Annotated in this window: 101 protein-coding genes, 2 pseudogenes and 1 riboswitch (2 of these 104 running past the window's edge); of the genes and pseudogenes, 64 read left to right on the top strand and 39 right to left on the bottom strand. The window is 68.3% G+C overall.

Annotated elements, in window-relative coordinates; genetic code table 11:
- The 6 genes in view from JOE53_RS02565 to JOE53_RS02540 are tightly spaced (at most 40 nt apart) and all read left to right on the top strand, a layout consistent with a single transcriptional unit that may run on beyond the window.
- Positions 1–1,144, top strand: partial view of a glycosyltransferase family 2 protein gene (locus JOE53_RS02565; protein ID WP_204946701.1) — the 3' portion only. 56 nt of this gene lie to the left of the window's left edge; 1,144 of the gene's 1,200 nt are visible here — the last part of the coding sequence; its start codon lies beyond the left edge, outside the window; it ends in the stop codon at positions 1,142–1,144.
- Between the two features lie 4 nt (positions 1,145–1,148).
- On the top strand, positions 1,149–2,288 hold the full coding sequence (locus JOE53_RS02560) for a glycosyltransferase family 4 protein (RefSeq protein WP_204946700.1): 1,140 nt from the start codon (positions 1,149–1,151) through the stop codon (positions 2,286–2,288).
- Entirely contained in the window at positions 2,285–3,550 is a 1,266-nt protein-coding gene (locus tag JOE53_RS02555; protein ID WP_204946699.1) for a polysaccharide biosynthesis protein, read from the top strand. The genes JOE53_RS02560 and JOE53_RS02555 overlap by 4 nt, the downstream gene beginning before the upstream one ends.
- The gene (locus JOE53_RS02550; RefSeq protein WP_204946698.1) at positions 3,543–4,421 is read left to right on the top strand and encodes a glycosyltransferase; all 879 of its coding nucleotides are present in this window, start codon (positions 3,543–3,545) and stop codon (positions 4,419–4,421) included. The genes JOE53_RS02555 and JOE53_RS02550 overlap by 8 nt, the downstream gene beginning before the upstream one ends.
- Before the next feature lie 35 nt (positions 4,422–4,456).
- Positions 4,457–5,338 carry a glycosyltransferase family 2 protein gene (locus JOE53_RS02545; RefSeq protein ID WP_204946697.1) on the top strand — a complete coding sequence of 294 codons (882 nt, stop codon included), beginning with the start codon at positions 4,457–4,459 and terminating at the stop codon, positions 5,336–5,338.
- 40 nt (positions 5,339–5,378) lie between these two features.
- Positions 5,379–6,320, top strand: a complete 942-nt coding sequence (locus tag JOE53_RS02540) for a UDP-glucuronic acid decarboxylase family protein (RefSeq protein ID WP_204946696.1) — start codon at positions 5,379–5,381, stop codon at positions 6,318–6,320.
- On the opposite strand, the gene JOE53_RS02535 is transcribed toward JOE53_RS02540, so the two are convergent.
- The gene (locus JOE53_RS02535) at positions 6,293–7,240 is read right to left on the bottom strand and encodes a glycosyltransferase family 2 protein (protein WP_204946695.1); all 948 of its coding nucleotides are present in this window, start codon (positions 7,238–7,240) and stop codon (positions 6,293–6,295) included. The two genes, JOE53_RS02540 and JOE53_RS02535, sit on opposite strands and share 28 nt — an antisense overlap.
- A gap of 115 nt (positions 7,241–7,355) precedes the next feature.
- Between JOE53_RS02535 and JOE53_RS02530 the strand changes: the two genes are divergently transcribed.
- On the top strand, positions 7,356–9,497 hold the full coding sequence (locus JOE53_RS02530; protein ID WP_204946694.1) for a glycosyltransferase family protein: 2,142 nt from the start codon (positions 7,356–7,358) through the stop codon (positions 9,495–9,497).
- Here the strand turns inward: JOE53_RS02530 and JOE53_RS02525 are convergent.
- From JOE53_RS02525 to JOE53_RS02510, 4 genes are all read right to left on the bottom strand, one after another.
- Positions 9,494–11,323 (bottom strand): rhamnan synthesis F family protein, encoded by a 1,830-nt coding sequence (locus JOE53_RS02525; protein ID WP_204946693.1) that lies wholly within the window; start codon positions 11,321–11,323, stop codon positions 9,494–9,496. The two genes, JOE53_RS02530 and JOE53_RS02525, sit on opposite strands and share 4 nt — an antisense overlap.
- Positions 11,320–12,795 carry a rhamnan synthesis F family protein gene (locus JOE53_RS14640; protein WP_204946692.1) on the bottom strand — a complete coding sequence of 492 codons (1,476 nt, stop codon included), beginning with the start codon at positions 12,793–12,795 and terminating at the stop codon, positions 11,320–11,322. The genes JOE53_RS02525 and JOE53_RS14640 overlap by 4 nt, the downstream gene beginning before the upstream one ends.
- 214 nt (positions 12,796–13,009) lie before the next feature.
- Complete coding sequence (locus tag JOE53_RS02515) at positions 13,010–14,215, bottom strand: ABC transporter ATP-binding protein (RefSeq protein ID WP_204946691.1); 1,206 nt, start codon at positions 14,213–14,215, stop codon at positions 13,010–13,012.
- Complete coding sequence (locus tag JOE53_RS02510; RefSeq protein ID WP_204946690.1) at positions 14,215–15,129, bottom strand: ABC transporter permease; 915 nt, start codon at positions 15,127–15,129, stop codon at positions 14,215–14,217. The genes JOE53_RS02515 and JOE53_RS02510 overlap by 1 nt, the downstream gene beginning before the upstream one ends.
- A 752-nt stretch (positions 15,130–15,881) precedes the next feature.
- Here JOE53_RS02510 and JOE53_RS15080 point away from each other — a divergent pair.
- A complete protein-coding gene (locus JOE53_RS15080) occupies positions 15,882–17,678 on the top strand; it encodes a glycosyltransferase family 4 protein (protein ID WP_204946689.1) in 1,797 nt (598 codons plus the stop codon).
- 30 nt (positions 17,679–17,708) lie between these two features.
- On the opposite strand, the gene rfbA is transcribed toward JOE53_RS15080, so the two are convergent.
- Positions 17,709–18,578 (bottom strand): glucose-1-phosphate thymidylyltransferase RfbA, encoded by an 870-nt coding sequence (gene rfbA, locus JOE53_RS02500; RefSeq protein ID WP_204946688.1) that lies wholly within the window; start codon positions 18,576–18,578, stop codon positions 17,709–17,711.
- A 79-nt stretch (positions 18,579–18,657) separates the two neighbouring features.
- On the opposite strand from rfbA, the gene rfbB reads away from it, so the two are divergent.
- From rfbB to JOE53_RS02480, 4 genes are all read left to right on the top strand, one after another.
- The gene (gene rfbB / locus JOE53_RS02495; RefSeq protein ID WP_204946687.1) at positions 18,658–19,656 is read left to right on the top strand and encodes a dTDP-glucose 4,6-dehydratase; all 999 of its coding nucleotides are present in this window, start codon (positions 18,658–18,660) and stop codon (positions 19,654–19,656) included.
- Positions 19,619–21,061, top strand: coding sequence for a sugar nucleotide-binding protein (locus tag JOE53_RS02490; RefSeq protein ID WP_204946686.1), 1,443 nt, complete (start codon positions 19,619–19,621; stop codon positions 21,059–21,061). The genes rfbB and JOE53_RS02490 overlap by 38 nt, the downstream gene beginning before the upstream one ends.
- Positions 21,062–21,613: 552 nt before the next feature.
- Positions 21,614–24,064 carry a hypothetical protein gene (locus JOE53_RS02485; protein ID WP_204946685.1) on the top strand — a complete coding sequence of 817 codons (2,451 nt, stop codon included), beginning with the start codon at positions 21,614–21,616 and terminating at the stop codon, positions 24,062–24,064.
- Between the two features lie 10 nt (positions 24,065–24,074).
- Complete coding sequence (locus JOE53_RS02480; RefSeq protein ID WP_204946684.1) at positions 24,075–25,769, top strand: hypothetical protein; 1,695 nt, start codon at positions 24,075–24,077, stop codon at positions 25,767–25,769.
- A gap of 135 nt (positions 25,770–25,904) precedes the next feature.
- On the opposite strand, the gene JOE53_RS02475 is transcribed toward JOE53_RS02480, so the two are convergent.
- Positions 25,905–26,849, bottom strand: a complete 945-nt coding sequence (locus JOE53_RS02475; protein ID WP_204946683.1) for a glycosyltransferase family 2 protein — start codon at positions 26,847–26,849, stop codon at positions 25,905–25,907.
- Positions 26,850–26,892: 43 nt separating this feature from the next.
- On the opposite strand from JOE53_RS02475, the gene JOE53_RS02470 reads away from it, so the two are divergent.
- Genes JOE53_RS02470 through JOE53_RS02455 form a run of 4 tightly spaced genes read left to right on the top strand, consistent with a single transcriptional unit; the run spans position 26,893 to position 29,966 of the window.
- The gene (locus JOE53_RS02470; RefSeq protein WP_204946682.1) at positions 26,893–27,804 is read left to right on the top strand and encodes an NAD-dependent epimerase/dehydratase family protein; all 912 of its coding nucleotides are present in this window, start codon (positions 26,893–26,895) and stop codon (positions 27,802–27,804) included.
- A complete protein-coding gene (locus JOE53_RS02465) occupies positions 27,801–28,631 on the top strand; it encodes a transketolase (RefSeq protein WP_204946681.1) in 831 nt (276 codons plus the stop codon). Before JOE53_RS02470 ends, JOE53_RS02465 begins: the two co-directional genes overlap by 4 nt.
- Complete coding sequence (locus JOE53_RS02460; RefSeq protein ID WP_325168442.1) at positions 28,615–29,505, top strand: transketolase family protein; 891 nt, start codon at positions 28,615–28,617, stop codon at positions 29,503–29,505. Before JOE53_RS02465 ends, JOE53_RS02460 begins: the two co-directional genes overlap by 17 nt.
- Positions 29,502–29,966, top strand: a complete 465-nt coding sequence (locus JOE53_RS02455; protein ID WP_204946679.1) for a GtrA family protein — start codon at positions 29,502–29,504, stop codon at positions 29,964–29,966. The genes JOE53_RS02460 and JOE53_RS02455 overlap by 4 nt, the downstream gene beginning before the upstream one ends.
- Here the strand turns inward: JOE53_RS02455 and rfbF are convergent.
- Positions 29,920–30,696: a glucose-1-phosphate cytidylyltransferase gene (gene rfbF, locus JOE53_RS02450; protein ID WP_204946678.1), complete on the bottom strand. Its 777-nt coding sequence runs from the start codon at positions 30,694–30,696 to the stop codon at positions 29,920–29,922. The two genes, JOE53_RS02455 and rfbF, sit on opposite strands and share 47 nt — an antisense overlap.
- A 100-nt stretch (positions 30,697–30,796) precedes the next feature.
- Between rfbF and rfbH the strand changes: the two genes are divergently transcribed.
- Genes rfbH through JOE53_RS02435 form a run of 3 tightly spaced genes read left to right on the top strand, consistent with a single transcriptional unit; the run spans position 30,797 to position 34,073 of the window.
- The gene (rfbH, locus tag JOE53_RS02445; RefSeq protein ID WP_204946677.1) at positions 30,797–32,104 is read left to right on the top strand and encodes a lipopolysaccharide biosynthesis protein RfbH; all 1,308 of its coding nucleotides are present in this window, start codon (positions 30,797–30,799) and stop codon (positions 32,102–32,104) included.
- A complete protein-coding gene (gene rfbG, locus JOE53_RS02440; protein WP_204946676.1) occupies positions 32,104–33,141 on the top strand; it encodes a CDP-glucose 4,6-dehydratase in 1,038 nt (345 codons plus the stop codon). Before rfbH ends, rfbG begins: the two co-directional genes overlap by 1 nt.
- On the top strand, positions 33,138–34,073 hold the full coding sequence (locus JOE53_RS02435) for a PDR/VanB family oxidoreductase (protein WP_204946675.1): 936 nt from the start codon (positions 33,138–33,140) through the stop codon (positions 34,071–34,073). The genes rfbG and JOE53_RS02435 overlap by 4 nt, the downstream gene beginning before the upstream one ends.
- 5 nt (positions 34,074–34,078) lie before the next feature.
- Here JOE53_RS02435 and JOE53_RS02430 read toward each other — a convergent pair whose 3' ends face one another.
- From JOE53_RS02430 to JOE53_RS02405, 6 genes are all read right to left on the bottom strand, one after another.
- On the bottom strand, positions 34,079–35,200 hold the full coding sequence (locus JOE53_RS02430) for a glycosyltransferase (RefSeq protein WP_204946674.1): 1,122 nt from the start codon (positions 35,198–35,200) through the stop codon (positions 34,079–34,081).
- A gap of 3 nt (positions 35,201–35,203) precedes the next feature.
- Positions 35,204–36,667, bottom strand: a complete 1,464-nt coding sequence (locus JOE53_RS02425) for an LCP family protein (protein ID WP_204946673.1) — start codon at positions 36,665–36,667, stop codon at positions 35,204–35,206.
- A complete protein-coding gene (purE, locus tag JOE53_RS02420) occupies positions 36,664–37,131 on the bottom strand; it encodes a 5-(carboxyamino)imidazole ribonucleotide mutase (RefSeq protein ID WP_016463393.1) in 468 nt (155 codons plus the stop codon). Before purE ends, JOE53_RS02425 begins: the two co-directional genes overlap by 4 nt.
- Positions 37,132–37,404: 273 nt before the next feature.
- On the bottom strand, positions 37,405–38,544 hold the full coding sequence (locus tag JOE53_RS02415; protein ID WP_204946672.1) for a 5-(carboxyamino)imidazole ribonucleotide synthase: 1,140 nt from the start codon (positions 38,542–38,544) through the stop codon (positions 37,405–37,407).
- 70 nt (positions 38,545–38,614) lie between these two features.
- Positions 38,615–39,112 (bottom strand): PH domain-containing protein, encoded by a 498-nt coding sequence (locus JOE53_RS02410; RefSeq protein ID WP_005048196.1) that lies wholly within the window; start codon positions 39,110–39,112, stop codon positions 38,615–38,617.
- A 162-nt stretch (positions 39,113–39,274) separates the two neighbouring features.
- Positions 39,275–40,054 carry a biotin--[acetyl-CoA-carboxylase] ligase gene (locus JOE53_RS02405; RefSeq protein WP_204946671.1) on the bottom strand — a complete coding sequence of 260 codons (780 nt, stop codon included), beginning with the start codon at positions 40,052–40,054 and terminating at the stop codon, positions 39,275–39,277.
- A 151-nt stretch (positions 40,055–40,205) separates the two neighbouring features.
- On the opposite strand from JOE53_RS02405, the gene JOE53_RS02400 reads away from it, so the two are divergent.
- Complete coding sequence (locus JOE53_RS02400) at positions 40,206–41,807, top strand: acyl-CoA carboxylase subunit beta (protein ID WP_204948156.1); 1,602 nt, start codon at positions 40,206–40,208, stop codon at positions 41,805–41,807.
- Positions 41,804–42,058 (top strand): acyl-CoA carboxylase subunit epsilon, encoded by a 255-nt coding sequence (locus JOE53_RS02395; protein ID WP_204946670.1) that lies wholly within the window; start codon positions 41,804–41,806, stop codon positions 42,056–42,058. Before JOE53_RS02400 ends, JOE53_RS02395 begins: the two co-directional genes overlap by 4 nt.
- Positions 42,059–42,307: 249 nt before the next feature.
- On the opposite strand, the gene JOE53_RS02390 is transcribed toward JOE53_RS02395, so the two are convergent.
- The 4 genes from JOE53_RS02390 to JOE53_RS02375 all read right to left on the bottom strand — a co-directional run bounded on the left by JOE53_RS02390 (position 42,308) and on the right by JOE53_RS02375 (position 46,655).
- On the bottom strand, positions 42,308–43,345 hold the full coding sequence (locus JOE53_RS02390; protein WP_204946669.1) for a hypothetical protein: 1,038 nt from the start codon (positions 43,343–43,345) through the stop codon (positions 42,308–42,310).
- Entirely contained in the window at positions 43,342–44,580 is a 1,239-nt protein-coding gene (locus JOE53_RS02385; RefSeq protein WP_204946668.1) for a sensor histidine kinase, read from the bottom strand. The genes JOE53_RS02390 and JOE53_RS02385 overlap by 4 nt, the downstream gene beginning before the upstream one ends.
- Positions 44,570–45,238 carry a response regulator transcription factor gene (locus JOE53_RS02380; RefSeq protein ID WP_204946667.1) on the bottom strand — a complete coding sequence of 223 codons (669 nt, stop codon included), beginning with the start codon at positions 45,236–45,238 and terminating at the stop codon, positions 44,570–44,572. The genes JOE53_RS02385 and JOE53_RS02380 overlap by 11 nt, the downstream gene beginning before the upstream one ends.
- Before the next feature lie 70 nt (positions 45,239–45,308).
- Positions 45,309–46,655 (bottom strand): class I SAM-dependent RNA methyltransferase, encoded by a 1,347-nt coding sequence (locus JOE53_RS02375; RefSeq protein ID WP_204946666.1) that lies wholly within the window; start codon positions 46,653–46,655, stop codon positions 45,309–45,311.
- Positions 46,656–46,713: 58 nt separating this feature from the next.
- Between JOE53_RS02375 and JOE53_RS02370 the strand changes: the two genes are divergently transcribed.
- From JOE53_RS02370 to JOE53_RS02360, 3 genes are all read left to right on the top strand, one after another.
- On the top strand, positions 46,714–47,403 hold the full coding sequence (locus tag JOE53_RS02370) for a Maf family protein (protein WP_204946665.1): 690 nt from the start codon (positions 46,714–46,716) through the stop codon (positions 47,401–47,403).
- Between the two features lie 78 nt (positions 47,404–47,481).
- A complete protein-coding gene (locus JOE53_RS02365; protein ID WP_204946664.1) occupies positions 47,482–49,278 on the top strand; it encodes an acetyl/propionyl/methylcrotonyl-CoA carboxylase subunit alpha in 1,797 nt (598 codons plus the stop codon).
- A gap of 2 nt (positions 49,279–49,280) precedes the next feature.
- Positions 49,281–49,730 (top strand): hypothetical protein, encoded by a 450-nt coding sequence (locus tag JOE53_RS02360; RefSeq protein WP_204946663.1) that lies wholly within the window; start codon positions 49,281–49,283, stop codon positions 49,728–49,730.
- A 36-nt stretch (positions 49,731–49,766) separates the two neighbouring features.
- Here JOE53_RS02360 and JOE53_RS02355 read toward each other — a convergent pair whose 3' ends face one another.
- Positions 49,767–51,218 (bottom strand): NAD(P)H-quinone dehydrogenase, encoded by a 1,452-nt coding sequence (locus JOE53_RS02355; protein WP_204946662.1) that lies wholly within the window; start codon positions 51,216–51,218, stop codon positions 49,767–49,769.
- Between the two features lie 106 nt (positions 51,219–51,324).
- On the opposite strand from JOE53_RS02355, the gene JOE53_RS02350 reads away from it, so the two are divergent.
- The 3 genes from JOE53_RS02350 to JOE53_RS02340 all read left to right on the top strand — a co-directional run bounded on the left by JOE53_RS02350 (position 51,325) and on the right by JOE53_RS02340 (position 54,539).
- Positions 51,325–52,158, top strand: coding sequence for a purine-nucleoside phosphorylase (locus tag JOE53_RS02350; protein WP_204946661.1), 834 nt, complete (start codon positions 51,325–51,327; stop codon positions 52,156–52,158).
- Positions 52,155–53,837 carry a phospho-sugar mutase gene (locus JOE53_RS02345; protein ID WP_204946660.1) on the top strand — a complete coding sequence of 561 codons (1,683 nt, stop codon included), beginning with the start codon at positions 52,155–52,157 and terminating at the stop codon, positions 53,835–53,837. The genes JOE53_RS02350 and JOE53_RS02345 overlap by 4 nt, the downstream gene beginning before the upstream one ends.
- A 135-nt stretch (positions 53,838–53,972) precedes the next feature.
- The gene (locus tag JOE53_RS02340) at positions 53,973–54,539 is read left to right on the top strand and encodes a GNAT family N-acetyltransferase (protein ID WP_204946659.1); all 567 of its coding nucleotides are present in this window, start codon (positions 53,973–53,975) and stop codon (positions 54,537–54,539) included.
- A 33-nt stretch (positions 54,540–54,572) separates the two neighbouring features.
- Here the strand turns inward: JOE53_RS02340 and JOE53_RS02335 are convergent, their stop codons facing one another.
- Positions 54,573–56,498: a BglG family transcription antiterminator gene (locus tag JOE53_RS02335; protein ID WP_204946658.1), complete on the bottom strand. Its 1,926-nt coding sequence runs from the start codon at positions 56,496–56,498 to the stop codon at positions 54,573–54,575.
- A 109-nt stretch (positions 56,499–56,607) separates the two neighbouring features.
- Here JOE53_RS02335 and JOE53_RS02330 point away from each other — a divergent pair, with 109 nt between their 5' ends.
- The 7 genes from JOE53_RS02330 (at position 56,608) to JOE53_RS02300 (ending at position 63,485) form a co-directional block, all read left to right on the top strand.
- Entirely contained in the window at positions 56,608–56,952 is a 345-nt protein-coding gene (locus JOE53_RS02330; protein WP_061681815.1) for a PTS sugar transporter subunit IIB, read from the top strand.
- Positions 56,949–57,224: an HPr family phosphocarrier protein gene (locus JOE53_RS02325; protein WP_005048157.1), complete on the top strand. Its 276-nt coding sequence runs from the start codon at positions 56,949–56,951 to the stop codon at positions 57,222–57,224. Before JOE53_RS02330 ends, JOE53_RS02325 begins: the two co-directional genes overlap by 4 nt.
- Before the next feature lie 20 nt (positions 57,225–57,244).
- Positions 57,245–58,909 (top strand): phosphoenolpyruvate--protein phosphotransferase, encoded by a 1,665-nt coding sequence (gene ptsP / locus JOE53_RS02320; RefSeq protein WP_204946657.1) that lies wholly within the window; start codon positions 57,245–57,247, stop codon positions 58,907–58,909.
- A 32-nt stretch (positions 58,910–58,941) separates the two neighbouring features.
- Positions 58,942–60,621: a PTS mannitol transporter subunit IICB gene (locus tag JOE53_RS02315; RefSeq protein ID WP_204946656.1), complete on the top strand. Its 1,680-nt coding sequence runs from the start codon at positions 58,942–58,944 to the stop codon at positions 60,619–60,621.
- Between the two features lie 127 nt (positions 60,622–60,748).
- Positions 60,749–61,186, top strand: coding sequence for a PTS sugar transporter subunit IIA (locus JOE53_RS02310; protein WP_204946655.1), 438 nt, complete (start codon positions 60,749–60,751; stop codon positions 61,184–61,186).
- Entirely contained in the window at positions 61,186–62,334 is a 1,149-nt protein-coding gene (locus tag JOE53_RS02305; RefSeq protein ID WP_204946654.1) for a mannitol-1-phosphate 5-dehydrogenase, read from the top strand. Before JOE53_RS02310 ends, JOE53_RS02305 begins: the two co-directional genes overlap by 1 nt.
- 254 nt (positions 62,335–62,588) lie before the next feature.
- The gene (locus JOE53_RS02300; protein ID WP_204946653.1) at positions 62,589–63,485 is read left to right on the top strand and encodes an endonuclease domain-containing protein; all 897 of its coding nucleotides are present in this window, start codon (positions 62,589–62,591) and stop codon (positions 63,483–63,485) included.
- Positions 63,486–63,597: 112 nt separating this feature from the next.
- Here JOE53_RS02300 and JOE53_RS02295 read toward each other — a convergent pair whose 3' ends face one another.
- From JOE53_RS02295 to JOE53_RS02260, 8 genes are all read right to left on the bottom strand, one after another.
- Positions 63,598–64,713 (bottom strand): adenosine deaminase, encoded by a 1,116-nt coding sequence (locus JOE53_RS02295; RefSeq protein ID WP_112932567.1) that lies wholly within the window; start codon positions 64,711–64,713, stop codon positions 63,598–63,600.
- A 40-nt stretch (positions 64,714–64,753) separates the two neighbouring features.
- Complete coding sequence (locus JOE53_RS02290) at positions 64,754–66,070, bottom strand: thymidine phosphorylase (RefSeq protein ID WP_204946652.1); 1,317 nt, start codon at positions 66,068–66,070, stop codon at positions 64,754–64,756.
- Positions 66,067–66,468, bottom strand: coding sequence for a cytidine deaminase (locus tag JOE53_RS02285; RefSeq protein WP_005048137.1), 402 nt, complete (start codon positions 66,466–66,468; stop codon positions 66,067–66,069). The genes JOE53_RS02290 and JOE53_RS02285 overlap by 4 nt, the downstream gene beginning before the upstream one ends.
- Before the next feature lie 8 nt (positions 66,469–66,476).
- On the bottom strand, positions 66,477–67,760 hold the full coding sequence (locus JOE53_RS02280; RefSeq protein ID WP_204946651.1) for an ABC transporter permease: 1,284 nt from the start codon (positions 67,758–67,760) through the stop codon (positions 66,477–66,479).
- Positions 67,757–69,067 carry an ABC transporter permease gene (locus JOE53_RS02275; RefSeq protein ID WP_373876947.1) on the bottom strand — a complete coding sequence of 437 codons (1,311 nt, stop codon included), beginning with the start codon at positions 69,065–69,067 and terminating at the stop codon, positions 67,757–67,759. The genes JOE53_RS02280 and JOE53_RS02275 overlap by 4 nt, the downstream gene beginning before the upstream one ends.
- Complete coding sequence (locus JOE53_RS02270; RefSeq protein ID WP_204946650.1) at positions 69,064–70,578, bottom strand: ABC transporter ATP-binding protein; 1,515 nt, start codon at positions 70,576–70,578, stop codon at positions 69,064–69,066. The genes JOE53_RS02275 and JOE53_RS02270 overlap by 4 nt, the downstream gene beginning before the upstream one ends.
- A gap of 89 nt (positions 70,579–70,667) precedes the next feature.
- A complete protein-coding gene (locus tag JOE53_RS02265; RefSeq protein WP_204946649.1) occupies positions 70,668–71,792 on the bottom strand; it encodes a BMP family lipoprotein in 1,125 nt (374 codons plus the stop codon).
- 162 nt (positions 71,793–71,954) lie between these two features.
- Positions 71,955–73,070 (bottom strand): mannose-1-phosphate guanylyltransferase, encoded by a 1,116-nt coding sequence (locus JOE53_RS02260; protein ID WP_121191073.1) that lies wholly within the window; start codon positions 73,068–73,070, stop codon positions 71,955–71,957.
- Positions 73,071–73,308: 238 nt separating this feature from the next.
- Between JOE53_RS02260 and sdhC the strand changes: the two genes are divergently transcribed.
- The 7 genes from sdhC to trpS all read left to right on the top strand — a co-directional run bounded on the left by sdhC (position 73,309) and on the right by trpS (position 80,088).
- Positions 73,309–73,743, top strand: coding sequence for a succinate dehydrogenase, cytochrome b556 subunit (sdhC, locus tag JOE53_RS02255; RefSeq protein WP_204946648.1), 435 nt, complete (start codon positions 73,309–73,311; stop codon positions 73,741–73,743).
- Entirely contained in the window at positions 73,743–74,213 is a 471-nt protein-coding gene (locus JOE53_RS02250; protein WP_005048118.1) for a succinate dehydrogenase hydrophobic membrane anchor subunit, read from the top strand. The genes sdhC and JOE53_RS02250 overlap by 1 nt, the downstream gene beginning before the upstream one ends.
- Before the next feature lie 51 nt (positions 74,214–74,264).
- Positions 74,265–76,094: a succinate dehydrogenase flavoprotein subunit gene (gene sdhA / locus JOE53_RS02245; RefSeq protein ID WP_112932562.1), complete on the top strand. Its 1,830-nt coding sequence runs from the start codon at positions 74,265–74,267 to the stop codon at positions 76,092–76,094.
- Positions 76,094–76,867, top strand: a complete 774-nt coding sequence (locus JOE53_RS02240) for a succinate dehydrogenase iron-sulfur subunit (RefSeq protein WP_005048113.1) — start codon at positions 76,094–76,096, stop codon at positions 76,865–76,867. Before sdhA ends, JOE53_RS02240 begins: the two co-directional genes overlap by 1 nt.
- A gap of 77 nt (positions 76,868–76,944) precedes the next feature.
- On the top strand, positions 76,945–78,132 hold the full coding sequence (locus tag JOE53_RS02235) for a YihY/virulence factor BrkB family protein (protein ID WP_204946647.1): 1,188 nt from the start codon (positions 76,945–76,947) through the stop codon (positions 78,130–78,132).
- Positions 78,133–78,181: 49 nt separating this feature from the next.
- Positions 78,182–79,015 carry an exodeoxyribonuclease III gene (locus tag JOE53_RS02230; protein WP_036288350.1) on the top strand — a complete coding sequence of 278 codons (834 nt, stop codon included), beginning with the start codon at positions 78,182–78,184 and terminating at the stop codon, positions 79,013–79,015.
- Positions 79,016–79,083: 68 nt separating this feature from the next.
- Positions 79,084–80,088: a tryptophan--tRNA ligase gene (gene trpS / locus JOE53_RS02225; protein WP_005048100.1), complete on the top strand. Its 1,005-nt coding sequence runs from the start codon at positions 79,084–79,086 to the stop codon at positions 80,086–80,088.
- 378 nt (positions 80,089–80,466) lie between these two features.
- Here trpS and JOE53_RS02220 read toward each other — a convergent pair whose 3' ends face one another.
- Complete coding sequence (locus JOE53_RS02220) at positions 80,467–81,108, bottom strand: endonuclease domain-containing protein (protein ID WP_325168438.1); 642 nt, start codon at positions 81,106–81,108, stop codon at positions 80,467–80,469.
- A gap of 539 nt (positions 81,109–81,647) precedes the next feature.
- On the opposite strand from JOE53_RS02220, the gene JOE53_RS02215 reads away from it, so the two are divergent.
- From JOE53_RS02215 to ribH, 6 genes are all read left to right on the top strand, one after another.
- Positions 81,648–82,211 (top strand): GNAT family N-acetyltransferase, encoded by a 564-nt coding sequence (locus JOE53_RS02215; RefSeq protein WP_204946645.1) that lies wholly within the window; start codon positions 81,648–81,650, stop codon positions 82,209–82,211.
- 40 nt (positions 82,212–82,251) lie between these two features.
- Complete coding sequence (locus JOE53_RS02210; RefSeq protein ID WP_204946644.1) at positions 82,252–83,115, top strand: Fpg/Nei family DNA glycosylase; 864 nt, start codon at positions 82,252–82,254, stop codon at positions 83,113–83,115.
- Positions 83,116–83,184: 69 nt separating this feature from the next.
- A riboswitch (FMN riboswitch) is annotated at positions 83,185–83,338 on the top strand.
- Between the two features lie 69 nt (positions 83,339–83,407).
- On the top strand, positions 83,408–84,487 hold the full coding sequence (ribD, locus tag JOE53_RS02205) for a bifunctional diaminohydroxyphosphoribosylaminopyrimidine deaminase/5-amino-6-(5-phosphoribosylamino)uracil reductase RibD (protein ID WP_204946643.1): 1,080 nt from the start codon (positions 83,408–83,410) through the stop codon (positions 84,485–84,487).
- Complete coding sequence (locus JOE53_RS02200) at positions 84,487–85,140, top strand: riboflavin synthase (RefSeq protein WP_204946642.1); 654 nt, start codon at positions 84,487–84,489, stop codon at positions 85,138–85,140. Before ribD ends, JOE53_RS02200 begins: the two co-directional genes overlap by 1 nt.
- Entirely contained in the window at positions 85,137–86,417 is a 1,281-nt protein-coding gene (gene ribA / locus JOE53_RS02195) for a GTP cyclohydrolase II (protein ID WP_204946641.1), read from the top strand. The genes JOE53_RS02200 and ribA overlap by 4 nt, the downstream gene beginning before the upstream one ends.
- The gene (gene ribH / locus JOE53_RS02190; protein WP_061683564.1) at positions 86,414–86,887 is read left to right on the top strand and encodes a 6,7-dimethyl-8-ribityllumazine synthase; all 474 of its coding nucleotides are present in this window, start codon (positions 86,414–86,416) and stop codon (positions 86,885–86,887) included. Before ribA ends, ribH begins: the two co-directional genes overlap by 4 nt.
- Before the next feature lie 108 nt (positions 86,888–86,995).
- On the opposite strand, the gene JOE53_RS14945 is transcribed toward ribH, so the two are convergent.
- Positions 86,996–87,127: a hypothetical protein gene (locus JOE53_RS14945; RefSeq protein ID WP_267911489.1), complete on the bottom strand. Its 132-nt coding sequence runs from the start codon at positions 87,125–87,127 to the stop codon at positions 86,996–86,998.
- A gap of 166 nt (positions 87,128–87,293) precedes the next feature.
- Between JOE53_RS14945 and JOE53_RS02185 the strand changes: the two genes are divergently transcribed.
- Positions 87,294–87,644 (top strand): Fe-S protein, encoded by a 351-nt coding sequence (locus JOE53_RS02185; RefSeq protein ID WP_204946640.1) that lies wholly within the window; start codon positions 87,294–87,296, stop codon positions 87,642–87,644.
- Between the two features lie 202 nt (positions 87,645–87,846).
- Positions 87,847–89,241, top strand: a complete 1,395-nt coding sequence (locus JOE53_RS02180) for an MFS transporter (protein ID WP_204946639.1) — start codon at positions 87,847–87,849, stop codon at positions 89,239–89,241.
- A gap of 7 nt (positions 89,242–89,248) precedes the next feature.
- Here the strand turns inward: JOE53_RS02180 and JOE53_RS02175 are convergent, their stop codons facing one another.
- The 3 genes from JOE53_RS02175 to JOE53_RS02165 are packed head-to-tail and all read right to left on the bottom strand — an operon-like array spanning position 89,249 to position 91,883.
- Complete coding sequence (locus JOE53_RS02175; protein WP_204946638.1) at positions 89,249–90,076, bottom strand: ABC transporter permease; 828 nt, start codon at positions 90,074–90,076, stop codon at positions 89,249–89,251.
- Positions 90,073–90,945 (bottom strand): ABC transporter permease, encoded by an 873-nt coding sequence (locus JOE53_RS02170; protein WP_204946637.1) that lies wholly within the window; start codon positions 90,943–90,945, stop codon positions 90,073–90,075. Before JOE53_RS02170 ends, JOE53_RS02175 begins: the two co-directional genes overlap by 4 nt.
- Positions 90,942–91,883 (bottom strand): ABC transporter ATP-binding protein, encoded by a 942-nt coding sequence (locus JOE53_RS02165; protein ID WP_204946636.1) that lies wholly within the window; start codon positions 91,881–91,883, stop codon positions 90,942–90,944. The genes JOE53_RS02170 and JOE53_RS02165 overlap by 4 nt, the downstream gene beginning before the upstream one ends.
- 97 nt (positions 91,884–91,980) lie before the next feature.
- Here JOE53_RS02165 and JOE53_RS02160 point away from each other — a divergent pair, with 97 nt between their 5' ends.
- Positions 91,981–93,897: an ABC transporter ATP-binding protein gene (locus JOE53_RS02160; RefSeq protein ID WP_204946635.1), complete on the top strand. Its 1,917-nt coding sequence runs from the start codon at positions 91,981–91,983 to the stop codon at positions 93,895–93,897.
- Positions 93,898–93,933: 36 nt separating this feature from the next.
- On the opposite strand, the gene JOE53_RS02155 is transcribed toward JOE53_RS02160, so the two are convergent.
- Entirely contained in the window at positions 93,934–95,838 is a 1,905-nt protein-coding gene (locus JOE53_RS02155) for a phosphoenolpyruvate carboxykinase (GTP) (RefSeq protein ID WP_204946634.1), read from the bottom strand.
- 127 nt (positions 95,839–95,965) lie between these two features.
- On the opposite strand from JOE53_RS02155, the gene JOE53_RS02150 reads away from it, so the two are divergent.
- The 4 genes from JOE53_RS02150 (at position 95,966) to efeB (ending at position 101,019) form a co-directional block, all read left to right on the top strand.
- Positions 95,966–97,408, top strand: a complete 1,443-nt coding sequence (locus JOE53_RS02150; RefSeq protein ID WP_204946633.1) for an XRE family transcriptional regulator — start codon at positions 95,966–95,968, stop codon at positions 97,406–97,408.
- Positions 97,409–97,535: 127 nt separating this feature from the next.
- Entirely contained in the window at positions 97,536–98,480 is a 945-nt protein-coding gene (gene efeU / locus JOE53_RS02145; RefSeq protein ID WP_204946632.1) for an iron uptake transporter permease EfeU, read from the top strand.
- Positions 98,477–99,706 (top strand): iron uptake system protein EfeO, encoded by a 1,230-nt coding sequence (gene efeO / locus JOE53_RS02140; protein ID WP_204946631.1) that lies wholly within the window; start codon positions 98,477–98,479, stop codon positions 99,704–99,706. The genes efeU and efeO overlap by 4 nt, the downstream gene beginning before the upstream one ends.
- On the top strand, positions 99,703–101,019 hold the full coding sequence (gene efeB, locus JOE53_RS02135) for an iron uptake transporter deferrochelatase/peroxidase subunit (RefSeq protein WP_204946630.1): 1,317 nt from the start codon (positions 99,703–99,705) through the stop codon (positions 101,017–101,019). Before efeO ends, efeB begins: the two co-directional genes overlap by 4 nt.
- A gap of 12 nt (positions 101,020–101,031) precedes the next feature.
- On the opposite strand, the gene JOE53_RS02130 is transcribed toward efeB, so the two are convergent.
- Positions 101,032–102,102, bottom strand: a complete 1,071-nt coding sequence (locus tag JOE53_RS02130) for a winged helix DNA-binding domain-containing protein (RefSeq protein WP_204946629.1) — start codon at positions 102,100–102,102, stop codon at positions 101,032–101,034.
- A gap of 140 nt (positions 102,103–102,242) precedes the next feature.
- Between JOE53_RS02130 and JOE53_RS02125 the strand changes: the two genes are divergently transcribed.
- Entirely contained in the window at positions 102,243–103,907 is a 1,665-nt protein-coding gene (locus JOE53_RS02125) for a thiamine pyrophosphate-binding protein (protein ID WP_204946628.1), read from the top strand.
- Positions 103,908–104,216: 309 nt separating this feature from the next.
- Positions 104,217–105,995: a Na+/H+ antiporter gene (locus tag JOE53_RS02120; protein ID WP_204946627.1), complete on the top strand. Its 1,779-nt coding sequence runs from the start codon at positions 104,217–104,219 to the stop codon at positions 105,993–105,995.
- A 23-nt stretch (positions 105,996–106,018) separates the two neighbouring features.
- Here the strand turns inward: JOE53_RS02120 and JOE53_RS02115 are convergent.
- Positions 106,019–107,235, bottom strand: a pseudogene (locus JOE53_RS02115) (FAD-dependent monooxygenase); the annotation flags it as partial.
- A 1-nt stretch (position 107,236) separates the two neighbouring features.
- Between JOE53_RS02115 and JOE53_RS02110 the strand changes: the two are divergent.
- The 7 genes and pseudogenes from JOE53_RS02110 to JOE53_RS02080 all read left to right on the top strand — a co-directional run.
- Positions 107,237–107,491 (top strand): annotated as a pseudogene (locus JOE53_RS02110) (2-dehydro-3-deoxyglucarate aldolase); the annotation flags it as partial.
- 81 nt (positions 107,492–107,572) lie between these two features.
- A complete protein-coding gene (locus JOE53_RS02105; protein WP_036289618.1) occupies positions 107,573–108,370 on the top strand; it encodes a transglutaminase-like domain-containing protein in 798 nt (265 codons plus the stop codon).
- Positions 108,371–108,436: 66 nt separating this feature from the next.
- The gene (locus tag JOE53_RS02100; protein ID WP_036289616.1) at positions 108,437–108,889 is read left to right on the top strand and encodes a MarR family transcriptional regulator; all 453 of its coding nucleotides are present in this window, start codon (positions 108,437–108,439) and stop codon (positions 108,887–108,889) included.
- A complete protein-coding gene (locus JOE53_RS02095; RefSeq protein WP_036289614.1) occupies positions 108,886–109,572 on the top strand; it encodes an NAD(P)H-dependent oxidoreductase in 687 nt (228 codons plus the stop codon). Before JOE53_RS02100 ends, JOE53_RS02095 begins: the two co-directional genes overlap by 4 nt.
- Positions 109,573–109,678: 106 nt before the next feature.
- The gene (locus JOE53_RS02090; protein WP_204946626.1) at positions 109,679–110,542 is read left to right on the top strand and encodes an ABC transporter substrate-binding protein; all 864 of its coding nucleotides are present in this window, start codon (positions 109,679–109,681) and stop codon (positions 110,540–110,542) included.
- A 22-nt stretch (positions 110,543–110,564) separates the two neighbouring features.
- On the top strand, positions 110,565–111,410 hold the full coding sequence (locus tag JOE53_RS02085; protein ID WP_204946625.1) for an amino acid ABC transporter permease: 846 nt from the start codon (positions 110,565–110,567) through the stop codon (positions 111,408–111,410).
- Positions 111,407–112,165: an amino acid ABC transporter ATP-binding protein gene (locus JOE53_RS02080; protein WP_204946624.1), complete on the top strand. Its 759-nt coding sequence runs from the start codon at positions 111,407–111,409 to the stop codon at positions 112,163–112,165. Before JOE53_RS02085 ends, JOE53_RS02080 begins: the two co-directional genes overlap by 4 nt.
- Positions 112,166–112,293: 128 nt before the next feature.
- Here the strand turns inward: JOE53_RS02080 and JOE53_RS15075 are convergent, their stop codons facing one another.
- Complete coding sequence (locus tag JOE53_RS15075; protein WP_271171007.1) at positions 112,294–112,905, bottom strand: GntR family transcriptional regulator; 612 nt, start codon at positions 112,903–112,905, stop codon at positions 112,294–112,296.
- 25 nt (positions 112,906–112,930) lie between these two features.
- Positions 112,931–113,869 (bottom strand): DMT family transporter, encoded by a 939-nt coding sequence (locus tag JOE53_RS02070; RefSeq protein ID WP_204946622.1) that lies wholly within the window; start codon positions 113,867–113,869, stop codon positions 112,931–112,933.
- A gap of 154 nt (positions 113,870–114,023) precedes the next feature.
- On the opposite strand from JOE53_RS02070, the gene JOE53_RS02065 reads away from it, so the two are divergent.
- Complete coding sequence (locus tag JOE53_RS02065) at positions 114,024–114,827, top strand: cytochrome c oxidase assembly protein (protein WP_233449460.1); 804 nt, start codon at positions 114,024–114,026, stop codon at positions 114,825–114,827.
- A 51-nt stretch (positions 114,828–114,878) separates the two neighbouring features.
- Here the strand turns inward: JOE53_RS02065 and JOE53_RS02060 are convergent, their stop codons facing one another.
- A protein-coding gene (locus JOE53_RS02060; RefSeq protein ID WP_204946620.1) for a bifunctional methylenetetrahydrofolate dehydrogenase/methenyltetrahydrofolate cyclohydrolase crosses the window boundary here: on the bottom strand, positions 114,879–115,343 show its 3' portion. Its footprint extends 420 nt past the window's final position; 465 of the gene's 885 nt are visible here — the last part of the coding sequence; its start codon lies beyond the right edge, outside the window; the stop codon is at positions 114,879–114,881.

Raw genomic sequence — 115,343 nt, 5'->3', positions numbered from 1 at the left:
CAACGAGGCGGAGACGCTGGAAGTCTGCATCCGCAAGGCACAAGGATTCCTCGCCAGGACTGGCATCTCGGGCGAGGTGCTCGTCTCTGACAATGGCAGCACCGACGGCTCGCAGAAGATCGCCACTGATCTCGGCGCGCGCGTCTCTGACGCCCCCCGCCGGGGATACGGTGCCGCGCTGATCAACGGGATCGAGACGGCGCGCGGACGCTATGTCATCATGGCGGATGCCGACGACAGCTACGACTTCGAGCACCTCGAACCGTTCGTCGAGCGGCTGCGCGCGGGCGCCGACCTCGTCATGGGGAACCGGTTCGCGGGAGGAATCGCTCCAGGGGCGATGCCGCCCCTGCACAAGTATCTCGGCAACCCGGTGCTTTCGGCGATCGGCCAGCTCTTCTTCCGTCCCGGCGTGCGGGACTTCCATTGCGGACTGCGCGGCTTCAACCGCGAACGGATGCTCGAGTTGCACCTGCAGACCACCGGTATGGAGTTCGCCTCTGAGATGGTTGTGAAGTCCTCGCTCGCGCGATACCGCATCGAGGAAGTGCCCACCACCCTGAAGAAGGACGGACGGTCTCGTCCACCGCACCTGCGCAGCTGGCACGACGGCTGGCGGCATCTGCGCTTCCTCCTGATCTTCGCTCCCCGCTGGCTCTTCGTGTACCCCGGTCTCGTCGCGTTCTTCCTGGGAGCGATCGCGGTCGGCATCCTGTCGTTCGGCGGCGTCGAGGTCGCCGGCGTCGGCTTCGACGTCACGACGATGGTGTACGCGAGCGCGCTCTGCGTCATCGGTTATCAGTCGTTGCTGTTCTTCTGGCTGACCAAGCTCTATGCGACGCAGGAGGGCTTCCTGCCGACGAGCGCTCGTTACCGGTCTGTCGTTGCCAGCTGGAGCGCGGAACGCGGCTTGCTCATCGGTGTGGGGCTGTTTCTCATCGGGGTCGTCATCGGCGTCGTGCAGGTGCTGCGCTGGGGAAGTCTCGACTTCGGTCCGCAGGATGCCTCCGCAGTCGTACGCATCGCGATTCCGAGTGCGCTCGGGATCATGCTTGGCTTCCAGACGATCATGATGAGCTTCTTCTCCGGTGTACTGACAACACCGCGCCGCGTCGTCAGCGCCGACGCCGTCATCGAGAGCTGAGCCGGTGCCGACGCGGATCCTGGTTGATCTCCTCGGCTTCACCGGCGAACGCGGCGGCACCGAGACCTACGCCCGAGAACTGTTGACGCGTCTGCCGGGCTGCCTCCCCGACGCCCGTTGGGTGGCGTTGGTGGGAAGGGCGGGTGCCGACCGCGTACGCGCTTTCTTCCCCGGACCTGTTCGCGTCATTCCATGGGTGGGGGCCGACGCCGTCTCGTGGGCCGCCGGCGCGGTGGGAGTCACCGCGGTGTTCGCACACACAACCGGCGCGGATGTGGTGTGGGCGCCGGCCAACTTCGGTCCGATCTTTCGAGGCGCTCCTCGGGTCGTCACGGTTCATGACGCCATCTACGATGACGTTCCCGGCACGGCGTTGCGTCGCGCCGTGCGCACGGGGACCTCGTTCCTCATGCGCCGTTCGGCACGGACGGCCGACCGTGTCATCACTGTTTCACGCAGCGCTGCCCACGCAATCGAACACCACTTCGCTGTTCCCCGTGATCGGATCGAGGTGGTCCCCAACGGCAGCAGCGATCCGCGGCCCGTCGCCGATGCACGCGCCGTTCTCACGTCGCTGGGGGTTGGGTCCGAGCGGCGGATCCTCATGAGCACGGGCAACCGCATGCCACACAAGAACTTCGAAGGGCTCCTCGAAGCGCTGGCCACGATTCCCCGCACTGACCGGCCTCTCACGGTGATCGCCGGGTCCCGCAGTCCTGACCCGCTCCTGCGAACCGTTGAACGGCTCGGACTCACAGCGGATGTGGTCCTTCCGGGGTGGATCGGCGATGCTGAGCTCGAGGCCCTCTATCAGGTTGCCGACCTCTACGTCTGTCCCTCGCTCGTGGAGGGCTTCGGGCTCCCTGTGGTCGACGCTCTCCGACGGCGAGTCCCCGTGCTCGCCAACGACATCCCCGTTCTGCGCGAAGTCGGCGGCTCCGTCGTGCGCTACACCGATGCCACGTCACCGGTGATCTTCGGGGCAGCGATCACCACGTGTCTCCGAGATCAGCCCGATGACGCCGCGCTCGAGCGCGCAGCAAGCTGGGCCGACAACTTCAGCTGGGCAGCGTCGGCCCGTGCGACGGGAGACGTACTCCTGCGCACTGCCCGAGAACGCTCGCCCGCGGGGCGCGCCTCGTGAGCAGCTCGCCGATGCGCCGTCGCCTGATCGGCTTCATGATCCCTCCCGCCCTGGCAGCGGTTTCGCCACTGGTCGCTCTGCCTCTCGTCGCACGGTCAGCGGGCCCGAGCGGCTGGGCGAGCGCGATCGCCGGCGAATCGGTAGGCACCTTCATCGCGATTGTGATCGGATACGGGTGGGCGGCGATCGGTCCGGCGCTCGTCTCCGTGGCGACGACGGATGCCGACCGGGCTCGACTGTACCGCGAATCCCTGTTCGTCCGTACCGCCATTGCAGTCGCCGCTCTCCCACTCATGGGCATCATCTGTTGGGCCATCGCGTCTCCGGGTTCGGAGTGGCTCACGGTCCTGATGGCTGCCCAGGGAGCGCTCATCGCGCTCTCTTTCACGTGGTATTGCGCGGGCGTAGGCGACCCACGAACGATCATCCTCTACGATGCCATCCCTCGGGTCGTCGCGACGGTCATCGCAATGGTTCTGATCGCGCTGACGGGCGCGGTCCTGATTTATCCGCTCGCGGGGATCCTGGTGACGGTCGGCGGCACCGCTTTCTTCACCGCGCGTCTGCTGCATCAGCACCCGGGGACGTGGCCGTCGCCTCGCCACCTCCCTGGTCTCCTGCGATCCGGGTTTCCCGTCGCGCTCAACGATGCCGCCCTGAGTGCATACTCGAGTGTTCCCGCCCCGCTCGTCAACGTCACCGCCCCCGCGACCGCGGCGGCGGGATACGCATCGGCAGACAAGATGTTCAAACTGGGTAGCGTCCTACCCTTCACGCTGGCGAGCGCGCTGCAACGGTGGGTGGGCGAAGTCGAGGGTGCTTTGCGAGCGCAACGTATCCGTCTCGCGTTGACGATGCATGCCGGGCTCGGCCTGGCCGGCGGCCTTGGGCTGTCCCTCTTGGGCTACCTTGCCAGCCTGCTGCTGTTCGGTGAACTCAACACGGCACCCGTTGACGTACTGATCGCGATGGGATTCGTCTTCGTCTTCCTCTCGCTGCGTACGTCGATGACGCGGCACATCTTGTTCCCGGCGGGCAGAGCGAAGGTCGTGGTTCGTGCCACCCTCATCGCCACGATCATCGGAGTACCCACGATGATCGGCCTGGCCACGACGATCGGTCCAGTCGGGGCCGCGATCGGGTACGCGGTGACCGAGGGCATGGCAACGGCCCTCCTCTGGGCTCCTTGCGCCGCCACGATGCGGGATCTGAGACGCTCCACGGCGGAGCGCCTCACTGTGGAAAGCGAGCACGATGACTGACGATGTCACCCTCCCCTCCAGCCGAATCGGCGCGGTCGTCCTCACGTGGCGCGACCGGGCTCAAACGTCTGCATGCGTGGAACAGCTCCTCGCCAACGACAGAGTCACGCGTCTGGTCGTCGTGGACAACGAGGCCGACGGAACGATCCGGGCCGCACTCGCGCCGGATGACCGAGTGAGTTTCATCGAGCTCACGGCGAACACGGGTTTCGCCGTGGGTGTGAACGCCGGCATTCGGGAGCTTCTGTCCACGGACATCGACCTGGTACTGGTCATCAACAACGACGCCACCTTGACTCCGGACCACCTCGACCGGCTGCACTCCGCACTCGTGCAGGACTCCTCGCTGGGGTTCGTGGGACCACGGATCTTCACTCCCGAAGGACGCCAGTTCTCGGCCGGAGGGATCCTCAACCGGTTCACCTGGAGCATCAGGCAACCTCGCGACGGCGAGGGGGCCGACTTCCTCACGTGGGCGTGTGTGCTCGTTCGGCGGCGGGTATTCGCGACCACGGGTCTGCTCGATGAAGGGTTCTTCATGTATTGGGAGGACGTCGAGTTCGGTCTGCGCTCCCACGAACAGGGCGTGAGATTCGCCGAGGTCGCCGACGCGCACCTCGTGCATGCCGTTTCGTCATCGCATTCGCGTGCGGGCTCGCGCATCCTGGCCTATTCGAGTCAGGCGTTTCGCCACTTCCTCCGGCTTCGCGGCGGTCGGACCCGCGCCACGGGTTATGTGCGTCTCACGGCGAAGCTCGCGTCGCGCTTGATCGTCGGCGACCTTCGGGGCGCACGCTACGTGCACGCGGGATGGAGGATCGGGCGCGACTCCCCCGATCCTGCGTACCCTGCCCTGAATCAGCTCGAGTGAGCGCTCCGCGCGTACCTGTCGGGCACAATAGGCTCGTGCACCTCGGTTTCATCGTCACCACTCTCGGCCGCATCGATGCCCTTCGCGCCCTGCTTGCTTCGCTGGAGACCCAAGTCGATGCAGGCGACCGCGTGATCCTCGTCGCGCAGGGCAATGGCGAGTCGGTCGCTACGCTCGCCGCCGAGTTCGCCGCCCGAGGTGTCCCCGTCGTGGCTACCACCTCCGAACGTGGGGCATCGCGAGGACGCAACACGGGTGCTTCTGCCTTGCCCGGTGCAGACTTCGTGGTGTCGTTTCCGAACGACAACACAGTCTTCCCCGCCGGAACCGTCGCCGCGCTGCGCTCGCACATCACGGACCCCGACTTCCTCGCCGGCGGTTTCACATCGTGGGACGAGCGCGGTCCCAAGACGACACTCCCGGTCGCGGGCACGCCCCTGGATCGCTGGAACGTCTGGAGCGTCATCGAGATGGGCATCCTGATGCGTCGAAGCCTGTTCGACGAGATCGGCGGATTCGACGAGACGATCGGCCCTGGCGCCGTCACCCCGTGGCAGGTCGCGGAGGGCACCGATCTGCTGCTTCGCGCCATGTCGGCCCATCCCGAACTGGTCAACCGCTTCCGATGGTTGCCCGCCGACATCCACGTCGACGGCATATCCACGGCGTACGGCCTCACCGATGCCGAACGGCGCCGCAAACTCCGTGCCTACGGCCGAGGCACCGGCCGTGCCGTCGCCGTTCACCGGTACCCGCTGTGGTGGCGAGCCGCCTTCACCGCCGCCGGCCTGCTCTACGGCATTCGCAACGCGGCACCGATCGCGATCACCGACGGTTGGCCGATGTTCGTCGGCCGGCTGGAGGGCGGTCTCGGCAGAACCTTCGGTCAGCGAACGATGGTATCCACGACCCGCTGACAGCGCCAGGCCCGGCGAAGCCGCCGTGTAGGCTGAGCGGGTGTCTTCCAGAGTTCTGATCACCGGAGGCGCAGGCTTCATCGGTTCCCATCTGTCCGAGCGACTCCTCGATGACGGCCACGAGGTCATCTGCGTCGACAACTTCTTCACGGGGAGCCGCCGCAACATCGAGCATCTCTTCGGCAATCCGCGCTTCGAGGTCATCCGCCACGACGTGACATTCCCGCTGTACCTCGAAGTCGACGCCATCTACAACCTCGCCTGCCCGGCGTCGCCTGTGCACTATCAGCACGACCCCGTCCAGACCACGAAGACGAGCGTCATGGGCGCCATCAACATGCTCGGTCTGGCCAAGCGTCTGCGCGTCCCGATCCTGCAAGCCTCGACGTCGGAAGTGTACGGCGACCCCGCCGTCCATCCGCAGACGGAGACGTACTGGGGAAACGTCAATCCCATCGGACCGCGGTCCTGCTATGACGAGGGCAAGCGCGCCGCCGAGACGCTGTTCTTCGACTACCGCCGGCAGCACGACCTCGACATCAAGGTGATCCGCATCTTCAACACCTACGGGCCGCGGATGCATCCCAACGATGGGCGCGTCGTCTCCAACTTCATCGTCCAGGCGCTACGAGGTGAAGCGATCACCATCTACGGAGACGGATCGCAGACACGCTCGTTCTGCTACGTCGACGACCTCGTCGACGGCATGGTCCGCCTGATGAACACCGGCCACGAGACCACCGGTCCCATCAACGTCGGAAATCCGGGGGAGTTCACGATGCTGGAGCTCGCGAACGCCGTGCTTCAGATCACCGGGAGCACCTCGACCATCGAGCATCGCCCGTTGCCTCAGGACGATCCCCAGCAGCGGCAGCCCGACATCTCCCTCGCACGGACGGAACTGGGATGGGAGCCGACCGTCGACTTGCGGGCAGGCCTCGATCGAACGATCTCCTACTTCCGCAGCGTCCTTTCACGGTAACGGCGGAACAAGCGCCGACGTACCCGCTCGAGGTCACTCGGACGCGCATCGAGCGCTTTCGAGACCTCTTCGCGGACGATGCGGCGAAGGCGCTCGAGGAGGAGGCCGGATTCCTCCTTCACGAGCCCGGCGATGTACAACGGCAAACCGGATCCGTGTGCCGCGGCGTAGTCGCGGAGCGCAGCATCCCTGATCTGCCTGTCAAAACGCTCATGGTCGTGGGCCAGGGCGAACATACTGTTACCCATATCCCCCTCGATGCCGCGTCGCTGCATCCAATATGCGAGTGGCGACCCGTCGAGAAAGCCCACGCGGTGTCGGACCAGGGTGCGCAGCCCGAAATCCCAATCCTCCGCAGCGTGGACATGTTCGTCGTAGTAGCCGATCCGGTCGTGCAACTCTCGCCGGTACAGGTAGGAGATCGGGACCCATCGGTTTACCTCGAGCACATCGGTGAACCGGATCTCATCCAGATCCGCCCAAAAAACTTCGCGCTCGACGCCGACGAAGCCGCCGTCTGGCGTGGGCTTCTCGAAGACGATCTCCGTTCGCGTGACCACCCCGACCTCATCGGGATGCCTTGTAATCCACTCGACAGTCTTCTCGAGGAACTCCGGATGCCAGAGATCGTCGTCGTCGTGGAGGACCACGAACTCCGTGTCCAGGGCCCGAATGCCCTGGTTGGCCGCCGCTGACCGCCCGGCGGATTCCGAGTTGTGCAGGACGTTGACGAATGGGCGCAGCTCGGCGGATAGATCAGAGACGATGTCCTCGACCGTCCGCCGATCGCCACCGTCATTTACGATGCAGACGTTCCACGAGCGGTATCTCTGGGCGGCGATGTCCGTCAGAGCGCGACGCAAAAACCAGGGACGGTTCTTGGTCCTGACGACAATACCGACCCGTGCGGACCCGCTCACGTCTGACTCCTTCTCCCACGCCCGACGCCCGGACTCGCTCATGCGCCTCGCTGATCTGGGCGCTGTCGCCGACCTTATCATCGGGCGAGAAGAGCTCACTCGATAGACTCGACGGATGATGAGTAGCCTGCGCGCGCTGTGGCGTCGCTCGCGATCATCGCGCCAACTGCGTCCCCTACTCGAGGCCGTAGACCGGCTGTGGTGGGCTCGCGCAATACGGCGTGCCGACCTCGTTGACCTCGATCTGGTTGCCGCGCAAAGCGTCCGACGATCGTCGCGCGCCGCCATCCGCGCCTATGTCCGGGGAGGCTTCCGCACCGGACTCACGCTGAACCCGCTCCTTCAGGAAAGACTCGTGTCGGGACAGCTCTCGGATGTCGGCCGCGTGCCCGCCCTTTATGCCTACCTGGTGAATGACCGCAACCGCGTCGAGCTGAGCGTCAACTGGGATGCGCGGGCACTCGCATGCGCCGAATTGCACCCTTCCGACGATCCGCTCAGCGCCGTCTGGCAGGCGGCCAAGCAAGGGCGATCTGTGCAGTTGAGCGGCGTCAACGTTCCCGGCGACGTTCTGCGGGCACGCACCACCGCCGCCGCCGCGCTCTCACGAGGCACCGAGCCCGTCGCTCTCTCCAGCGCATTCGACCGCGACATGGTCGCACTCGTACGCATCGGAGTCGCCGAAGACGCAAGCGATGCCTTGCGTATCGCGGCGGAGCTTTCCGAAGGCGATATCGGGGTGGTTCTCGCACTCGGAGCAAACGCGGACCAGTGGGTGAGTGCTGCGCTCTTGCAGCTCAGGTTGCCGCAGATCCACCTCGTTCGCGACGACACGGATGTGATCCGCACCGTTACCGCAGCCTGCCGCGCCGATGCCGTCCTGATTGTGCGCTCGCCCGAAGCGGAGATCACCGCCGATGGCCTACGCCAGCTTGCAGCGACGGCCGCCCACGGAGTCATCGCGGGCCCGCTCTGGCTCGACGCGGACACCGGAACGATTGTCTCCGCGGGCACCGTGTCTCGCAGCGGCGTCAGCTATGATCTGCTCCGCGGACATCCACCCGAAGATGCGGCTAACCTGGACACGTCATTGGCAGTGCCATTTCTGAGGTCGCCGACCTTCGCGATGAGGATCGGCGCAACGTCGAGCGTTGTGAGGACAGATGTGCCGACACGCGCTCCCGCGTCAACAGCTGAAGCAGATGTGTCGCCCCGCCCGGATAGCTCCATTGACGTCGCCAAGCTCCTCAGTCCGACCTCGTTCGCCGTGCAGTCGTGGTCTGCCGAAGGCCCGGTCCTCGTCCGTCGCCGCCGCGACGTAGAACTGCCGACAGGGGAACGCGTCCCGAGTCTGCGGTGGGCGATCAAGACCGCTGCGCCTGCGGGCCCCCGAGGGGAATGGTGGGGTGATACGCACTTTGCGCGGGGGGTAGCTGACGCGCTACGACGACTCGGGCAGGAAGTCGTCGTCGATGCGTATCCCGCGCGTCAGCGCCCGTCGAGTCATCTCGACGACGTTACCCTCGCCCTTCGCGGCCCCGAACCGATCCACGCCGCGCGGGGCGCCTTTTCGATTCTCTGGGTGATCAGCCACCCCGACGAGATCACTGTCGCGGAAATCGAGGCCTACGATGAGGTCTTCGCCGCTTCGACACTGTGGGCCAAGCACGCCACCCGTGTCTTCGACCGGCCCGTGCGGCCGCTGTTGCAGTGCACGGATGCGCACCGATTCCATCCGTCGAGCGTCACCGAGCGCAGTGGACTACTCTTCGTCGGGACGGCGCGGGGAATTCCGCGGCCATCCGTGATCGAACCGCTCAAAGCCGGCATTCCCGTCGCGGTCTACGGCCCGGACTGGACCGGTTGGATCCCCGCCGCTTCCATCCGCGCGACCGGCGTCCCAAATGCGGAGCTGCCGGGCATGTACGAACGAGCAAGCGCTGTGCTCAATGATCATTGGCCCGCGATGAGAGCGGCAGGATTCGTGTCCAATCGGCTGTTCGATGTCGTTGGGGCCGGCGGACGGGCAATCAGCGACGAGGTGTCAGGCATCCACGAACTCTTCGAAGGCGCTGTACTCACCTACGACACGATCCCTGAACTCCTCGAAATCCTCCGCAGCGACCTCGACGAGGTGTTCCCTCCCGAGGACACACTCAAACGGATCTCCGCCCGCATCCGGGAGGAGCACTCCTTCGACGCCCGGGCCCATCATCTGCTGCGAAGCGTCCTCACTTCGCGGGTTGGTACCGGCTAATTCCGGATGGTGCGACGCAATCTGTCCGCAACACGACGCACATACCCGACGAAACCCGGATATCTGCGGCGGAGCAGCATCTTGAGTATCTGAAGGGCCGAGTCGTCGAGGATGGGTTCTGAGTGGCGGAGATAGTCGATCTTGCGGTAGCTTTCCCCGGGAATCAGGGCCGCCAGCTGTGACGCCACATATTCCATCGACGTGTGGCTTGCTTCAAGGTCGTGGGCGGAGCTGACCGTTCGGGTATGCCAGCCTCTTTCGCCTGCCGCGGGTGCGAGCAGCATGCCTGCCACATCATTTACGGTACCCGCGTACTCCATGTCCACAGGCGATGCGGGCCAGTTCGCGCCCAAGAGCAGGTCGAGGGCGGCGGTACGCGCCAGATAGGCACCACCGAATGGCGCAAGCGGCGTCACATCATCGGCCGGCACGCGGATTCCCAGCCAGGAGACGAGCTGCAGATAGCGTTCCCGCACGACGCCCCACCCGTCGCCGATACGCGAACCGCGATGATCCAGTGAAGCGAACAGAACACCCAAACGCGACTCGTCTCGGAACAGCTGCGCGACCACCCCCGCTGACCCGGGGTCGGCGAGCATGCGCTCCAGCCGCGTGTCAGCGGGGGCGCCGGATCCGTCGGCGAGACGGAGCACCATTTCGTACCCTGCGACGTCGAAGAGGCTCGTTGAGAACAGAGCGAAATCAGCGCCGCGCGGCTCGACGACGAGGCGGGCCGATCCCCGCGAAACCACGTCCACGAGACTGGGCGGTACCGCGGTTTCCTCGTGCTGAGAGACCAGGAGAAGATCGACCCCCTCATCCCACCCGGCGGTGATCGCTTCGATCCGCCGAGCAAGCGAGCTCGGGTCGCAGGCGTTGTTCAGTGGCGCGACGACCAGCAGCCGTCCCGCAAATCGCTGCGGAATCGTCGCGGGCGAAGCCAAGACGACGGTATGGAGACCGCATGCGACGTTCACGATGCGGGGCGCGACGGTCCGCGACAAGTTCGCGACGACGACTTCCCGCGGATAACCCTCCCTGGTCGCCTCGTCGAGCACGTCAGGACCTACAGATGCGAACGCCGAGAGCAACGGAGGCCAGTGGAAGAGTGCGCGGCGCTTAAGCGCGGGGCAACCGTCGGCGATGAGATCGAGCGGCTCAAAAAGTGAGGGGTTCTCCGTCGCGTAGTTGGCGACGCCGAAGGCCACATCCCCCACCCACCCCCTGTCACTGAACCACGACGTGAACTTCAGCTCATGGCGAAGGACGGCGTCGACATAGCTGTCCAACGCGCCGAGGCGGTCCCAGTACCGCTGCCAGGATGCGGAGAGGACCATCTCCCGCCGCGCCGCGATCCAGTACGACTGCAGGTGGTACGGAGCGGTCCCGCGGCGAGTCAGGGGATTGGGGCTGACCGCGGCATGATCGGTCAGACCCCAGAAGTCGCACGCACGGGCGTCCATCCGTTCGAATACACCTGCCCACGGGCGAACCGCCCCGAACCATGTGTCGTTGGTCATGACGACCTCGTCGAACTCCTCCAATCGCCCACGCATTCGACGGAGGGCGTCGCGGTGCGCGCCGATATCGAACCCTTCGTTGGGTCGCACGACGACGTCTTCCGCATATCGTTCGAGAGTCTCGCGGCCATCCGGCGTGAGAGCACCGTTGACGATCACCACGATCTCGTCAGCGTGGGGACGCAGAGCTTCGAGCGACAACCGGACGTAGTCGTCCACCACACCGCCCGCGTCGAAGAACGAGAAGATGACCAGCCGCCGGGGGTCAGCAGGCAACGGGCAGGCTGTGCGGGCCGTGCGCTTCATGCGCGATTCGCTCTACGATTGGCTCGAGCACGGCGCCATGCCGCACGAAGCGTCGCTTTCACTGACCCATCCCCGAGATCCCCCATCCGCGTGAGAAGCTGGATCTGTTGCGTGGGAGTGCCTCTGATCGCTGCCGCAAGCTGATCGAGGGTGTACTCCAGATCCGCATGACTGATTGCGGCTCCCCGCGGATCGATGACCGTTCTGCTGGAAAAACCGTTGGCGCCGACGACATGAGCGATGAGGGCTTCCAAAACGCCGCCTTCGACCGTGTCGCGGCGATGATCGGCAGCAGTCAGGGGATACCGCCGGAGCGTCCCCAGCGCTGCCACCCGTGCGATCCAGATCCCCGCCGGGGGTTCGAGGGGTGAGTCGCCGAGTGGTACCTCGACGCCGAGCGAGCGACGCAGCGCAGCCGCGCGCTCCACACGTCCACGCCATCCCGATCCGAGGTCCTCGCCACCGATCGCGATGACAGGAGGTAGGACGAAACCGAGGTGCGGATCCCCGTGGAACAGATCCAGCACGGCGTTGAGATGCACGGCGTCGGCGAAGACAGCGGTCTGGCTGTGCCGTATTCGATACTGCTTCACGCGCGGAACAGAACCGCGCACCGTACCGACCCGGATCGCAACCAGGAGATCGTCGAGGCTGTCCGCACGGAGCAACTCGCTGCAGCCGCGCAGAAGCGCACCCATCTGTCCCTCTCGCGGATCGACCGGCCGGATCTCGACGGTGAGCGCGTGTGACTCGAAAGCACGCTGCACCCGACGGACGTCCTCGTCGGCAACCGTGGCAACGAGACGAGACAGGGGCGCGAGAAGTCGGAGAGCAGGAATGATCCCTTCCACTGCGTGGCCCGGCTCCACATGAACGACCACCCGCACATCCATGGTCCGATCGGTCGGGTACTCAGAGGTCCCGCCTACGGGAAGCACACTCATGAGCGCAAGTCGAGCATTCAAGGTGCGCGGATCGATGTGTCGCGCGAGGTGTTGGGCCACCGTCCCGGCGCGGAGCCCCGCGTTCTCGATCGTCCGCACGACATGAGGCAGATCCAGCGTCCCCGGCGGGTCGATGAACAGCGCGATCGGCACGAGGGGTGCACCCCCGTGAGCGACGGCCTCGTCGACGGGTTGCGGGAAAGCCACGGCACCGGCCGTCTGCGCTTCCGATGCGATCCGCTCGAGCGCGGCACCGAGCTCCCCGCCGCATCGGGCCCACTCCGCGAAGAAGACGCGCTCGATGCCGATCCACATGGTCGAATAAGCCGAAGAGCCCATCATCGTCCACGTCGAATGTCGCTGTGCGGTCATCCGTTCGAAAACTGGAGCAAGTGGAGCCGCGGGCCCGAACCAGCTGTCGTCGGTGACGATGACTTCGTCGACCGGGCCCCAGCGTGCCTCCTCGCCTTCCACCGCGCGACAGAGGCCCTGAGGCGAAGCGATCTCTTCACCGGCGAGAATGGTCACATCCAGATCGACACCGATGGCTGCCCGCAGCGCACTCTGAAGACCTGATGGCGCGAGCACGATCAGCGAATCGACGGAGTTCCGGAGACACCGCATGGCATGGACGAGGTACCCGTCAACGACGACTGTTTGCGGCCGTAGACGATAGACAGCGAGCCGTCGGACCGACGGGGCCTCGACTCGCGGGCGCCGGTCTCGGCCGCCTGGGTGCAGCTCAGGTGATGACGGCACCGACATCAAGGCTCAGATATCCGCTAGAACGGGGGTCGGGGGTGACCTCGAAGGAGGTCGCTTGCATCGTGCTGTGCAGATTGTGTCCGGTCGTGTCCCGCAGCAGCGTGTTGACGAAGTAGCGACCACCGCCGAACGACGCATTCTGGATCGTGAACACCACCGCTCGACTGCCTCGAACTGGCTGCGGCGGAGTATTGAGTCGATCCGTGGCGGTCTCGAAGACCTTGACGCCTGTGAGGTCATCGATCTGCACCGCCGCGATCCACGACTCCAGGTTCTCCGCCTCGATCTCGAGCCGTATCTCGAGATCGTCGCCGGGGTGCAGAGCCGCTCCGGGTGCACGCCCCACAGCCGAGGCCGTGCACCGGACGATCGCCCCGGTGCGGCGTTGACCGTCGTCGATAGCCCTCGCGGACTCGGCGACACGATTCTCTTCGAGGAGCTCCCGGAAGTGGGCTACTGCCCTCTCCGGGTCACCGTCGTGCACGACCTCGCCCTTGTCGAGCAAGATCACTCTCGTGCAGAGCTCGGTGATCTGTCCGAGCGCGTGGCTGACGATGATGATCGTGCGACCTTGGCGCTGGAATTCCGCGATGCGGTCCATGCACTTGCGTTGGAAAGCCTCGTCACCGACGGCAAGCACTTCATCGACGAGAAGGATATCGGGATCCGTGTGGATCGCGACCGCGAAGGCGAGCCGTACGTACATTCCTGATGAGTAGAACTTCACCTGGGTATCGATGAAGTCGTCGATTGCCGCGAAGGCCACGATCTCATCGAATCTCGCCTCCGTCTCGTCCCTCGAAAGCCCGAGAACCGCCGCATTGAGATAGACATTCTCGCGTCCCGTGAGATCGGGGTGGAATCCGGCGCCGAGTTCGAGAAGGGCGGCGAGCCGACCACGCTTGACAACAACGCCGGATGTCGGCTCGATGATCCCGCCGATCATCTTGAGCAGAGTGCTCTTGCCCGATCCATTGTGGCCGATGAGACCCACCGTCTCTCCAGCACGGATCGTCGTGGAGACATCACGCAGAGCCCAGAAGTCCTTCTTGTGATGGCGACCCGCGCGCCCCAGCGTGACGATGCGTTCCTTGATCGACGAGTCCCTGCGAACGACGAACCTCTTCGACACATCCTCGACGCGCACGACTTCCGGCGCTTGCGGGGGTCTGGTGGTATCCATCACAGCTCCTGCGCGAAGTTGCCCTGCAGCCGCAGGAAGACTCGGTGACTGGCGAAGAGGCAGACCACACCGACCGCGAGGGCGACCAAGATCCGAAGAAGCAGATCCGCGGGGAAACTCGACTCGGGCGCCGCCATCCAGAAGGCCTTCTGAAAGCCGAGCACCGCGAGCGTCAGCGGATTGTTGGTGTAAACGTCCAAGAGAAGGGGCGACGTGATGATCGAACTCACCATCTGCCACGAGTAGACCACTGGACTGGCCCAGAACAGCAGCATGGTGCCGACCTCGACGAGGTACTGCATGTCCCGCAGGTAGACGTTTATGGCGCTGAACAGCAGGGCCGCAGCGGTCGCATAGACGATGAGCAGCAACAGCGCCGGCACCAGGTAGAAGAAATCGAAGTGCAGTGGCGGGCGTCCGGCGATGATGGTCGCCAGGATCAGCACGAGAAACTGCACGCCGAAATTGAAGAGTCCGCCGCCGACGCTCGCAAGCGGAAAGACCTCGCGAGGCAAGTGCACTTTCTTGACGAGCCCCGCATTCGACAAAATCGAACCGGTGCCTCCGCCGACCGTCTCGGTGAAGAAGCCCATGGCAGTGAGGCCCGCGAAAACATAGACGGCGAAGTCAGGGATCCCCTTAGCCGCCTGAAGAAAATGCCCCATGACGACGAAGTAGATGGCCAGCTGAAGAAGCGGACGCGCAAGTGACCAGAAGAATCCGAGCGCGGAGTCCTTGTAGCGGGCTTTGAGGTCACGGCGAATCAGAAGGCCCAGCAGCTCGCGTTGGCCGAGGATGCTGCGTATCGGCCACCAGACACGCGAACGTCCCTGCGGTACCCCGCTCGTAGGGGCCAGCGGTTCGGTGGCGAGCCGAAGCATCCGTTGGGTCGCCTCAGCGTGGAATCCAGACATCCCTGACAGCCTAACGGTCGGGCCTGACGGATACCCCAGAGCGACGGCGACAGACGTCTGCGACTTCGGAGGTGCCACCCATCGGCGAGATCGGCGGCGCTGATAGTGTTGCGGGGTTCTAGAAGGAGTCCTCCATGCCGTTGCGCCGCACTGATTTTGTGTCTGTGATCGTCCGCCATCGAAATGACGACAACGCAACACAAGCGACGATCGCGGCGGTTGCGGCGACCGACTGGCCCGAAGAACTTCGGGAGATCATCGTCGTGTCGGAGACGGAGACCACCACGGCATTCCCCGGGGCCACCACCGTCCTGTCTTCGAAGGATGCCACATCCCACCCGTCGAACGTCGGGGCTACGAAAGCAAAAGGCCTCTACGTCGCGTTCGTCGAGGCGGGGGTGCTGCCCCTCCGCGATTGGATCAGCGCCGCCCTCCAAGTGTTCCACGGTGGTCTGCAGATCGGGGCGGTCGCGAGCAAGACTCTTCGTTCCGACGACCACGTGATCGACTTCTCCGGTGGGGGGCTGACGTGGTTCGGAATGGGATACAACAGCGCGACGGGCAGCGATCAGGGCCGTTCACGGGACGTACTGTTTGCGACACGGGCTGCAATGTTCGTGCGGGCTGCCGCGTTCAAGGAAGTCGGTGGCTTCGACGCGCGACTCGCGTCCGCGTACGACGACGTCGACCTCGGCTGGCGAATGAACCTCTATGGACACCGGGTGAGGTTCGCTCCCCTGTCAGCGGCCGAGGTGACCGGCGGCGCGGCCGCCCATGCAACGCGCCGTGAGATTCTGGAACGTAACGCGCTGATCGCTCTCTTCAAGAATCTGGAAGAGCACAACCTCGGCAAGTTCCTGGCCGGCGCCCTCGGTCTAGCCGTCCGGCGTACCGTCGCCGCATCCGGCATCGCAGTGGTCGAAGACGACTCGCCATCCGCGCTCAGCCATGAGGTTCCGGCGCAGACGCTCTCCCCCATCCTCGGGGCCGATGCCTTCGTAAGATCGATCGACGAGCTTACGCCGAGTCGAACGCGCATACAGGAGCGCCGGCTGGTGCGCGATGAGGCACTTTTCTCACTGTTCGGCGACACCTCGCGGTCACTGGACGCCGATCCATCGATCCACCCTGTGGCCGACGCGCTTGCAAACTCGCTACGGATCGTGACGGCGCAGGGCCGCATTCGCGTACTCGTCGTCACCAGCGACCTGATCGGCCCCAAGATGGCGGGGCCCGCAATTCGCGCCTGGAACATGAGCGAACAGTTGGCCTACCGCAACGACGTGCGTCTGGTGACGTCGACGAAGCCAGGCCGTGCGTCCACGAGATTCGAAGTCGTCTACGCGGGCGACGATCACGCGATGCAGGAACATGAGGAATGGGCCGACGTCATCGTCATTCAAGGCTACGTCCTTCATCAATACAGATGCCTCGCTCAGACCGAGAAGATTCTCGTCGCAGACATCTATGATCCGCTGCACCTCGAGCAACTCGAGCAGGCCCGTCAAGCACGGTTCGAGGACTGGAACTCGCACGTGATCAACGCTGCCGATGTTCTGAACGGCCAGATCGGTAGAGCTGACTACCTGCTGTGCGCCTCCGACAAGCAACGAGACTTCTGGTTAGGACAGTTGGCCGCGGTCGGTCGCGTCAACGCGATGACTTACGAGGCGGACAACGCGTTGCGTGAGTTGATCGATGTGGCGCCGTTCGGGCTCGACCCTGTGGTCCCCGCCCAGGAGCGACATGCCATCAAGGGCGCTATCCCCGGAATCGGTCCCGACGACAAGGTGCTGCTGTGGGGTGGAGGGATCTACGACTGGTTCGACACCGATACTCTGCTGCGTGCGATGGCGAAGGTGACGAAGACACACCCGAATGCGCGTCTGTTCTTCCTCGGCGTCGCTCATCCGAACCCGGGCGTGCCGATGATGAAGGCCCAGGCGCGCACGTTCGAGCTGGCCGACTCGCTGGGTCTAACGGATCGCGTCGTCTTCTTCAACCGCGAATGGGTGGCCTTCGACGATCGCCACAATTACCTGCTGGACGCCGATGCCGGCGTCAGTACGCACTACGAGCACATCGAGACCGCTTTCTCGTTCCGTACCCGCATCCTCGACTATCTGTGGGCGGGTTTGCCCATGGTGACGACGGCGGGCGACGGGTTCGCTGATCTCATCCAGGGATCGCCCCTCGGAGTGACCGTCCCCGAGCGAGACGTCGACGCTCTCGCAGCGGGCATCATCAAGGTTCTGTACGATGTCGAGTTCCGGGCGGAGGCGACGGAGAAGATCGCCGATGTGCGTCAGGACTTTGCGTGGAGCCGCGCCCTGGCCCCGCTGACGGCATTTTGCGCCGCGCCTCGCTCGGCGCCGGACCGTATCGTGTCGACGCACGGGCGGGTCCTGCGCATGCCCGACCCCGCAGCGGAAGCGATCCGCAGCCGCCATCACGGATTGGGCAAGTACGGCAGGCTCTCCCTCCTGTACCTGCGTCGAGAAGGTGTGCTCGGTTTCGTGAAGCGTGCCCGATTCCGTCTAGGGGTCTAACGGCCGGGAGGTGACTCAGGACGCTCGGCGTCAGCGCCCCTGCGCCATGGCCTTCAGCAGGTAGCGTCCGTAACCGCTCTTCACGAGAGGTTCGGCGCGTTCACGCAGTTCGTCGTCACTGAGGAATCCCATCCGCCACGCGACCTCCTCCGGGCACCCGATGGAAAGCCCTTGCCTCTTCTCAACGGTGCGGATGAAATCGGCGGCTTCGCTGAGAGAGTCGAATGTTCCAGTATCCAGCCACGCGGTGCCCCGGGGCAGAAGCTCCACCCGGAGATCGCCGCGCTCCAGATAAACCTTGTTCACATCAGTGATCTCAAGCTCCCCCCGAGGAGAGGGTGCGAGGTTCTTGGCGATCTCCACGACATCGTTGTCGTAGAAGTACAGCCCCGGAACAGCGTAGTTGCTCTTCGGGATGAGGGGTTTCTCCTCAAGCGAGAGAACGCTGCCGTCGGTGTCAAACTCGACGACTCCGTACGCGGTGGGATCATCAACCCAGTATCCGAAGACCACGCCGCCTCTCAACTCCGTGTAGCGGCGCAGACGAGTACCCATGCCCTGGCCGTAGAAAATGTTGTCGCCCAGGACCAGCGCGGCGTTGTCGGATCCGATGTGGTCCTCGCCGAGGATGAATGCCTGAGCAAGACCGTCAGGCGACGGCTGCACTTTGTAGGTAAGTGAGACACCGAAGCGAGATCCGTCGCCCAGGAGACGACGGAACTGCTCGGAGTCCTGCGGCGTCGTAATGATCAGGATGTCGCGGATGCCCGCAAGGATGAGCGTCGACAAGGGGTAGTAGATCATCGGCTTGTCGTACACGGGGACGAGCTGCTTCGAGATGCCATGAGTGATCGGATGCAGCCGCGAGCCTGTTCCGCCCGCGAGAATTATTCCTCGCATAGGCCCAGTCTTTCATCCGGAGCGGAGGCGTCCAACTCGGCGCGGCGGAGTCCACGGCTATCCCCGTTACGCTGGTGCTATGCGCAGGCTTGTGGTGACTGGTGGTGCGGGTTTCATCGGTTCGAATTTTGTCCATCACGTGATCGAGCACACGGATGATCATGTGACGGTGCTCGACAAGCTGACCTATGCGGGAAACCTTGCCTCGTTGGAGGGGCTGCCGGCGGAGCGGTTCCGGTTCGTTCACGGTGACATCGCCGACGCTGAGCTCGTCGATGAGCTGTTCGCGGGGGCGGATGCGGTGGTCCACTACGCGGCGGAGTCACACAACGACAACAGTTTGAGTGATCCGCGTCCGTTCTTGGATACGAACATCGTCGGGACGTACACGTTGCTTGAGGCTGCGCGTAAGCATGGGACGCGGTTGCATCACATCTCGACCGATGAGGTGTACGGGGATCTGGAGCTGGACGATCCGGAGCGGTTCACGGAGAACACCCCCTACAACCCTTCGTCGCCGTACTCGTCGACGAAGGCGGGGTCGGACCTGCTGGTGCGGGCGTGGGTGCGCTCCTTCGGTGTGCGGGCGACGATCAGCAACTGCTCGAACAATTACGGTCCTTATCAGCATGTGGAGAAGTTCATTCCGCGTCAGATCACGAACGTGATCCGTGGGATCCGTCCGAAGCTGTACGGGGCGGGCGAGAACGTGCGCGACTGGATCCACGCCGACGACCACTCCTCGGCCGTGCTGACCATCTTGGAGAAGGGTGAGATCGGTCAGACGTACCTCATCGGTGCCGATGGTGAGAAGGACAACAAGACCGTCGTCGAGTTGATCCTCACGATGATGGGGCAGGCGGCGGACGCGTACGATCACGTGACCGACCGCGCCGGGCATGACCTCAGGTACGCGATCGATTCGACGAAGCTGCGCACCGAGCTCGGGTGGGCCCCGCAGTACCGGGATTTCGAGGCCGGGCTCGCGGCGACAATCGACTGGTACCACCGGAACGAGGCCTGGTGGGCGCCGGCGAAGGATGGCGTGGAAGCGTTCTACGCGTCGAAGGGGCAGTGACGCGGTGACGGAGTACGGTAAGCAGCTCGCCGTCACCGAAACCCCGATCCCTGGGCTGGTGGTGTTCAATCTGCCCGTGCATGGGGATGCGCGGGGCTGGTTCAAGGAGAACTGGCAGCGGGAGAAGATGACCGCACTGGGCTTGCCCGATTTCGGACCGGTGCAGAACAACATCTCCTTCAACGATGCCGTCGGCACCACCCGCGGCATCCACGCCGAACCGTGGGACAAGTGGGTGTCGGTCGCGACCGGGCGGATCTTCGGCGCCTGGGTGGACCTGCGTGAGGGTTCCACGTTCGGTGCCGTGTACACGACTGAGCTGGACCCGTCGAAAGCGATCTTCGTTCCCCGCGGCGTCGGCAACTCCTACCAAACCCTCGAACCCGACACCGCGTACACGTACCTCGTCAACGACCACTGGTCACCGACCGCGGCCTACTCCTTCCTGAACCTCGCTGATGAGACCGCGGGCATCGACTGGCCCATCCCCCTCTCGGAGGTGGAGATCAGCGAGAAGGACAAGAACCACCCCCGCCTCGCAGACGTGACGCCGATCCCGCCGAAGAAGACCCTCATCATCGGGTCGAACGGGCAGCTCGGTAAAGCCCTCCGCGGCGAGTACGGCGACGCACCCCATATCGAGTACGCCGACCGCACCACCCTCGACATCACCGACCCCGGCCTCGAGAGCGCGCGTCGCTGGCGTGACTACGGTACGATCATCAACGCCGCCGCATACACCAAGGTCGACCTCGCCGAAGCCGCGGACGGCAGGCGGGACGCGTGGGCCGCGAACGTCACCGGCCTCACGGCGCTGGCACGCATCGCCACCACCCACGCTCTCACGCTCGTGCACGTGTCCAGCGACTACGTCTTCGACGGCACGTCCGAACGCCCATACCGCGAAGACGACCCCCTCTGCCCGCTCGGCGTCTACGGACAAACCAAAGCCGCCGGCGACCAGATCATCACCACCGTCCCGCGGCACTACATCATCCGCACCAGCTGGGTCATCGGCGACGGCAACAACTTCGTCCGCACCATGGCGTCGCTAGCCGAACGCGACATCAACCCGAAAGTCGTCAACGACCAGACCGGTCGACTCACCTTCACCACCGACATCGCTGCAGGCATCCACCACCTCATCGACACCCAGGCGCCCTACGGGACCTACAACCTCACCAGCGCAGGAGACCCACAATCCTGGGCCGACATCGCCCGCCACGTGTTCGAACTGACCGGGCACGATCCGGCGCGCGTTACCGACGTCTCGACGGAGGAGTACTTCGCCTCCGCAACGAGCCCGGTGGCGCCGCGCCCGCGCAACAGCGTGCTCGACCTGGACAAGATCCACGCCACCGGCTTCACGCCGGCGGGCCGGCTCGGGCAGTACTTCTCTGGTTGAAGGGTCACGAGGCGCGCTGCGTGGCGGTGAAGGCGGCGGGAGCGGACCTGATTACAGTTGAGGTGTGAGTCATCTTTCTGGCAGTCTCGGCGCAGCAGCCCTTCTGTGTCTCGCGGTTGCCTTCGTCGGCTGCGCGCCCATCGCCGCGCCGCCGAACAGCCTGGCTCCCTCTCAGACCTCGTCGATGGGCTCGGTCTCACCAAGATCGACTACTCCCGCGGCTCCCCCATCGAACGCCACGTCAGACTCTCCCCGGGAACCATCAGCCACTCCCGCATCAGCATTGGTGATTGTGACATACGGTACCCGTGACGCTCAGGTCTACGCCTCCGGGCTCCTCCCCGGTACCGACGCGGCTGAGGGAACGTGCACGCTCACAGTGAGCAATGGCGACGACGTCCGCACGACGAGCGTAGTCGCGGTCGCAAGCTCATCCGCCGTTAACTGTGGAGTCGCGAGTGTCGCGACGCCTCCCGGTACGTGGAAACTTGTTCTTCGCTACTCATCGTCAAATCTCACAGCCGTGTCGGACCCGGTGGAGGTCGTCGTTCCGTGAGCAAATCACGTCGAATCATCACCCGCGTAGTGTGCGCTCTCGCCGCGGTCGCGGCGGTGCTGGCGGTGGTGGCGGCGCAGGAAGCGCCCCCCGCGCAGGCGGCCAATGCGAGCGACTTCCGCGCGGGTCTGATCATTTCCGATCACAACTTCTTCGATGCTCAGTCCATGAACGCCGATCAGGTCCAGGACTTTCTGAACGGCAAGGTTCCGAGGTGTTCAGGTTCCAACGGACAGCCGTGCCTCAAGGACTATTCCACGAATGTCACCCCGATCGCCGCGGATTCCTACTGCAGCGGTATCCCTGCGGGAACGATGACTGCTGCGCAGATCATCGTGGCCGCCGCGCGGGCGTGCGGGATCAGCCCCAAGGTGCTGATCGTCATGCTGCAGAAAGAGCAGGGACTGATCACCGACCGCTCGCCCGATGATTGGAGCTACCGAGCAGCTCTTGGGCAGGGATGCCCCGACACAGCGCCCTGCGACAATGCGTTCAGTGGCTTTTATCGTCAGGTCTACTTCGGAGCGCGCCAGCTGCGCATCTATCAGCAACGCCCTGAGTGGTTCGGGTATCAGATCGGCTGGAACAACATCCTCCGCTCACCGGACACGTCCTGCGGAACAGCCCGCGTGTACATCGAGAACGACGCAACGCGCGCGCTATACATCTACACCCCCTACACACCGAACGCTGCGTCTCTCGGCAATCTTTACGGCTCAGGAGACGACTGCTCGACCTACGGCAATCGCAACTTCTGGCGTGATTACAGCGACTGGTTCGGATCGCCGCTGGGCTCGATCGGCGAACAGACCGTCACCGCGAAGTACAACTCGCTCGGCGGCGCATCCAGTTGGCTCGGTACGGCAGCGACGAGCATCGTCTGCGGAATCAAGGACGGCGGCTGTTGGCAGCTGTTCGCCAACGGGCTGATCGTCTACTCGCCGGCCACGGGCGCGCAAGAGATGCAGGCACGCGTGCACGACGCATGGGTGAGCCAAGGGTACGAGAACGGGTGGATGGGCTATCCCGCAACACCTACCGTCTGCGGCATCAAGAACGGAGGCTGCTGGCAGCTCTTCCAGGGCGGTGTGATCATGTATTCACCGGCAACCGGAACGCAGCCCATGCGTGCCGTTATCCACGATGCGTGGGTTTCCCAGGGCTATGAGAACGGGTGGATGGGTTTCCCCACCACGCCCACCAACTGCGTATCGCGGGACGGAGGTTGTTGGCAGCTCTTCGAAAGCGGTCTGATCCTCTACTCCCCCGCAACCGGAGCGCAGCCTATGCGCTCGGTGATCCACCAGGCGTGGGTCTCGGAGGGGTATGAGAACGGGTGGCTGGGCTATCCCACCGCGGGTTCCGAGGCCACGTCGAATGGTGGCTACACACAGACCTTCCAGGGCGGCGCCATCGCGGTGGACCAGAATGGGACCGCCACATACTCGGGCACCGCCGCAAACACCGGGGCGGCGCAGATCGCCAATGCGATGCGGTCTCTTTCCTGGCTCGGCGCGCCAGCCACCCCCGCCGTCTGCGGGAGCAAGGACGGGGGGTGCTGGCGCGCCTTCGACAACGGTGTGATCATGTACTCCCCCGCGGCGGGAACTCATGCGTTGCGACCGGCGATACATCGAGCGTGGGTCAGCCAGGGCTACGAGCAGGGATGGTTGGGCTATCCCACGAGCGACGCGTCAGCGGCAGGCAGTGGTTTCACGCAGAAGTTCCAGGGGGGGACGATCACGGTCGATGGCGCGGGTACGGCGACGTTCACCGCGAACGGCTCTGATCCCGCCCACGTTGCGCAAGGGGCGATTGCGACCCGTTCCGCCGCCAACAACTGGCTAGGCACAGCCGGAACACCCGTCGTCTGCGGATCGCGTGACGGAGGATGTTGGCAGGCGTTCACGCATGGCGTGGTCATCTATTCGCCCGCCACCGGAGCACAGGAAATGCGCTCCGAGGTCCAATCCGGCTGGGTCGCTCAAGGGTACGAGAATGGGTGGATGGGTTATCCGACCGGTCCTTCCGTCTGCGGCGGAAAGGACGGCGGCTGCTGGCAGAGCTTCCAGTCCGGCGTTGTGATGTACTCGCCGAGGGCCGGGGCGAATGCTGTTCGTCCGGCGTTCCACGATGCCTGGGTCGGGCAAGGATACGAGGACGGCTGGATGGGCTACCCCACCACGCCTACGGTGTGCGGTGGTCGAGACGACGGATGCTGGCAAGCGTTCGAGGGAGGTGTCATTCTCTCCTCTCCTTCGACGGGGACGCATGTGATGCGCCCTCAGATCCAGACCGCCTGGGTGGCGCAAGGATACGAAGTGGGACGGCTCGGGTACCCGACATCCGACAGCAAATCGACGCCTGACGGCGGATACACACAGGACTTCCAGGGTGGAACCGTCACGGTTGCGAAGAATGGCGACGTGACGCTCGCCCTCAACTGACAGGAACGACATGACATCTGCTCTGGCTCATGCCGTCCACCGTTATCGACCGCGCGCTGCTCGGTCTCGCGCGTGGTTGATCGCTTTGGAATCAGTCGCGGTGTTTGCGGTCACGCTTGCCATCCACCTGACCTATCTATCCCGGCCGACCTTCCTGGACGAGATGGACAACATGATCGGCGGAAACGTGGTGGCGCAGGGCGGCGCCGTCTACACCGACTTCTTCAGCCAGCACATGCCCATGGCGTACTGGCTTTCAGGCGTGGGCTACGCCGTAGGATTCACAAGCTTCACCACGCAGAGGTTCTTCGTCTACGCAATCTTCGCGTTGCTGCTGGCTCTGCTCTATGCGCGGAACGTCCGCGTGTTCGGACGCATTCCGATGCTCGTCGTGGTCGTTCTCGTCCCGATGATGCACGACGCGAATCCCGAACTCTCCTACACCGTGCTCTCGGACAACTACCAGGCGCTGTTCGGTCTCTACCTCCTCTTCGAAGTGATCACGATGGGTCTGCGTCGTGACAGCAGTCTGCGACGCTGGGCGATGATCGCGACCGCGGCCGCGCTGAGCTTCTCCGTCGCCTTCGTCTCTGTGTACTACTCAGCGGCGGTGATCGTCTGCGCGGCGTTGCTGAGTGTCCTGAACGACCGACACCGACTGACGGGCGCGCGTGCATGGTTCCGCTTCGTCGGATTACGCGCGCTTGTCACCGTCGTTCCCTTCCTGCTGCTCGTCGTCTCGATCGCACTCACAGGCGCCCTCCACGACGCGTATCGCCAGGCGTATGTACTCAACCGCACGTACTACCCTCAGTATCTTGCCGACGGCTTCGGGGCGAATCCGCTCGAACCTTTCTTTGGCGGGTTGACGGCGATAGCGACGCAGACATTCACGGCCCGTGGGCTCACCGAGACGTTCTCGCGCGAGCTTGTCTATCAGTTCGCCTTCCTCGTCGTCTTCCTTCTCACGTGCGTGTTTGTGTGCTTCGTTCGTCCCGTCCTGGGTGTGTGCATCTTCTGGATGGGCAGTCTCACTGCGACGAGAGGGTGGTCGGGATTCCACTCCCAACCACTCTGGGCCTTCTTCGTGGGAACGGCCGGCTTGATGGTCTGGTTGGTGATCGCCTGGGCTTCGCAGCGGAGCACGGCCGAGGCTCGACCAAAGGGCGCACGCGTGATGGTCGCCAGCCTCGTTGTTGCGGCGATCGCGTCCGTCGGTTCCTATCCGTTCGCTCGAACAACATACGAAAACCGCGATCAGCTGCTCACGCGCGTGGTGTTCCCCAACCCCGACCGGACCGCTCTGATCGAGGCTCTCGTGCCCCCGGGAGAGGCCTACGGAGAGTTGAACATCAACAACGTCTACGACTTTGTACTGACGCGGCGACTGCCCGCTGGCGGAATCTCAGGCGTGACCCCGTGGTTCGGCGACATGTTCGATGAAGAGATGACGAACAGGGTCAAGAGCGATCCTCCCGTGCTCTTCTTCAGCGATGAGGAGAATCTGGTGTGGGGTCACGTCGTGGCCGACCATATCCCGTTGCTCCAGGCATATCTGAAGGAGAATTACACTCCGGTATCGGTCAATGCTCCCGCTGTGAGCCAGGGCATCTTCATCCGCAACGATGACGTGCAACGTGTGCTTCCGCTGCTCCAGCAGCGATTCCCCGGAACGAACCTGCCGTCACAGACCTCACCTCGATAGCGCGTGACCGTACCGCCTCCCGGCAAAGGGATCATCCTCCCGAGCGTCATGACGCGACGAGTTCACCCCCGGGCGACACGCCAACGACCTGCCGTGCCCCGGGGGTGAGGTTGACTGCGAATCCAACTACACGTGCTAGAGGTTCAGCTTCTCCACCTGGACCGCCTGTGGGCTCGGGCGCACCTCAGCCTGGATGCTGACCACGTACTCGCCGATCAGACCGAGGAAGAGCATCTGCAACCCACCGAAGAACGTCACTGCGACGATGAGGGTCGGTATACCGGGGTCAGCGTGCACGAGACCGAACGCGAAAAGAAGAAGACTCACCAACCCGTAAAGCATGCCTGCAGCGGCAATGAAGACTCCCAGGAACAGCGCCACACGGATCGGCGCGCGCGCCGTGGAGACGAGTCCGTTGAGAGCTTGATCGATCAAGTCAGGGATGGAGTTTCGCGACTTCCCGTGCTCACGCTGGCCCCACTCGTACTCGACGGTGCCATAGCGCTCCGTCGCCTGAGCGACAAGACCTCGAATGTAGGGATACGAACCCAGCGCGGGGATCACACTGTCGATGACCGATCTCCGAGCGATCAGGAACTCCCCCGCGTGAGGCGGCGGTGAGGCGGCGCCTCCCGCCGCACGTACCAGGCGATAGTAACTGTCACGCGCCGCGCGCATGACGAAGCTCTCCCGGCGGTTCTTCCGAACGCCGTAAACGACATCGCGATCCGGGCCCAATGCCGCGACGAGCTCCGGGATGACCTCCGGCGGATCCTGCAAGTCGGCCGGGATCATCGGCACGACGAGGTCGCCGGTCGCTGCTCGCAACCCCACTGCCATGTTGCGGAATGGACCGACGTTCTTCGAGTTAATCGCCACCTTGACCCGCGGATCCTGCCGAGCCACGGCGCGGAGGATCTCTCGTGAACCGTCTGTGCTCGCATTGTCGCTGATGATGTGTTCGTAGTCGAACTCTCCCAGCTCCGTCTCCATCACCGAGCGCACCCGGGCGACACACTGCTCGATGTTCGCTTCCTCGTTGAAGCACGGAGTAATGATGCTGATCTTCTGTCGGGACATGACCTTCTGCTTTACATCTTCATGAACGCTCTAGACTGTCTCTGTGCGTTGTGTGGTCGTCGGAGCGGGTGGGTTCATCGGTTCGGCAGTCGTGCGGCGACTTGTCACCGACGGCCACGCTGTGGCCTACGCCAAGCGTCCCGCGTCTTCCACAGCGCGCTTGGCGGGGCTCGACCTCCATTCCATCACGATCGATGAGACATTCGATCGCGACACGGTCACTCGGTCCCTGCGCGAGTTCGGAACGGACATCGTGATCAATGTGGCATGGAGTGGCGTGGCCAACCACGCACGGAACGACCCGTCGCAGTTCGATAACGTGACGCTGGCGGATGGATGGGCCCACGCCGCGGCGGAAGCCGGCGTCGGTCACTACATAGGTGTGGGCTCACAAGCGGAGTACGGACCTACCGATGGCATCATCGATGAGAACACTCCGCTCCTCCCGACCACCCGATATGGCGTTGCGAAGGCGGCCGCCGGTCTCGCTACCCGGGCTGCACTGCTGGAATCCGCGACGGCATTCACCTGGGTGCGGATCTTCTCGGCATACGGCCCCGGTGACGCGCCCCACTGGATGATCCAGGCGGTCGGACGCTTGCTTCTGCGCAACGAAGCAGCCGAAATGACTCCCGGTACACAACTCTGGGACTACATCTACGTCGACGACATCGCGGCGGCCTTCGCCGCGATGGCCACCGTCTCCGGCGGCGTCGGATACGTAAACCTCGGTTCGGGAACGGTCTCCACCATCAGGCAGATCGTCGAACAGATGAGGGAGATCTCCGGATCGAGGTCCGATCTGCGTTTTGGCGCCGTCCCCTTCCGTCCGGACCAGGTCATGCACCTCCAGGCCGATATCTCCAGGCTGACTTCGGCCACTAACTGGCGCCCTCAGGTACCGCTCTACGAGGGGCTGGCCCGAACGATCGAGCACTTGCGGAAAGAGACATGAAGACTGATTGGGATGCTGCTGCCTTTGCTCAGCGGATACGAGAGCTGACGGTACGGATGGTGTCGCGATCCGGCTCGTCGCACGTAGGATCGGCACTTTCCCTCGCGGATATCGTTGCGGTGCTGTACGCCGAAATTGCCCATGTCGACCCCCGTGATCCCGGCTTGCCGGAGCGGGACCGCGTGATTCTGAGCAAGGGACACGCGTGCTCCATCATCTATGCTGCCCTCGCGGCGCGCGGCTTCATCGCCGAAGAAGAGCTGGACGAGTACGCGCAGCCAGGATCGCGACTGTTGGCCCACATCAGCCATCGGGTTCCGGGAGTCGAGTTCTCGACAGGCTCGCTCGGCCACGGCCTCCCTTTCGGCGTCGGCAAGGCAAACGCGGCGCGACTCAGCGCCCAGCCTTGGCACACGTTCGTCCTTCTCGGGGACGGCGAGATGGATGAGGGCAGCAACTGGGAGTCTCTCCTGTTCGCCGCCCACGCCCGACTCTCCAACTTGACCGCAGTCATCGACGCGAACAACCTCCAAAGCCTCACCACGGTGGGTGAGACGCTCGGACTGGAGCCACTGCCAGACAAGCTCCGCGCCTTCGGCGCCGACGTTGTCGAGGGGGACGGCCACGACCTCGAGTTCCTCCGTGAAGCGCTTCGCCCAGCCGCCGACGCGCAACGATTCGACCGCGGCCCCCGCGTGGTTATCGCGCGGACCATCAAGGGGAAGGGTGTGTCGTACATGGAGAACAGCGTCGCTTGGCACTACAAGAGCCCCAACCCGCAGGAGCTCGATCAGGCGCTCGCGGAGATCGGTGGCGGGCGTGCGTAACCAGTTCGTTAACCTCCTCCGCGGGTGGGCCGAGCACGATCGGCGTGTCACACTCATCGTGGGCGACCTTGGATATGGGGTCGTAGACGAGTTTGCCAGCACGCTCCCCGCCCAGTTCATCAATGCCGGAATCGCCGAACAGTCGATGATGACGATGGCGGCAGGAATGGCGTCCGAGAGCTTCCGGCCGTTCGTCTACTCGATCGCGAACTTCCCGACCTTCCGCGCGGCCGAGCAGATCCGCAACGACATCGCACACCATCGCCTGCCCGTCACCGTGGTGGCTGTCGGCGGAGGTCTGGTTTACGGCTCCCTCGGATACTCACACCACGCCATTCAGGACTACGCACTGATCCGTGCGATGCCAGAGATGACCATCTACGCACCCGGCGACCCCCACGAAATGGACGCCGTGTTCGCCGAGATTCAGCGTAAGGCCGTACCGGCATACCTGCGCATCGGGAGTCCCGCGACGCCTGCCGTCCATACCGGTCCCGTCGCCGTCGAGGCCGGGGCGCTGCTGCATGTCGCTGGTCCCGTCGACACCGATCGGGCCATCATCACGACGGGCGCCGTTCTGGCTCTGGCACGCGAGTGGCTCGACCTTCCCGCGTATGAGGGTTACGGCCTCTACTCCATGCCCGTATGGGGCGCAGCGTTCCGGGGACGTGCGCTGGACGCACTCGCGCCGTTCTCGCGAATCGTGACCGTGGAGGACCATCTCCTGGACGGAGGCTTCGGATCGTGGATACTCGAAAGCTTGTCCGCCGAGGACCGAGCGGTCAGCGTCCGCATCAAAGCGTTGGATCCTGTGGTCGCAGAAGCCGTGGGCAAAGAAGATCATCTCCGCCTCGTCGGCGGGCTCGTTCCGTGACCGTGCCGTCCAAGACGATGTCCGCACGCAGCGAGCGAGTCCGGGAACTCGGACGCTTCCTGATCACGGGTCTGACGAACACCGTCGTCGGCTATGTTCTCTTCGCCGGTGTTCAGTATCTCCTAGGACGCTACGTCACCTACATCGGCAGTCTCCTCATCGCGCACCTGCTCTCTTCGCTGATCGCGTTCGTCCTCTACCGAAAGTATGTGTTCCGCGCTTCCGGCGGTGTCGTCGGACAGTTCGCGCGCTTCCAGACCGTGTACATCGTGCCGCTGTGCGTGAACATCCTGCTGCTGCCGGTGCTCGTGCAACTGTTCGCTGTCAACGTCTACCTCGCTCAGGCGTGCTCAACGGTCGTGATCGCAATAGGTTCCTACTTCGCGCACAAGTACTTCTCGTTCCGACCTCGGGTTACCAAATCTTCCATGGCGCCTGACCCGACGCCCAGATCTCGTTGAGTTGCTGAGCCTCGCGCACAGTGTCCATCGGCTGCCAGAATCCGTCGTGACGGAAAGCCGCGATGCGCTTGCTTTCCGCGAGAGCGTGGAGCGGCCGCTGTTCGAACACACAGTCGTCCCCGTCGATGAGTTCGAACACATCGGGCGCGAGGACGAAGTAGCCGATGTTGACCCAGTCCTCCATCTGAGGCTTCTCGCGGAAGGTCCCGATGATGCCTGATTCGTCGATGTCCACCACTCCGAAGCGGCTATAGGGACGCGTGACCGTCATCGTTGCGCTGAGCCCATGGCTTTCGTGGAACTGCAGCAGGCCGCGGATGTCGACGCTGGCGATCCCGTCTCCGTAGGTGCAGAAGAAAGTCTCGTCACCGATGAAATCTTGGAGCCGCAAGATGCGTCCCCCCGTCATCGTGGCCAAACCTGTGTCGACGACGCTGACCGTCCAGTCGTCCTGCTCCTGCTGCTGCCCGTGATAGACGATGCTGTCCTTCTTCCCGAGCGAGACAGTGAAGTCGAGGTTCTCGGGCAGGTAGTTCAAGAAGTAGTTCTTGATGTGCTCTGCCTTGTAGCCCGCCGCGACGACGAAGTCAGTGATTCCCTGCGAGGCGAGAATCTTCATGATGTGCCAGAGCACCGGCCTACCGCCGATCTCGACCATGGGTTTGGGCCGGAACTCCGTCTCCTCGCGCATTCGGGTGCCGAGGCCGCCCGCGAGCAGGATGGCTTTCATGGTGCCGCCTTTCGTGTTGCTGACACCGAGCCTACAATCAGGCTGGCAAGAGGCGTGGCGGTAGGATGAGAGTCTTCCGGCTACCTTCTAGGAGTTCTGCTTGTCCGCGTCACGTGAAGATATTCTCTCGCTCGTCCGTGAGTTCGCCGCCGAAAAAGTCAAGACGCAGCCGTTCGTGCGGGGCGAGTCAGCGGTCCCCGTGTCCGGCAAGGTGCTCGATCCTGAGGACTTTGCGAGCCTCGTTGATGCGTCACTCGACGGTTGGCTTACATCTGGACGCTTCCACCACGAGTTCGAGGAGAAGCTGGCGAACTACGTGGGCGCGAAGAGCGCGCTGTTCGTGAACTCCGGGTCAAGCGCCAACCTCGTCGCGCTCAGCGCGCTGACCAGCCCTAAGCTTGGGCGACGAGCGTTGAAGGCCGGCGATGAGGTGCTCACCGTAGCTGCCGGTTTCCCCACCACGGTCAATCCCATCATCCAGAACGGTCTGCGTCCGGTCGTGGTTGACGTCGAACTCGGAACATACGACGCTATCGCCGACCGCCTGCGCGAGGCCATCAGTCCGAAGACGCGGGCGATCATGATGGCGCACACCCTGGGAAACCCGTTCGATCTCGACGTCGTGCGGGCGCTCTGTAAGGAGCACGGACTCTGGCTCGTGGAGGACTCGTGCGACGCCTTGGGTTCGACCTACAACGGGCAGCGTACTGGCAGCTTCGGCGACACTGCCACCGTGTCCTTCTACCCGGCTCACCACATCACCACAGGCGAAGGCGGGGCCGTGTTCGTCAAGTCCGCTTTGGTGCGCAAGCAAGCAGAGTCCTTCCGCGACTGGGGACGCGACTGCTACTGCGAGACAGGGAAAGACAACACCTGTGAGAAGCGATTCGAGTGGCAGCTCGGTGATCTGCCTTACGGATACGACCACAAGTACATCTACAGCCACATCGGCTACAACCTGAAGTCCACAGACATGCAGGCTGCACTGGGCGTGTCACAGTTGGCGAAAGTCGACTACTTCGTCGAGAAGCGTAAGGAGAACTTCCGCTATCTCACCGAGAAGCTCCAGGGCGTTCAGGGCCTCATCCTTCCGCGAGCGACCGAGAACTCCGACCCGTCCTGGTTCGGCTTCCCCATCACGTTGGATCCGGAGCACCCGGTCGACCGCACCGCGCTGCTGCGATTCCTCGATTCCCGAAAGATCGCGACGCGCCTCATTTTCGCCGGAAACCTCATCCGACAGCCGGCCTACCGCGATGTCGATTTCCGCGTGGTCGGCGACCTCACGAACACGGACATCGTGATGAACCGGGCGTTCTGGGTGGGCACCTACCCCGGCCTGACCCCCGAAATGCTCGACTTCGTCGCCGAGTCGATCGCAGAGTTCATGGAAGCGGCCGCACGCTGATGCACGTGTTGATCACCGGGCACACGGGCTTCAAAGGCGCGTGGCTCACGGTGCTCCTCCACGAACTGGGGCACACGGTCTCCGGCTTGTCTCTGGACCCCGAACCAGGTGCGCTTTACGAAATCGCTGCACTGAAGGAGCTCGTCCAGCAGGACCATCGCGTCGACATTCGTGACGCGGCGCGGACGGCGGACGCGATCGCCTCTGCCGCTCCGGACGCCGTGGTTCACCTCGCTGCCCAGCCGCTCGTGAGACGGTCGTACCGCGAGCCACGATTCACGTACGAAACTAACGTAATGGGCACCTACAACGTGCTCGAGGCGTCCGCGTCCGTCGCGTCGGTGAGAGCTGTGGTCGTCGCCACTACCGACAAGGTGTACCGCAACGTCAACCGCGTGGCGGGCTACCGCGAGGATGAAGCTCTCGGCGGCGACGATCCTTACAGTTCCTCGAAGGCTATGGCGGACCTCCTCACTCAGTCCTGGGCGAAGAGCTTCCCCGGAGCGCCCATCGGCATTGTCCGAGCAGGCAACGTGATCGGTGGCGGAGACGTGTCTGCCGACCGATTGTTCGTCGACCTGATCGAGGGGTTCCGTCGCGGAACTGCCGTAGATATCCGGTACCCGGATGCGGTGCGGCCGTGGCAACACGTCCTCGACTGTCTGAACGGCTACGTGTATGTTCTACGCTCGCTCCACGACGGAGCACCGTCCGATGCCTGGAACATCGGACCCGACGAGCGGAGTTTCATCACGGTCCGCGAGATCGCGGACACGATGGCCTCTCAATGGTCAGCATCGGCCGCGTGGAACGATCGCTCCGACGCGGAACACCCGTACGAGGCCGGCCTCCTGGCCCTGGATGCAAGCAAAGCCGTCAATGAGCTCGGGTGGTCCGACCTGCTCGCCTATCCGGAGAGCCTGGAGTGGACCGTGGAGTGGGCGAAATCGGTCGACCGCGGATTGGACGCCCGCAGCGTGACGACCGACCAGGTGAGAGCATTCCTCTCTCGTGAAATCGAGGCACGCGGGGCATGAGCAGAACCATCTCTGCACGAGTCGCGTCCAAGCGGCGAGTAGCTGACGATGTTGTCGAACTGGAACTCGTGGGCGAGAGGGAACCGCTCCCTTCCTGGGAGCCTGGCGCCCACGCGGATATCCACTTGCCGAACGGGATGATTCGTCAGTACTCGCTCCTGCGCGGAAGGACGGATCCCCGCGCGTGGCGAATTGCAGTGCTCATCGAACCCGAGGGTCGCGGCGGGTCGCAGTACCTCGGCGAACGTGCCGCCGAGGACATGGTTCTCTCTGTGGGAGAGCCGCGCAATCATTTCTCCTTCGAAGACGGTACCCGATTCGACTTCATCGGCGGCGGGATCGGTGTCACGCCGCTGTTGTCGATGATGGAGCACGCAGAAGAACTCGGCGCTGAATGGGAACTGCATTACCTAGGTCGGTCACGGTCTCATCTGGCCTACGTCGATGAACTGATCGAGCTTTACGGCGATCGCGTCGTTCTTCATCTCGCCGATGAGGGCGGGCGTATCGAACTCGAAAGCCACGTCGCGGCGCTCCCGCCATCGACGAATGTCTACTCGTGTGGTCCCGAACGTCTCCTCGAGGGGCTCGAGTCGATTCTCGGGGACAGCGAGCTGCTCCACATCGAGCGCTTCAGCCCGAAGCCCCAGGCCTTTCTCCCGAATCGCGCCTTCACCGTCGTCGCAGCCCGAAGTGGTGTGGAATTCGACGTGCCCGAAGACGAGTCGATTCTCGTTGCCGCCGATTTCGAAGGGATTAGTGTCGACGGCGATTGTCTGGAAGGGACGTGCGGCTCCTGCGAAACGGTCGTCATCGACGGCTCCGTGGAACATCGTGACTCCATCCTCACATCACGGCAGCGCAAGGACGGCTCGTGCATGATGATCTGCGTCTCCCGGGCTCTCGGGAACCGGATCACGCTCGACCTGTAGCACCCTCACAGGTCGGCGTGAAGCTGCCAGATGCGTTCGGCGGCACCGAGCCACGAGAAGGCCCGTCCGCGATCCGCCGCCAGAACGGCCTGGCGCTCGACGGTCGCGCCCGACGCCAGCAGGTCCGCCAGAGCGGCGGCGAGCGCACCCTCCTCGGATGCCGAGGCGAGCATGCCGCCGTCCCAGACGACCTCGCGATGGGTGGGCGAGTCGGCCGCGATCACCGGCACGCCCACGGCGAGCGCCTCCAGCACCCGCCACGGGAAGGCGGTGAGCTCACTCGGCGCGATCAGGGCGACCGCACCCCCCAGCACCGCAGCCCGATCGGCATCCTCGAGGCTGCCGCGCACGTGCACGCGAGCCTCCGCCAGCCCGGATGCCGAGGCCACGTCGACCAGGGCCGGCTCGTCGCCGTCCGGCGCATCCATGATGACGACCGGCAGGTCCGCGCCCGCCGCAGCGATGGCGGCCAGCGCGTCGGACACGCGAGCGGACGCCGCCGATGATCCCGCCACCACCACGTACCCGTCGGGGATGCCGAGCGCACGCCTCCGGCCGACCTCGTCGGTAGGGACCGCGAACCTCGCAGGGGCCGCCCCCGCGATGACGCGGATGCGGTCGCCTAAGGGCGCGATCTCGCCGAGCCGCTCGGCCATCGCGTGAGTCGGGACGACCACGGCGTCGGCGTGCTTGACGGCGCGCTTGAGCATCGCGCGGTGCCACGTGACGGCCGTCCGGGCCATCTCCCCCGGCCGCTCCCAGGCCGCGAGATCCCACATGGTCACGACGGTCTGGTCGTGACCATGCAGGCGGTCGTGCTTGACGAGGGGGGCGAGACAGGTCGGCGAGTGGATCATCCCGCCCCCGATGCCGGGGGCGATACCCAGCTGCCACGACGCGGCGAGCTCGCGGCGAGCAAGGGGGGCACGTGTGGCATCCACCAGCCCCGGCACGGCGCTCTCGAGCGCCGCTGCGGCATCGGCGACGGTCGGGATGATCGCCGCCACGTCGCAGCCCGAGGGCGCGGCCGTGATGAGAGCCCGGGCGAGCTCGCGCGAGGCTATGCCCAGATCGGCATCCGTGGGCGCGACGATCTGGTCGAGCACGAGGCGCAGCGTCGCGGCCACGGCTCAGCCCTCGGAAGCGGGAGTCGGCGACGGCGGATAGAGCGCCTGCTGGATGAGGTCGCGCACGTGCGCGTACTCGTCCGGCGTCGGGTTGTCGGTGTCGATGCCAGCACCCTTGGGAGTGAGCTCGAGCGTCTGCACCGGCTGTTCCTTGGCCTTCACGCCCAGCTGCACGAGGAACCCGAGCATCGAATCGGGGATATCGGTCTTGACCAGGTCCGAACCCGCCGCGGCGACGGCCTGGAAGCGGCTCAGCACGTTCGCCGGATTCGCCTGCGCGAGAATCGCCTGCTGCAGCTCGCGCTGGCGACGCATCCGGTCCCAGTCGCTCGTCGTGTAGCGCGACCGTGCGTACCACTGGGCGGTGTCGCCGTCCATGTGCTGCGGACCCGCCTCGATCCACCCGATCGCCCAGTCCTCAGCGGGCTCCCCCTCGTAAGTCGGCCCGCCCCCCTCGGGCAGCCGCTCCTGGACGGTGATGTCGACACCGCCGAGCGCGTCGACGATGTCGGCGAAGCCCTTCATGTCGACGAAGACGTAGTACGGGATCTGGATGCCGAGAATGCCCTCCGCGGCATCCTTCGTCGCCTCGACGGCCGGCGTGGAACTGTTCGCCGCGGCATCCGGGTAGATGTCCTTGCCGTCATCGGGCTGGCAGATCTCGACGGCGTTCATGAGCTGGTTGATGCCCGGGCCCCACCCGCAGGTCTCTGAGGGATGCCCCTCGAAGCCGTCCGGATAACGGTCATGCATGGGTCCGTCGGCGAACGGCGCGTACGCCAGGTCGCGCGGGATGCCGGTGATGTGCACCGCGCCGGTCTCGGCATTCACCGACACCACGGAGATGCTGTCGAACCGCATGGAGTCCCGGCCCAGTCCGCTGTCGGCTCCGAGCAGGAGGAAGTTGTAGTAGCCGTTGGACGGCGGAACGGGCGGCGCGTTGTTCGTGAAGATCGACGCGATCGCCTCGCGCGCGGGCGCCAGCAGCTGCTGGGCCGCGTAGACCGCGCCGCCGCTGCCGACGATGAGACCGACGATGGCCAGGGTCGCCGCGAGCGGACGCGCGCCCGGCCGCAGGTTCACGAGGCGGATCAGACGGAGGGTGTCGATCGTCAGCACGACCCACAGCACGGCGTAGGCCAGGAGCACTAGCTGCACGGCCAGCAGTGCGGCGGCGTTCGTGCCGAGCGTGAACAGCAGCGTCGGCCACACCAGGGCCGCGACGGCCGCGACGACCACGCCCACCCACATGATCAGCGTCGCCGTCAGCCCCACCCGGCCGAGACGCCGGCTTCCTGCCAGGACCTGCGCCGAGCCGGGAACCAGGAAGTTCAGGGCCAGCAGCCACCAGGCGCGGCGGGTCATCACGCGCGGCGACCGCGTGTCGGGTCGACGCATCGGCTGCTCGCCGACGATCACCGGCTCCGCCGCGGGCCGCGGTGAGCGCGGTGGGGCAGCCGTGCTCACAGAGACTCCTTCAAGCGCAGGTTCTTCTCCTCGACCTGCGCCTCCAGCGTGCGCGCGTACTGCTCGACACGGTCGGCGATCCGTGCGTCGGACGCACCGAGGATCCGCGCCGCCAGCAGACCGGCGTTCTTGGCGCCGTTGATCGACACGGTCGCCACGGGAATCCCCGCCGGCATCTGCACGATACTCAGCAGCGAGTCGAGACCGTCGAGGGTCGCCAGCTGCACGGGAACACCGATGACCGGCAGCGCCGTGACCGACGCGAGCATGCCCGGAAGGTGGGCCGCGCCGCCGGCCCCGGCGATGATCACCCGCAGACCGCGCTCCCGCGCCTCACGGCCGTAGCGCAGCAGCTTGTCGGGCGTGCGATGCGCGGAGACGACCTCCACCTCGTGCTCGATCGTGAACTCGCTGAGGATCTGCGAGGCGTCGCTCATGACGCGCCAGTCGGAGTCCGATCCCATGACGACGCCGACGAGAGGGGATGCCGAGGAATGCAGAGCGCGGGTCACCCGACCAGGCTAGGACGGCACGCTGGAAGAACCCCGCAACGCCACGCATCCCGCCCTCCGTGCACGGCGTTCCCGCTCGGTGCTTCGCACCTCGCTCAACGACCGGGAGGAACGACTCGCCGCAACTGCAAGGTGGCGCGAGCGACTCGCCGCGGCATCCACCACCACACCGGCGTGTCACCCGCCAGCCCTTGCAGTTCGGAACGACGGCGGCGGGCGAGGCGGTCAGTCGGCGAAGAACGCGGCTGCGGCGCGGGCCTCGTAGACGACGGCATCCACCTCGTCGCCGAAGGCGTTGACGTGGCCCACCTTGCGTCCGGGCCGCGGCGCCTTGCCGTACGTGTGCACCTTCACCGCGGGGTGCGCGGCGAGCGCGGCCGGAAAGCGGCTCTCCAGCGAATCGGTCGCGGGACCACCGAGGATGTTCACCATGACCGCCCACGGCTGACGCGGAGCGGGGTCGCCCAGCGGGAGGTCGAGCACCGCGCGTACGTGCTGCTCGAACTGCCCGGTGACGGCACCGTCCTGACTCCAATGCCCGCTGTTGTGCGGTCGCATGGCGAGCTCGTTGACCAGCAGACGCTCGTCCGTCGTCTCGAACAGCTCGACCGCCAACATTCCGGTCACGCCCAGCCCTTGGGCGATGCCTGTACCGATCGACGCCGCGACCTCGGTCAGACGCGCACCGCCGCGCGGGGCCGGCGCAACCACCTCGGCGCACACGCCGTCACGCTGCACCGTCTCGACGACGGGATACGCACGCAGCTCACCGGAAGGACTCCGCGCGACCTGCTGGGCCAGTTCGCGCGAGAAGTCGACCAGCTCCTCGGCCAGCAGCGCACCGCCGTCGAACCAGTCGGCGACCTCGGCAGGGTCGCTGACGACCCGCACCCCCTTGCCGTCGTAACCGCCTCGCGGCGTCTTGACGACCACGCGCCCGCCGTTGGCGTCGAGGAAGCCTTGCAGCCCCGCCGCGTCGGTGACGGCCGCCCATTCCGGCTGCGGCATACCGAGCTCGGCCAGGCGCGCTCGCATCGCGAGCTTGTCCTGCGCGAACTGGAGCGCGTCGGGACCGGGGTGCACGGGGATGCCGTCGGCTACCAGCGCCCGCAGCACGTCCTGCGGGACGTGCTCGTGATCGAACGTGACGACGTCGACGTCGCGGGCGAATGCGCGCACCGTGTCGAGGTCGCGGTAGTCGCCGGTGGCGGTGGCAGCGAGCTGCGCCGACATCCCCTCATCTTCGGCGAGGACGCGCACCTGGACGCCGAGCTCGACCGCCGGCGCGATCATCATCCGGGCGAGCTGTCCACCGCCCACGATGCCGAGGGTGAGTGCCATGGTGCTCCCTTTCGTCGCATCCATCTTCTCAGCTCGCACCGCGCACCGTCGCACACAGCCGGCCTCCCTCGACGAGCGACACGGGGCGTCGAGGTCAGCGTGGTAGGGGCGGTGGGTCGCCGATGAGCGGCGCCGTGGCCCCATCCCAGTGCCCGTCGCGATGCGCGAGGATCTGGCTGACCTCCACCTGATCGGACAGGGCTTCGTGCAGCAGACGGACGGCAGGGACGTTCACCATGCGCAGCGGCTCGTCGACACCGTTGGACAGCACCAGCGTGCCGGCCCCCCACAGGCGCTGCACCGGTCCGCGTCGCTCCGCGATGGTGTAGCCGCGAGCGTGCAGCACCTCGTGACGTCGGCGGCCGAAGATCCCAGACTGCTCGACGACGCGGCGCGTCGTGACGGTGTACGTGTGCGTCCACCACCGGACGTAGGGAATCACGACGAGCAACACGACGACGATCCCCGCAGCCACCCACAGCATCCAGTCCTGCAGCGGCTCGGGAAGATTGCCGGTGAAGTATCCGGTGGCGCCGGACACGGCGATCAGCACCAGTGCCGACCAGAACAGCCGCCGCGCGTGCGCACGCACGCACGCGACACGACGCTCCGGTGCCGGCGCGCCGGGTGCGGGCGCTGCGGGACGCCCGGGGTAGGCGGTCGGCGAGGTCACGAGATCATTGTGCCCGGCGTTGACGCGAATCCGCGCATGACCGGGCCGTTGCGGGGCTGACGGGCGGCGCGGCGCGATCGATCAGCGCACGTGCACGACGTCACCGGCACCCACGATGCTCTCCACACCGTCGCCGGTGGCGACGACGAGACGACCGTCGGCGTCGAGCCGTCGGGCGGTGCCGACCAGCACGGTCTCGTCCGGCAACGAGACGCTCACGCGGCTGCCGAGCGTCGCGCATCGCTCTGCCACGTCCGCGGCGACGGCCTCGCCGCCGCCGACCGCGAGCTGCGCGATGAGGTCGCGCAGTCTTCCGACGTACGCGGCGAGCAGGCGATCCTCGTCGGCCTCGATGCCGAAGGCGGCGAACGACGTCGCCGTGGGCACGGGCAGGTCGACCTCCGCCATCGCGGTGTTGACGCCGGCGCCCAGGATCACCGTGTGCGGATCGGTCGGGAGGACCTCCGCGAGGATGCCGCAGATCTTGCGGCCGTCCACCAGCACGTCGTTCGGCCACTTCAGCGTCACGGTGTGTTCGGGCAGCTGTGCCGCGACCGCGTCCACCATGGCCGCACCGGCGACGAGCGGGATCCAGCCGCGATCGTGCACGGCCACCGCACCGACCCGGAGCACGATCGAGACCGCGAGCGCTGAGCCCGGCGGGGTCACCCAGGTGCGATCGAGGCGCCCCCGTCCGGCTCGTTGGTCGCGGGTCACCAGCAGCGACAGGTGCGGATGACCGTCCGGATCGTCCTCCGCATCGCGGATGAGCTTCGCGTTCGTCGAATCGACGCTCTCGATGACGTGCACCCGCGGTGAGACGGCGGCGGTCAGGGGATAGCCCTCGGTGGGAATCGACATAGCGCCACCCTACGCGCGGGCCGCGTCAGGCGGCCGTGCGCATGGCGCGGCATCCCACAACCGAATCGCCGTCCCGTTGTGAGCGTCCCCCAACAGAGTCACCGACCCGGTCGCTAGGGTGGAAGGCGTGCCTCAGCAGTCAGAGCCTTCCGTGCAGCCAGTGACGTCCGCGCAGCCCGACCTGTCCACCACCGCCGGCAAGATCGCCGACCTGCGTGCCCGCTACCAGGAGGCAGTGGTCGACGCGGAGGTCCGCGCTCAGGATAAGCAGCACGCGAAGGGCAAGATGACCGCCCGCGAGCGCATCGAGCTGCTCGTGGACCCCGGGACGTTCGTGGAGTTCGACGAATACGTGCGCCACCGCACGACCGCGTTCGGGATGGACCGGTCGCGCCCCTACGGCGACTCGGTCGTCACGGGCGTGGGGACCATTCACGGTCGCACCGTCGCCGTCTACGCGCAGGACTTCACCACCTTCGGCGGGTCGCTGGGCGAGGTCGCGGGCGACAAGATCATCAAGATCATGGAGTACGCCCTGCGCGGCGGCATGCCGATCATCGGCATTCTCGACTCCGGCGGCGCCCGCATCCAGGAGGGTGTGGTCGCCCTCGGCAAGTACGGCGAGATCTTCCGCCTCAACACCGCTGCGTCGGGTGTGATCCCGCAGATCTCGATCATCATGGGACCGGCCGCCGGCGGCGCCGTGTACTCCCCCGCCCTCACCGACTTCGTGGTCATGGTCGACAAGACCAGCCAGATGTTCGTCACCGGCCCCGACGTCATCAAGACCGTCACCGGCGAGGACGTCGGCATGGAGGAGCTCGGCGGCGCCTACACGCACAACACCCGCTCCGGGGTCGCGCACTACCTGGCCGAGGACGAGGACGATGCGATCGACTACGTCCGCTCGATGGTGGGCTACCTGCCCGACAACAACATGGCGGAGATCCCGGTGTACGAGAACGGCTTCGAGTGGGAGACCACCGACGCCGATCGCACCCTCAACACGGTCGTGCCCGACTCCCCCAACCAGCCGTACGACATCCACCAGGTCATCTCGCACATCGTCGACGGCGGCGACTTCCTCGAGGTCCAGCCGCTGTTCGCACCGAACATCGTCATCGGCCTGGGCCGCGTCGAGGGGCGCACCGTCGGCATCATCGCGAACCAGCCGTCGCAGATGGCCGGCACGCTCAACATCGAGGCGGGCGAGAAGGCGAGCCGCTTCGTGCGCTTCTGCGACGCGTTCTCCATCCCGATCCTGACCCTCGTCGACGTGCCCGGCTACCTTCCCGGCACCGACCAGGAGTGGACCGGCGTGATCCGCCGCGGTGCGAAGCTGCTGTACGCCTACGCCGAGGCGACCGTGCCGTTGGTCACCGTGATCCTGCGCAAGGCATACGGCGGCGCCTACATCGTCATGGGCTCCAAGCAGCTGGGCGCCGACGTCAACCTCGCCTGGCCGACGGCGGAGATCGCCGTGATGGGAGGACAGGGTGCCGTCAACATCCTCTACCGCGGCGAGATCCGCAAGGCGGAGGAGGCCGGCGAAGACGTGGCCGCCGTTCGTCAGCGCCTCGCGAACGAGTACACCTACAACGTCGCGTCGCCCTTCCTGGCGGCCGAGCGCGGCGAGCTGGACGGAATCATCGAGCCCGCGCAGACCCGCGTGGCCGTCGCGAAGGCGCTGCGGTCGCTGCGCGGGAAGCGGGCCAGCCTGCCCCCGAAGAAGCACGGTAACATCCCGCTATGAGCACGCCCGCGACGCCCGCGTCGGACGCGGATATGGCCGGTGCGGATGCCGTGCACATCGACATCCGTCGCGGAAACCCCACCGCGGAGGAGCTCGCCGCCGTGATCGCCGTGGTGACCGAGGCCTACGAGCGCGAGGCTGCGGACGCCGTCGTCGAGGACGGTCCGCTGCGTTCGGCGTGGGAGGTCTCGGCGCGCGGCCTGCGTGCGCCCCTGCGGCGCGACGTGGCCTGGGGACGGTTCGCAGGCTGAACCCGCCTCCGATCGCTTGTCCCCCAAAATACCTACAGACACAGCTTTCTCCACCGGGAAGAATCGATATCGCTGGAACGCTTCTGCGTTCGGTCGGCCCGCTTCATGAGCGGAACGACCCTTCGCGAGTCGGTTTTCGGGTAACCACTCGCATGGCGAGGGGCGGGCGGCTTCGCCGCCCCTCGCCTCCTCTTCTTTCGGCGCCTTCTTCTCTCGCACGTTGCCGGCACGCACCGCCGCGCCAGGCCCTCACGGGCGACGAGGGATCTCGCTCCACAGATCGACCTCGTCGTCGCCGTCTTCGGCGGCCGATCGGCCGACGACGGTGACCGCGACGTCATCGTGGGTGGCCGCCCGCACGTACACCCGGTCGGAATCGGCCTTCGCGAGCACCTCGGCGAGGCGGGCGCGCACCGCCGCTCGCTCCGCCGGCGACAGGCCGTCGAGGCCTCCTTCGTCGAGCACCGACACCGTCGTCCCCCGTTCCCGCGCCGCTGCGAGCGCCGCTCGCACCTCCGCGTCGAGCAGGGCAGAGCCGCGCAGCTCGTCGCGCAACGCTTCTTCGGCGATGCGCGCCGCGCGACGTTCGTCCTCGCTCAGACGCCCCGCAGCCTCGATCGTGCGCGTGAGCACCGGCCCGGCCAGCGCGAGGGCACGCTGCACCTGCGCGCGACGTTCGCGCCGCATTCCCTCTTGAGTCGCGAGCCATTCCGAGGCCGCCCGCTGCAGAGCGGTGAGCTCCGCGGTATCGCGGGCAGCGCGATCGACGAGCCACGTCAGCAGCTGCGCGACCCCCACCCACAGCACCGCGCCGACCACGCCGAGCGCCAGGGCTGCGGCCGGACCGATCCAGAACGCCGCTTCGGCCGCGAGGACGACGACCCCGCTCCACGCGATCCACGGGCGGCGGCGCACCATCACGATCGTCAGGAGCGCACCGACCGCACCCAGGCTCCAGGTCCCGACATCCGCGCCACGCGCGTCGGGCTGGACGGCGAGCCACGTCGCGTTGGGCACCAGCACCGCGGCGGCGAGCGCGAGCACCGCAGCCCAGGCGGGCAGGACCGAGCTGCGCCCGAGGTCGCCGGTGATGGGATCGCGCCGCGTGGGCAGAGCACCCGAATTCCAGAACACGCAGATCCACGTCGTCGCCAGATACAGCGCCACCGCGCACACCAGAACGAGCGGCATCTGCGGCGCTACCGTCCAGACGAGACCGCCGATCGCGAGATACGTCGTGAAGGCGATCGCCAACGCCGACAGGGTGGCGTGCACACGGAAGTTCATCGCGAGAACTCCCAGTCCAGGACGACGTGAGTCCCGTCCGCCGCCGTGCGCACGCGCGCGCGGCCGCCGACGGCCGCCATGCGCGCCACGATGGACCCACGAATTCCCAGGCGATCATCGGGGATGCTCGCCGGATCGAAGCCGGGACCGCGATCGGTCACCTGCACGCGCAGGCGCTGCCCGTCGGCTCGCAGAGCCACGCGCAGACCTTCTCCGTGCGCATGGACGATGGCGTTGGAGACGGCCTGCGTGGCGGCCAGCACGACGGCTCGCGCGACGCGCCCCGGAACGAGCGGAGCGGCCGCGGCGATGTCGGCGGCGACGGGCGCGTCCGCATCGAGATCGGCCACCACCCGGCGAAGGGCGGCCGCAATCGCCGTCACAGCGACCGGCTCGTCGGGCCCCTCCCCGGAATCCTGATCGGTGTTGGCCAGGCGCATCAGGGCCTCGCGCGCCATCGCCGTCGCCAGCGCCTCCTCGCGCTCCGTGTGTGCCCGCTCCGCAGCGATGAGCGCCGCCAGCACGCTGTCGTGCATGAGCGCGGCGACGGCGACCCGCTCGGTCTCGGCGGCATTGTGGGCGGCGGCGACGGCGTAGGAGGCGACGGCCTCGCTGCGCGCCTGATCGATGCCCACCGCCACACCCCGCAGCAGACGCCCGAGGGTGATCACCACCGCCGCGAGGATCGCGGCGAAGACCGCATCGCGCACGACATCGACGACGTCCGCGGGGGCGCCATCGAGTTGGGTCAGCCGGGCGATCGCGTACAGGATCGGGATGACCGCCGCCCACGCGATCTGCAGGGGAAGACCGAAGGCCAGCACGGCCGCCGTGGTGCCGACGTTCAGCAGATACCAGATCCAGGGCGAGCCCTCCGCGGCATCCACCCGCCCGTGGGTGACGAGGGGCCAGCAGAGCAGGGCGATCGGGAAGACGACGGCGAAGACGCCCGCCGCGGTGCGCACCCCGACCCCCGCGACGGATGCCGCGATCATCACCCCCAGCGGAATGAACACCACCAGCAGCAGCGGCAGGTGCGCGGCGGGCGCCTCCTGGTGCGAGCCGAGCGCATTGAGGAACGCCTGCGTGCCCAGCACGGCGCACCCGAGGGCGACGACGGTGCGGATGATCCGCTCCACACGCGCCTGCGTGAACCGCTCCGCTCCCGCCGCGATGTCTCCCAGCGGACGCCGGACCGCCGGGTCGACGGCGATCGGCAGGGGCTCAGTCGCCACCGGCCGCCGTTCCGGCATGGCCGGCCATCAGGCCGTCCTCCATCGCACGGCGGAGCAGATCGACCTTGGTGGGGGCGGGACGGCCGACCTCGACGTACTTGGTGCGCACCCGCGTGATGTTCTCCTTCGCCGTGGAGTACGCGATGCCGAGGCGGTCGGCGACGGCCTTCAAGGGCAGGCCGGCGGCGTACAGCCGCAGCACGTCGCGCTCCCGATTGGACAGCTGCGCGTCGGCGAAGGCGCGGTCGCCGTCGACGGCGCTGGCCCATTCGACGTTGTCGAGCGCCTCGCCGCGGGCCACGGTGCGGATGGCGGCGATGACGTCGTCGATGCGGGATGCCTTGCTGATGACGCCGGCGGCCCCGGCGGCCAGCGCCTCGCGCACCGCCGCCGGCCGGTCGGCGACGCTGTGGATGAGCACGGGTGAGCCGTCGGCGATGATGCTGGTCACGTTCTCGGTGACGGTGGTGCCGTCGCCGAGCGTGAGGTCGAGGACGACGATGTCGACGGGAGCCGAGCCCGACCGCCGGCGCCACTCGAGGTAGGCCCGCACGCTGCTGCCGGAGAAGACGACCTCCTTGGTCACGGCACGCGCGCACGCCGCCTCGAGCCCGAGGCGCACGGACTCGTGGTCATCGATGAGAGCGACGCGGGTCATGGGGTCAGCCTAACCACGGCCGCTGCTCGCCCACATCCGACGAACGAGTGACGTCCGCGCCGGGCGGCGGTCATGGCTCGCGCTGCAGGAGAGCGACGGCCTCCACGTGATGCGAGTGCGGGAACAGATCGAACGCCGCGATCCGCCGCACGTCGTAGCCGCGCTCGCGGAACCATCCGAGGTCGCGGGAGAGTGCGAAGGGATCGCACGCGACGTAGACGACGGATGCCGGCGCCAGCGCCGCGACGGCGTCGACGACGTCCCTGCCGGCGCCGGCCCGCGGGGGATCGAGCAGCGTCACGCCGCGACCCAGCCGCGCGCGCTCGGCGGCGCCCGCCTGCGCCTGCAGCCGGGCGAGGAAGCGCTCGGTGCGCGCAGTCTCGGCCCGGGCGCCGATCCAGTCGGCGAGGTTCTCCCCCGCATGCTCGGTCGCCGCGGGGTCGGATTCGACGGTCGTGATGCGCGTCGCGGGGCCGCCGAGGCCGGCCAGTGTCGCGGCGAACAGGCCGACGCCGCCGTAGAGGTCGAGGTGCTGCGCTTCCGGGTCGACGCCGCCGGCATCGCGCACCACGTCGGCGACGGCCGACGACAGCGTGTGCGCGGCGAGCCGATGCACCTGCCAGAATCCGCCGGCGTCGAGTCGGAAGGGACGGCCGTCCACCTCTTCGACGACAGTCTTGCGCGCGGCGGCATCCTCGGCCACGGCCCGCTGCGCTCCCCGGCGCGGACCGGCTCCGCGGCGGGGCGAGCCGGAGCGTCCGTCGCGGAGCGCGCCGGGCCGGGCCACCACCCGCACCCGACCGTCGGCGGGCTGCACGAGGTCGACCCGACCCGCCGGCGCCGACAGGCTGCGCGCGACGCGGGCGATCTCCGCGGTCGCCAAGGGCAGATCGTCCACCTCGATGACCCGGTGCGTGCGCGCGGCGAAGGGGCCGACACGGCCGGCGTCGTCGACGTGCAGGCTGACGCGGGTGCGCCACCGGGTCGCGTCCGCGGACTCCTCCGCGAGGACCTCGCCGCGCTCCGAGAGCACCGGGCGCGCGCCGCTCATCGTCGCCGACGGCTGCTCGAGGCCGCCGAACCTCTCGAGGGCGTCCAGAAGCACGCGCGTCTTCAGCTCCCGCTGGTGCGGCAGGGCGATGTGCCCGAAATCGGCGCCGCCGGGGCGCAGGTCGGGGTCGACCTCCACGTCGGCGGCCGCCCAGACGTGCGGGCGTCGGTGCGGCGATGCGTCGAGGACGTCGACGACGGCGCCGCGCCAGAAGGATGACTTGGCGGTCTCGGTCAGGCGCACGCGGACGCGTTCGCCGGGAACCGCATCGGAGACGAACACGACCCGCCCCTCATGACGGGCGATGAAAACGCCCCCGTGGGCCACGTCGGTGATGTCGAGGTCGAGGAGGTCTCCGGGCTGCATCCTCCGATGCTGTCACGGATCCCCGACCCCGCACGCGACGGACCGTACGCTGGACGGCATGCGCGTGTGCCTCGCCTCCACCTCGCCCGCCCGACTCATGCTCATGCGCCAGGCCGGCATCGAGCCGCTGCTGCGTGCGCCTGAGGTCGATGAGGAGGCGGTCATCGACGACATCCAGGCGCGGGAGGCGCGTGTCCTGCCTCCTGACGAGCATGTTCTGCTGCTCGCACGACGCAAAGCGGCCGACGTCACGGTCTCCCTCGTGCGCGAACTGCCCGACTTCGACGGAGTCGTCGTCGGCGGCGACTCCATGTTCGAGATCGACGGTCAGGTGCTCGGCAAGCCGCTGCGGCCCGAGGTCGCCGTGGCGCGGTGGGAGCAGATGCGAGGCAAGACGGGCGTGCTGCACTCGGGCCACAGCGTCATCCGCGTTCGCCCCGGGCAGCCGGCGCGCGAGGAGTACGCCGTGGCCGCCGCCGCCGTCACCTTCGTCTCCGATATCTCGGATGCCGAGATCGCCGCGTATGTCGCCACCGGCGAACCGTTGCAGGTGGCCGGAGCATTCACGGTGGACAGCCTGGGCGGACCGTTCATCGAGCGCGTGGACGGCGATCCCTCCACGGTGGTGGGGATGTCGCTGTCGACCGTGCGCCGCCTGTGCAAGGCGCTCGGCGTCGTCTGGACCGATCTGTGGACGTCGTCCCCCTCCCACCGCGACGGCGCGCAGAAGGAGGACGCGACTTCGTAGGCTCTCGCACACGAATCGCCGACGATCTTGTGCGGGTGATCCAAAGGAGCACGCTCTTGCGTGGGTAGGCTGGCATCCATGCCACGCTCACTGGACCTGACGCCCGCGCGCCCGCAGATCACAAAAGTGCTCGTCGCGAACCGCGGAGAGATCGCGGTCCGAGTGATCCGCGCCGCTCGCGACTCGGGGAAGGCGTCGGTGGCGGTCTACGCCGACCAGGACCGCGACGCCATGCACGCCAAGCTCGCCGACGAGGCGTACGCGCTCGAGGGCGCCACGAGCGCCGACACCTACCTGTCGATCGAGAAGATCCTCTCGGTCGCCCGCCGCTCCGGCGCCGACGCGGTGCACCCCGGTTACGGCTTTCTCGCGGAGAATGCGGAGTTCGCTCGCGCCGTCACCGCCGCCGGCATGATCTGGATCGGCCCGTCGCCCGAGGCGATCGAGGCTCTGGGCGACAAGGTCACGGCCCGCCACGTCGCCGAGAAGGTGGGCGCTCCCCTGGCCCCGGGCACCCCGGGGCCAGTCGCCGGGGCCGATGAGGTCGTCGCCTTCGCCGAGCAGGTGGGCCTTCCCATCGCGATCAAGGCCGCCTACGGCGGCGGCGGCCGCGGTCTCAAGGTCGCCCGCGAACTCGGCGAAGTCGCCGAGATGTTCGAGTCGGCCACCCGTGAGGCGGTCGCGGCCTTCGGCCGCGGCGAGTGCTTCGTGGAGAAGTACCTCGACAAGCCGCGCCACGTCGAGACGCAGTGCCTCGCGGATGCCGAGGGCAACGTCGTCGTCGTCTCCACGCGCGACTGCTCGCTGCAGCGGCGCCATCAGAAGCTCGTCGAGGAGGCACCGGCCCCCTTCCTGACCGACGCGCAGAAGGAGACGCTGTACGCGTCGTCGAAGGCGATCCTCCGCGAGGTCGGCTACGTCGGCGCGGGCACCTGCGAGTTCCTCATCGGCGCGGACGGCACGATCTCCTTCCTCGAGGTGAACACGCGCCTCCAGGTCGAGCACCCCGTCTCCGAGGAGGTCACGGGCATCGACCTCGTCCGCGAGCAGTTCCGCCTCGCCGAGGGCGGCACCCTCGACTACGACGACCCCGAGCCGCTCGGCCACTCGATCGAGTTCCGCATCAACGGGGAAGACCCGGGCCGCGGCTTCCTCCCCCAGCCCGGACGCATCCACCAGTTCAAGACGTTCGGCGGCCCCGGCATCCGTCTGGACTCCGGCGTCACCGCCGGCGACAGCGTCTCCGGCGCGTTCGACTCGCTGCTGGGCAAGCTCATCGTCACCGGGCGCACCCGCGAAGAGGCCCTGGAGCGCTCCCGCCGCGCCCTCGACGAGTTCGAGGTCGCCGGGATGCCCACCGTGCTGCCCTTCCACCGCAAGGTCGTGCGCGACCCGGCGTTCACGGCCGAGGACGGTCACTTCGGCGTGTTCACACGCTGGATCGAGACCGAGTTCGTCAACGACATCGCGCCGTGGGACGGCGAAGCCGAAGCTCCGGCCGATGCCGAGCCGCGCCACACCGTGGTCGTCGAGGTGGCGGGAAAGCGGCTCGAGGTGAGCCTGCCCGACCGCATCGCATTGGCCCCGGCCAAGATCGGTCGCCCGGTGGCGGCGCCGCCTTCGCGTCGCTCGCACGCGCCCTCCTCGGTCGCCGGTGCGTCCGGCGACGCGGTCACGTCGCCGATGCAGGCCACGGTCGTCAAGGTCGCCGTCGAGGAAGGCCAGTCGGTGGTCAAGGGCGACCTGGTCGTCGTCCTGGAGGCCATGAAGATGGAACAGCCCATTCCCGCGCACAAGGACGGTGTCGTCGGCGCGATCAACGCCGACCCCGGCACCACGGTGTCGGCCGGCCACCAGCTGCTCACGATCTCCTGATCATGCGTCCGGCCCGCTCACGTCCGATCCTGGCGACGGGCGCGGCCTGCCTCCTGGCTCTCACCCTGGCCGGATGCAGCACCGGCCCGTCGGATGCCGACCGCGCGGCGTGGACCGCATGGTCGACCGCGATCGTGGGCACGACCCCGAACACGGCCGCGAGCGCCCCGATCACAGCCTCCGCCGCGCGCGGCGTCACTCTCGAGTTCTCCCCCGCGACGGCGTTTCGCGCCGTGGAGCTGCGCTGCATCGGCGCCGCGCGCGCCGAGTTCGCGCTCATCTACGTCGCGGGAAGCTCGACCGTGGGGACACAGCAGGACATCGTCTGTCAGAACGGCGCGCTGCGCACCCCCATCGCCATTCCCACCGCGATGCAGAAGCTCACCTCGTTCACCGTCTCTGCCACCTCCTCGGACGGCGAGGGCGTCTGGACCGCGCAGCTGCAGCGGTAAGAGGCGCGCGAACGCGCGAGCCGGCGGCGAGAGCGCTCAGCCGAAGAAGTCGTCGTCGCGGTTGACGAGGTGCATCGCCCGGGTCGCGTCGGTGATCGACGCGCTCAGCGAGGGGAAGACGGCGAACACGCGCGAGACCTGATCGACGGTCAGTCGACGCTCGACGGCGATGGCGATCGGGTAGATGAGCTCGGAGGCACGCGGGGCGACGATGACGCCGCCGATGACGGTGCCGCTGCCCTCGCGCGCGACGATCTTGACGAAGCCGTCGGTGATGCCCATCATCTTCGCGCGGGCGTTCGCCGCGAGGGGCAGCTTGTAGACATAGCCGTTGATGGCGCCCGTCTCCAGGTCCTTCTCCTGACGGCCGACGGTGGCGATCTCGGGCGCCGTGAAGATGTTCGCGGTGATGCGGCGACGCTCCAGCGGTATGACGGTGTCGCCGAGCGCGTGGAAGATCGCGGTGCGACCCTGCATGGAGGCCACCGAGGCCAGCGGAACGAAGGTCGTGCAGTCGCCGGCCGCGTAGATGTTCGGCACCGACGTGCGGGCGACGCGATTGACGCGGATGTGGCCGGACGCGGTCAACTGCACCCCGGCATCCTCGAGGCCGATGCCGGCGGTGTTCGGAATCGAGCCGACGGCGAGCAGGCAGTGGCTGCCTTCGACCGTGCGCCCGTCCGAGAGCGAGACGACGACGCCCTCAGCGGTGCGCTCGACCCCCTCGGCCCGTGATTTCGACAGCACCGTCATTCCACCGCGGGTGAAGACCTTCTCGAGGACGGCGGCGGCGTCGGCATCCTCGCCCGGGAGCACCTGGTCGCGGCTGGAGATGAGCGTCACCTTCGCCCCGAGGTTCATGTAGGCGGAGGCGAACTCGGCGCCGGTGACGCCGGAGCCGACGACGATGAGGTGCTCGGGAAGCGCCTTCATGTCGTACAGCTGCGTCCACGTGAGGATCCGCTCGCCATCCGGGCGGGCGGTGGGAAGCTCTCGTGGTGACGCTCCGACGGCGACGACCAGGGTGTCGGCCTCGACGCGATCGAAATCGGTGCCGCCGGGACCGGTGGCGACGACGATCGCGTGGTGTCCGTCCAGGCGCCCGTGCCCGGAGATGATGCGCACGCCGGCATCGACCAGCTGCGCGCGCATGTCATCGGACTGCTGGCGAGCGAGCGAGAGCAGGCGCTTGTTGACGGCGGCGAGGTTGATCGCAACCTCGGGCTTGAGCGCGACGCCGCTCTCGCCCTTCGCGAAGAACTGCACGCCGAGGTCGGAGGCCTCCGAGATGGCGACCGCGGCATCTGCCGTCGCGATGAGGCTCTTCGAAGGGACGACGTCGGTGATGACGGCCGCCCCACCGACCCCCGCGCGCTCCACGAGAGTGACGTCGGCGCCGAGCTGCGCAGCCGCGAGCGCCGCTTCGTAGCCTCCGGGGCCGCCCCCGAGGACGGCGACCGACTGGGTGTTCACGAAGCTCGAGGACATTGCTCCATTCTCTCAGGCCCCCACCACCGCCTGCGCCCCGCGCCGAGGGCACGAGATCACCCGCGCGCGAGTGGCCCGCCGAGGCCGCGGTTCCTAGAGTGGGAACATGTCCGACATGAACACCAACCCGCTCGACGACCCCTCCGCCGACCCGTTCGAGGTGGCCGCGCAGGCCGCCGCCGATATCGCACGCCTGACCGGCGTCGAGCGGCACGACATCGCGCTCACGCTCGGCAGCGGCTGGGGCAAGGCCGCCGACCTCGTCGGCGAGACGACGGCGACGATTCCCGCGATCGAGGTCACCGGCTTCAGCGCGCCGGCGCTGGCCGGCCACGTCGGATCGATCCGCAGCATCCTGACCCCCACGGGCAAGCGGGTGCTCGTGATCGGCGCGCGCACGCACTACTACGAGGGCCACGGCGTGCGCCGGGTCGTGCACAGCGTTCGCACGGCCGCCGCCACGGGTGCCGCGACGATGGTGCTCACCAACGGCGCCGGCGGCATCAAAGAGACGTGGACGCCGGGCACCCCGGTGCTCATCAGCGACCACATCAACCTGACCGCCGATTCGCCCTTGGAGGGCGCGACGTTCATCGACCTCACCGACCTGTACTCCTCGCGTCTGCGAGAGCTCGCCCGCACGGTCGATCCGACGCTCGACGAAGGGGTGTACTGCCAGTTCCGCGGTCCCCACTACGAGACGCCGGCGGAGGTGCAGATGGCCAAGGCGATCGGCGGCCACATCGTCGGAATGTCGACGGCGCTGGAGGCGATCGCCGCCCGTCAGGCCGGCATGGAGGTGCTCGGCTTCTCCCTCATCACCAACCTCGCCGCCGGCATCCAGAAGACCCCGCTCAGCCACGCCGAGGTGATCGAGGCCGGCCAGGCCGCCGAGCCCGTGATCTCCGCGCTGCTGGCTCGCGTGATCGGGCAGCTGTGAGCGGCGCGGATGCCGCGGGGACGACCGTGCTCGACGCGGCGCGCGCCTGGCTCGCGCAGGACCCCGATGAGCTGACACGCGCGGAGCTGACCGCCATCGTGGATGCCGCAGCGGATGGCGATGAGGCGGCATCCGCCGAGCTCGCCGACCGTTTCGGCACCCGCCTGCAGTTCGGCACCGCGGGTCTGCGCGGACGCCTCGGAGCAGGCAGCAACCGCATGAACCGGGTGCTGGTTTCTCAGGCCGCGGCGGGCTTCGCCGCCTACCTGCGTGAAAAGGCGGCGCCGGGAACGACGCCGCTCGTGGTCATCGGCTACGACGGCCGCCGCAACTCGGACGTGTTCGCCCGGGACTCGGCGGAGCTGTTCGCCGGCGCGGGCCTGCGCGCGGTGCTGCTTCCGCGGATGCTTCCCACCCCGGTGCTGGCCTTCGCGGTGCGCCATCTCGACGCCGCCGCCGGCGTCATGGTGACGGCGTCGCACAACCCGCCGGACGACAACGGCTACAAGGTGTACCTCGGCGGCGCCGACCACGGCTCACAGATCGTCTCCCCCGCCGACGCCGAGATCGCGGCGCACATCGACCGGATCGCGGCGACCTCGGCGGTCCCCGACCTGGCTCGCGCCGCGTACGAGGTCGCGGACGAGTCCGTCATCACCGCCTACGTCGCCGCCACCGCGGCCGTCGCCCCCGCCACCGCGGGCGCCGCCGGCATGAACTGGGTGTACACAGCCATGCACGGCGTGGGCTCAGAGACCCTGCACGCGATCCTCGACGTCGCCGGCTATCCCCGACCCCGTGTCGTGGAGGCGCAGATCGCGCCCGACGGGCGCTTCCCGACCGTGGCCTTCCCCAATCCGGAGGAGCCGGGGGCGATGGATCTCGCGTTCGAGACGGCGCGCGCCGTCGGTGCCGACTTCGTGATCGCCAACGACCCGGACGCCGATCGACTGGCCGTGGCCCTCCCCGATGAGAAAGCCCCCGGCGGCTGGCGGCGCCTGACCGGCAACGAGATCGGGCTGCTGCTGGGCTGGCGCGCCGCGGCCCGCGCCGGCGAACGCGGTGAGACGGGGTCGCTGGCCTGCTCGTTGGTGTCCTCTCCGGGCCTGCAGACCGTCGCCGAGCACTACGGTCTCGACTTCCACGCGACGCTGACGGGCTTCAAGTGGATCTCGCGCGCACCCGGCATCCTGTACGGCTTCGAGGAGGCGCTCGGGTACCTGGTCAACCCGGAGACGGTGCGCGACAAGGACGGCATCTCCGCCGCCGTGGCGATTCTCGGCATGATCGCCGAGGCACGTGAGCGCGGTGAGAGCCTCACCGATCTGCTGCGCAGCTTCCAGGAGACGTTCGGCTTCTTCGCGTCGGGCCAGGTCTCGCTGCGCGTCGAGGACCTGTCGGTGATCGGGCGCATCATGTCGGCGCTTCGCCAGGCTCCGCCCGCTCGGGTGGGCGCGGTCGCGGTGACCGGCATCGACGACCTTCTCACCGGCGCCGGCGGCGTGCCGCCCAGCGACGTCCTGCGGCTGTGGCTGGAGGACGGGTCGCGTCTGATCGTGCGCCCGAGCGGCACCGAGCCCAAGCTCAAGGCGTACCTGGACGTGCGCGGCACCTCGGCCGCAGACGCGCAGGAACGGCTCGCCGCCCTGGATGCCGCCACCCGCACCCTCCTCCTCTGACCCGCCTCGCCTCTCACCCCGCCGAGTCGCCACGTTTCGACCGAGCCGCCACGACGTTGCGCGGCGAATCGTGGCGGCTCGGTCGCATGATGGCGGCTCGGGGAAGGGGAAAGAGCACGCGGATAGGGTGGGGGCGTGCTGCTGACCGATTCCGTCGTCCTCGAGAACGAGCATGTGCGGCTGGAGCCGCTGCGGGCGGACCACGCGGGCGAGCTGCAACGTGCCCGCGAGGGGCTGCAGTACGCCTGGTACACCTCCGTTCCGTCAGACGCGAGCGCAGACATCATCCACCGGCTCGCCGAACGCGACGCCGGGCGCATGAACCCGTTCGCCGTCGTGGTCGGCGGCGTGGCCGTGGGGATGACGACGTTCTGCACCATCGACCTGGACAGTCCGCGGGTGGAGATCGGCTACACGTGGTTGTCGCCGACGGTGCAGCGCACCGGTGTGAACACGGCCGCCAAGCTCCTGCTGCTGGAGCACGCGTTCGAGCAGTGCCACGTGATCGCCGTGCAGTTCTGCACGCACTGGCACAACCGTCAGTCGCGGGCAGCGATCGAGCGCCTCGGCGCAAAGCAGGACGGCGTGCTCCGCAACCATCGGGTCGGCCCCGACGGCACGCTGCGCGACACCGTCGTGTACTCGATCCTCCCGCACGAGTGGCCGACGGTGAAGCAGGGCCTGCGGGCCCGGCTGCGCTGAGCGGATACCGTGTGCGGCGTGGCTCCGGTTGCCTCAGCCGTCGACGACGGCCACGAGTTCGTCGAGGAAGGGTCCGAAAGACGTGCCGCGGCGGACGATCCGCTGCACGCTGTCGCGTTCGCTGAACACTTCGACCAGCTGCTCGAACACCGTCTGGAACGCTTCGCGATCGCTCTCGGAGAAGGCCACCATCGCGATCACCTGCACGCGCCCTTCGCCCCAGGCCATGGACGGGTCGGCGATGCCCACGGCGATCGCCGTGCGCGCCGCGGTCATCCCGATCGCGTGGGGCACCGCGAGCGCGTCGGTGAAGGCGGTCGATGACAGCCGTTCGCGCTCGAGCGTGCGCTGGACGTACCCCTCATCGATGACGCCCAGCGCGACGAGTCGGGCTCCGAGGTCGCGGATGACGCTCTCCTCGTCGGCATCCGCGGCAACGCGCCCGATGAAGGCGTCGGCGGAGAAGTAGCGGCCGAGCTCATCGCGCAGTCGCGCCAAGCGGCGCGCACGGCGCACGCGTCCGGCCGCCGCCTGCACCCGCTCGATGTCGCTCTCCGTGAGGAAGGGCTGGATGCGCACGATGCCGTCACCGGTGAAGGGCGGGTCGATCGTCGTGAGGATCAGATCGGTCTCGATCGCCCGCCAGTCGGGGTCGGCCCGTGTGTCGACGCCGACGACGTCGACCGCCTGTCCGAGCGAGCGGTCCACGCTCGATCGCAGCAGTTCATGCAGTTCGTAGTACCCGGGGCACACGATCGTCGCGGTCAACACCGTGCCGGCGTGACGGCTCCGTTCCAGCTGGCCGCCGACGTGCATCGCGATGTAGGCGATCTCGTCGTCCAGGAGCGGGATGCCGAGAAGCCCCCGCAGGCCGTCCGCGATAAAGACCGCGACCTCGAAGATCATCGGGTAGGTGGCCTTCAGCGACCGGGTGAGGGGGTTGCGCGACCACGCCTGCTGCTGTGCGCGCAGCCGCAGGTTCTGCACGTGGAGGGCGAGGCGCAATACGAAGTCCTGGTGCTCGATGTCGACGAGGAACTCGGATGCCGCACGGTGCACGACGTCGCGCACGGCCGCCTCGACCTCGGGCTGCAGGCCCGCTCGTGTGACCGACGCCGCCTCACCGGGACCGGGCGCCACGACGCGGCCGAGGACGAGGGCGGCGAGGTGTCGACGGTCTCCCGCGCCCAGGCGCACCCCCAGATGCCGCTCGCACAGCGTGTCGAGCAGAGCCCCGACCTGCTCCTGAGCGGGCGTCGTCTCATCGAGCGCGGCCGTCTCCAGCGCACGGTCGTGCGCGACGCGGTCGGCGGTGATGGCGACGTGCATCATCACGTCGCCGATGCCGAACTCGTTGACGAAGTAGCCGAGCTCACGCAGACCCGAAACGAGATCGGCTTTGAACGGGCCGAAGACCGCTTCACCGATCGATCCCGCGCCGAGGCTGCGCCGGAGGGCATCGAGGTCGAACGCGCCGTCGTCGGTCTCGTCGTGCGCGAGCCGGCTCAGCAGGCGCCGCTGCGCCATCTCCGTGCCTTTCAGTCGCGCGCGCGACCCGCTGCGCTCCAGCGTGAGCTCCGTGTCGCCCAGCAGCGCACGGACCCGGCCCAGGTCTGCTTCGAGGGTCGCCGGACTGACGTGGAAGTCCTCGGCGGTCTCGAAGACGTCGATGCCTTCCCGTCCCGACAGCAGCCGGCGCACGAGCCGGTGCACGCGCTCCCGCGGAGTCGCGGCATCCACTCCGGCTCGCAGCGCAGCGGGCGCATCCGCGCCCGCACGATAGCCGAGGGGGCCCGACTCGACGACGACGCCGTCGGGCACCCGCGCGTTCAGCGCGGTGACGTAGCTGCGGATGCTGCGAGGTGTCACGCCGACGATGTCGGCGAGCTCGGCGGCGGTCAGCCAGTCCCCTTCCCGCGCGAGCAGTGCGATGACACGGTCCTGTCGCGCTCTGCTCACACCCTCCAGTCAACCACGCCGATCGCGGGGTGTTTCCGCCCCCGCGGAAACAGGTGTGGTTGTCGCCTCCCAGGCCTTTCACAAGAATGGCCGAGAAGGAGGCGGATCGATGAGGATCCTCGTTGTGTGCGGCGCGGGTGCGTCGAGCACTTTCGTCGCGCAGCGTGTTCGTCACGCAGCGCAGGCGGCCGGGCGTGAGCTCAGTGCCGTCGCCGGCACCGAACAGTCGCTCCCGATCGACATCGACGCCGCAGACGTCGTGCTCGTGGGACCCCACCTGCAGGGCAGCCTGGACCGCATCCGTCGCGAAGCGGCGCCGCGTCTCGTGCGCGTGATCCTCCTCCCGACCGACATCTTCAGCGATCTCCATGGCACGCGCACCCTCGCGCTGATCGACGAGACGCTGACCACCGACCCCGACATGCCCGCTTCGACGGAGAGGAACCCCGCATGAGCTCTGTGTCCCGCACGATCCGCATCGGATCGTCCAACGGATTGCACGCCCGGCCCGCGAAGCTCTTCGCCCAGGGCGTGAAGGACTCCGGTCTGGAGGTCACGATCTCCAAAGGCGCGGGTGCGCCGGTCAACGCCGCCAGCATCCTGGGCGTCATCTCCCTCGGCGCGGAGAAGGGCGACTACGTCACCCTCACCGCGGAGGGCGAGAACGCGAACGCCGTGCTCGACGTGCTCGCCGAGCTGCTCACGACCGACCACGACGACAACTGAACCGAAAGAGAGACCCGAAGATGAGTGAACTGCGTGGAGTGGGTATCGGGCTGGGCGTCGCACAGGGCCCCGTCGCCCGCATGGCCGATCCCCTGCCCGCCCCCTCGGACGTCCCCAGCACCCTCACCCCCGACGAGGAGCTCGCCCGTGTCCGCGAGGCGGTCGCCGCCGTCGCCCGCGAATTGGAGGAGCGGGGCTCGAAGGCCGGGGGCCTTGCCCGCGATGTGCTCGAGGCGCAGGCGATGATGGCCGAGGACCCCACGCTCGACACCGAGGTCTCCACGCGGGTGAACGCCGGCAAGACCGGTGAGTACGCCGTCCACGAGGCGTTCGCGAGCTTCCGCGACACCCTGGCCGCCATGGGCGGCTATCTCGGTGAGCGCGCCGCCGACCTCGACGACGTCGCCCAGCGCGTCATCGCGCGCCTGCGCGGCCTGCCCGCCCCGGGCGTTCCCGACCCGGGTCACCCCTTCGTGCTCGTGGCCAAGGACCTGGCGCCCGCCGACACCGCGCTGCTCGACCTCGACCAGGTGCTCGCCCTGGTCACCACCGACGGCGGACCGACCTCGCACACCGCGATCCTCGCGCGCGAGAAGTCGATCGTCGCCGTCGTGGGCGCCGCTGGCGCCAAGGACCTCGTCGACGGGCAGACCGTGATCGTGGACGCCGCGAAGGGCGTCGTCACCGTCGATCCCACCGAGGACGAGCTGGCGCAGGCGCAGAATCGCGCCGATGCCCGCGCTGCCGCGGCATCCGCTCCGCTCACGCCGGGTGCCTTGAAGGACGGCTCGCCCGTTCCGCTGCTGGCCAACCTCGGCAAGCCGGGCGGCGCCGCCGAGGCGGTCGAGCTCGGCGCCGAGGGCGTCGGCCTGTTCCGCACCGAGTTCCTCTTCCTCTCCGCCACCCAGGCTCCGACCGTCGACGAGCAGACCGCGTCGTACACCGAGCTGCTGAAGGCGTTCCCCGGCAAAAAGGTCGTCGTCCGCGCCCTTGACGCCGGCGCCGACAAGCCGCTCGCCTTCCTCAACGACGCGCACGAGGACAACCCCGCGCTGGGCCTCCGAGGCCTGCGTGCCCTCCGCGCCAGCGAGGACATCCTGCGCGAGCAGCTCACCGCGCTCGCCAACGCGGATGCCGCGACCGAGGCCGACCTGTGGGTCATGGCGCCGATGGTCGCCACCGTCGAGGAGGCCGACTACTTCGTGGCGCTCGCGAAGGAGTACGGCATCAAGACGGCCGGTGTCATGGTCGAGGTTCCCTCGTCGGCGATCCAGGCGAAGCGCATCCTGCAGATCGCGGACTTCGCCTCCATCGGCACGAACGACCTCACGCAGTACACGCTCGCCGCCGACCGCCTGCTCGGCTCGGTGGCGTCGTACCAGGACCCGTGGCACCCCGCGGTCCTCGAGCTGATCAAGATGACCGCCGACGGCGGCAAGACCAACGGCAAGCCCGTCGGCATCTGCGGCGAGGCCGCCGCCGACCCGCTGCTGGCGGTCGTGCTCGTCGGGCTCGGCGCCACGACGCTGTCGATGGCCCCCACCGCCCTCGCGGACGTGCGCGCCTCGCTTCTGCAGTACACCCGCGAGGATGCCGAGCGCATCGCCGCGGCAGCCCTCGCCGCCGATGACGCGGCATCCGCACGATCGGCGGCTCAGGCCGCCGCTGAGAACCTCGCCGGCTGACGGCGCGGCGCATTCGAAAGGAACGGAAGACAATGACAACGGCGTCCACGACATCGACGGGGGTGAACCGCGCACGCGTCGGCGTGCAGAGGTTCGGCACCTTCCTCTCCGGCATGATCATGCCGAACATCGCGGCCTTCATCGCATGGGGCTTCATCACCATGCTCTTCATCACGAAGGGCTTCTTCGGCGCGGAAAGCCCCTTCGGATGGCACTGGTCGCCCGTCGCCGAGATCATCGGCGGCGGCGGAAACGCAGCCACTATCGGGTGGAACGGCGCGATGACGGCGCTCGCGAGCGGCGACGCGGGCAACTTCGCTGCCTATGTTGGCCTCGTCGGACCGATGGTCACGTATCTGCTCCCGCTGCTGATCGCCAACACCGGCGGTCGCATGGTCTACGACGCCCGAGGCGGCGTCGTCGCAACCATCGCGACGATGGGTGTCATCGTCGGCACCGACATCCCGATGTTCCTCGGAGCCATGATCATGGGTCCGCTGGCCGCGTGGATCACGAAGCAGATGGACAAGCTCTGGGACGGCAAGATCAAGCCCGGCTTCGAGATGCTGGTGAACAACTTCTCCGCCGGCATCCTCGGAATGATCCTCGCGATCGTCGGCTTCTTCGCCTTCGGTCCGATCATGCTCGGCATCTCGACGTTCCTCGGCGGCATCGTCGGCTGGCTCGTGAGCGTCAACCTGCTGCCGCTGCTGTCGATCATCGTCGAGCCGGCGAAGGTGCTGTTCCTCAACAACGCCATCAACCACGGCGTGTTCACGCCTCTCGGCATCCAGCAGGCGACCGAGGCCGGCAAGTCGATCCTCTTCCTCATCGAGGCCAACCCCGGTCCCGGTGTGGGTCTCCTGCTGGCGTTCACCTTCTTCGGCGTGGGCGCCGCGCGCGCCTCCGCTCCGGGCGCGATCATCATCCAGTTCTTCGGCGGCATCCACGAGATCTACTTCCCGTACGCGCTGAGCAAGCCGATGACGATCCTCGCCCTCATCGCGGGCGGCGCGACCGGTGTCACGACCAACATGCTGCTGGGCGGCGGCCTCGCCTTCCCGGCGGCACCCGGCAGCATCATCGCCGTGACGGCCGCCGCCATCGGCCCGGGCGTCGGCAACCTGTTCGTCGTCTACCTGTCGGTCATCCTCGCCGCGGCCGTCACGTTCCTGATCACCGCGGTCATCCTGCGGGCCTCTCGTAAGCGCGATCTGGCGGCGGAAGCGGAGTCCAGCGCCTCGTTCGAAGCGGCGATCGCCCAGACCGAGGCGAACAAGGGCAAGAGCTCCGAGGCCCTCGCCGGCCTGCGTGCCGGCGCCGCCGCGAATGCCGGCCTCGAGGGCGACCAGTCGTCGCTGTCGGCCGACAGCGCCGCCGATGCCGTCGCGACGGGAACGCTGGCGCCCGTCGGACGCGTGACGAACATCGTGTTCGCGTGCGACGCCGGTATGGGCTCGTCCGCGATGGGCGCGAGCGTGCTGCGCAACAAGATCAAGAAGGCCGGCGTCGACGACGTCTCGGTCACCAACAAGGCGATCGCGAACCTCGACGGCAGCGAGGACCTCGTGATCACCCAGCAGCAGCTCACCGACCGCGCGCGCGGGCGCACACCGAACGCCACGCACGTTTCGGTGGACAACTTCATGAACTCGCCGAAGTACGACGAGGTCGTGGATCTGGTGGTCCGCCAGCACAAGGATCGGGGCTGACGACCAGCCCCACCGCGAACGCCGCGGGGACGGGAGGCGCGATGCCCCGTCCCCGCGGCCGCGGCCCGACGCAGACGTCCCGGACGTAACATGACCGGGACGAGCTCCGAACAGAGACGAGGATGACATGTCACGCGACGTACTGAAGATCGACCAGGTCCGCATCCACCCGGGGACGGTGAGCAAGCAGGAGGCGATGCGGGAGGCCGCCGACATCCTCGAAGCCGCGGGTGCGGTCACGTCCGCGTACTTCGACGCGATGCTGCAGCGCGAGCAGACGGTGTCGACCTACATGGGCAACGAGCTCGCGATCCCCCACGGCACCAACGAGACCAAAGACGCGATTCTCGACTCGGCACTCTCCTTCGTCCGCTACGACGGCGGCGTCGACTGGGACGGCGAGAAGGTGAGCTTCGTCGTCGGCATCGCGGGCAAGGGCGACGAGCACCTCGACATCCTGTCGCAGATCGCTCTGCTGTTCTCCGAGGACGAGGAGGTCGCACGTCTGAAGGCGGCGACCACCGCAGAGGAGCTCTTCGCACTGCTGTCGACGGTGAACGGCTGATGAAGGCCGTCCACTTCGGCGCCGGCAACATCGGTCGCGGCTTCGTCGGGCTGCTGCTGCACGAAGGCGGCTACGAGCTGGTGTTCTCGGATGTCGCGGCATCCTTGGTCGACGCGATCAACGCGGCTTCGGAGTACACCGTCCACGAGGTCGGCGATGGCGGCACCGACACGGTCGTGACGGGCTTCCGCGCGATCAACAGCGCCACCGATCCGCAGGCGCTGATCGACGAGATCGCCACCGCCGACGTGGTGACCACCGCGGTCGGCCCGACGATCCTGCGCTTCGTGGCACCTCACATCCTCGCCGGCCTGGCGCTGCGCGACCCGTCGCGGCCGGCGCTGCAGGTCATGGCGTGCGAGAACGCGATCGGGGCGACCGACACCCTCCGCGACGAGATCCGTGCGCAGGCCGGAGACACCTGGGATGCGATCAGCAACCGGGCGGTGTTCGCCAACACCGCCGTCGACCGGATCGTGCCGGCGCAGCCGGAAGGCGCGGGGATCGACGTCACCGTGGAACCCTTCTTCGAATGGGCCATCGAACGGCCCCCCTTCGCCGACGCCCCGCCCCACATCCCCGGCGCCCACTTCGTCGACGACCTCGCCCCCTATATCGAGCGCAAGCTCTTCACGGTGAACACCGGTCACGCCGCGACCGCCTATTTCGGTGCCCGCGCCGGCGTCGAGAAGATCTCCGACGCGCTCGCGGATCCGTCCATCGCCTCCCGCGTGGCCGCCGCGCTCGAAGAGACCTCCGCACTGCTGGTCGCGGTGCACGGATGGGATGCCGCCGAGCTCGCCGAGTACCGGGCGACGATCCTGCGCCGCTTCGCCAACCCGGCCCTTCCCGACACCGTGGGCCGCGTCGGGCGCCAGCCGCTGCGCAAGCTGTCACGCCACGAGCGCTTCATCGGGCCCGCCGCGGCCGCCGCCGAGCGCGGACTGTCGACCGGCGCACTCGTGGACGCGATCGGCGCCGCCCTCGAGTTCGACGAGCCCGACGACGAGCAGTCGGTCGAGATGCAGCGCCGCCTCCGCGAGGAGGATGCCGCGACCTTCACCGCCGCGGTCACCGGACTCGAGCCGTCCCACCCGCTGTTCGCCGCGGTCGAAGCCGTCGTCGGACAGCGTCAGTCCGAGCTCTGACCCGCTCCCGCGACCCCGGGGACGGCGGACCGCGCTGGCTTCCGGCCGCGGAACCCGGGGCCCCTTCCACCGTTCACAACTCCGGAGATCCCTCGGTACATCGCACCCAGCCGGGGCTGTGGCCGACGGTCGCGAGCGCATCTCCGGAGTTGTGAACGGCGACGACTCCTCCCCCGCGCCCCGTTGAACCCGGTCGTCCACCGACGCGGCACACAAAGCCCTGCCCGACGGGCGTCGCGGTCAGAGTTCTGGACATGATCCGATCTCCTGCCGACCGCCTCGTTCTGCCCAGCGACGTCCCGACCGCTGTTCTGCGGCGTGTTCACCTGCTCGCCGCGGGAGCCACCGGCCGACAGATCACCGATGCGGTGCGCGACGGACGGCTCCTGCGCCTGCGGCGCGATCACTATCTGCCCCGGGACACCGATCCGCAGGTGTGCGCGGCGGTGCAGTGGGGCGGGCGCCTGGACTGCGTCTCACTGTTGCGACTTCTCGGCGTGTTCGTAAGGGAGCGTGCGGGGTTGCACATCCAGCTCGCTCCGGACGCCTCCCGCACGCCGCGACCGGGGGCGTCGACGGAGATCGTGCGACATTGGCGTCCCACCTCCAGCCCCGCCGATGATGTGCTCGTACCTGTCCGCGAAGCACTCTGTGCAGCGGTGCGCTGCCAGCGGCCTCGGGATGCAATCGCGACTCTCGACAGCGCGTGGCATCTCGGGGCAGTGGATGAAGACGGTCTCGCTGATGTCTTCGCGCACCTTCCCGGGCGCTACCGATCCCTGCGGCCGCTTCTCGACCAACGTGCGGAGGCGGGTACCGAGACCCTCGTCCGCCTCATGCTGCGCAGTCTGGGATGCCACGTGGAACTGCAGGTGCGAATCGACGGCGTCGGCCGAGTGGATCTCCTCGTCGACGGTTGGCTTGTCATCGAGTGCGACAGTCTCTCGCACCACGGGACGTGGGAGGACCACAAACGAGACCGCCGCAGGGATGCCGCCGCGGTCGGACTCGGCTTCACGACCCTACGGCTGCTCGCCGAGGACATCCTCTTCCGTCCGGAATGGGTGATCGAGGTTCTCCGGCGGGCGGTAGCCCGCGGCCCTCGCACCACGCCGCGCACCGTGCGAGTTCACAACTCCGGAGAACTGTGAGCGGACGGCCCGATCTGTGGCCCACCGGGCCGGAAATGCTCGGAAGCTCCGGAGTTGTGAACGGTCGCCGTACTCGAGGCGCGCACGTGACGGGTCTGCCGTGGGGTGCTGGTCAGGCGTCGAAGCCCTCACCGATGAGCTCGATGAGCTCTTCGCGCTCCTCTACCGACAAGAAGGCGCCCGCGGCCGCGTTCAGCTGGAAAGCCTCCAGGTCTTCGAGACGGTAGTCGAAGGTCTCGGCCAGCAGCGCGAGCTCGCGTGTGAGCGAGGTGCGGCTCATCGTGCGGTTGTCGACGTTGACCGTCACGGCGAAGCCGAGCTGATACAGCAGGTCGAATGGATGATCCTCGAGGTTCTTGCCCCACGCGGCGATCGCCCCGGTCTGGAGGTTCGAGGAGGGCGACAGCTCGAGCGGGATCTCGCGATCGCGCACCCAGCGCGCCAGGTCGCCGAAGGTCACCAGCACCTCGTCGCCCTGCTGCTGCACGACCTCGAGGTCCTCCGCGATGCGCACACCGTGGCCGAGGCGCAGGGCGCGGCCGTCGAGGATCGCGGAGCGGATCGAGTCGAGTCCCGCCGCCTCCCCCGCGTGCACCGTCACCGGGAAGAACTCGGAGGCGAGATAATCGAACGCGGCGCGATGACGCGACGGCGGGAAGCCGTCCTCCGCCCCCGCGATGTCGAAGCCGACCGCGCCGCGGCCGCGGAACGCGACCGCGAGCCGGGCGATCTCCAGCGAGCGGTCAGCATGACGCATCGCCGTGATGAGCTGGCCGACCCGGATGTCGCGACCCGAGCGATCGACGGCGTCCTCGCCCTCCTCGATGCCCTCCTGCACGGCCTCGACGGCTTCTTCGAGGGAGAGCCCTCCGCCCAGGTGCTGCTCGGGGGCCCAGCGCACCTCCCCGTAGATCACGCCGTCGGCGGCGAGGTCCTCAACGAACTCCTTCGCGACGCGGCGCAGGCCGTCGGCGCTCTGCATCACGGCGGTCGTCAGATCGAACGTCTTCAGGTACTCGACGAGTGAACCCGAATCGCTCTGGTCCTCGAACCAGTCGGCGAGCTCCTCGGCATCCGTCGACGGAACGTCGAGGCCGATCTCATCGGCGAGCTCGATGATCGTCTGCGGCCGCAGCGCGCCGTCGAGGTGATCGTGCAGCGAGACCTTGGGAAGCGAGCGGATGGAGACGCCCTCGAGCTTCGGGTCGGCGTAGGGGTCGGTGGCCATGGGGCTTCCTTCTGGTGGGCGGTGCGGGTGGAGCGAAGGGTCAGGCGGTGATGCGCTCGAGGACGAGCGGAGTGGATGCCGGGGCATCCGTTCCGATCTCCCAGGCACCCTCGAGGGCCTCGAGGGCGCGCTCGAAGCGCTTGTCATCATCCGCCAGAAGGGTGAACAACGGCTGTCCGGCGACGATGGATGCGCCGGGCTTGACATGCAGGTCGATGCCGGCGGCGTGGATGACGGGGTCCTGGGCGCGCGCGCGTCCCGCGCCCAGACGCCATGCGGCGATGCCGAACGGAAGCGCCTCCATCCGCGTCAGCACGCCGTCGCGAGCGGCGACCACGGTGTGCGTCTCGCGGGGGGTGGGCAGCGCCGCGTCGGGATCGCCGTCCTGCGCACGGATCATCTCCCGCCACGCGTCCATGGCGCGTCCGTCGCGCAGCGCGGTCTCGACGTCGGCGTCGGGCTGTCCGGCCAGGGCGAGCATCTCGCGCGCCAGAGCCACGGTGAGCTCGACGATGTCGGCAGGGCCGCCGCCGGCGAGCACCTCGACCGACTCGCGCACCTCGTTGGCATTGCCGATGGTGAGACCGAGCGGCGTGTTCATGTCGGTCAGCAGCGCCGTCGTGGCCACGCCCGAGTCGGTGCCGAGGGCGACCATCGTGCGCGCCAGCTCACGTGCCCTCTCGACGTCGCGCATGAACGCGCCGGAACCGAACTTCACGTCGAGCACGAGCGCGTCGGTGCCCTCGGCGATCTTCTTCGACATGATGCTCGAGGCGATCAGCGGGATGGCCTCGACGGTCCCGGTCACATCGCGCAGGGCGTACAGACGCTTGTCCGCCGGAGCGAGGCCCGAGCCGGCCGCGCAGATGACGGCGCCGACGTCGCGCAGCTGCGCGAACATCTCGTCGTTGGAGAGCGCGGCGCGCCACCCCGGGATCGACTCGAGCTTGTCGAGTGTGCCGCCGGTGTGCCCCAGGCCGCGACCGGACAGCTGCGGCACCGCGACACCGAACGCCGCGACGAGCGGCGCGAGCGGCAGCGTGATCTTGTCACCGACGCCGCCGGTGGAGTGCTTGTCGACGGTGCGCTTGCCGAGACCGGCGAAGCTCATGCGCTCGCCCGAGGCGATCATCGCATCGGTCATGACGCGGATCTCATCGCGGTTCATGCCGTTGAGGAGCACGGCCATCGCGAAGGCCGCCATCTGCGAGTCGGCGACGTACTCGCGCGTGTACGCGTCGATCATCCAGCGCAGGGCGTCCTCGGGCACCGCACCGCGGTCACGCTTGGTACGGATGACGTCGACCGCGTCGAACGGTTCGACCGCGGCATCCGCCGCGCTCTGCGCCGCGCTCATCGCGACACCTCCTCGAGGTCGCGCGGGCCGAAGGCATCCGGCAGCACCTCATCGATCGTGCGGATGCCGGAGACGGTCTCCAGCAGCATTCCCGGAAGGGCGAACTCGTTGAGCAGCTGACGGCAGCGCCCGCACGGCATGATCGTCTCCCCCTCCTTATTGACGCACACGAAAGCGACGAGCTGCCCGCCTCCGGACATGTGCAGATCGCCCACGAGGGCGCATTCGGCGCAGAGCCCGACGCCGTAGGAGGCGTTCTCGACGTTGCAGCCCGACACGATGCGTCCATCGCTGACCAGCGCCGCGGCTCCGACCTGATAGCGGGAGTAGGGCGCGTAGGCGCGCTGCATGGCCTCGGTGGCGACGGCGCGCAGCTCGTCCCAGTCGATGTCGGTCATGAAAGAGGTCACTCCTTGATATAGGGCTTGCCGGATGCCGCGGGCCCGCGAATCTGGCCGGCGAAGCCGACGACCGCGAGAATCGTGACGACGTACGGCAGCATGAGCATGAACTCGCTCGGGATCGGCGTCTTCAGCACGGTCAGCAGGTTCTGCAGGTTGGTGGCGAATCCGAACAGCAGCGCGGCGAGCGTCGCCCGCACCGGATCCCAGCGTCCGAAGATCACCGCGGCGAGGGCGATATAGCCGAGCCCCGCCGTCATGTCCTTCGTGAACTGCGGTACTGAGACGAGGGTGAAGTACGCGCCACCCATGCCGGCGATCGCGCCGGCCAGCAGCACGTTCCAGAACCGCGTCGGATTGACCTTGATGCCGACGGTGTCCGCCGCCTGCGGGTGCTCGCCGACCGCCCGCAGACGCAGGCCCCAGCGCGTGCGGTAGAGCCCCCACGTCACGACGATGACGACGACGATCATGAAGTAGACGAGGAAGGTCTGGTTGAACAGGGCCGGACCGATGACGGGGATGTCGCCGAGGATCGGGATCTTGATGAGGTCGAACCGCGCCGGGCTGTTCAGCGTCTGCGTGTTGGGGGCGAGCATGACGCCGTAGAGGAAGCCGGTGAGGCCTGACACGAAGACGTTCAGCACAACGCCGACGATCACCTGGTCGACGATGTACTTGATCGAGAACGCGGCCAGGGCGAAGGCGACGACGACACCGCCGAGCATCGCACCGACGAGCCCGACGAACGGGTTCTGCGTGATGCTGGAAAGGACGGTCGCCGTGAACGCGCCGAGCAGGAACTGCCCTTCGATCGCGACGTTGACCACGCCGACCCGTTCACCGATGACACCGCCGAGGGCGCCGAAGACCAACGGCACCGCGAGCGAGATCGAGCCGCCGAGCAGCCCGACCAGAGTGATGGCGCCGGACGCGCCGGCACCGGCCCACGTCAGGAACGCGACCATGGCGAGCACAGCGTAGACGATCGGCAGCCAGAGCCCGACCGGACGATACCGGCGGGCGGCGACGAAGGAGACGACGGCGAGCGCCGTCGCGATCGCCCACGACGCCCACACGACGGGCAGCGCCGGAACGCTCACGTCGCCCAGAGCGATCGCCGCCCCGGCTTCGGCGAGTCGATACGTGGTGACGCCGTCGCGGGGAGCGAGAAGGAACAGGATGCCCAGGAGTCCGGCGAGCACCAGGAGGGTGACCGGCACCTTCATCGCGCGCACCTTGACGACGGTCGGCTCTCCGATCTCGGGAGCGATCACCGGCGCGGTCATGCTGCCACCGCCTTCTGGTCGTTGCCGGCATCCGATCCGTTGCCGCGGGCGCGGCGCCGCGCGAGGCGGGCACGCGAACGCGGTGAGCGCTCGGCGTCGGTCTTGGGAAGGAAGAAGATCGTGCGGATCAGAGGCGGTGCGGCGATGAACAGCACGATCAGCGACTGGACGACGAGAACGATGTCGACCGGGATCTGCTGCAGCGCCTGCATCGGGAACGAGCCCGCCTTGAGCGCGCCGAACAGGATGCCGGCCCAGAACGTGCCCCACGCACGGCTGCGTCCGAGGAGGGCGACGGTGATGGCGTTGAAGCCGATACCGGCGTCGATACCGCCGTCGAAGCCGCTCGTGACCGTGCCCTGGATCTGGCACATGCCCGCGATACCGGCCAGGCCGCCGGCGAACAGCATCGCATAGATGTAGACGCGGGGAACGCTGATGCCCGCGGCGCGGGCCGCGTGCGGGTTCTCGCCGACGGCGCGCATGCGGAAGCCGAGGCTGGAGCGCTCAACGAGCCACCACACGAACAGCGTCGCGACGATGACGATCACGAAGCCCCAGTTGAGCTGGTTGAACTGTTCGCCGAACAGGAGCGGGAAGCGCGCGCTCTCCGGCGTGGGCCGGCTGATCGGCTGGATGTTATCGGGCTTCTGGAGCAGCTCGGGAACACGCACCATCCACGACACCAGGTAGAAGGCGATGTAGTTGAGCATGATCGTGAGGATCACCTCGTGCGCGCCGGTGCGCGCTTTGAGCAGACCCACGAGTCCGCCCCACAGCGCGCCGCCGATGATGCCGACCACGAGCGTCAGCGGCACCTGGATGATCGCGGGCAGATCCAGCTGGAAGGTCACCAGCGCCGCGGCGGCGCACGCGATGAGCATCTGACCGCGGGCACCGATGTTGAACAGTCCCACCCGGAAGGCGACGGCGATGCCCAGAGCCGCCGCGATGAGCGGTGTCGCAAAGCCGAGGGTGTTCGCGAGCGGGCGGATCGCGCTCAGGAAGTCGGGTGCGTTCGGGTTGATGACCGAGCCGGTGAACAGCGCGGCGTAGGCACCGGCGACGGCGGTCCAGGCGGCCGAGAGCGTGTCACCGGGGCGCGCGAAGAAGTATCCGGATGCCGCCTGCACCTCCGGGTTGGTCACGGCGATGAGCACACCGCCGACGATCAGTGCCAGCACGACGGCCAGGATCGTGGTCACGACATTGCCGCGCAGGATCTCGGTCATGACACGGTTCGCCGTCGGCGGAGGGGGTACCGCCGCGCCGGGTGCCAGGGGTGCGGGGTCGGTCGTGGTGCTCACGCGGCATCCTCCGTCGGGTTCTCGCCGGCCATCATCAGGCCGAGGACATCACGCGGCGTATCCGCCGGCACGATGCCCACGATGCGCCCGCGGTACATCACGAGGATGCGGTCGGCGAGCGCGACGACCTCATCGAGCTCGGTGGAGACGACCACGACGGGAATGCCCGCGTCGCGCGTTTCGACGATGCGCTTGTGGATGAACTCGATCGAGCCCACGTCCACACCGCGCGTCGGCTGGGAGGCGAGGAAGAGCTTGAGGCTGCGACTGAGCTCGCGCGCGATGACGACCTTCTGCTGGTTGCCGCCGGAGAGCGAACCCGCCGCCTGGCCGGGGCCTTGCGTGCGGATGTCGAACTCGGTGATCCGCTCCTTGGCGAAGTCGTCGAGGATGCCGCGCCGAATGGTCCCCCAGCGGGAGAAACCGGGGTCGTCGGACCGGTCGAGGATGAGGTTTTCCGCGACCGAGAACGCTCCGACGAGGCCGTCCTCACCGCGGTCCTCGGGGACGAAGCCGACACCGCTGGCGAGCACCTGGTTGACGCTGCGGCCGAGGAGTTCGGCGCCGTCGAGTCTGATCGATCCGGTCGTGTGCGAGCTCAGACCCATGATCGCCTCCGCGAGCTCGGTCTGGCCGTTGCCCTGCACACCGGCGACGGCGAGAACCTCGCCGGGACGCACGTCGAAGCTGATGTCGTCGACGAGGACGACGCCGTCGGCGCCGATGACGCGAAGGTTCCTGACCTCGAGGCCGCCCGTGCCGATGTGCGGGGGGTTCTTGTGCACGGTCAGCTCGACCGGGCGACCGACCATCATCGAGGCGAGCTCGGTGTTGGATGCGGTGGGCTCGGCCTCGCCGACCACCTTTCCGAGACGGATGACGGTGATGCGATCGGCGACCGCGCGCACCTCGCGCAGCTTGTGCGTGATGAACACGATCGCCGTGCCCTCGTCGCGCAGCTGCTTCATGATGGACATCAGCTCGTCGGTCTCTTGCGGGGTGAGCACCGCGGTGGGCTCGTCGAAGACCAGGACTTTGGCGTCGCGCGAGAGCGCCTTGATGATCTCCACCCGCTGCTGCACACCGACGGGAAGATCGCCGACGAGGGCGTCGGGGTCGACATCGAACCCGAAACGCGCCGCGACCGCGCGCACATGTGCGCGAGCGGCGGCGAGGTCGAGCGAGCCCAGGGCGCCGGTCTGCTCGTGGCCGAGCATGACGTTCTCGGCCACCGTGAAGACCGGGATGAGCATGAAGTGCTGGTGCACCATGCCGATACCGGCGGCCATCGCGTCTCCGGGGCCGCGGAAATCCTGGACGACGTCGTCGAGCAGGATCTGACCTTCATCGGCCCGGTAGAGGCCGTAGAGGACGTTCATCAGGGTGGACTTTCCGGCACCGTTCTCACCCAGCAGGGCATGGATCTGCCCCGGCTCGACGACGATGTCGATGTGGTCGTTGGCGACGAGCGATCCGAACCGCTTCGTGATGCCACGCAACTCAAGCTTCATACGTGTGACCCTATCCAGAGAGGCCGGGCACGAGAAGAGAGCGGGGCGCTTCGCCGCCCGGCGAAACGCCCCGCTCTCGTGCTCGTGGATTACTTGGGCGAGCTGGGCGAGGTGACCTTGATCTCGCCGCTGACGATCTTCGCCTGCAGCGCCCTCAGCTCGTCCTGCAGACCGGCCGGCAGCTTGCTCTCGTAGTCGTGGAACGACGAGAGGCCGACGCCGTCGTTCTCCAGCGTGCCGACGTACGGCGTGCCGTCGAACTTGCCCTGAGCGGCCTGCGTCACGGCGGTGTACACCGCGGTGTCGATGCGCTTCATGACGGAGACGAGGATCTGGTCGGCGACCGAGGGGTCGGCCACGGCGAGGTCGGAGTCGACACCGAGCATGACGGTGTTCTTGCCGCTGTCCTTGATGGCGGCACTGGCCGACAGGTAGATCGGACCGCCGACGGGCAGGATCACGTCGACGCCCTGGTCGAGGATGCCCTGCGCGGTCTGCTTGGCCGTGTCGTTGGCCTTGAAGTCACCCGTGAACGAGCCCTTCTGCGAAGCCGCGTCCCAGCCGAACGACTGGACGTTCGCGCCCTTGTCGGCGTCGTACTTCTTGACGCCCTCGACGAAGCCGTCCATGAAGATGGTCACCGGCGGGATCTGCATGCCGCCGAAGGTGCCGACCTTGTTCACGCCCGACGCCTGCGACCACGCAGCGGCGGCGTAGCCGCCGAGGTACGCGGCCTGAGCCGTGTCGAAGAGGAGAGGCTTGATGTTCGGCTCGTCCGTCTTGCCGTCCTGGTTGCCGTCGGCGGAGTCGTCGATGATGGCGAAGTTGACGTTCGGGTTGGCCTTGGCCGCGTCGATCGTCGCCGCGGAGAGCTTGAAGCCGACCGACACGATGAACGTGCAGCCGCCCGAGAGCAGGGCGTCCATGTTCGGCTTGTAGTCGTTGTCGGACTTCGACTCCACCTCGAGGGGCTTCACGCCCAGCTCTGCGGCAGCCTTGTCCATCCCGTTTTTGGCCGACTCGTTGAACGACTTGTCGTTGAAGCCGCCGTTGTCCGAGACGAGGCAGGGCTTGAAGCCGTCCACGACGGTGCCGCCGGCGGCGGCCGAGCCGGATCCTGCGGGGGTCGGGGCCGAGCCGCAACCGGCGAGGGCGATGATGAGCCCCGCGGCAGCTGTGATGCCGGCGAGCTTCTTGGTGGTCGAGATGGTCAATGCAGCCTCCACATTGATAGACCCGCGGATTTCGCGGGCGCACGGATCGAAGTTACCTACTGTGACGTGGGATTTGCACGCTGCACACCCGGGTGCGGGCGAAAGGTTACAAAGACGCAATCAAGCCGACACGAACGCGGCATCCTGCCCGATGGCTCGTGATCAGAGCACGTCGCCGCGGCCGGTGAGCTTCAGCGCGTCGACGACGCCCTTCACGCGCTGGGCGTGCTCGCTCGTGGTCACCAGGAGCGCGTCGGCGGTGTCCACGACGACGATGTCCTTGACCCCGATCAGGCTGATCACCCGGTTGGTGTGGCTGACGACGATGCCGCTCGCGGCATCGGAGAGGATGCGCGCGTTCTCGCCCAGGATCGCGAGATCGTTCTTGCGCCCTCCGCTGTTCAACTTGGCGAGGCTGGCGAAGTCACCCACGTCGTCCCAGTCGAAGTGACCCGGCACGACGGCCAGGCGCCCCTTCTCGGCGGCGGGTTCGGCAACGACGTAGTCGATCGCGATCTTCGGCAGCTTGGGCCAGATACGGTCGACCGCGGGACCACGGCGATCGCGGTCGTCCCACGCCTCGGCGAGCTCGAGAAGCCCCGCGTGCAGCTCGGGGTTGTTCGCCTCGATCTCAGCCAGGAGCACATCGGCGCGCGAGATGAACATGCCCGCGTTCCAGAGGTAGTCGCGATCGGCGAGGTACTGCTTCGCCGTCTCGAGGTCGGGTTTCTCGACGAAGCGCTCGACGAGCGACGCGTCGCGCGCGCCGTCGACGATGAGCTCGCCGCCGCGCTTGATGTAGCCGAACCCGACGGCAGGCTCGGACGGCGAGATTCCGACGGTGCAGATATAGCCCTCGCGCGCGACCTCCACCGCATCACGGACGGCGAACTCGAACACCCGCGTGCCGCGGATCACGTGGTCGGCCGCGAACGATCCGATGATGACGTCCGGCTCGCGTCGGTGCAGGATCGCGGCCGCCAGGCCGATCGCGGCGGCCGAGTCGCGCGGCTCGGACTCGAGGAACACGTTGCGGTCAGGGATGCCGGGAAGCTGCTCCTCCACCGCGGCACGGTGAGCGCGCCCCGTGACGACGGCGATGCGGTCGGCGCCCGACAAGGGCGCGAGACGGTCCCAGGTGTCGCGCAGGAGGGAGTGTCCGGATCCGGTCAGGTCGTGGAGGAACTTGGGGGCGTCGGCGCGCGACAGCGGCCAGAGGCGGCTGCCGACACCGCCGGCGGGAATCACGGCGTAGAAGTCGTCGATCGGATCGGCCATTCCGCCAGGGTACCGGGCCGCACGTGACGGACCGATTTCGTGAAGAAGGCCGTTTCGCTCCGGATCTCTCGATATCGAGAGAACTTAGGCTCGCCTTCGTCGCCCTGCTCTCGAACGCCGACTTAGGATAAGACTGCGCCCGTGTGCGACGCCGAGGGTCCAGTGCCGTTGTGAACCCCGGGGCCGATGTCAGCCCCCGCCGTGCCGAGGTGTCCGTTCACACCAAGGGAGGACGACCGTGTCTGCACCAGCACGCGTCACACCGTCGGTAGCTCAGACCACGTCCAAGACGCCGCGCGGAACGCTCTACCGCGGCAACGAGGGCATGTGGTCGTGGGTGCTGCACCGCATCACCGGCGTCGCCATCTTCTTCTTCCTGCTCGTGCACGTGCTCGACACGGCGCTGATCCGCCTCTCCCCCGAGGCGTACGACGCGGTCATCGGCACGTACAAGAACCCGATCATGGGCTTCGGCGAGGTCGCCCTCGTCGCGGCGATCGTCTACCACGCCTTCAACGGCCTGCGCATCATCGCGGTCGACCTGTGGCCGTGGGCGACCCGCCACCAGCGCCAGCTGTGGTGGGGCGTGCTGGGCCTGTGGGTCGTGACCGTGGGCGGATTCGCCGCGCGCCACGTCCCCATCGTGCTGTCGAACATCGGAGGCGGTCACTGATGTCCACCCTCACCCCGAGCAACGATCAGACCATCCCCGCACCGCGCTCCCCGCAGGTGCGCAAGAAGGGGGCCAACCTCGAGAAGATCGGCTGGATCTACATGCGCGCCTCCGGCGTGCTGTTGGTCGTGCTGATCTTCGGGCACCTCTTCGTGAACCTGATGCTCGGCGAGGGCATCCACGGCATCGACTTCGCCTTCGTCGCCGGCAAGTTCGCGAGCCCGTTCTGGCAGGTCTGGGACGTGCTGATGCTCTGGCTCGCCCTCATCCACGGCGCGAACGGCATGCGCACGATCGTCAACGACTACGTCGTCGGCGCGACCACCCGCAAGGTGCTGGTGTGGGCGCTGTGGATCGCCGCGGGCTTCCTGATTGTGCTCGGCACCCTCGTCGTCTTCACCTTCGACCCGTGCCTGGGCGTGGAGAACTCGACGACGGACTGGCTCATCCAGATGTGCGCCGCGCGCTGAGCGCGCGCACCACGACGCTCACGACGACGCAGAAGACAAGGCATTCCTGACGTGACTACCCAGCAGCATCCCGAGGCCGTACTCAAGGACGGCGTCTACTACCACGAGTTCGACATCGTCATCGTGGGCGCCGGCGGCGCCGGCATGCGCGCCGCGATCGAGGCGGGTCCGGGCGCCCGCACCGCCGTGATCACCAAGCTCTACCCGACCCGGTCGCACACCGGTGCGGCGCAGGGCGGCATGGCGGCGGCGCTCGCCAACGTCGAAGAGGACTCCTGGGAGTGGCACACCTTCGACACCGTCAAGGGCGGCGACTACCTCGTCGACCAGGATGCCGCGGAGATCCTCGCCCGCGAGGCCATCGACGCCGTCATCGACCTCGAGAACATGGGTCTGCCCTTCAACCGCACCCCCGAGGGCAAGATCGACCAGCGCCGCTTCGGCGGCCACACCGCCGACCACGGCAAGACCCCCGTGCGCCGTGCATGCTACGCGGCCGACCGCACCGGTCACATGATCCTTCAGACGCTGTTCCAGAACTGCGTGAAGCTGGGGATCAACTTCTTCAACGAGTATTACGCGCTCGATCTCATCACGGTGAAGGATGCCGACGGCAACACCCAGGTCGCGGGCGTCGTGGCCTACGAGCTGGCCACCGGCGACCTCCACGTCTTCCACTCCAAGGCCGTCATCTTCGCCACCGGCGGCTTCGGCAAGATCTACAAGACCACCTCGAACGCCCACACCCTCACCGGCGACGGCGTCGGCATCGTGTGGCGCAAGGGCCTGCCGCTGGAGGACATCGAGTTCTTCCAGTTCCACCCGACAGGGCTTGCCGGTCTCGGCATCCTGCTCACCGAGGGCGCCCGCGGCGAGGGCGCGATCCTGCGCAACGCCTCCGGCGAGCGGTTCATGGAGCGCTACGCACCGACCATCAAGGACCTCGCCCCGCGTGACATCGTCGCGCGCTGCATGGTCAAGGAGGTCCTCGAGGGCCGCGGCGCCGGACCCCACAAGGACTACGTGTACCTGGACTGCACCCACCTCGGTGCAGAGGTGCTGGAGACCAAGCTCCCCGACATCACCGAGTTCGCCCGCACCTACCTGGGCGTCGACCCGGTCACCGAGCCGGTGCCGGTCATGCCGACCGCCCACTACGCGATGGGCGGCATCCCGACCAACAACAACGGTGAGGTGCTGCAGAACAACGACACCGTCGTGCCCGGCCTGTACGCCGCCGGTGAGTGCGCGTGCGTCTCCGTGCACGGTGCGAACCGCCTCGGCACCAACTCGCTGCTGGACATCAACGTCTTCGGAAAGCGCAGCGGTCGCAACGCCGTCCAGTACGTGCAGACCGCTGATTTCGTGCCGCTGCCCGAGGACCCCGCCAAGGAGGTCCGCGAGATGCTCGAGGGTCTGCGAAGCAACACCGGCACCGAGCGCGTCGCGGTGCTCCGCAAGACGCTGCAGGAGGAGATGGACGCCAACGCCCAGGTCTTCCGCACCGAGGAGACCCTGACCAACGTCATGGGCACCATCCACGACCTGCGCCAGCGCTTCAAGAACGTGCACATCGACGACAAGGGCAAGCGCTTCAACACCGATCTGCTCGAGGCCGTCGAGCTCGGCTTCCTTCTCGACCTTGCCGAGATCGTCGCGTACGCCGCCCGCAACCGTCGCGAGAGCCGCGGCGGACACATGCGCGAGGACTACCCCGACCGCAACGACGAGCAGTACATGCAGCACACGATGGCCTACCTCACCGGCGACCCGCACTCGCCCGACCCCGAGGATCACATCAAGCTGGACTGGAAGCCCGTCGTGTTCACCAAGAACGACAAGGGCGAATTCAACTACCCACCGATGGAGAGGAAGTACTGATGTCGACCGCCATCGTCGAGCAGGACGTCGTCGCCGAGACGACCGGTGAGGCCCCGATCCAGTCGTACCTCGTCACCTTCATCATCCGCCGTTTCGACCCGGAGACCGACAGCGAGCCGCGCTGGGTGGACTACGACGTCGAGATGTACCCCACCGATCGCGTGCTGGACGCCCTGCACAAGATCAAGTGGGAGGTCGACGGCTCCCTGACCTTCCGTCGGTCGTGCGCCCACGGCATCTGCGGCTCCGACGCGATGCGCATCAACGGCCGCAACCGCCTGGCCTGCAAGACGCTGATCAAGGACCTCGACATCTCGAAGCCGATCTACGTCGAGGCGATCAAGGGTCTGCCGCTGGAGAAGGACCTCGTCGTCGACATGGAGCCGTTCTTCGCGTCGTACCGCGAGGTGCAGCCGTTCCTCATCGCCAACAGCAAGCCCGAGGCCGGCAAGGAGCGCATCCAGTCGATCGTCGACCGCGAGATCTTCGACGACACCACCAAGTGCATCCTGTGCGCCGCGTGCACCTCGTCGTGCCCGGTGTTCTGGACCGACGGCCAGTACTTCGGCCCCGCCGCGATCGTCAACGCGCACCGGTTCATCTTCGACTCGCGCGATGACGCGGCGACCACGCGCCTGGACATCCTCAACGACAAGGAAGGCGTGTGGCGCTGCCGCACGACCTTCAACTGCACCGAGGCATGCCCCCGCGGCATCGAGGTCACCAAGGCGATCGCCGAGGTCAAGCAGGCCGTCATGCGCGGCGGTCGCTGAGTCCGCCGGCCACCGACCAGCAGAGCGGATGCCGGGACCGTAACGGCCCCGGCATCCGCTCTCGCTACGCTGATCGGGTGACGGATTCGTCGGAACGCGCGGATGCCGCGTGGCGTGCGCGCTGGGAGCAGTCGCCCCTGCGGGAGCGCCTGGACGAGCCGATCGAGCGCGCGACGGAGATCACGCGCAAGACGCTCGGGTGGTTCCCGATCCGCGTTTGGCGTCATTTCCTGCGCGCCAACGGGTTCCTGCTCGCCGCGGCCATCAGCTACCAGTCCCTGTTCGCGATCTTCGCCGTGATCTACTTCGGCTTCGCGATCGTGGGCATCTGGCTCGGGGGCAGCACTCAGGCCATCGCCGGACTCATCCATATCCTCAACCTCTACATCCCGGGCCTCATCGGGCGCGAGGATGGCCAGGGGCTGGTGAGCGAAGCCGACGTCGCCCAGATCGCGCAGGAGTCGGCGAGTGTGCTCGCTGTCACGGGTGCCGTGGCGTTCATCGCCGCGCTGTGGACGGCGATCGGCTTCGTCACGTTCACCCGGCGCGCCGTGCGCGACATCTTCGGGTTGCCGTTCGACACCCGCAGCTACGTGCTGTTGAAGGCCAGGGACTTCTTCGCGGCCGCCCTGTTCGGACTGGCGCTGGTGATCGGCGCGATCCTCGCCAGCGTCGCTGCGGGTGCGGTCGAGCTGCTGTTCCAGCTGTTCCCGTGGCCCGGCTACTCGAACTGGGTGTGGGTGACGGGCCGCATCGCCTCGGGGGCGGTCGCCTTCGCGATCAACACCGCTGCCATCGGGGCGCTGATCCGCTTCCTCACCGGAACCTCGTTACGGTGGGGGCTGATCCTCCCCGGCGCCGCACTCGGCGGCGCCGCGATGGTGGTCCTCCAGTACGGGGCTGGAATCCTCCTCTCCTACTCCCCCTCCAACCCGCTGCTGGCGACGTTCTCGGTCTTCGTCGGATTCCTGCTTTGGTTCCGTTTGGTCGGCATCGTCATCCTCGTCGCCGCATCATGGGTCGCCCTCACGGCGCAGGACGCGGACGTGCCCATCGAGCAGTTGTCGGCGGACGAGCAGCGGCGTCGCGAGCACGCCGCATTGCTGATCGCCGCGCGGGTGCGCGTGCGCGCCGCCCATCTCGCGCGCGCCGAAGCACCCTGGTGGCGGCGTTGGCACGAGACGCGTGAGCTCCGGCGCGCCGAAGACGACCTCGCGCGGGTCGAGGCCGACGCTCCCCCGCCCCCGCGCGGCCTCCTCGGCTGAGGGCCGCGGACCCGCGTCGCGTGTCGGCGGCGCTCGTTAGGGTTGACGCGTGCCCCGAAACCTGCGCGTCGCCTCCGTCAACGTCAACGGCATCCGTGCCGCCGCCCGCAAGGGCATGCTCCCGTGGCTCGAGACGGCCGACGTCGACGTCCTGACTCTGCAGGAGGTGCGCGGAGAGGCGACGCACCTCGCCGACGCTCTGCCCGGATGGCACATCGTCAACGACGAAGCGCTGGCGAAGGGTCGCGCCGGTGTCGCGATCGCGGCTCGCGAGCCGATCGACATCTGGCGCATCGAACTCGGCGACGACACCCTCGATTCCCGCGGACGTTGGGTCGAAGCCGACATCGACGTCGCCGGCGAGAAGGTGACGATCGTCAGCGCGTACGTCCACACGGGCGAAGCCGACACCGAGAAGCAGGTGGCCAAGTACGCGTTCCTCGACGCGATGGAATCCCGGATGCCGAAGCTCGGCGAGTTGGCCCTCATCACGGGCGACCTCAACGTGGGTCACCGCGAGCTCGACATCCGCAATTGGCGGGGCAACGTCAAGAAGGCGGGCTTCCTGCCCCGCGAGCGCGCGTACTTCGACCGCTTCACGGGCCCCGAAGGCGAACAGGTCGTCGGCACGGACGGCACCACCGGCACGGGGCTCGGCTGGGTCGACGTGGGACGCCGGTGGGCGGGCGAGGTCGACGGCCCCTACTCGTGGTGGTCGAACCGCGGCAAGGCGTTCGACACCGATACGGGCTGGCGCATCGACTACCACCTCGCCTCGTTTGCACTCGCGGAACGCGTGGTCGACTATCGCGTCGTGCGTGCGCCCTCCTGGGACACGCGGTGGAGCGATCACGCTCCCGTGGTCGCCGACTACGCGTTCTGAACTGTCCGGCGGAGCTGTCGGCCCCGGCGGGCGGCGGGACCCCGGCATCCGTTCTCTAGACTGGGACGATGACCAGGCCCCGCCTCTACTCCGGAATGCAGCCCTCCGCCGACTCCCTCCAGATCGGCAACTACATCGGGGCCCTGCTGCAGTGGCGTGACCTGCAGGAGGAGTACCAGGCGTTCTTCTCCGTCGTCGATCTGCACGCTCTGACCCAGCCGAACGATCCGGCGGAGCTGCGGGAGAAGACCCGGCGCACGGCGGCGCAGTACATCGCCGCCGGCATCGAACCGTCGAAGTCGACGCTGTACGTGCAATCGCACGTGCGCGCCCACGCCGAGCTCGCCTGGGTGCTCTCGACCATCACCGGATTCGGTGAGGCGAACCGCATGACGCAGTTCAAGGACAAGTCCGCGCGGTACGGCGCCGACCAGACGAACGTCGGTCTGTTCACGTACCCGGTGCTGATGGCCGCTGACATCCTGCTCTATCAGACCGACATCGTCCCGGTCGGCGACGATCAGAAGCAGCACGTCGAACTCACCCGCGACCTCGCAGAGCGCTTCAACTCCCGCTACGGCCAGACCTTCCGCATGCCGATGCCGGTGATCCAGCAGGACACCGCGCGCATCTACGACCTGCAGAACCCCACCGCCAAGATGAGCAAGTCGGCCGAGTCGGATGCCGGTGTGCTGTGGATGCTGGATGACCCGGCCGTGTCGGCGAAGAAGATCATGCGTGCCGTCACCGACAGCGAGGGCGTGGTCCGCTACGACAAGGAGAACAAGCCCGGCGTCTCCAACCTGCTGGTGATCTATGCGGCCCTCACCGGACGCCAGATCCCCTCGATCGAGGACGAGTACGCGGGCCGCGGCTACGGTGACTTCAAGAAGGGGCTCGCAGAGGTGGTCGTGAACGAGTTCGGGCCCGTCCGCGCGCGGGCACTCGAGCTGCTCGATGATCCCGCCGAGCTCGACCGCGTGCTCGCCGCCAACGCCGACCGAGCCGCCGAGGTCGCGGATGCGACCCTCGCCGACGTGTACGCGAAGGTCGGACTCCTCCGCCGCGGCTGACAACCGTCGCGGGTTGCGGTTGCCGCGAGGCTTGCCCACGGTCCCGTACTCAGTCTGCATGGTGGTCGAGCTTTCCGAGACTGCGATGTTCCGCGCACGTCACGCTCGCAACAATCGTCGCAGACTGAATATGGCGACCCGGGCTGCACCGTCCACGCCGCGATCCCGTCCAGCCCGCATCTCACTACGCTCCTGCGCGTCCGACGCCGCCGGTGTGCCGTATTCAGTCTCTGATGCATCCGCCGGGCGTTGCACCCGGCGGATGTCTGCGAGGTGCGAGAGTGCGACGAGGCGGCAGACTGAATACCGACCGCGCGGCGAGACCGCCCCGCGCACCCGAACGGTCGGAGCGGCTGGGGCGCCGCGCGGTGGAAGAGGTCAGCCGCGACGATTGGCGAAGATCAGACCGCGCAGCGCACTGGCGACGTCCTCGAACCGGTACAGGATGTCCTCCGCCGTCAGCCTGAGCACGGTGAATCCGAGCGCCGCGAGCGCGCGGTCGCGTTGGTAGTCGACACGCCGCTGATTCCAGTCGCTGTGGAACTGCTTGCTGTCGCACTCGATGATCAGCCATCCGTTCACCAGCAGATCCACACGACCGACGCCGTCGATGCTGACCTGCAGATCGACGTCACAGCCCCACCGGCGAAGCAGGAGCCGCACGAGTGTCTCCGTTCCCGCTTCCGCACGGCTGTCGATGAAGGGCCGGATAGCCCTGAAACGCGCCGGGACCGCGCCGAAGACCTGGTCGAGCTGATCGACCGCGACTGTGCCGAGGTGGATGGCACTATCCAAAGTCGCCACCGCGAACCGCGCCTCCTGACAGCGGATCGCGTGCGACAGAGCATCCACGATGTCGACCGCACCCGATGTCGGCGGTTCGGTCAAGGCGTGCCAGTGCAGGACCAGGTCGCGGCGCTGCGCCGCCGGGCCCAAGGCACCGCCCCCGACGACCGGACGCATACGGCTGTCGCCGCGCTCCATATGGACGTGAAGTCTGGTCGAGTCGGCAACGAACACGCCACACTCGGACAAGAGCGAGAGACAGCCCAGCCGGCCCCCGACGTGCGCGGCTTTGCGCAGAGCCTCCGGCGCGTCTCCGCGAACGTAGTGTCCCTTCCTTGCGCGGACGAGCTGACCGCTCTCGAGGCTCGCTCGGATCGCGCGGCTCGTCATCCCTGCCGCGCGCAACTCGGCCCGCGTCCACACATCGAACATCGCGCCAGCCTTGTCATCGCACGGTCGGAAAGCAGCCGCCCCTGACAATCAGTGGACAGTCCGCGGCGGGCAGCAGCTGGGGAGGATGTCTGTGCGTTCTGGCGGTGACGGATGCCGCAATAGGGGTGTTCCGTATTCAGTCTCCGCCGCCGGGTCGCACTCGAGCGACCGCAACAACTCGCGGCGCGTGCGGAGGTGACATCCCTCCGAGACTGAATACGGATCGCGAGAGCCGTCGTCGGGGTCGGCGCGAGCCGCTGCGGGCGCGGGCCGTCCCCGTACCCGTACACGCCCGGGCAGGCGGGCAGGAGACCGCGCGCGCGGGCGGATAGGCTCGCGGCATGCAACCGGTCACCCTGCGGACGACGCGACTCGAGCTCTCGCTGCCGACCGAGAACGACGTCGACGCGATTTACGCCGCCTGCCAGGACGAGCTGATCCAGCGCTTCACGACGGTGCCGTCGCCGTACGAGCGCGCGCACGCCGAGGGGTTCGTCGACAAAGTCGCGGGCTGGTGGGATGCCGAGACGGAGGCGACCTGGGCGCTGCGCCACGACGGCATGCTCGCCGGCATGATGGGCCTGCATCGCCTCGGCCAGGGATCCGGCGAACTGGGCTACTGGATGACGCCCGCCGCGCGCGGTCGGGGACTGGTCGTGGAGGCGGCGCAGAGGGTGATCGACTGGGGCTTTTCTTCGGACGGACTGGGATTGCAACGGATCGAGTGGCGCGCCGTGGTCGACAATCCCGCATCGCACCGCGTCGCGCAGCGACTCGGATTCCGCTACGAGGGCCGGGTACGCTCCGCTCTCGTCAACGGAGCCGGCGTGCGCGCCGACGGCCTCATCGCGGGCTTGCTCGCCGACGATGAGCGCGCCCCACAGGTGTGGCCCGCCGCCGGCTGACCCCTGACGCGGTGTCGGGGCGCAGTGGCAGGATGAGGCCATGCCCGAGATGCCGGAGGTGCAAGGCCTCGTCGACTTCCTCGCCGAGCGCGCGACGGGACGCACCATCACGAAGGTGACGGTCGCCAACATCGCGGCGCTCAAGACCTACGACCCGCCCATCGACGGCCTCGTCGGGGGCCGCATCAGTGAAGCCCGGCGCCACGGCAAGTTCGTCGACCTGGCGACGGATGCCGGCATCCATCTCATCTTCCATCTCGCCAAGGCCGGTTGGCTGCGCTGGTACGAGACGGTTCCCGACACGGTGATCCGACCGGGCAAGACGCCGATCGCGCTGCGCGTGCGCCTCGGCGACGGCGCCGGATTCGACCTGACCGAGGCCGGCACCAAGAAATCGCTCGCCGTCTACGTCGCTCGCGACCCACAGGATGTCCCCGGTATCGCCCGCCTCGGTCCCGACCCGCTCGCGGAGGAGTTCACGCGGGATGCACTCGCCGGCCTTCTGGCCGGTCGGCGCACCCAGATCAAGGGCGTGCTGCGCGACCAGTCGATCGTCGCCGGCATCGGCAACGCGTACTCCGACGAGATCCTGCACGCCGCGCGTATGTCGCCCTACGCCCTGGCGGCAGGTCTTGCCGACGACGAGGTCGACAGGCTCTACGACGCGATGCGCACGACGCTGACGGATGCCGTCGCCACCGCGTCCGGCAAGCCGCCCGCCGATCTGAAGGACGCGAAACGCCGCGGCATGGCGGTGCACGGCCGGCGCGGCGAGGCCTGCCCGGTGTGCGGCGACGAGGTACGCAGCGTCTTCTTCGCGGACAACTCACTGGAATACTGCCCCACCTGTCAGACGGGCGGAAAGCTGCTCGCCGACCGGCGGCTGTCGCGGCTGCTGAAGTAGCGCAGCGTCCCTCGCGACCGACATGGAATGAAAACGTCGTCGGGGCGTTGAGTAGGATCAAGTGCAAGAAACGTGCTCCGGGGTCGGTGTGAATCCGAACCGGCGGTGACAGTCCGCGAGCCCCTCCCAGGAGGGGTTGATCCGGTGGAATTCCGGGACCGACGGTGATGCGTGACGGTTCAACGAGAGCCCGATCGCTAGTCCGGATGAGAGGCAGCACGGACGCGGTCGCGCGCATGCGGCGGCGTCTGCGGTGTCGGCCGTGCCCCGGAGCCTCACAGAAGGACGACGGATGGCCGCGACAGACCGCGACGACACGGCGATCGACCGTGCGATGCAGCGCGCCCTCGAGATCGCTCGACGGGGGCCGCGCGGCATCAACCCGCAGGTCGGCGCCGTGCTGCTCTCCTCCGACGGCGAGGTGCTCGCCGAAGGGTGGCACCGCGGAGCCGGCACGGCTCACGCCGAAGTCGACGCGCTGACGAACCTCGCCGCCGCGGCGGGAGCGGATGCCGCGCGCGGCGCGACCGCCGTCGTCACCCTCGAACCGTGCAACCACACCGGCCGCACCGGTCCGTGCAGCGAAGCGCTCCTCGCCGCCGGCGTCGCGCGCGTGGTGTTCGCCGTCGCCGATCCCGGCGAGGCCTCTTCGGGCGGCGCCGCACGTCTGCGCGAGGCCGGTGTCGACGTGATCGGCGGCTGGCGCGCAGACGAGGGCACCGCCCTGCTGGCATCCTGGCTGGAGGTGCAGCGCCTCGGCCGCCCCCACGTCACCGTGAAGTGGGCGCAGTCGCTCGACGGCCGCGGCGCCGCCGCCGACGGCACCAGCCAGTGGATCACGGGCCCCGAAGCCCGCGCCGATGTCCATCGCCGCCGCAGCCTCGCCGACGCGATCGTGGTCGGCACCGGCACGCTGCTGGCCGACGATCCCGCCCTCACCGCACGCCGCCCCGACGGCTCGCTCTATGACGAGCAGCCGCGGCCGGTGGTCGTCGGGACCCGAGCCGTGCCGCAAGAAGCCGCCGTGCGCCGGCATCCGCGCCCGTTCATGCAGGACGAGGGCGAGGATCTGCCCGACCTTCTGGAGCGCCTCCGCGAGCTCGGCGCGCACCGTGTCTTCGTCGAAGGGGGACCGACTCTCGCATCGTCCTTCCTCCGCCAGCAGCTCGCCGACGAGGCGCTCGTGTACGTCGCTCCCACCCTGCTCGGCGGGCCTCGCCTGGCCCTCGGCGATATCGGCGTCACCTCGATCGGCGACCAGCGGCGACTGCACGCGGCATCCGTGGAACATCTCGGCGACGACCTGCTCATCGTCGGCCGGTTCGACGGCACGGCCTCCTCACACACCTCCACCACGAAGGAAGAGAACTGATGTTCACCGGAATCATCGAAGAGCGCGGCGAGATCGTCGCCGTCGAGCCGTCGGGTGACGGTGTGCGGATGACCGTCCGTGCGCCGCTGGCCGTCTCCGACGCTCACCACGGCGACTCGATCTCGGTCAGCGGCGTCTGCTTGACCGTCGTCGACCAGGGCGAGGACTGGTTCACCGCCGACGTGATGCGCCAGAGCCTGGACATGGCGACCCTCGGCGCATTCGGCCCCGGCACCCGCGTCAACCTCGAGCGCGCGATGGCCGTGCACGGCCGCCTGGGCGGACACATCGTTCAGGGACACGTCGACGGGACCGGCACGGTGCGGGAGGTTCGCCCCGGAGCGCAGTGGCGGGTCATCCGCATCTCACTGCCCGCGGACCTCGCTCCGCTCGTCGTCGACAAGGGATCGATCGCCGTCGACGGGGTCTCTCTCACGGTTTCGAATGCGTCGGATGCCGCCGCCGCCGATGCCTGGTTCGAGGTGTCGCTGATTCCCGAGACCCTGGAGGCGACGACCCTCGGCGACCGCGTTGCCGGCGACCGCGTCAACCTCGAGACCGACATCCTGGCGCGCCACGTGCAGCGCCTGCTCGCCTTCGCCCCCACCGTTTCCGATTCCGCCGACTCCATCACCGAAGGAGGCTCACGATGAGCCTTGCCACCATCCCCGAGGCCCTCGAGGCGCTGCGCGCCGGACGTCCCGTCATCGTCGCCGACGATGAGAACCGCGAGAACGAGGGTGACATCATCCTGTCGGCCCAGCTCGCCACGCCCGAGTGGCTCGCCTGGACGATCCGCTGGTCCAGCGGCTTCATCTGTGCGCCCATGCCCGCCGAGTGGGCCGACCGCCTCGACCTGCCGCCGATGGTCGCGGTGAACGAGGACGCCCGCGGCACCGCCTATACGGTGAGCGTGGATGCCGCCGACCGCGTCTCGACCGGCATCAGCGCGACCGACCGCTCGCACACCCTCAATGTGCTCGCCGACCCGGCATCCGTGCCGTCGTCGGTGATCCGGCCGGGTCACATCCTGCCGCTGCGCGCGGTGGACGGCGGCGTGCGCGAGCGTGCGGGTCACACCGAGGCCGGCGTCGAGCTGATGCGTCTCGCGGGTCTGCAGCCTGTCGCGGCGATCGGCGAGGTCGTCGCCGAGGACGGGTCGATGATGCGTCTGCCGGGTCTGATGGAGATGGGCGAGCGGGAGGGCGTTCCGGTGATCACGATCGAACAGCTCATCGCCCACCTCGACGAGGTCGAACCGGTCGCCGCGCCCGCTGCGCAGGCGGCGGCCCAGAAGCGCCGCGTGAGCCTGCGCGCCGAGGCGACCGTGCCCACCTCGCACGGAACGTTCCGCTTCCTCGCGTACAAGGACCGGGTGACCGGCACCGACCACATCGCGGTCGTCTCGGGGGACCTCACCGAGAAGGCCCCGCTCGTGCGCGTGCACTCCGAGTGCCTCACCGGTGAAGCCTTCGGCTCCCAGAAGTGCGAGTGCGGCCCGCAGCTGGACGCCGCGCTGGACCGTATCGACAAGGACGGCGGCGTCGTCATCTACATGCGCGGCCACGAGGGCCGCGGCATCGGCCTCATCAACAAGCTGCGCGCCTACAGCCTGCAGGAGCGGGGCCTCGACACCGTCGATGCGAACCTCGCGCTGGGCCTGCCCGCCGACGCCCGCGACTACGCGGCAGCCGGCGGCATCCTCGCGGATCTGGGTGTGGACAGCATCCGGCTCCTGACCAACAACTCCGACAAGGTGAAGCAGCTGCGCGAGCTCGGACTCGATATCGTCGAGCAGGTGCCGCTGCTCGTCGGCGTCGGCGCCAACAACCACCAATATCTGGCGACCAAGCGCGATCGCATGGGCCACATCATCAGCGCGGCAGAGCTCGACGCGGCTCTCGCCCACAGCACGGAGGAGCACGCATGAGCGGCCACGGAGCCCCCCAGACCGTCCCGATCGACGCGACCGGACTGCGGGTCGTCGTCATCGCCGGCCTCTGGCACGACGTCATCACCGACGGCCTGATCGCCGGCGCGGAGCGGGTGCTCGCGGCATCCGGGGCCGAGTGGAGCCTGGAGCGCGTTCCCGGCTCGTTCGAGCTGCCCGTCGCGGCGAAGGCGGCCCTGGATGCCGGGGCGGACGCCGTCGTCGCACTCGGTGTCATCATCCGCGGGGGCACACCCCACTTCGACTTCGTGTCGTCGGCGGCCACCGACGGCCTCACCCGTGTCGCCCTCGACACCGGCAAGCCGGTCGGCTTCGGGGTGCTGACCCTGGACGACGAGCAGCAGGGCATCGACCGGGCGGGCCTTCCGGGCTCGAAGGAGGACAAGGGCGCGGAAGCCGCGGATGCCGCGCTGCGCACCGCGCTGCTGCTGCAGCGCCTTCGCGGCTGACACCGCACCGACCAGAAGCCGCGTTTCGACTCGCGGCGCTCGCTCAACGACCGGGGGGCTCTCATCCCGGTCGTTGAGCGAGGCGCGCAGCGCCGAGTCGAAACGCCCTCAGCCTCGGCGGTGACGCGCGCTCCACCCGCGCACGGCATCGATGCCGCCCTGCGCGTAGGCGAGCCGCTTCGCGTGGCTCCAGCCCTGCAACCGCTTCTTCCACGCGAAGGCATCGGAGGCACGCGCCATCTCCTCACTCCACACCAGCTCGACCGGCAGGCGTCTCCGCGTGTAGACGGCTCCCTCCCGTCCGCGACGGTTACGGCAGCGACAATCCACAGGAACCCCGTTTCGACTCGCTGCTCGCTCAACGACCGGGGGCGCGGACGCGCGCACTATCAGTTAGGCTGAAGGCATGGAGATCCTGCGTCACGTCGTCGTCCTCGTCCATCTCACCGGATTCGCCATCCTCTTCGGCGCCTGGGTCGTCGAGGCGGTGGGACAGCGGCGCGTCACCCGCCTGATGACGTGGGGCATGCTCGTCGCCGCCGTCGCCGGCCTCGCCCTGGCCGCGCCGTGGGGCATCGACCACCCGCTGAACTACACGAAGCTGGGCGTCAAGCTCGTCGTGCTGCTCGCGATCGGCGCGCTCCTCGGAATCGGCACCGCTCGCCAGCGCAAGACCGGATCCGTGCCGTCGGCCATGTTCTGGCTGGTCGGCATCCTGACCTTCCTCAACGCCGCCCTCGCCGTCCTCTGGCGCTGACCGCGTCGACGCCGGCAGGTTCCCGCTGCACGAACGAGACGCGCCACGCGGCGTAGACTCTTTAGCCGTGCGCCGGGAACCTGCCGGCGCCCCGGTGACCTCATTGTCGCGGCGCCCGCTGCACACACCCCTGCCCCGGACGCCCACCACCGGTGCGTCCCACGAGGACCTACGATCTCTCATCGATAGGTAGCCTCTGCGCATGTCCTCAGCCACCGCGGCCCCCACCGCACCCGTCAACTCCCGCGCCCGCGTGATCACCGCGAGCCTGGTCGGAACGACGATCGAGTTCTACGACTTCTACGTCTACGCGACCGCCGCCGTGCTCGTCTTCCCCGCCCTCTTCTTCCCGACCGGCAACGAGACCACCGCCCTCCTGTCGTCGTTCGCCGTCTTCGGGGCGGCGATGATCGCCCGCCCCGTCGGCGCGGTCGTCTTCGGTCACTTCGGCGACCGATTCGGTCGAAAGGCCACGCTCGTCGCGTCGCTGCTCACGATGGGCATCGCGACCTTCCTGATCGGGTGTCTGCCGACGTTCGCCGGAATCGGCTGGTGGGCGGCCCTCCTGCTGCTGATCCTCCGCCTCTTCCAGGGCTTCGCCCTCGGCGGCGAGTGGTCGGGCGCCGCGCTCGTGGCCACCGAGAACGCCCCGAAGGGCAAGCGCGCCTGGTACGGCACCTTTCCGCAGCTGGGCGCTCCGATCGGCTTCATCATCGCCAACGCGCTCTTCCTCGTGATCAACTTCGCCCTGCCGCACCCCGACGGCCCGACGCAGCGCTCCGAGGCCTTCCTCGCCTGGGGCTGGCGCGTGCCCTTCCTCTTCTCGGCCGTGATGGTGATCATCGGCCTCTGGGTGCGCCTGAAGCTCGTCGAGTCCGAGACCTTCACGACCGCCGAGAAGAAGGGCGCCATCCGCCGCTTCCCGCTGGGGGAGGTCGTCCGCGGACACTGGAAGAACCTGATCCTCGGCACGTTCATCATGCTGGCCACGTATGTGCTCTTCTACCTGATGACGAGCTTCACCCTCGCCTACGGCACGAAGGCGACCGATGCGCCGGTCGCCGGCCTCGGATTCGGCTACACCGACTTCGTGATCATGCAGATCATCGGCGTGGTGTTCTTCGGAGTCTTCACGCTGTTGTCAGGTCCCATCGCCGACGCGGTCGGTCGGCGGAAGCTGCTCATCTGGATCACGGCGTTGATCGGTGTGCTCGGCCTCACGTTCAACGTGTTCCTGCTTCCCGCCGTGGATCCGAAGTTCACGGGCGCACTGGTGCAGGCCTTCCTCGTCTTCGGCTTCATGCTGATGGGAGCCACCTTCGGCCCCATGGGCGCCGTGCTGCCGGAGCTCTTCCCGACCAACGTCCGCTACACGGGTTCGGCGATCGCCTACAACGTCTCGTCGATCCTGGGCGCCGCCGTCGCACCGTCGATCGCTCTGGGACTCTGGGCCGCCGCCGGCGGCGAGCCCTGGCTCGTGGGCGTCTACCTGTCGGGCTCCGCCGTGCTCACCCTCATCGCACTGATCCTCTCCCGCGAGACCAAGGACGTCGACTACGAGACGAACATCGGCCTCGGCGAGACCGGCTCGCTCTGACGAGCGCTCAGTCGAGGAACAGCGCGCGCAGCCGCTTCGTGGTGAAGACGAGGCCGATCGCGATCATCACGGCGTAGTAGAGGACGTGCCACAGCATGTCGACGTTCAGGATGCCGGTGGTCAGCCCCCGGATCAGCTCCACGCCGTGCCACAGCGGCAGGGCCGTGACGATCTGCTGAACCCAGCCGGGGTAGACCGTGATCGGGTAGAAGGTGGCGGAGAAGAGGAACATCGGCAGGAGGACGAAGTTGATCCAGTCCATCTGCTGGAACGTCTTCATGTAGCTCGTGACGGCCATGCCGAGGCTCGCGAAGCCGAACGCGATCAGGACCACCGCGGGCAGGGCGAGCACCGCCGTCCACGCGAGGTTGAGCCCGAGGATCTGCATGATGATCATGAACCCGGTCGCGTAGGCGAGACCGCGCAGCAGCGCGTACAGGATCTCACCCAGCGCGACGTCGAGCGGGCCCAGCGAGGTCGCGAGCATGCCCTCGTAGAGCTTGCCGTAGTTGAGCTTGAAGAAGACGTTCCAGGTGGAGTCGTAGATGGCGCCGTTCATCGCCGAGACGGCCAGCAGCGCCGGCGCGATGAAGGCGGCGTAGCTGACACTGGCGCCCTGTGCGGTCTCGACGTCGCCGATGAGCGCGCCGAGACCGATGCCCATCGAGGCGAGGTAGAACACCGGCTCGAAGAAGCCCGAGAGCACGACCGCCCAGCTGGAAGACCGCGCGGCGATCAGGCCGCGCTGGACGACGGCACCGGGGTTGCCCGCCCACAGGGCGCGCACGCCTCCCCGACGGACGGCCCCCTGCCGCGCCTCGACGACCGCACTCATTTCGCGAGCCTCTCGGTGAAGACGCGGCGGGCGAACAAGTAGCCGACCACCGCGAGGGCGAGCAGATAGACGAGGTGGACCGTGACCATCACCGGGTCCACCGCCGCGCCGTACGTGGCGACGCGTCCGAGTTCGGCGCCGTGCCAGAGCGGTGAGACCCACCCGATCCACTGCAACCACAGCGGCAGCGCGTCCAGCGGATAGAACGTGCCGGAGAAGAGGAACATCGGCATGAACAGGAAGCGCTGCACGAGAGCGAACTGTCCCTTGTCGTCTTCGATCGAGCCCGCATAGGCCATGAGCGGGATGCCGAAGGCGAGCCCCGCCAGCACCCCGGCGAACACCGCGAGCCATCCCGTCGCCGGGTGCGGCACCGCGCCGAACGGCAGCAGCCACACGATGAGGTAGTAGGCCGCCGAGGCGACGACCATCCGCGCGGTCGCTCCCGCGACCACGCCGTTGGCGATCTGCGGGCTCGACAGCGGCGACGCGTTGAAGCCGTAGAAGTAGCGGCGCCATTTGAAGCCCGCCATGACCGGGTAGGTGAGCTCCTCGCTGGCCACCGAGATCGTCGCGGTCGCCAGCAGCGCCGGAGCGACGAACATGAGGTAGCTCACCTCCTGGCCGTGATCGACGATCGGCACGCGGATGAGGGCCGCCAGGCCCACGGCGAGCCCCAGCAGGTACAGGATGGGCTGACCGACGGCGCCGACGATGATCGTCCAGCCGTAGGCGCGCATGGCGCGCACCATGTGCTCGGTGACGTACCAGGTGCCGCGACGGCGGGGCTTGCGACCCCACTGCATCGCCTCGGCCCGCAACGCCTCCAGGCTCGGGTGCGCCGCCGCATCCGTCGACGAGGTGCTCATTCGATCAGCGACCTTCCCGTGAGGCGGAGGAAGACGTCCTCCAGCGAGGAGCGGCGCACGAGCGAGGTGATCGGCTCGAGTCCCAGCGAGGTGACGCGCTCGAGGGCGGCCTCACCGTTGTCGGCGTAGATGAGGATGCGGTCGGGAAGCACCTCGACGCGGTCGCCGATACCGGCCAGCTGGCCGGCGACCTGGGCGTTGCGATCCGAACCGAAGCGCACTTCGAGCACTTCACGGCTGGAGTGCTCCCGGATGAGGGATGCCGGGGTGCCCTCGGCCATGATGCGGCCCTTGTCGACGACGACGAGCCGGTCGCACAGCTGCTCGGCTTCGTCCATGTAGTGCGTGGTCAGCACCAGGGTCGTGCCGCGCTCCTTGAGGCGGAACAGGCGGTCCCACAGGACGTGGCGCGCCTGCGGGTCGAGGCCCGTGGTCGGCTCGTCGAGCAGCAGGATGCGCGGATCGTTGATGAGGCCGCGCGCAATGGTGAGGCGCCGTTTCATGCCGCCGGAGAGCTGGTCGACTTTGTTCTTCGCCTTGTCCTCGAGCTGCGCGAAGGCGAGCAGCTCATCGGCCTTCTCATGGCACACCTTGCTGGGGAGACCGAAGTACCGGCCGTAGATGTACAGGTTCTCGCGGGCGTTGAGCTCGCCGTCGAGGTTGTCCTGCTGCGGCACGACGCCGAGCCGGGACCGGATCTCGGGACCGTAGCGATCCGGGTCGAGGCCGAGAATCTGCAGGTCGCCGCCGGAGCGGGTGGAGACCGCGCCGATCATCTTCATCGTCGTCGACTTGCCGGCGCCGTTGGGACCGAGAAGACCGAACGACTCACCGGGCGCGACCTCGAAGCTGAGACCGTCGACGGCGACGAAGTCGGGCTTGCCCTTGACCTTGTAGGACTTCACGAGCTGATGCGCGGAGATGACGGGAGCAGGCACCGACCCACCCTACCCAGGGCCTGCGACACCGTGCGGCGATGCTCGTCGTCGTCGAGAGAGAAGATAGAAGTACCCGAACACCGCAGGAAAGCGCCTCATGTCCTCTGCCAGCACCACCCGCCCTTCCCGCTCCCGCCGCCGCGCGCCCGATGACGGCCCTCGCGCGAGTCTGCGACAGCTGCTCCCCTTCGTCTTCGAGCAGAAGGGCGTTCTCGTCGTCGTCGCTGTGCTGAGCGTGCTCGCCGCCGTCGCGACCCTCGCCCAGCCGCTGGTGGTCGGTCAGGTCATCGACCGGGTGCAGAAGCAGAACCCGCTGGGTCTGCTGGTGTGGGTGCTGGTGGGTCTCGTCATCGCCTCCTCGGTGATCAGCGGCATCCAGCACTTCCTCCTGCAGCGCACGGGCACGGCGGTCGTCTACTCGAGTCGGCGCCGTCTCATCGCACAGCTGCTGCACCTTCCCGTACAGGAGTACGACGCACGACGCACGGGCGACCTCGTCTCGCGCGTCGGCACCGACACGACCCTGCTGTACGCGGTGCTCACCCAGGGGCTGGCGGACTCGATCGGCAATGCGCTCATCTTCGTGGGCGCGATCGTGGCGATGTTCATCATCGATCCGGTGCTGCTGGTGCTCATCCTGGTCGTCGTCGGCGCGTCGGTCGCCGTCGTGGTGGCGCTCAGCGGGCGGATCCGCCGGGCGACCGCCGTGCAGCAGGAGAAGGTGGGCGAGCTGGCCTCGGGCGTGGAGCGCGCCGTCGGATCGATCCGCACGATCCGCGCCTCGGGCGCGTCCGAACGCGAACGCGAGAGCATCGAGCACACGGCGCGCGGTGCGTACGAGGCCGGCGTGCAGGTCGCGAAGGCATCGGCGTTCGTGGTTCCGGTCGCCGGCGTCGCCCTGCAGCTGTCGCTGCTCGTCGTGCTCGGCGTCGGCGGCTTCCGCGTGGCCTCGGGCGCGATCACGATCGCCGGGCTGGTGACGTTCGTGATGTTCCTGTTCTTCCTCGTGCAGCCACTCGGCTCGTTCTTCGGAGCGATCACCTCGGTCGGGCAGGCCCTGGGCGCACTGGGACGCATCCAGGAGGTGCTGGACCTGCGCACCGAGACGGCGTGCGATGCGGAGGTCGCGGCATCCGTCGCCGTCGGCACCTCTCCGATCTCGACGGCCGCCGCGCACGAGAACCACGAGACGACGTCGGCGATCGAGTTCCGCGACGTGCATTTCGCGTATCCGGATGCCGTGGTCAGCGCGCGCCGTCGCTCGGAGACCGAGGCGGCGGCCCTGCTCGCCGAGGCCCACGCCGACGCGACGGTGGCGGTTTCGGAAGCGGCCGGCGAGGTGCTGCGCGGCGTGTCGTTCCGCGTCCCGCGCGGGGCGCGCGTCGCCCTGGTCGGGCCTTCGGGTGCGGGCAAGTCCACCACCCTCGCGCTGATCGAGCGGTTCTACGACCCGACGGCGGGCTCGATCCTGCTCGACGGCGTCGACCTCCGCGGCATCGACCGCACGCGGCTGCGCGCCCAGCTCGGCTATGTCGAGCAGGACGCACCGACCCTCGCCGGGACGATCGCCGACAACCTGCGGTTGGCGTCGCCGTCGGCATCCGACGAGGAGTGCGTGCGCGTGCTGCGCGCCGTGAACCTCGGCGAGGTGCTGGAGCGCTCGCATCTGGGTCTGGACGCACCGGTGGGTGAGGCCGGTGTCATGCTCTCGGGCGGCGAACGGCAGCGGCTCGCGATCGCCCGAGCGCTGCTGGCTGCTCCCCCGATTCTGCTGCTGGACGAGTCGACGTCATCGCTCGACGGCCTCAACGAGCAGCGCATGCGCGAGGCGATCGACGCCGTCGCCGCGGGGCGGACGCTCGTCGTGATCGCGCACCGGTTGTCGACCGTCGTGGACAGTGATCTGATCGTCGTGATGGACCACGGCAGAGTGGTCGGGCAGGGCACCCACTCCGAACTCGTCGAGACCGTGCCGCTCTATCGCGACCTCGCGAAGCACCAGCTGCTCGTCTGACCCGCGATCACGACACACGCGTGCGCGTCAGCCGTATCACCCCGCCGCCGCGAGCTTGAGGCGGTAGCGAAGAGCCGCGAGCTCGGCGTACAGCGCCGGCGGCACCCGCCCCTCGAACGTGCGGTAGAACTCCTCCGTGAGCCCGGCCTCCTGCAGCCACAGGTCGCGGTCGATAGCGAACAGGGCCTCGAGGTCGGCGTCCGGCACCTCGATGCCATCGAGGTTCAGATCTTCCGTGCGCGGCAGCCGTCCGATCGGGCTGTCGATGGCGGGGACCACTCCCTCGATGCGGCGGATGATCCAGTCGATCACGCGTGCGTTGTCGCCGAACCCCGGCCAGAGGAAGCGGCCGTCCTCGCCCTTGCGGAACCAGTTGACCTGGAAGATGCGCGGGGCGCGGTCGAAGCGCAGACGCTGGCCGACCTTGAGCCAGTGGCCGAAGTAGTCCGCCATGTTGTAGCCGCAGAACGGGAGCATCGCGAAGGGGTCGCGGCGCAGCTCGCCGACGGTCCCTTCGGCGGCGGCGGTGCGCTCGGAGGAGATGTTCGAGCCGAGGAACACGCCGTGGGTCCAATCGGTGGCCTCGAGCACGAGCGGGACGTTCGTGGCGCGGCGCCCGCCGAACAGGATGCCGTCCAGCGGCACGCCCTGCGGAGTCTCCCAGTCGGGGGCGATCTGCGGGCACTGTCCCGCGCTGACGGTGAAGCGCGAGTTCGGGTGGGCGGCCGGGCGGCCCATGGCCGGGGTCCAGGGCTTGCCCTCCCAGTCGATCAGCTCCGACGGGACGTCATCGGTGAGACCCTCCCACCAGACGTCTCCGTCGGGACGCAGGGCCACGTTCGTGAAGATCGTGTTGCCCCACAGCGTTTCGACGGCCGCCACGTTGGTCGACGCGCCCGTTCCCGGCGCCACCCCGAAGAAGCCGGCCTCGGGGTTGATGGCCCACAGCCGCCCGTCGTCGCCGGGGCGAAGCCACACGATGTCGTCGCCGAGGGTCTCGACGCGCCACCCCGGAATCGTGGGGCGCAGCATCGCGAGATTGGTCTTGCCGCACGCGGAGGGGAAGGCGGCGGCGAGGTGGAAGCGCTTGCCCTCCGGGCTGATGACGCGGATCAGCAGCATGTGCTCGGCGAGCCACCCCTCCTCGCGTCCGATGACCGAGGCGATGCGCAGTGCGAAGCACTTCTTCGCGAGGATCGCGTTGCCGCCGTAGCCCGATCCGAACGACCACACCTCGAGCGTGTCGGGAAAGTGCACGATGTACTTCTCGTCGTTGCAGGGCCAGGCGACGTCTTCCCGGCCGGGGGCCAGCGGCGCGCCGACCGAGTGCACCGTCTTGACCCAGGGCTTGCCGGCAGCGATCTGCTCCAGCACCGCAGTGCCGACGCGCGTCATGATGCCGATGGAGGTCACCGCGTACGCGCTGTCGGTGATCTGCACGCCGATGTGCGAGAGCGGACCGCCGACGGCGCCCATCGAGAAGGGCACGACGTACATCGTGCGCCCCCGCATCGACCCCGCGAACAGCGGGGTGATGGTCGCCCGGATCTGATCGGGCTGTGCCCAGTTGTTGGTGGGGCCGGCATCCTCCTCTCGCGCGGAGGCGATGAAGGTGCGCGCCTCGGTGCGGGCGACGTCGCTCGGGTGCGAGCGGGCGAGGTAGGAGCCCGGTCGCCACTCGGGGTTGAGCTTGATGAGCTTGCCTTCGTCGACCTGCTGGCGAAGAAGAGCCTCGTTCTCGGCGCGGGAACCGTCGACCCAGTGGATACGCGCGGGCTGCGTCAGGGCGGCGACCTCGTCGACCCAGGCGAGTAGCGCTTCCAGGCCGGTGCCGGCCAGGACCGGTCGCATCCCGAACCCGCCGCGGGGCTCGTCGGCCGCGTCGGCCCCCGTGGCGGTGCGAATGGCGGTCGGGCGGGTGAACATGTCGGCGATGGCCATGTCGGGCTCCTTCAGCGTGGCGTCGGTGGGGCGATCCGGAGGGGTCTCTTCCAGATTGAGCTCCTCACGACGGATTTGCACGCCCTGACGTCGTCAAGAAACGTGATTCTTTCGCTATGCTCAAGGAATGCCACCCACCTCCCTGGAGCTGTCGACGCTCGGGCATCGCATCCGTCACCAGCGCGTGTCGCACGGGCTCACGCTCGACGAGCTCGGCGCGATCGTCGGTGTCGCCGGCAGCCAGCTGAGCCTGATCGAGAACGGCAAACGCGAGCCGAAGCTGTCACTGTTGCAGGCCATCGCCTCCGCGACCGGCACGGACGTCACCGATCTGCTGTCGGCCGAGCCGCCGAACCGTCGAGCCGCCCTCGAGCTCGAACTCGAACGTGCACAGCAGTCCCCCGTCTTCCGCAGCCTCGGCATCCCGGCTCTGCGGGTGACCAAAGCGACTTCCGACGAGACGATCGAGTCGGTGCTGGGGCTGCACCGTGAGCTGCAGCGTCGCGAGCGCGCAGCCATCGCGACTCCGGAAGAGGCCCGGCGGGCGAACACGGAGCTGCGCCTGCGCATGCGCGCCAAGGACAACTACCTCCCCGACATCGAGAAGCTCGCGGAGAAGCAGCTGAAGGCCGCCGGCCATGTCTCGGGGGCCCTCACCCACCGCACGGTGAGCATCATGGCGTCCCAATTGGGATTCGAGCTGATCTACGTCGATGATCTCCCCCACTCGGCCCGCTCGGTCACCGACCTGGAGAACGGCCGGATCTACCTGCCGCCGGCATCCATCCCCGGCGGACACGGCCTGCGCTCGATGGCCCTGCAGGCCATGGCCCACCGCCTGCTCGGGCACACACCACCCAGCGACTACGCCGACTTCCTGCAGCAGCGGCTCGAGATCAACTACTTCGCCGCCTGCTGCCTCATGCCCGAGACCGCCTCGGTCGCCTTCCTGGCCCAGGCGAAGAAGGACCGCAACCTCGCCGTCGAGGATTTCCGCGATGCCTTCGGCGTGACCCACGAGGCCGCGGGCATGCGACTGACGAACCTCCTGACGCAGCACATCGGCATCCGCCTGCACTTCCTGCGGGTCGACGGCTCGGGCGCCATCACCCGCGCCTACGAGAACGATGACCTGCCGCTGCCGATGGACGTCACCGGATCGGTCGAGGGACAGGTCGTGTGCCGGCATTTCGCCGCGCGCGCCGCCTTCTCGGAGCAGAACCGCACGGTCGAGCATTACCAGTACACCGACACCCCCGCCGGTACCTTCTGGTGCTCGTCGCAGACCGGACGCACCTCGGACGGCGAGTTCTCGATCACCGTCGGGGTGCCTTTCGACGACGCGCGCTGGTTCCGCGGCCGCGAGACGCAGAAGCGCGCGATCTCGACGTGCCCCGACGAGTCGTGTTGCCGGCGTCCGGATGCCGAGCTCACGGCGCGCTGGGAGGGTCGCGCGTGGCCGAGTGCCCGCGTGCACATGCAGATGTTCTCACCGCTGCCGCGCGGCGCCTTCCCCGGCGTCGACGACGGCGAGGTGTACGCCTTCCTCGACCGGCACGCCCAGGGCTGACGACATCCGGCACCGGCATCTGCCCGGGAGCAGGCGCGACGACGGTTGAGTGGGCGCGACGCAGCAGTGTACGCTCGCTGTTTGTGAGGTTCGCCTAACCTCACTTCCCCTCCCCGAAGAAACGCTCGTGCTTGCCACCTTCCTGATCGGCCTCCGCGAAGGCCTCGAAGCCGCGCTCGTCGTCGGCATCCTCGTCGCCTACCTGCGCCGCATCGACCGGCGCGACGTCCTTCCCCGGCTGTGGATCGGCGTGGGCCTGGCCGTCGCCCTGGCCGTCGGCATCGGCGCGATCCTCACCTTCGGCGCCTACGCCCTCACGTTCGAAGCACAGGAGCTGATCGGCGGCCTGCTCTCTCTGGTCGCCGTCGGCATGGTGACCTGGATGATCTTCTGGATGCAGAAGACCGCCCGCACGATGAAGAAGACCCTCGAGGGCGGAGTCGACCGGGCTCTCGCGACGGGCGGCCTCTGGGGGATCGTCCTCATCGGATTCGTCTCCGTCGCCCGCGAAGGCATCGAGACGACGCTCCTGCTGTGGTCGATGGTGCAGTCCTTCGGCGACACGCCTTCCGCCCTTCCCGGCGCGCTGCTCGGCCTCGCCGCCGCCGTCATCCTCGGGTGGCTCCTCGCCCGCGGAATGGTGCGCCTCGACCTCCGCGTCTTCTTCGGCTGGACCGGCGGCTTCCTCGTGATCGTCGCTGCCGGCGTCCTGGCGTACGCGATCCACGACCTGCAGGAGGCCGGCGCCCTTCCCGGTCCGTTCTCCGCGCTGGCACCCATCGTGGGCGGCACGGTCGCCGTGGGGGCGGCCGGCTTCCCCTTCGGCTGGGCGTTCGACCTCTCGGCGGCGATCGCGCCGGGAAGCCCTCTCGCCGCGATCCTCCAGGCCACCGTCGGCTTCATGCCGCAGATGTCGTGGCTGCAGGTCATCGCCTGGGCCCTGTACATGGCCGTCGTCGGCACCCTCTTCGTCCGGGGACTCGGTCGCCGGCCCGCCCGGGCCTCGGCATCCGCACCCCTCACGCCGGTTCCGCACCACGCGGACCTCTCCCACCACCAAGGAGCATCATGACCCGCACACGCACCTGGGGAGCCGTCGCCGCGCTCGGCGCGACCGCCCTCGTGCTTGCCGGCTGCGTCGCCAAGACCGACGTCGCCGCGTCCGACGCCCTGACCGTCACCTCCACCGACACGGCGTGCACGGTGTCGACCGCGACCGCCACCAGCGGCACGCTCGCGTTCGCGGTGACCAACGCCAGCTCGCAGGTGACGGAGTTCTATCTCCTCGCCGCCGACGGTCTGCGCATCGTCGGCGAGGTCGAGAACGTCGCTCCCGGCGCCTCACGCACCCTCACCGTCGTCGCCCAGCCCGGCGACTACGTCACGCTGTGCAAGCCCGGCATGGTCGGTGAGGGCATCGGACGCACCGCCTTCACGGTCACGGGCGACGCCGTCACGGCCACGGGGGACGACGCCGCGCAGAAGCAGAAGGCCGTCGATCTGTACGCGTCGTTCGTCAAGGATCAGGTCGAACAGCTCGTCCCGGCCGTGGCGGCCTTCGTGAGCGCCTACGAGGCCGGCGACGATGAGAAGGCGCGGAGCCTGTTCCCCACCACGCGTGCGTTCTACGAGCGGATCGAACCCGTGGCGGAGTCGCTGGGCGATCTCGATCCCCGCATCGATTACCGCGAGGTGGATGCCGTCGCGGAAGGCCTCGACTGGACGGGCTTCCACCGCATCGAGAAGGACCTCTGGGTTCCGGCGCCCGATGCCCTCAACTCCGACGGGTCAACCCCGGCCTGGAAGGACTGGGCGCCCTCGACGCCCGCCGAGCGCGCGACCTCCGGGGCGAAGCTGATCGCCGACGTGGGCGAGCTCAACGCGTACGTGCACGGCGACGCGTTCCAGAAGGCGCTCGACGCGCAGGGCATCGGCGGCATCTCCAACGGCGCGATCTCTCTGCTGGACGAAGTGGCCACGGGCAAGATCAGCGGCGAAGAGGACTGGTGGAGCGGCACCGACCTGTACGATTTCGCGGCCAACGTCGAGGGATCGAGGATGGCGTTCTCGCTCGTCAAGGACTTCGCCGTCTCCTCCGGCGCGACCGGAACGGAGCTCGCCGGCCGGATCGACAGCGGCTACGCCGCCCTCGAGGCCCCTCTCGCGCGCCACGGCTCGCTGAGCGCCGGTTTCGTGAACTACCGGCAGCTCAGCGAGGCCGACAAGCGCGAGCTCACCGACCTGATCAACGCGCTGGCCGAGCCGCTGTCCAAGCTGACGTCCACGATCCTGCAATGAGCACCGACCCCGCCCTCGCGGGCGACGACCGCCTCGAGCCCGCGCCGCGCGCCGGCCTCAGCCGTCGGGGCCTGCTGGGCCTCGCGGCCGGTGTCGGCGCCGCCGGGCTCGCCGTCGGCGCCGGCGCCGGAGCGGCGGCTGGCGTCGCCGTCGGCCGCACGCGCGGCGCCGTCGGCGCGGCGTCGCCCTACGCGTTCTACGGCGCGCACCAGGCCGGGATCACGACGCCCGTCCAGGACCATCTTCACTTCGCGTCGTTCGACATGATGGCGGGGACCACCCGCGAGGATCTGATCGAGCTTCTCCAGGACTGGTCCTACGCGGCGGCGCGGATGACCCAGGGCCTCGATGTGTCGGCCAGCGGCGCGGTGGGAGGCTCGCCGGAGGCGCCGCCGGACGACACCGGTGAGGCGCTGGGCCTTGCCGCGAACGGGCTGACGATCACGTTCGGCGTCGGACCGACCCTGTTCACGGCCGCCGACGGCACCGACCGCTACGGACTCGCCGACCGTCGGCCCGCCCTGCTCACCGCGTTGCCGGCATTTCTCGGCGACGACCTGGAGCCCGATCACACCGGCGGCGACCTGTGCATCCAAGCCTGCGCCGACGACCCGCAGGTCGCCGTGCACGCGATCCGCAATCTGAGCCGCATCGCCTTCGGCCGAGCACGGCTGCGCTGGTCGCAGCTCGGCTTCGGAAAGACGTCGAAGACGACCGCCGATCAGGCCACGCCCCGCAACCTCTTCGGGTTCAAGGACGGCACGGCCAACATCCTCGCCGATGATCAGGCGGCGCTGGATCAGCACGTCTGGGTCGGCGACGGCGACGAACCGGCCTGGCTCGTGGGCGGCTCCTATCTCGTGGCGCGCAAGATCGCGATGCTCATCGAGACGTGGGATCGCGTGCGTCTGAGCGAGCAGGAGCGCATCACGGGCCGTGACAAGGCGCACGGCGCGCCGCTCTCGGGCGGGCAGGAGCAGACAGCGCCGAACTTCTCCGCCGTCGGCGCCACGGGCCAGCCCGCGATCGACGCCCGCAGCCACGTGCGCCTCGCCCATCCCGGCCTCAACAAGGGCATCCGCATCCTTCGCCGCGGCTACAACTACGTCGACGGCAACACCGATCTCGGACGACTCGACGCCGGCCTGTTCTTCCTCGCGTACCAACGCTCTCCCGCGCAGTTCATCGCCCTGCAGCGTGCGCTGTCGAGGGATCTGCTGAACGAGTACATCCGCCACATCGGCTCCGGTCTGTGGGCCATTCCCCCGGGAGCCGAGGAGGGCTCGTACGTCGGGGCGGGTCTGTTCGCCTGAGGAGGCGCAGCGCTACACGCGCAAGAACCGGGCGACGCGCCCGAGAGCGGCCTCCACGGATGCCGCGTCGACCGCGGCGGCGAAGGGGTCGGGCATCGGCGGCAGATGGTGTCTGCCGACCGCCGTCGAGTGACGCCAGGTGCCGAACACCTCTCCCCCGGCGATGAGCACGGGACGCACCAGACCGTTGAGGGTCGGACCGATCGTTGCGAGGTGCTCCGGCGGACAGACTCGGGAGCGGTCCGCGTACGAGAGGTAGTACTCGTCGAAGGGCGGCAGCGCGAGCACTCCGGAGACTGCCTCGGGCGCGCCGCCGGCTGGCGCGTCGGCGCCGAGGAAAAGGCCCTCGTCGAGCGCCGTGACCCGATCGCCGGCGGCTTCCCGCGCGGCCCGGGCGATACCGACGGGAACGCCGGCCCACCAGCGGAAGTCGTCGAGAGTGGCCGGTGCGTGCCCGGCGAGATACCGGACGAACAGCTCGCCCCAGGGCTCGGCGGGAGCCGCGGCATCCGGCAGCCAGTCGTCGGCGGCGACGAGGTACTGCTCCCGCGTGAGCGCGCCGTCGCGCGGCACGACCGGACCGAAGACGACACCCCCGCGAACGGCGAGGGCCGAGATCAGGTGACCTCCGCGGGAGCCCGCGACATCCGCACCGGCGGCGGCCATGACCGTCGCCGCCTCGTTTCGCGTCAGGCGGTTGCCGCCCGAGAGCGCGGCCCCGACGGCTCGCTCGGCGCGCACGATGTCGTCGGCCTCGATGCCGAACGCACGGTGCACCCCCGCCGCCTGCCGCTGCTGCCGCTCGCGCGTCAGCTCGAGGATCCAGGCGAGGTCTTCGGCGGCGACGATATGCAGGGTTCCACGCTGCGTCCACGAGCGCACGAGCACACCGCGCGCGAAGGCGTCGTCGACGTCGGTGAGCGTGACCTCCCCCGCCGTGCGGATGCCGAGAGCCCACCGCCCCGCCCAGAACTCCTGCGCCTGCGTGGCGGTCAGCCGGCGCGCGGCGGGCCCCAGGCCGGCGTCGGGAACGACCAGGGCGTGATGCACCAGACGCGTGGCGCGCAGACGGACGGAGTCCATGCGCCCATCCTGCCCGCCGCCGACGACATCCGTTCTTCTATACTCGACGGGTCCGGACGCGACGCGGCATCCGGTGCTCGAAAAAGGGGCACGCGAGACACATACGGCATCCCTTCACCGTTTCGTCTCCCGGAGGCCCCATGTCCACCGTCTCTGCGCACGTCGCCCAGGCCCTCGCCGCTCACATCGACCACGTCTTCGGCGTGATGGGAAACGGCAACGCCCACTTTCTCGACGCCCTGGAACGCTCCACCGACGTGCACTACACGGCGGTGCGCCACGAGGCGGGCGGCGTCGTCGCGGCGGACGCCTATCATCGGGCGAGCGGGCGCCTCGCCGCCGCGACCGCCACCTACGGGGCCGGCTTCACCAACACGCTGACCGCTCTTGCGGAGTCGGTCCAGGCGCACGTGCCGCTCGTGCTCGTCGTCGGGGACGAACCGACGTCGGGCCCCCGTCCGTGGGACGTCGACCAGATCGCCCTGGCCTCGGCGGTGGGTGCGCGCACGTACACCGTCGGACGGGCGGATGCCGCGGCCACCACGGTCATCGCGATCGAGCACGCGCTGGCCTATCGTGTGCCGACGGTGCTCGCCATCTCCTACGACGTCGCCAAGCTCGAGGCGGGTTCGGTGCCCACCGCGCCGCAGCCGACACTGCCCGCACCGATCGCCCCGTCTCCATTCGCCCGTGCAGCGATCGCCGACCTGGCCTCCGCACTGGCCGCCGCGGAGCGCCCGGTGCTGATCGCGGGTCGCGGCGCGTGGATCTCGGGGGCCGCGGATGCTCTCGGGCGTTTGGCGGACGCGACGGGCGCCGTCACGGCGACCACGGCGCTGGGTCGCGGGATGTTCCCTCGGCCGGAGTTCGACCTCGGGGTCACCGGCGGGTTCGGCGCCGACGGCGCCATGGAGCTGATCGCGACGGCGGACGTCGCGGTGGTCTTCGGCGCGGGACTCAACCAGTTCACGATGCGCTTCGGCGCCCTGTTCGCCCCGGGCACCCGCGTCGTCCAGGTCGACATCGCTCCCGCGGCGACGCACCCGCACGTCGGCGGCTTCATCCGCGGCGATGCACGCCTCGTCGTCGAAGCCCTCTGCGACGAGTTGGCGACGAGGGATGCCGCGCCCAGCGGCTGGCGCGAGCGCGTGGACATCGCAGCGCTGCGCGCCCGCGACGGCGGCGACCCCCTGGCGCCCGACGGCCGTCTCGACCCACGGTCGGTCGCTGAGCGCATCGGTGAGCTGCTCGAGAGCGCACCCTCCACCCGCGACCGCGTCGTCGTCACCGACGGCGGCCACTTCCTCGGCTGGGCGAACATGTACTGGTCGGTGGCCTCGCCCGACCGCATGATGATGGTCGGCACGGCGTACCAGTCGATCGGCTTGGGATTCCCCTCCGTCGCGGGCGCCGCCCGGGCTCGGCCGGAGGCCACCATCGTGCTGTCCACCGGCGACGGCGGCGGACTGATGGCACTGTCGGATCTGGAATCCGCTGTGCGCGTGGCGGCGGGCCGCGGATTGGCCGTCGTGTGGAACGACGCCGCGTACGGCGCCGAGATCAACCTCTACGGCCTGCAGGGCCTCGCCCGGGAGCCCATGCTCATCCCCGAGGTCGACTTCGCGGGTCTCGCCTCCGCGGTCGGGGCTCGAGGTGTCGTCGTGCGCACGCTCGCCGACCTCGACGAGCTCGCGCGGTGGGTGCAGGTCCCGGCATCCGACCGGCCCTTCCTGCTGCTGGACTGCCGGATCTCCGGCGACGTCATCGCCCCGTACCAGCAGGAGATCATTCGCGTGAACTCGTGATGTGAGGCCCGCGGCGGGTCCACGTCGACCCGCGAGGCCCCGTCCGGGAGGCGCCGCCCGTGAGACGGCGCGCCCGTCCCCTGTGCCGTATTCAGTCTGCGCACGCGCCCGCCTCCGCGGCGACCCCGGATTCGCGCAGCCGACCGGCACCGGGCACGGCGCCGAGACGGAATACGGAACCGGCGAGACGACCGGCTGCGAGCGGGCCGCCGCGGCGGGAATGCGCAGACCTGTTGAAACGCTGTGTCTGTGGCGCACACTGGGCTGCGACGGAAATCCGTCGGGAGGTCTGCGCGGAATCGGGGTGCCATGGAAGGTCTGGAAGTCACCGTCCTGCTCGGGCTGTCGGTGCTGGCGGGAACGCTCCTCGCGCCGCGCCTGCGCCTGGCGACACCGCTGGTGCTGCTGATCCTCGGCCTGCTGCTCGGCTTCGTGCCGGCGCTGCGCCGCATCGAGCTGCCGCCGGAGACGGTGCTGCTGCTGTTCCTGCCCGTGATGCTCTTCTGGGAGAGCCTGACGACGTCGTTGCGGGGCGTTCGCCGGTCGCTGCGCTACATCATCCCGATGAGCACCCTGCTCGTGGCCGCCTCGGCGTTCGCCGTCGCGTGGGTCGCCACGCTGTTCGGTCTGCCCTGGCCGGCCGCCATGATCCTCGGTGCCGCCGTCGCGCCCCCCGATGCCACGGCTGTCGCCGCGCTCGGACGACTGCTTCCGCAGCGCACGTTCATGAAATTGAAGGCGGAGAGTCTGACCAACGACGGCACTGCATTGGTGCTCTACGCCATCGCGATCTCCGTCGCACTCGGCGACACCGTCACGGGCTGGTCGATCACCGCCACCGTGCTCGTCTCCTACCTCGGCGGAGCGATCGCCGGCATCGTCGTCGCGGCTCTCGCGTACCTCGCGCTGCGGCGCATGCGCAATGCCCTGTCGATCAACGTGACGCTGCTGCTGGTTCCGTTCACGGCGTTCCTGCTCGCCGAACTGGTCAACGCCTCGGGAGTTCTCGCCGTGGTGTTCGCGGGCCTGATCATCGCCTGGGCCTCGCCGCGCATCACCACCGCCGCCTCCCGCCGCACCGCGACGGCGGCGTGGCCGTTCGGCGTCTACCTGCTCAACGGAGCGCTGTTCGTGCTGATCGGGTTGGAAGTGCAGCTCGTCCTGCACGAGATCTCCCCGACCGAGGTGTGGGGCCTCGTGCTGCTGACCGTGGCCGCGTGGGCGGCGCTGCTGGTGGTGCGCTATGTGTTCCAGCTGTTGATGGCCCCCTTCTCGCGCCCGCGTACGCCGGCGCTGACCGCACGTTCCGGCCCGGGATCGCTGAACCGCGCGCGCATCGTGAGCACGATGGCCGGGTTCCGCGGTGCCGTGTCGCTCGCGATCGCGCTCTCGGTTCCGCTGACGACGTCGTCCGGTCAGCCGCTCGTCGGCCGCGACGCCGTGGTCTTCGTGACGGCCGGGGTGATCGTGCTGAGTCTTCTCGTGCAGGGACCGCTCCTTCCCGCCATCGTCCGGTGGGCGAAGCTCCCCAGCGACGAGTGGGCCGCCGACGAGATCGAGCTGGCGCAGCGGACCATCTCGGGTGCGGCGATCGCCGCTCTCGACGACATCGCGGCCGAGCACGGTATCAGCGATGAGGTGCGCGAGCGCGCTCGTCAGGATGGCTACGACATGCTCGAGCTGGCCAACGCGCGTGCCTTCGCCCGCGCCCAGGCCGCCGCGGATGCCGACCAGATCGCACAGCTCGAGGGCATGGTGGCGGCGCCGTCGGCCCCCGACACCGGTGCGCAGACAGTCGTGGACGGCGCGGGGCCCGTCGTGGGGCTCAATCCGGCCGCGGTGGGGGTCGATGCCGCGACCTCGCTGACGATGCTCGCCGCATCGACCGGAATCGACCTCACCCAGCGATCGCCGCTCGTGCGCTTCGAGGAGATGACGCGACTGAAGCTGGCCCTGCTGGATCGCAAGCGCGAGGTCCTTCTGCGTCTTCGGCGTGAGGGTACGGTCGACGACCTTCTCGCCCGCCGGCTGGAAGCACACATGGATGCCGAGGAGCTGCGCCTCAGCGGGTACGACGACCTCGACTGAGCGTCACTCGGCGTCTCAGCCCGTCACCCGACGGGGAGCATCCACCGGCTGAAGAAGTCCGTCAACTCGTCGGTCGCTTCCAGCGGCAGCACCGCCGCGACGTACTGATCGGGGCGCACGACGACGACCACACCGTCACGCGATAGCCCGCGGGCCTCGAAGATGTCGGTCTCGTTCCACCTGTGGGGTGCCGCGGCGAACACCTTCTCCCAGTCGGTGAGCGCCAGCGCACCCGAATGCGGGCGGAAGACAGCCGGCGCACGAGTGACATCGATGTCGTCGAACCCCTGCTGGTAGACCACCTTCGCGTCGAAGACCGCGTCGATGTCGGCATCCGCGGGGGTATGGCGCCGCACCGGAGAGTCCGGGTCGTCGGCGAGCCAGGCCGCGAAGCGCGCGAGGGGCGAGTCGTCGGCGAGCCCGTCGCGGTCGGCGAAGGCGTAGAGGCGCCAGCGCCCGTCGGCGCTCGCGTGATGACCGAGATGCACGACGTTGCCGTCGGCCGCCAGGGTGACGGGCGCACTCGTGAAGCGCTTGCCCACCGGGAAGCCGGTTGCTAGATGCTGGTGGGCAGTGCCGGCGACGACTCCCGTCCCCTCGGCGTAGGTGGTCATGAAGCCCGAGGGGAACTCGGCCGTGGCGAGATAGTAGGTCGCGAGGTCGGCAGGATCGGAGATCTCCTCAGGCTTTCGCGCGACAGAAGGGAGGCCGGGCTCAGACCGCTCAGCACGGAGCCGAGCTTCCACCCCAGGTTGAAGCCGTCCTGCATCGAGACGTTCATGCCCTGCCCCGCCTTCGCGCTGTGCGTGTGGCAGGCGTCGCCGGTGAGGAACACGCGCGGCTCCCGTCCGCCGTCGAGCGCGTCGTCGAAGCCGTCGGTGACCCGGTGGCCGACCTCGTACACGCTGTGCCAGGCGACGCTCTTCACGTCGAGCGTGTACGGGTGCAGGATCTCGTTGGCCCGCCGGATGATCTCCTCGACGGGCGTCTGACGCACGCGGTGGTCGTCGTCGTCCGCCACGGCGCCCAGGTCGACGTAGATGCGGCTGAGGTATCCGCCCTCGCGCGGAATGTGCAGGATGTTGCCGGCCTCGGCGTTGATCGCGCACTTGATGCGCCAGTCGGGGAAGTCCGTCTCGACGAGCACGTCCATCACGCCCCAGGCGTGCTGCGAGATGTCGCCGACGTGCACCCGGCCGATCGCCGCCCGTACGCCGCTTCGCGCCCCGTCGCACCCGACCTCGCTCGGACTGCTGGGACAGCAGACGCACCCCGACGTAGTCGCCGCCGTGCGGCGCACCTTCGCGGCCGTCCGCGCGGCGGGTCTTCCCGTCGGGGTGAACGCGTTCGACCCGCACGTCGCGCAGTCCTACCTCGACGACGGCGCCGCCTTCATTCTCGTCGGCGCCGATGTGGCGCTCCTGGCCCGCGGGTCGGAGGCCCTCGCGGCGCGATGGGTGACGGAGTACGACGACACCGAACGCGACTCCTACTGACACGGGGCGCCGCGCGTCGAAACGCGTCGAGCTGCTGTCAACCCCCGCGCGGCCGGCGCGGCGCCATGCCACCCTGTGAGCATGCAGAGGATCGTCACCGCCCGCATCGAGCTCGACGTCACCGACCCCGCCGACCTCGTGTTCGCCGTGGCCGCATCCCGGGCGTATGCCCCGGCATCCGAATCCCTCGACGTGCGCGTCGACGGCTCGCCCGTGCCGGTGCACGAACTCACCGACGCACACGGAGGTCGCCTCCACCGGGTGGACGCTCCGATCGGCCGCCTGCGACTGGACTACGCGGCGACCATCGACGGCGCGGCCACGCCGCTGGACGCGGACGAGACGGAACTGCTCGTCTACGGCCGCCCCAGCCGCTACGCGGAGTCCGACGCACTCGCGCCGACGGCCGCGGCCGAGTTCGGCGGCATCAGCGATTCGAGCGACCTGCTGACGGGTGTGTCGTCGTGGGTGGGCACCGAGCTGTCGTACGTCAGCGGCTCGAGCCTGCCGACCGACGGCGCCGTCCGCACGCTCCTGGCCCGCCGCGGCGTCTGCCGCGACTACGCCCACCTGTGCGTCGCCCTTCTGCGCGCGGGCGGCGTACCCGCACGACTGGTGGCGGTGTACGCGCCGGGACTCGACCCCATGGACTTCCACGCCGTCGCCGAAGCATGGGTCGACGGCGCCTGGCGCGTCGTCGACGCCACCACCCTGGCACCCCGCGACACGCTCGTTCGCATCGCGACGGGCCGGGATGCCGCGGACACCGCCTTCCTCAACATCCTTCGCGGACGCGCCGACCTCGTAGACCTGCAGGTGACCGCGACCGCCGACACCCTTCCCGACGACGACCTGGATCGGCTGATCAGCATCTCCTGATCAGCATCCGCTGACCGCGGGAGTCAACCAGTTGACACCAGGGATTTCAACTGGTTGACTCTGGCTATGGCCGCCCGTCTCACCGTCACCCTCCACGAGCTCGTCGGCGAACTGGATCTGTTCGCGGACGCCTGGTTGCGAGACAGACACGGCGTGACCTTCAACCTGTTCGAGATCCTGGCGACCCTCTCCGAGCGGGCGCCGATCGACATCACCGGGCTCGCACGCTGCCTGCGGGTGACGAAAGCCGCGGTCAGCAAGCGCGTCCCGGCCCTGGTCGCCGACGGGTGGCTGCGCACCACCGCGGGCGAAGGGCGCCGCATCCTTCTGGAGCTGACCCCGAAGGGCGTCAAGCTGGTGCGCGTGGCCGGCGGCGAGCTCGAGGCCGAGTTCGCCCAGATGCTCGCCGATCCGCGCCTGGATCCGGTCTCCTCCGGCACCGGCATCACCCCCGCCGCGCTCAACGCCCATCTGTCGGCACTCACCGACATCGTCCTCGCGAAAGGTCGCACGCCATGAACCGCCGCCTGCTCGTCCTCGTCGGCACGCCCCTGCCCGATACCCTCACCCACGCGCTCGCGGAGAGCTACGTGTCGAGTGCCCGCGCCGCCGGCGCCGAGGTGCGCCTGATCGATCTCGCCCACGACCCCATTCCCGACCATCCCCGCACGCGCGACCAGCTGCGCGCGCCGCGCGTCGGCCGCACCCACGATCTGCCGCTCGATCCGGACGTCGCCCGGTACCTGGACGACCTGTTCTGGGCCGATCACATCGCGATCTTCCATCCGCAGTGGTGGGGCACCGTACCGGCAGCTCTGAAGGCTTTCATCGACCGTGTCTTCCTTTCGAACGCGACGTTCCGCTATCGCGAACGCTCTGCCCTGTCCGACCGCCTCCTCGCCGGTCGCACCGCACGCATCGTCATGACGATGGACTCTCCTCGGTTCTGGAACCGCCTCGTCTACCGCGGTGCCGCCGAAGCATCGCTCTCCCGGGCGACTCTCGGCTACTGCGGCGTGCGCACGGTGGGCATCGCACGCTTCACGCCCGTGCGCTTCAGCGATGACACTGCCCGCCGCGGCTGGATCGAGCGCGTGGCGCGGCACGGCAACACCGACGCCGCATCACCCCGCCGCGCGCGGCGCCCCTCGACCGACGACACCTCTCGCCCAGCTCGGGCGGCGCGGGTGAAGACCCTGTAACAAAGCGTCGCCCGGCGAGGCCCGGCACCGCGCCAGCGGGGAAGATGGATGTCGCGGCATCCGCGCACACGATTCGGCGCGCCGCTCATCCCACCCGGAGGTCTCCATGCCGCGTCCCATCCTGCGCACCGCCCTCGCCGCCACCGCGGCCGTTCTCGCCCTCACCCTCGCCGGCTGCGCCGGAGGGACCTCGGGCCCGGGAGGTGCGGCGTCCGACTCCGCGAACGCGGATGCCGGCTACATCACCCCCGGAAAACTCACCTTCGCCACGGGTGAGACGGCGTACGAGCCGTACGTGTACGGCGACGACCCGGCCTCCGGCAAGGGCTTCGAAGCAGCGGTCGCTTACGCCGTGGCCGATCAGCTCGGGTTCGCGAAGGACGACGTCGTCTGGGTGCGGACCTCCTTCGAGTCGGCCATCGCGCCGGGACCGAAGAACTTCGACATCAACATCCAGCAGTACACGATCACCGATGAGCGCAAGCAGGCCGTCGACTTCTCGACGCCCTACTACGAGGCGAGCCAGTCGGTCGTCGCGATCAAGGGCGGAAAAGCCCAGGGCATCACCGACATCGCGGGGCTGAAGCCCCTCGCGATCGGCGCGATGACCGGCTCGACGAGCGCCGCCACCTTGGAGAAGGCGATCGCCCCGACCACGGCGCCGTCGCTCTACAACTCCAACGAAGACGCCGTCGCCGCCCTCAAAGCCGGCCAGATCGACGCGATCGTGCTCGACACGCCCACCGCGTACGTCGCGGTCAACGCGCCCTACATCGACAACTCGTTCGTGGTCGGCGAACTGCCCGCCGCCGGCATCCCCGACCAGTGGGGACTGCTGCTCGCGAAGAACTCGCCGCTGACCGCGAAGGTGAGCGCCGCGGTCGACACCCTTCGCAACAACGGCACCCTCGATGAGCTGAAGAAGCAGTGGCTGTCGGTGCTGACCGAAGGCGTGCCGCAGCTGAAGTGACCCGCTCGGGTAACGTCGGTCCGTGACCATTCACTCCCCCAGCGCGCTCGAGCTCGAGCGGCGTGCGTTCCGCCGCGGGCGGGAGCGACGCTCGGTGCTCGTCGCGATCGCCTCGAGCCTCGTGTTCGCGGTGATCGTCTGGGCGAGCGTCATCAACACGCCCGGGTGGGCGAGCGTGCAGCAGGCGTTCTTCGACCCGCAGATCGCCCTGCAGTCGCTGCCGAAGATCTGGGACGGCTTCCTCATCAATCTGCAGGTGCTCGGCATCTCGCTCGTCACCGTGTCGGCCGTCGCGCTCTTGATCGCGGTGCTACGCACCGTGCGCGGGCCGGTGTTCTTTCCGCTGCGCGTGCTCGCGGCGGCCTACACCGACCTCTTCCGCGGTCTGCCGTTCATCATCGTGCTCTACCTGATCGGCTTCGGCGTGCCGACGATCATGAACACGCGGATCCCCGTCGTGGTGCTCGGCGTCGTGGCGGTCACGCTCACCTATTCCTCGTACGTGGCCGAGGTGCTGCGCGCGGGCATCGAGGCGGTGCACCCGTCGCAGCGGCTGGCGGCCCGCGCCCTGGGCCTCGGCTACGTGCAGACCCTCCGGCGGGTCGTGCTGCCGCAGGCTGTCCGCAAGGTGACGCCGCCCCTCATGAACGACTTCATCTCGATGCAGAAGGACGTGGGACTCATCTCGATCCTCGGCGCGATCGACGCCATCGCCGCCGCCCGCTCGTCGGCGTCGTTGAGCTACAACTTCACTCCGTACGTCGTCGCCGGCATCCTGTTCATCCTGCTGGCCATCCCGACGATCCGCCTGACCGACTGGTACACCGCTCGACTGCGCGAGCGCGAGCAGCAGGGGTCGATCCTGTGAGCGGGCACGCCGCGGCATCCGGCACTTCCGTCCTGCGCGCCGACGACCTCTGGAAGTCGTTCGGCGAGCGCGACGTCCTGCGGGGCGTCTCCGTCTCGTTGGCCGCGCACGAAGTGGTGGCCCTCATCGGCTCGTCCGGATCGGGCAAGTCGACACTGCTGCGCTGCCTGGGACTTCTGGAACCCATCGACGACGGGCGCATCTGGCTCGGCGACCTCGACATCTCCGACCCCCGCGTCGACGGCAACCGCGTGCGCGCACGCCTGGGGGCCGTCTTCCAGAGCTACAACCTGTTCCCCCACCTGTCGGTGCTCGACAACGTCACGCTGGCCTCGCGCGTCGTGCATCGGATGCCGCGGGCACGGGCCGAAGAGCGCGCCCACGATCTGCTCGCACGCGTGGGCCTCGCGGAGTTCGCGGCGGCACACCCCGACCGTCTCTCCGGCGGCCAGCAGCAGCGGGCGGCGATCGTGCGGGCGATCGCGACCGATCCCGAAGTGCTGCTTCTGGACGAGATCACCTCCGCGCTCGACCCCGAGCTCGTGGGCGAGGTGCTGGAACTCGTACGCGCTCTGGCCGCGGAGGGAACGACGATCCTGATGGCGACGCACGAGATGGCCTTCGCCCGTGACGTGGCCGACCGGGTCGTCTTCCTCGACGACGGCGTCATCGTCGAGGAAGGCGCCGCGGCATCCGTGTTCGCCGCGCCGCAGCATCCGCGAACGCAGGCGTTCCTCTCGCGCTTCTCCGGCTGAGGGTCAGCGCGCCTCACGCCCGACCCAGCGCGGCGCACGAACTCCGCAGAATCGCGCGAACTCCGCACGGATGCCGCGAAATCATGCGGAGTTCGTTACTTTCTGCGGATGACGTCCGCGCGTGCCGGTCAGCGCGCGGCGCGGATGAGCTGCGTCGAGTGGTCGAGATGCGCGCGGACGGCCGCTCCCCCGTCGCGGGGCAGCGCGTCGAGGTAGGCGCGATGCTCGGCGGCGAGCGCACCCGGCGCGTAGTGGGGACGCACGTGCGTCAGCAGCAGCAGCACCTCCGACTCGAGGCCGGCGTGGGCCTCCGCGAGACGAGGGCTGTCGGCGGCATCGACGATCGCGCGGTGGACCGCGGCATGCGCGCGGATCGTCGCGGCCCAGTCGGCGCGGGCCTCGGCATCCGCGAGGTCATCGATCGCCGCCTCGATCGTCGCGCGCGTCACGGGCGACCACACCGAGCCCTGCGCCTCGGTGATCAGCCCTACGGCCTCGGTCTCCAGCGCGGCCCGCAGCTGCTGGAGCGCCCGCAGATCGTCGTCGTCGAGCGCCGAGACCCGGGCGCCGGCGTAGGGGACGAGCTGGACGAGGCGTTCCGCCCCGAGCGCGGCCAGGGCCGCACGCACGGTATGCCGCGACACGTCGTGCGCGCGGGCGATCTCCTCTTCGCGCAGCGGCGCGCCCGGCGCCAGCGCTCCGCTCAGGATCTCGCCGCGCAGCGCGTCGGCGACGCGCACGTCGACCGTCGGCCGCGGCGCGCCCTCACGCCGGCGCGGAGACACCGGCGCTCCGGGGACGGGCGGGGGCGGCGACCAGGACGAGCCCGGAAGCGATGACGATGAGCCCTGCCACCGAGGCGGCGGAGAGCTGCTCGTGCAGCACGACGAGGCCGAGCACCGTCGCGGCGAGCGGCTCGGCGAGCGTGAGGGTCGACACGGTCGCCGGGCTCAGGCCGCGCAGGCCCGCACCGAACAGGAGATAGGCGATCGTGACGGTGACGACGCCGAGCCAGAGGGCGAGCGCGAGGCCGTTCGCGGTGCCCAGCCACGCGGTCGAGGTCGACACGAGCACGGGAACGCTCAGCACCGCGGCGGTCCCGAACACGGCGCCCATCGCCGCCGGCGCCGTCCAGTCGCGCTCGAGCAGCATCTTGCTCGCGATCGCGTAGAGCGCGTACGACGCGCCGGCGCCCACGGAGGCGGCGACGCCGAGGAGGCTGGTCGGTGCGGCGGAACCGTCGCCGAACACGCCCGACACCAGCACGACACCGACGATCGCGACGGCTGTCGCGACACTCCAGCGAAGGCTCGGGCGGCGGCGGCGCAGCACGCTGTCGAGCACGCCGGTGACGATGGGCGCCGAACCGAGCGCCACGGCCGTGCCGACGGCGACGCCGTTGAGCCCGGTTCCCGAGAAGAACGTCGGCTGGTACGCCAGCACCCCGGCGGCTCCGACGAGCACGATGACGAGCGCAGGGACCCCCCGTCGGACCGGGAGGCTGTCGACCGCCGCCGGCGACGCTGTGCGCCGCGCCCGCGAAACGAGCGCGATCACGCCCAACAGCGCGCCGCCGATGAGCACGCGCGCCGCGCCGATCGAGAGGGCGTCGGCATCCACGCCGGCGAGCGCCCGCGACGTTCCTGTCGTGGCGAAGCACAGCGCCGCGACGAGGACGGCGACGACGGACAGGGACCGACTCACCGGAACATTGTTACACAATCCTGCTGGTGGCGATGCTGATTCACCGCGCACGCATAGCCGTCCGCCGTAAGCTGGGCCCACGCCTCCCATCGATGCCCTGCTCACGACCTGGCGCGCCGACCCCGTCACGATCGCGGTCCTGGTCGGCGCGGCGTTGCTCTACGCCCTCGGGGTGCGACGCGCACGGCGACGCGGCACCTCCTGGCCGCCCCACCGCACGGTGCTCTTCTTCGCCCTCGGGCTCGGCTCGTACGCCGTGGTGGAACTCGGCTTCCTCGGCACGTGGTCGGCCGAGCTCCGCTGGGCGTTCGTCGCCCGCATCGCGCTGCTGCTCATCGCCGTCCCGGGTCTCATCTCCCTCGGCCGTCCGCTCGATCTGCTGCGCGCGGGCCTGTCGGATGCCGCTCGGCAGCGCCTTGACGCGGCCCTGGACGGCCGCGTGTTCCGCGTGCTGGGCAATGCGATGTTCGCGACGATCTTCGTCGCGGCGATCTTCTGCGTGTTCCTGACACCCCTCGCGGGAGTTCTCCGCACCTCCCCCCTGATCGGCGAGGCGCTCGGGCTCGTCTCCCTCGTCGTCGGGCTGCTGCTGGTCGTTCCCCTGATGGCGCTCACCGGCATCCACACCAGCACGTTCCTCGCGGTGGAGTTCCTCTTGGCCTTCGTGGAACTCGTGATCGACTCGCTCCCCGGCATCCTGCTGCGCCTGAACGACACGGTCGTCGACGGCGTGGCAGCCGCCGCGGGTGCGGCGTGGTGGCCGAATCCGCTGCACGATCAGCACCTCGCCGGCGATCTGCTCTGGTTCATCGCCGAAGTCGCCGACGTTCCCATCCTGATCATCCTGCTGGTGCGGTGGGGACGCCGCGACCGCGTCGAGGCGGCCGGCTACGACGCGCTGAGCGACGAGGAGCACGACGCGCTCGTCCAGGAGCACCTGCGCGGATCGCGCGGCTGACGCTCCCGCTGTGCAGGGACGGATGCCGCGGCATCCGCGCTCCGCCGACGGTCAGGTCCGGATGCTGCGCTCGGCCGCCTCGACGACGTTGGTCATGAGCAGGGCGACGGTCATCGGCCCGACGCCGCCGGGGTTCGGCGAGAGCCAGCCGGCGACGTCCTCGACGCCCGGGGCGATGTCGCCGTAGACCTTCGCCTTGCCGGTCTCGGGGTCGCTCTCGCGGGTCACGCCGACGTCGAGCACGGCAGCGCCGGGCTTCACGTCCTCGGGGCGCACGAGGTGCTTGACGCCCGCGGCGCCGACGATCACGTCGGCCTGGCGCAGGTACGACGGCAGGTCGCGCGTGCCGGTGTGGGTGAGCGTGACCGTCGCGTTCACCGCGCGCCGCGTCAGCAGCAGCCCGATCGAGCGGCCGATGGTGACGCCACGGCCGACGACCACGACATGCGTTCCCGCGAGGGCGAAGCCGTTGCGCTCCAGCAGCTCGATCACGGCGCGCGGCGTGCACGGCAGCGG

It is taken from the genome of Microbacterium laevaniformans (assembly GCF_016907555.1).
GTDB classification, from domain to species: Bacteria; Actinomycetota; Actinomycetes; order Actinomycetales; family Microbacteriaceae; genus Microbacterium; species Microbacterium laevaniformans.
Note: the sequence above shows the minus strand (reverse complement) of the source record. Positions and strands in the feature narration are given on the sequence as shown.

What these genes read in the sequence shown, in the direction of transcription:
- ribH (WP_061683564.1), top strand. Translation starts at nt 86,414, where the DNA reads ATGAGCGGCCACGGAGCCCCCCAGACCGTCCCGATCGACGCGACCGGA.
- JOE53_RS02375 (WP_204946666.1), bottom strand. Translation starts at nt 46,655, where the DNA reads ATGCAGCCCGGAGACCTCCTCGACCTCGACATCACCGACGTGGCCCAC.
- JOE53_RS14945 (WP_267911489.1), bottom strand. Translation starts at nt 87,127, where the DNA reads ATGGCGCGTGCCTCCGATGCCTTCGCGTGGAAGAAGCGGTTGCAGGGC.
- efeB (WP_204946630.1), top strand. Translation starts at nt 99,703, where the DNA reads ATGAGCACCGACCCCGCCCTCGCGGGCGACGACCGCCTCGAGCCCGCG.
- JOE53_RS02300 (WP_204946653.1), top strand. Translation starts at nt 62,589, where the DNA reads ATGATCCGATCTCCTGCCGACCGCCTCGTTCTGCCCAGCGACGTCCCG.
- JOE53_RS02515 (WP_204946691.1), bottom strand. Translation starts at nt 14,215, where the DNA reads ATGGATACCACCAGACCCCCGCAAGCGCCGGAAGTCGTGCGCGTCGAG.
- JOE53_RS02095 (WP_036289614.1), top strand. Translation starts at nt 108,886, where the DNA reads ATGAACCGCCGCCTGCTCGTCCTCGTCGGCACGCCCCTGCCCGATACC.
- JOE53_RS02200 (WP_204946642.1), top strand. Translation starts at nt 84,487, where the DNA reads ATGTTCACCGGAATCATCGAAGAGCGCGGCGAGATCGTCGCCGTCGAG.
- JOE53_RS02285 (WP_005048137.1), bottom strand. Translation starts at nt 66,468, where the DNA reads ATGACCGACATCGACTGGGACGAGCTGCGCGCCGTCGCCACCGAGGCC.
- JOE53_RS02350 (WP_204946661.1), top strand. Translation starts at nt 51,325, where the DNA reads ATGTCCGACATGAACACCAACCCGCTCGACGACCCCTCCGCCGACCCG.
- JOE53_RS02490 (WP_204946686.1), top strand. Translation starts at nt 19,619, where the DNA reads ATGGCGTGGAAGCGTTCTACGCGTCGAAGGGGCAGTGACGCGGTGACG.
- rfbG (WP_204946676.1), top strand. Translation starts at nt 32,104, where the DNA reads ATGCACGTGTTGATCACCGGGCACACGGGCTTCAAAGGCGCGTGGCTC.
- JOE53_RS02295 (WP_112932567.1), bottom strand. Translation starts at nt 64,713, where the DNA reads ATGGCCACCGACCCCTACGCCGACCCGAAGCTCGAGGGCGTCTCCATC.
- rfbB (WP_204946687.1), top strand. Translation starts at nt 18,658, where the DNA reads ATGCGCAGGCTTGTGGTGACTGGTGGTGCGGGTTTCATCGGTTCGAAT.
- JOE53_RS02150 (WP_204946633.1), top strand. Translation starts at nt 95,966, where the DNA reads ATGCCACCCACCTCCCTGGAGCTGTCGACGCTCGGGCATCGCATCCGT.
- JOE53_RS02530 (WP_204946694.1), top strand. Translation starts at nt 7,356, where the DNA reads ATGATGAGTAGCCTGCGCGCGCTGTGGCGTCGCTCGCGATCATCGCGC.
- JOE53_RS02125 (WP_204946628.1), top strand. Translation starts at nt 102,243, where the DNA reads ATGTCCACCGTCTCTGCGCACGTCGCCCAGGCCCTCGCCGCTCACATC.
- JOE53_RS02130 (WP_204946629.1), bottom strand. Translation starts at nt 102,102, where the DNA reads ATGGACTCCGTCCGTCTGCGCGCCACGCGTCTGGTGCATCACGCCCTG.
- JOE53_RS02475 (WP_204946683.1), bottom strand. Translation starts at nt 26,849, where the DNA reads ATGTCCCGACAGAAGATCAGCATCATTACTCCGTGCTTCAACGAGGAA.
- JOE53_RS02405 (WP_204946671.1), bottom strand. Translation starts at nt 40,054, where the DNA reads ATGTCGATTCCCACCGAGGGCTATCCCCTGACCGCCGCCGTCTCACCG.
- JOE53_RS02305 (WP_204946654.1), top strand. Translation starts at nt 61,186, where the DNA reads ATGAAGGCCGTCCACTTCGGCGCCGGCAACATCGGTCGCGGCTTCGTC.
- JOE53_RS02090 (WP_204946626.1), top strand. Translation starts at nt 109,679, where the DNA reads ATGCCGCGTCCCATCCTGCGCACCGCCCTCGCCGCCACCGCGGCCGTT.
- JOE53_RS02435 (WP_204946675.1), top strand. Translation starts at nt 33,138, where the DNA reads ATGAGCAGAACCATCTCTGCACGAGTCGCGTCCAAGCGGCGAGTAGCT.
- ribA (WP_204946641.1), top strand. Translation starts at nt 85,137, where the DNA reads ATGAGCCTTGCCACCATCCCCGAGGCCCTCGAGGCGCTGCGCGCCGGA.
- JOE53_RS02105 (WP_036289618.1), top strand. Translation starts at nt 107,573, where the DNA reads ATGCAGAGGATCGTCACCGCCCGCATCGAGCTCGACGTCACCGACCCC.
- JOE53_RS02380 (WP_204946667.1), bottom strand. Translation starts at nt 45,238, where the DNA reads ATGACCCGCGTCGCTCTCATCGATGACCACGAGTCCGTGCGCCTCGGG.
- rfbF (WP_204946678.1), bottom strand. Translation starts at nt 30,696, where the DNA reads ATGAAAGCCATCCTGCTCGCGGGCGGCCTCGGCACCCGAATGCGCGAG.
- JOE53_RS02525 (WP_204946693.1), bottom strand. Translation starts at nt 11,323, where the DNA reads ATGAAGCGCACGGCCCGCACAGCCTGCCCGTTGCCTGCTGACCCCCGG.
- JOE53_RS02250 (WP_005048118.1), top strand. Translation starts at nt 73,743, where the DNA reads ATGTCCACCCTCACCCCGAGCAACGATCAGACCATCCCCGCACCGCGC.
- JOE53_RS02415 (WP_204946672.1), bottom strand. Translation starts at nt 38,544, where the DNA reads ATGGATGCGACGAAAGGGAGCACCATGGCACTCACCCTCGGCATCGTG.
- JOE53_RS02160 (WP_204946635.1), top strand. Translation starts at nt 91,981, where the DNA reads ATGTCCTCTGCCAGCACCACCCGCCCTTCCCGCTCCCGCCGCCGCGCG.
- JOE53_RS02155 (WP_204946634.1), bottom strand. Translation starts at nt 95,838, where the DNA reads ATGGCCATCGCCGACATGTTCACCCGCCCGACCGCCATTCGCACCGCC.
- JOE53_RS02465 (WP_204946681.1), top strand. Translation starts at nt 27,801, where the DNA reads ATGAAGACTGATTGGGATGCTGCTGCCTTTGCTCAGCGGATACGAGAG.
- JOE53_RS02210 (WP_204946644.1), top strand. Translation starts at nt 82,252, where the DNA reads ATGCCCGAGATGCCGGAGGTGCAAGGCCTCGTCGACTTCCTCGCCGAG.
- JOE53_RS02315 (WP_204946656.1), top strand. Translation starts at nt 58,942, where the DNA reads ATGACAACGGCGTCCACGACATCGACGGGGGTGAACCGCGCACGCGTC.
- rfbA (WP_204946688.1), bottom strand. Translation starts at nt 18,578, where the DNA reads ATGCGAGGAATAATTCTCGCGGGCGGAACAGGCTCGCGGCTGCATCCG.
- JOE53_RS02180 (WP_204946639.1), top strand. Translation starts at nt 87,847, where the DNA reads ATGTCCTCAGCCACCGCGGCCCCCACCGCACCCGTCAACTCCCGCGCC.
- JOE53_RS02510 (WP_204946690.1), bottom strand. Translation starts at nt 15,129, where the DNA reads ATGTCTGGATTCCACGCTGAGGCGACCCAACGGATGCTTCGGCTCGCC.
- ptsP (WP_204946657.1), top strand. Translation starts at nt 57,245, where the DNA reads ATGAGTGAACTGCGTGGAGTGGGTATCGGGCTGGGCGTCGCACAGGGC.
- JOE53_RS02280 (WP_204946651.1), bottom strand. Translation starts at nt 67,760, where the DNA reads ATGACCGCGCCGGTGATCGCTCCCGAGATCGGAGAGCCGACCGTCGTC.
- purE (WP_016463393.1), bottom strand. Translation starts at nt 37,131, where the DNA reads ATGGGATCGGACTCCGACTGGCGCGTCATGAGCGACGCCTCGCAGATC.
- JOE53_RS02325 (WP_005048157.1), top strand. Translation starts at nt 56,949, where the DNA reads ATGAGCTCTGTGTCCCGCACGATCCGCATCGGATCGTCCAACGGATTG.
- JOE53_RS02355 (WP_204946662.1), bottom strand. Translation starts at nt 51,218, where the DNA reads ATGTCCTCGAGCTTCGTGAACACCCAGTCGGTCGCCGTCCTCGGGGGC.
- JOE53_RS02260 (WP_121191073.1), bottom strand. Translation starts at nt 73,070, where the DNA reads ATGGCCGATCCGATCGACGACTTCTACGCCGTGATTCCCGCCGGCGGT.
- JOE53_RS02100 (WP_036289616.1), top strand. Translation starts at nt 108,437, where the DNA reads ATGGCCGCCCGTCTCACCGTCACCCTCCACGAGCTCGTCGGCGAACTG.
- JOE53_RS02215 (WP_204946645.1), top strand. Translation starts at nt 81,648, where the DNA reads ATGCAACCGGTCACCCTGCGGACGACGCGACTCGAGCTCTCGCTGCCG.
- JOE53_RS02185 (WP_204946640.1), top strand. Translation starts at nt 87,294, where the DNA reads ATGGAGATCCTGCGTCACGTCGTCGTCCTCGTCCATCTCACCGGATTC.
- JOE53_RS02330 (WP_061681815.1), top strand. Translation starts at nt 56,608, where the DNA reads ATGAGGATCCTCGTTGTGTGCGGCGCGGGTGCGTCGAGCACTTTCGTC.
- ribD (WP_204946643.1), top strand. Translation starts at nt 83,408, where the DNA reads ATGGCCGCGACAGACCGCGACGACACGGCGATCGACCGTGCGATGCAG.
- JOE53_RS02395 (WP_204946670.1), top strand. Translation starts at nt 41,804, where the DNA reads ATGAGCACGCCCGCGACGCCCGCGTCGGACGCGGATATGGCCGGTGCG.
- JOE53_RS02390 (WP_204946669.1), bottom strand. Translation starts at nt 43,345, where the DNA reads ATGAACTTCCGTGTGCACGCCACCCTGTCGGCGTTGGCGATCGCCTTC.
- efeO (WP_204946631.1), top strand. Translation starts at nt 98,477, where the DNA reads ATGACCCGCACACGCACCTGGGGAGCCGTCGCCGCGCTCGGCGCGACC.
- JOE53_RS02365 (WP_204946664.1), top strand. Translation starts at nt 47,482, where the DNA reads ATGCCACGCTCACTGGACCTGACGCCCGCGCGCCCGCAGATCACAAAA.
- JOE53_RS02310 (WP_204946655.1), top strand. Translation starts at nt 60,749, where the DNA reads ATGTCACGCGACGTACTGAAGATCGACCAGGTCCGCATCCACCCGGGG.
- JOE53_RS02370 (WP_204946665.1), top strand. Translation starts at nt 46,714, where the DNA reads ATGCGCGTGTGCCTCGCCTCCACCTCGCCCGCCCGACTCATGCTCATG.
- JOE53_RS02550 (WP_204946698.1), top strand. Translation starts at nt 3,543, where the DNA reads ATGACTGACGATGTCACCCTCCCCTCCAGCCGAATCGGCGCGGTCGTC.
- JOE53_RS02120 (WP_204946627.1), top strand. Translation starts at nt 104,217, where the DNA reads ATGGAAGGTCTGGAAGTCACCGTCCTGCTCGGGCTGTCGGTGCTGGCG.
- JOE53_RS02270 (WP_204946650.1), bottom strand. Translation starts at nt 70,578, where the DNA reads ATGAAGCTTGAGTTGCGTGGCATCACGAAGCGGTTCGGATCGCTCGTC.
- JOE53_RS02480 (WP_204946684.1), top strand. Translation starts at nt 24,075, where the DNA reads ATGACATCTGCTCTGGCTCATGCCGTCCACCGTTATCGACCGCGCGCT.
- JOE53_RS02240 (WP_005048113.1), top strand. Translation starts at nt 76,094, where the DNA reads ATGTCGACCGCCATCGTCGAGCAGGACGTCGTCGCCGAGACGACCGGT.
- JOE53_RS02360 (WP_204946663.1), top strand. Translation starts at nt 49,281, where the DNA reads ATGCGTCCGGCCCGCTCACGTCCGATCCTGGCGACGGGCGCGGCCTGC.
- JOE53_RS02170 (WP_204946637.1), bottom strand. Translation starts at nt 90,945, where the DNA reads ATGAGCACCTCGTCGACGGATGCGGCGGCGCACCCGAGCCTGGAGGCG.
- trpS (WP_005048100.1), top strand. Translation starts at nt 79,084, where the DNA reads ATGACCAGGCCCCGCCTCTACTCCGGAATGCAGCCCTCCGCCGACTCC.
- JOE53_RS02175 (WP_204946638.1), bottom strand. Translation starts at nt 90,076, where the DNA reads ATGAGTGCGGTCGTCGAGGCGCGGCAGGGGGCCGTCCGTCGGGGAGGC.
- JOE53_RS02290 (WP_204946652.1), bottom strand. Translation starts at nt 66,070, where the DNA reads ATGAGCGCGGCGCAGAGCGCGGCGGATGCCGCGGTCGAACCGTTCGAC.